Genomic DNA, 109606 nt, shown 5'->3' on the forward strand with positions numbered 1-109606 from the left:
CGCGCACATCAACGTCGACGAAGGCGGCGCCCCTGAGAAGATCGGCGGCTTCAAGCTGCTCACCGTCCCGACCGACGACGGCAAGCTGACCCCCGAGCTCGTCGACCGTGAGGCCTGGGGCTGGGGCGACGAGCACCGTGCGCAGCCGCTCGTGGTCTCGATCACCCAGTCGACGGAGCTCGGCACGCTGTACTCCGTCGACGAGATCCGTGCGCTCGCGGACCATGCGCACGAGCGCGGGATGACGCTGCACCTCGACGGTGCGCGCATCTCGAACGCGGCCGCCGCCCTCGACGTGCCGCTGCGCACCTTCACGCGCGACGCCGGCGTCGACGTGCTGAGCTTCGGAGGCACCAAGAACGGCGCCATGCTCGGCGAGGCGATCGTGGTGCTGAACCCCGAGGCGTCGACCGGCCTGCGCTACCTGCGCAAGTTCAACATGCAGCTCTCGTCGAAGATGCGCTTCGTCTCCGCGCAGCTCATCGCGCTGCTCGAGGGCGACCTGTGGCTGCGCAACGCGCAGCACGCGAACGCCATGGCACAGCGCCTGCGCTCGGCCATCGAGGCCGGCATCGCCGCCGGCGAGATCACCGGAGTGACCTTCACCCAGCCGACGCAGTCGAACGGCGTGTTCGCCGCGCTGCCGGACGGCATCGCCGATCAGCTCCGCGCCTCCTTCCGGTTCTACGACTGGGACGCCGCGCGCAACGAGGTGCGGTGGATGTGCGGTTTCGACACCGAGGAGTCGGATGTCGACGCGTTCGTCGCAGAGCTCGCGAGGCTCACCTCACGCTGAGCGTCCCCCGTGCGAACGAGGCCCCCGCCGCCGGTTCCGGTGGCGGGGGCCTCGTCGCGTGCAGACAGTCCGCAGGCGTCAGCGCTTGGACTTGCGATACCCGGCGTTGACCGCCGCCTTCTCGCTCGAGAAGCACGCCTCCGGCTTGGTGCGCGTATAGAACGCACCGGACTTCACGTGGTAGATCATCGAGCTCTTGTTGCCCTTGATGGGCGCCCATGCCGGGCAGTTCCAGGTCGACACCGGCTTCGCCTGCGCCGGATATGCGACCGCCGCGGTCGCGCCCGACACCTTCGCCGCCGAGATGTAGCCGCTCTTGGTGCCGGTCACCTTCACCGTGATCCGCGAGCGCACCATCGCTGCCGTGAGCACGAGCGACGAGCCGGTCGCACCCCTGATCGCCTTTCCGTTCATGTACCACTGGTAGGTGAGCCTCGTGCCGCTGGTCCAGGAGCCGGCGGAGGCGGTGAGGCGTGAACCGAACAGCGCCGATCCGGTGATGCGGGGCACCGGGGCGGAGAGCAGCCCCTTGACCGCCGCCGTCGCCTTCGACCGCTTCGATGCGGAGGCGTACCCCGCCTTCGCGCCGGTGACCACGACGGTGATCGTCTTGACCGCGGCAGCCGCAGGGATCTTGAACGACGCCGCGTTCGCCCGCGAGACTGCGGCACCGTTGATGTACCACTGGTACGTGAGCCTCGTCCCTGCGGTCCACGTGCCGGGCTTTGCGGTGAGCGTCTTCCCCACCGTGGCCGTGCCGGTGATGGTCGGCACGGGAGCAGCCAGCGGGCGCAGCACTGCGGCCGTCGAAGCGGACACCTGCCACGCGGAGGCGTACCCGCTCTTGGTCCCGGTCACCTTGACGGAGATCCGCTTGCCGGCGAGCGCGACCGGAAGAACCAGGGTGGATGCGGACGCCTTCGCGATCGCCGCCCCGTTGGCGTACCACTGGTAGGTGAAGGTCGCCCCTGTGGTCCACGCGCCTGGCGCGACGCGCAGGGTCTGTCCGACGGTCGTCGTGCCGGACACCGTGGGGACGGAGGTGTCGAGGATGCGGAGGGCCGCGAGCGTCGCGGAGACCTGACCGCGCGACTGCACGGTTTCCAAGACGACCGGAGTGGCCTTGGTGAAGGTGGGCGCGTCGTTCCACCATTCCGAGACGGCACCCGGCGCCGCCGAGAGGAACGCGACCCGGTAGTCGCCGGCCGGGATTCCACCGACGACGTACGACCCGTCGCCGGCGACGTAGTTCGCTGCGGCGACCACGCCGCCCGCACCGTCGGCGGGATACACCGCGACGGCGACGCGATCATCGGCGAGACCGACGCCGGCCGGCATGGTGACGATCCCCGAGAGCGCCGCGGAGGGCTCGAGGATCGCGTCCTGGGCCGACAGCCCGTCCGGCGTGAGCGAGAGCAGGGCAGGATCCTCCCCGAGTCCGGTGCGGACCTCCGTGTCGAACACCGCGCGCCCCTCGGAGAGCACCGAAAGCACGAGGTCGCCGACGGGCACGCGCAGCAGATAGGTGCCGTCGTCGGCGACAGGAGCGGCGGCCAGCGGTGTCGAGCGCTCGGTTCCCGGCGCGTAGGCGGCGACGTACGTGCGCCCTGCCGCGAGATCGACCCCATCGGGGAAGTCGACGGTGCCCGAGATCTCGCCCACGGCGTCGGGCTCTCCCACCGGCGGCTGCGTCGCCACGCTCGCGGCCTCCGCCAGTGCGAGCGGGAGCTGATCGGCGATGGCCGCGTGCTCGGGGGCGACGACGGCCGCCGTCTCAGCACTGACGGCCGGGACGGCCGCGGATGCGGGCGCGCCGACCGCGACCAGCATCGAAGCCAGGAGTGCGGTGGTCACCGTCGCGGCGGCGGAGCGCGCAGATCGGGTGAGTGCGGGGAACACCATGAGGCATCCTCTCGGGCAGGAGAGGCGGCCAGGCGACCGCCGTCAGATACGGCGCTCTGGACAGATCACCTGAGATATGGATACACCGGAATACAGTTCGGCGCCACAATCGGTGGAGAAAAAGGTGCCGAACGCGATCAGACTGTCAGCGCAGCAGGCCGAGATTCGCGAGCGCGAGTCGGATGAGCGTGCCGCGCCCACCCTCCATCTCGGCGGCGACCGCATCCGATCCGGCAGCCTCGGGCGAGAACCAGGTCACCTCGAGCGCATCCTGGCGGGGTTCGCAGGTTCCCGTCACCGGCACGACGAAGGCGAGCGACACCGCATGCTGCCGATCGTCGTGATAGGCGCTGACCCCGGGAATCGGGAAGTACTCGGCGACCGTGAACGGCAGCGGCTGCGGCGGCAGGAGCGGGAAGGCCATCGGGCCGAGATCGTTCTCGACATGGCGGAACAGCGCGTCACGGATCGTCTCGCCGAAGCGCACGCGCCCCGACACGATCGTGCGCGTCATCTCTCCCATGGGGGTGGACCGCAGCAGGATGCCGATCTCCGTGACCTGCCCCGACCCGTCGGTACGCACCGGGATCGCCTCGACGTAGAGCATCGGCAGGTGCCGACGGGCCTCAGCGAGCTCGAACTCGCTCAACCATCCCGGATTCGCATCGCGCGACGGCGGCTGAGCGTCGCCGAAGCCCTCGATCCCGTCGTCGGGCTCAGGGTCGGGATCAGGTGTGCGGACGGCCATGTGTCCTTTCTACCAGCCGTGCCCGCGAGCCGACACCGGCTTGACGCCGGCGACCGGCATACGATCGCGCCGCCCGCCGACGGTCTGTCGTCGGCCGCTGGCAGGATGGAGGCGTGAGCGAACAACTGGTGATCGACGGCCTCCTCACCCGCTGGTCGACGACGGAACGCGCAGGGATGCCGCTGCTCGTGCTCCTGCACGGCTACGGCTCGGACGAGCACGATGTCTTCGGCCTGCTCCCCTACCTGCCGGACGGCATCGCCGTGGCATCCGTCGCCGCCCCCCTCACTCCCCCGTGGCCGATGCCAGGGCGCTCCTGGTACGCCATCGAGGACCTCACCGAACCCGACCCCGCCACGGTCACCGCCGCAGCCGAGGCGCTCCTGCGCTGGCTCGACGACGCGGCCGCCGACGCACCGTCCGTGGCGCTCCTCGGCTTCTCGCAGGGAGCGGCCGTCGCGCTCCAGACGCTGCGCCTCGCGCCCGAGCGCGTCGCCGCAGTCGTCGCGCTGAGCGGATACGTCGCGTCCGGCGCTCTCGAGGGCGACGACGTGCTCGCCGAGACCCGGCCACCGGTGTTCTGGGGTCGAGGGACGAACGACGAGGTCATCCCTGCGGCGCGCATCGCCCATACCGCCGACTGGCTGCCGTCGCATTCGGAGCTGTCCGGCCGCGTGTACACGGGACTCACCCACAGCATCTCGGAGGCAGAGCTGGGCGACGTGCACACGTTCCTCGCGAAGTGGTCGGAGCGCTCGGCCGCATCTTGACGCCCCTGCGATCGGAGCGACACGCCCGGGGTTGCGGAACTCCGACACGCCCGGGTATCGTCGTGGAGTCCTGTCCGCCGTGTCTGGAAGTCCTTTGATCTGATCCGTCGCCTCCGCGCTCTTTCTCTCGCGCGCTGACCCGACGATCGCCGACTCCACGGCAGACCACGCCCGCTGTCCTTCTCGACGGCACCCCCGCTCAGACGGGATCCCGGGCGACCGGTGTCAGTGCACCCCGCACTCGACAGGAGACACCATGTCAGTCCCCACTCTTCACTCCTCGGTCACTCTCGACCGTCTCACGTTCACCTGGCCCGACGGCACGACGGCGCTCGATGCCGTCTCGGGCTCGTTCGGCTCCGGGCGCACCGGGCTCGTCGGCCGAAACGGCGCCGGCAAGTCGACTCTGCTGCGCCTCATGGCGGGCGAGCTGGCCCCGACCTCGGGGTTCCTCACGACGACCGGCGACGTCGCCTACCTGCCACAGCGGCTCACTCTCGACGTCGACCGCCGGGTGTCCGAGCTGCTCGGGGTGGCCGATGCCCTGGACGCCGTCCGGGCGATCAGCGTCGGCGACGTCGACCAAGCGCACTTCGACGCGGTCGGCGACGACTGGGACATCGAGGCGCGCGCCGAGATGTCGCTCGCGGAGGCCGGGCTCGCCCCCGGCTTCCTCGACCGGCGCATCGGCGAGTTGTCGGGCGGTGAGGCCGTGCTCGTCGCCATCGCCGGCATCCGCCTCCGCAAGGCCCCGATCACGCTGCTCGACGAGCCGACGAACAACCTCGACCGCGAGGCACGCGCCGCACTGGCCGCGATGGTCAGGTCGTGGAAGGGCACGCTGATCGTGGTCAGTCACGACCTGTCGCTCCTCGAGCTGATGGACGACACGGCCGAGCTCTACGCCCAGACGCTGAGCGTGTTCGGCGGCCCGTACTCCGAATGGAGGGCCTGGCTGGACGCCGAGCAGGAGGCGGCGCGACAGGCGGAGGTCACCGCGAAGCAGGAGTTCCGCAAGGAGAAGCGTCAGCGGATCGAGGCCGAGGTCAAGCTGGCACATCGTGCCCGCACGGCCAAGAAGGCCGAGATCGAGAAGCGCGTGCCGAAGATCGTCGCGCACGGTCGCAAGATGGCTGCCGAGGTGTCGGCGGGGCGGCTGCGCACCGAGGTCGGGGCCAAGGAGGATGCCGCCAGAGCCGCGCTCGACGACGCAGGTCGTCGGCTCCGGTCGGACGCCTCGATGAAGATCGAGCTGCCGGACCCGCAGGTGTCGCGCAGCCGTCGAATCGCGGCGATCGACGACGGGGAGCGGTCCTGGATCATCCAGGGCCCCGAGCGCGTCGCACTGATCGGTCGGAACGGCGTCGGCAAGACGACTCTGCTCGAGCGGCTGGTGGCGTCTGCTCGCCACAACTCCGGAGATGCGGCACCCGACGCCCGGGATCAAGCCGATGTGGCTGGGCGCGACGCGGATCTCCGGAGTTATGGAGACGTGCTGACCGCGACAGCTCTCACCGATCGGGTCGGCTACCTGCCGCAGCGCGTCGACGGCCTGGACGAGCACCGGTCCGTGTTCGAGAACATCGCGGATGCGGCGCCCCAGGTGCCGGAGAAGGAGCTGCGCAACCGGCTCGCCCGCTTCCTGATCCGCGGGGCCACCGCCGAACGCCCGGTCGCGGCGCTCTCCGGCGGGGAGCGGTTCCGGGTGGCGTTGGCGAAGCTGCTGCTCGCGGATCCGGCCCCGCACCTGGTGGTGCTCGACGAGCCGACCAACAACCTCGACATCGACACGGTCGACCAGCTCGTCGAGGCGCTGCGCGCCTATCGCGGCGCCGTGCTCGTCGTCAGCCACGACGACGCGTTCCTCGCGAGACTCGATCTCGGACTCCTGCTAGAGATCGAGCCGGACGGCTCCCTGATCGAGCGCTGAGCTCAGGCCCGCCGGCTCCGCATCGCCCTGGTATGGGCGATCGCGGGGTCGGCGGCGAGCAGCGCGTACTCCTCCGAGTCTCGGGGCACCAGGGCCACCCGCCCGTCGGCGTCATGGGCGATGCCCCAGCCGTAGCGCTTGCCGAGCGGCGACGAGCGCAGGCACGGCTGTCCCTTCGCGAAGAAGGCCTCGCGGGCGGCGACGTCGTCGGGGTCGATCCCGTTCCGCAGCGCGTGCGTGGCGAAGATCACGTCATCCGACGTGCGCGCATACGGCTCTTCGGCGATCAGGCGATGGTGCAGAGCCGCGATCGTCGGCTTCTCGCCGGTCGGCGGCTCTTCGGCGTGGTCGACGGGGCAGTCCTCTGCGACCTCGATGAAGGTGCTCACGTAGTTCGTGGTGTGCGTCGCCATGCATACAGGATGCCCGTGGCCACCGACAATGGCGACCCCGATGTCGGTGGCACCGACGATGATGGAGGGATGAGCGACGTGCTCGATCGGTTCACCCCTGCCACGCAAGACTGGTTCCGGGGTGCCTTTCCCGCACCCACCCCCGCTCAGGCCGGCGCCTGGAACGCGATCTCGGCGGGCAAGCACGCGCTGGTCGTGGCGCCGACCGGCTCCGGCAAGACGCTCTCCGCCTTCCTGTGGGCGATCGACAGCGTGTTCCGCGAGCGCACCGAGCAGCCCACCCCGGCTGCGAAGCGCACGAAGGACGCCGACGTTTCGCGCACGCGCATCCTCTATATCTCGCCACTGAAGGCGCTCGGCGTCGACGTCGAGCGCAACCTGCGCTCCCCTCTCATCGGGATCGGCCAGTCGGCCCGTCGGCTCGGCGTCGAGGCACCGGCGGTGACCGTCGGAGTGCGCTCGGGCGACACGACCTCGAGCGATCGACGCAAGCTGGTCGCCGACCCGCCCGACATCCTCATCACGACCCCCGAGTCGCTCTACCTCATGCTCACGAGCCGCGCCGGCGAGACGCTGCGCGACGTGCACACCGTCATCATCGACGAGGTGCACGCGGTCGCGGCCACCAAGCGCGGCGCCCATCTGGCGGTGAGCCTCGAGCGGCTCGACGCCCTGCGCCGCATCCACGGGCACGAGTCCCCCGCCCAGCGGATCGGCCTGTCGGCGACCGTCCGCCCGATCGACGAGGTCGCCCGCTTCCTCGGCGGTGCCGCGCCGGTCGAGATCGTCGCGCCGCCGGCATCCAAGACCTTCGAGCTCGGAGTCGTCGTCCCGATGGACGACATGACGAATCCGCCGCCGCCTCCCGGTGCACCGAGCGACGCGGGAGAAGGCCCGGATGCGGAGTACACCGAGGTCACGGGCTCGGTGTGGCCGCATGTCGAGGAGGCGATCGTCGACCGCATCCTGCAGAACAAGTCGACCATCGTGTTCTCCAATTCCCGTCGGCTCGCCGAGCGACTGACCGGACGTCTGAACGAGATCTACTCCGAGCGCATCGGGGTCGCGCTGCCCGACTCGACGGTCCCGGCGGCGATGATGGCGCAGGCCGGCGCCACGGCCGGAGCGGACCCGGTGCTCGCCAAGGCGCACCACGGCTCGGTGTCGAAGGAGCAGCGCGCGCAGGTCGAGGAGGAGCTGAAGTCCGGGGTGCTGCGCTGCGTGGTCGCGACGAGCAGTCTGGAGCTCGGCATCGACATGGGAGCGGTCGATCTGGTCATCCAGGTCGAGGCTCCGCCGTCGGCGGCGTCCGGTCTGCAGCGCGTCGGCCGCGCGGGCCACCAGGTCGGCGAGATCAGCCGTGCTGCGCTGTTCCCCAAGCACCGCGGCGACGTGCTGCACACCGCGATCGTGACCGAGCGGATGCTCGCGGGCAAGATCGAGGCGATCCAGGTGCCGCGCAATCCGCTCGACATCCTGGCGCAGCAGACCGTGGCCGCCAGCGCCCTGGGCGAGATCAGCGTCGAGGAGTGGTTCGAGACGGTGCGACGCTCCGCGCCTTTCCAGTCGCTCCCCCGCTCCGCATACGAGGCGACGCTCGACCTGCTCGCCGGGCGCTTCCCCTCGGACGAGTTCGCGGAGCTGCGGCCCCGACTGGTGTGGGATCGGGATGCCGGCACTCTCACCGGCAGGCCCGGGGCGCAGCGGATCGCGGTCACCAGCGGCGGGACGATCCCCGACCGCGGCCTCTTCGGCGTGTTTGTCGCCGGCGAGACGACCGGCGCCCGCGTCGGCGAGCTCGACGAGGAGATGGTCTACGAGTCGAGGGTCGGCGACGTCTTCACGCTCGGCACGACGAGCTGGCGCATCGCCGAGATCACGCACGATCGCGTGAATGTGATCCCCGCGTACGGCCAGCCGGGAAAGGTGCCGTTCTGGCACGGCGACGGCATCGGCCGGCCCTTCGAACTCGGCGAGGCTCTCGGCCGTTTCTCCCGCGAGGTGTCGTCCGCGACTCCCGAGAAGGCGGCGCAGCGGCTGATCGACGCCGGACTCGACGAGCAGGCGCGATCGAACCTCATGGCGCATCTCACCGAGCAGCGCGAGGCCACGGGCACTCTGCCGACCGACCGCACGCTGACCGTCGAGCGCGGTCACGACGAGGTGGGCGACTGGCGGGTGATCCTGCATTCCCCGTACGGCATGAAGGTGCACGCCCCGTGGGCGCTCGCGATCAACGCCCGCATCCGCGAGCGGCTCGGCGTCGAGGGGTCGGCGGTCGCGAGCGACGACGGAATCATCGTCCGCATCCCGGATGCCGAGACGGAGCCTCCTGGTGCCGAGCTGTTCGTGTTCGATCCCGACGAGCTCGAGCAGCTGGTCACCCAGGAGGTGGGCGGATCCGCACTGTTCGCCTCGCGCTTCCGCGAGTGCGCCGCCCGCGCCTTGCTCATGCCGCGGACGAATCCGAACCGCCGCACCCCGCTGTGGCAGCAGCGCCAGCGGTCGGCGCAGCTGCTCGAGGTCGCCCGGCGGCATCCGACCTTCCCGGTGATCCTCGAGACCCTGCGCGAAGTGCTGCAGGACGTGTACGACCTCCCGTCGCTGCGGCGGCTGGCGGTGTCGATCGCCGACCGACGCATCCGTCTCGTCGAGACCCAGCCCTCGCAGCCCTCGCCCTACGCGCGCGATCTGCTGTTCGGCTACGTCGGCGCGTTCATGTACGAGGGCGACTCGCCTCTCGCCGAGCGTCGCGCCGCCGCGCTGTCGGTCGATCCCGCACTGCTGGGCGAGCTCCTCGGCACGGTCGAGCTCCGCGAGCTCCTCGACCCCGAGGTCATCGCACAGTTCGAACGGGAGGCGCAGCGCCTGGATCCGGAGCGCCGCGCGCGCGGACTCGAGGGCGTGGCCGACCTGCTGCGGATGCTCGGTCCGATGGACGCCTCCGAGATCGACGCGCGCCTCGACCCCGAGACCGGTGCCGCGTCCGCGCACCTCGACGCCCTGATCACCGCGAGACGCGCCATACCTGTCACGGTGGCCGGCACGACCCGCGTCGCGGCCATCGAAGACGCGGGCCGCCTCCGCGATGCCCTCGGTGCAGCCCTGCCGACCGGCATCCCCGTCGCGTTCCTCGAACCTCTGGCGGATCCGCTCGGAGACCTCGTCGCCCGGTACGCCCGCACCCACGGTCCGTTCACGACGGATGCGATCGCCGCCCGCTTCGGCCTCGGTGCGGCCGTGGCCCGCCACACCCTGCAGCGCCTGGAGCACTCGGGGCGGCTCACGAGCGGATACTTCCTGCCCGAGGCGTCGGGCACCGGGAACGAGACGGAATGGTGCGACACCGAGGTGCTGCGCCGACTCCGGATGCGGTCGCTCGCCGCGATCCGCGGCAGCGTCGAACCGGTCTCTCCGGAGGCCTATGCGCGGTTCCTCCCCGACTGGCAGCACCTCGGCCGACCTCTCGAGGGCCTCGACGGCGTGCTCGCCGTCATCGAGCAGTTCGCCGGTGTCCCCATCCCCGCGAGTGCCTGGGAATCGCTCGTTCTTCCCTCACGGGTGCGCGACTACTCCCCTGCCCTGCTCGACGAGCTCACGGCGGCAGGCGAGGTGATCTGGTCCGGCCACGGCACCTTGCCCGGTCGGGACGGGTGGGTCTCGCTGCACCCGGCCGACCTCGCCCCTTTCACGCTGCCCGAGCCCGACGACGAGATCGCCGCCGACTCGCTGGAGGCGCGGGTGCTCGCAGCGCTCGAGGCGGGTGGTGCGTACTTCGCCGGGCAGCTGAAGGAGATGGCCGGTGCCGAGAACGAACAGTCGGTGCTCGAGGCGCTCTGGTCGCTGACCTGGGCGGGACGCGTGACGAACGACACCTTCGCGCCCATCCGCTCTCTGCTCGCCGGCGGTTCGCAGGCTCACCGCGTCACCCGGCGGTCGCCGCGCACACGCACCTATCGGGGGATGTCCCTGGCCCGCACCGCACCGCGGCCGACCTCGATCGGCGGACGCTGGTCACTGCTCCCCTCGGTCGAGACGGATGCCGCTCGTCGCGCCACCGTCACCGCCGGGCTGCTGCTGGATCGCTACGGGGTGGTGACGCGCGGCGCCGTGCAGGCCGAGGGCGTCCCCGGCGGATTCGCCCAGACGTACCGGGTGCTCGCCGGCTTCGAAGAGGCTGGCCACTGCCGCCGGGGCTATGTGATCGAGAGGCTCGGCGCCGCCCAGTTCGCCGCCTCCGCGACCGTCGACCGGCTGCGCACCTTCGCCGGCCTCGCCGATCCGCCGCCGCGGGCCGCCGTCACGCTCGCAGCGACCGACCCTGCCAACCCCTACGGCGCAGCCCTCGGATGGCCCAAGCGCGATGACGTGTCGCACCGTCCCGGTCGCAAGGCCGGGGGTCTGGTCGTGCTCGTCGACGGATCGCTCGTGCTGTACCTCGAACGCGGCGGCCGCACGGTGCTGTGCTTCACCGACGACGCGGACGTGCTGCGGGCCGCGGCAGCCGACCTCGCGACCACCGCCCGCGCGCGCCGACTCGACACCCTCACGGTCGAGAAGGTCAACGGAGACGGCGTCTACGGCACCGAGCTCGCGCTCGCACTGCAGGAGGCCGGGTTCGTCGCGACACCGCGCGGCTACACCCTGCGCAAGGCGATCTGACCGACCCGATGATCGCTGCTTCTAGGCTGGACGCATGATCGGGGAGTTCGTCGACGGCATCCGCACCCTCCTGCGTGGCTTCGGCACATGGCGGCGGCGACCGGGACTCATGGCCCTCGGCCTCGTGCCGGGGGTGATCGCCGCCCTGATCCTGCTCGCCGGTCTCGTGCCCCTGGCACTGTCGCTCGGCCCTCTCTCCGACGCGCTCACCCCGTTCGCCGACGGCTGGATCCCGGCGTGGCGCTCGGCCCTTCGCGCTGCCGTCGGGATCGTCGTCTTCGTCGCCGCGCTCGCGCTCGCGAGCGCCGTGTTCAGCGCGCTCGCGCTCGCGATCGGCGACCCCTTCTACCAGCGCATCTGGCGGGCGGTCGAGACCGATCTCGGCGACGCTCCTCCGTCTGACGGCGGCGGATTCTGGATGGCGGTGGGCGAGAGCCTTCGTCTCGTACTGCTCGGCATCCTCATCGCGATCCTCGTGCTGCTGCTCGGCCTGATCCCCCTCGTCGGTGGCTTCCTCGGCGCGGTCGGCGGCGTCATGCTGTCAGGACGGATGCTGGCCCGCGAGCTCACGGGCCGCGCCTTCGACGCCCGTGGACTCAGCCCGGCCGACCGCGCCGTGCTCTTCCGCGGCAGTCGCGCGCGCGTGCTCGGCTTCGGAGTCGCGACCCAGCTCTGCTTCCTCATCCCGGGTGGCGCGGTGGCTGTCATGCCGGCCGCTGTGGCCGGGGCCACGACGCTCGCGCGCAGCATGATGCAGCGGACGCCGCTGCCGCAGCTCGCGCCTCCCGCCGCACCCCCGGCACCCGCCGCACCCCCGGCACCGAGAGCACCCGCCGCACCCGCGCCCCCCACGGCACCCCCCGCACCCCCCGGGCCAGGACCTGTCTGATGCCCGAGGGCGACACCGTCTTCCGCACAGCCAGACGCCTCGACGAGGCGCTGGTCGGCGGTGAGGTCGCGCGCTTCGACCTGCGCGTGCCGCGCTTCGCGACCCTCGATCTCACCGGGCAGCCGATCCGCTCGTCGATCGCTCGGGGCAAGCACCTGCTCCTGCGCATCGGCGACAGCACTCTCCATTCCCATCTGCGCATGGACGGCGCCTGGCTCGTCTACCGTGCGGGCGAGAAGTGGCGGCATCCGGCCTTCAAGGTGCGCGCGATCGTCGGCACCGCCCAGCGCGAGGCCGTCGGCATCGATCTCGCCGAGATCGAGGTCGTGCCCACCCGCGACGAGGATGAGCTGGTCGGCTATCTCGGCCCCGACCCACTCGGACCTGACTGGGACCCCGTCGAGGCCGCCCGGCGGGTCGGCGCCGACTCCCGCAGCATCCACGTCGCTCTCCTCGACCAGCGCAACGTCGCGGGCTTCGGCAACGAGTACGCGGCAGAACTCCTGTTCCTCCGCGGAATCCTGCCGACCACCCCTGCGCAGGAGGTCGACGTGCCCGCCCTCCTCGAGCTCGGGGTGCGCACGATCCGCATGAACCGGGATCGCCGCAACCGCACCTTCACCGGCGTCGATCGCCCCGGCCAGGGGACGTGGGTCTACGGCCGAGCGGGGCGGCCGTGTCGGCGGTGCGGGACGCTCATCCGACGCGGCGAGCAGGGCGCGGATCCGACTCGCGAGCGCATCACCTTCTGGTGTCCGACCTGCCAGAGATGACCCGCATCCATGCTCGGGAATGAATCCGGGACACCCGTGGTTATTGATATATCCGGGGCACTCCGGAACACGGGAGGAATCGTGGGAAAGAACTACGTCGACATCGAGAACGACCAGGGCGCCACGCTGCGATACCGCAAGCACGCCAACGGTCGCGGTCTCGTCGCGCATGGCGCGAAGGTCCATCCGAAGGCGCACATCGAAGCGGGCGCCTACATCGAACCCGGCGCGCGTATCGGCGCCGGGGCGACCATCGCCCGCGGCGCATGGATCGAACCGGATGCCGTGATCGGCGAGGGTGCGCACGTCGAGGCGCACGCACACATCGGGCAGGGTGCTGCCGTCGGAGACGGAGCGACCATCGGCGTCCGCACGGAGGTCGGAGCAGGGGCGCGCATCGTGCGCGGTGCCCGCATCGGCGACGACGAGACCGTGGCCGCCGGGCTGACCGTCGCGACCGACCCCAAGGGTCTCTGGCTCGCGGCCTGACCGCGGGCGGTCCCGCCGAGTGTCGGCGGGTACCCTGGAGCACATGGCGACTCAGGGACGACGACCGGCGGGGCGCGCCGGCAAGGGTTCTCCGGTGCGCCGGAACAAGGCGGCCCCCGCGCAGCGGTTCCCGGCACCCAGGCCCCCCAAGAAGACGTCCGGCGTCGTGTTCGATGCGCCGACGGAAGCCGAGGAGCCGCGCACCTTCCGCCTCGGAGTCGTGCCGGGCGCGACCCCGGGCAAGTGGATCGACGCCTGGAAGCAGCGAATGCCGCACGTCCCCGTCGAGCTCGTCCCGATCGCGGTCGCCGAGCAGCGCGAGGCCGTCCACGAGCTCGACGCCGCCCTGGTGCGCCTGCCTCTGACCGACGACTCCCTGCACGTGATCACCCTCTACGACGAGGTGCCGGTGGTGGTGGCCTCGGTCGAGTCGCACCTGCTGGCCGCCGACGAGCTCACGATCGCGGACCTCGCCGGCGAACTGGTGATGGTCCCGAGCGACGACCCGCTCGGTCCGCTCGACATCCCCGGAGCCGTCGCGCCCCGGTTCGCTCCTCTTCCGGTCGCGGAGGCCATCGCGACCGCCGCTACGGGCACGGGGATCGTCATCGTCCCGATGTCCCTGGCGCGCCTGCACCACCGCAAGGATGTCGAGCACCGCCCTCTCGCGGACGGCCCGACGTCGACCGTCGCCCTCGCGTGGCGACGGGAGCGCACCACGCCCGACGTCGAGACGTTCATCGGCATCGTGCGGGGGCGCACCTCCAACTCGTCCCGCTGACGTCCCGCCGACGTCCCGCCGACGCCCCGCGTCATCGGGCTCGCCGCCTCGTCGTTAGACTCTCGTGGTGGTCTCGCTTCTCTACGTCTGTGTGCGCCCCGAACTCGGGGCGGCGGATGCCGAGCACGCCTCGTTCCGCCGGGCGCTCGGCGTCGACGTCGTCGACCGCCTCGACCTGCTCACCGAGCGCCTGGATCCGGCACGGCTCGCCCGCTACCAGGGCGTGGTGGTCGGCGGCTCGCCCTTCAACGTCAGCGACGTCGAGAAGTCGTCCGTGCAGCTGCGCGTCGAAGCCGACCTCGAGCACATCGCGCGCACGGCGATGGATGCCGAGATCGCGGCGTTCTTCACCTGCTTCAGCATCGGGGTCGTGACACGGATGCTGGGGGGCGAGGTCACCCTGTCGACCCCGGAGTCGGCCAGTGCCACCGTGATCGAGACGACCGCGGCGGGTGCATCCGATCCGGTGTTCGGTCCGAGCGCGCCCGCCCTCACCGTGTTCACGGCGCACAAGGAGAGTGCGGCCGCCCTGCCGGACGGGGCGGTGCTGCTCGCGACGAACGACGCCTGTCCGGTGCAGGCGTACCGGGTGGGAACGCACCTGTACACCGCGCAGTTCCACCCCGAGCCCACACCGCGTGACTTCGCCGACCGCATGACGTTCTACCGGACGACCGGCTACTTCGACCCCGAGGAGTTCGATCTCGTCCAGGGGCAGGTCCTCTCGGCCTCGGTCACCGAGGGTGCGGCGCTGCTGCGGCGCTTCGCCGAGACCTTCGCGGCCGTCTGAGGCCGACGGCCCGCCGCCCGCTCGCCAGCCCGCTAGCCCGCCGAGGCCCGCAGAAGCTCCACCCGCTCCCGCAGATATGCCACCAACGGCATCCACCCTCCGGCCTGACTCCACCGCACCGAGACGGCCCCGTCCCTCGTCGCGAGCGGCCCGGACTCTCCCCCGGCGTCCACCGCGTCCACGTCGATGACCGTCCAGCCGACGTGCACCACGTCGCCCTCGCCGAAACCGCCGCGCAGTGCGAGCGCCCGTCGCTCCGCACGCTCGCGCGCAGACTCCGCCGTGTACCCTCTCCGTCCGGGGTCGGCGGCGCGCAGCACCTCCGCGGTCGCCAACGCGTGCGTGTCCGTGAGGAGCAGGACACCCAGGTGCCAGGCGTCGCCGATCCGCACGATGCGTCGACCACGCCACCGCGAGTCCTTGTCCTCACCCAGGCCCTCCTTCGGGACACCGGCGAGCGCGGTCCGCGCCTCTGCGAGGAGCTGTGCGGCGGACTCACCTGACTGCTGCATCCCTCCAGGGTAGGCGCGATTCGCCCGCTGAACCCATCCACGGCAGAATCGATGCACACCCTCGAGGAGCCCCCATGTCTCAGCCTGACACCGCCCGCCTGCTGATCGCCTGCGACGACCAGCCCGGCATCGTCGCCGCCGTCGCCGGCGTGCTCTCCGCGCACGGCGCGAACATCATCTCGCTCGACCAGCACTCGACCGACTCCGAGGGCGGCCGATTCTTCCAGCGCACCGTGATCCACCTGCCCGGGCTCTCCGCCGCCCGCACGGCTCTCGAGGCCGACCTCGCGCCCGTCGCCGAGCGCTTCGGCATGGAATGGTCGCTGCACGACACCGCCCGCCGCAAGCGCGTCGCGATCTTCGTGTCGAAGTACGACCACTGCCTGATGGAGCTGCTGTGGCGCACGCAGCGGGGGCAGCTCGACATCGACGTCACGATGGTCGTCTCCAACCACCCCGACCTCGCCGAGTCGGTCCGCTCGTTCGGCGTGCCGTTCGTGCACATCCCCTCGGGTGACAAGGAGTCGATGGAGCAGCGTCAGCTCGAGCTGCTCCGCGGCAACGTCGACCTCGTCGTCCTCGCCCGGTACATGCAGATCCTCACGGACGACTTCATCGAGGGGCTCGGCGCCCCCGTCATCAACATCCACCACTCCTTCCTCCCCGCCTTCATCGGGGCGAACCCCTACGCCAGGGCCAAGGACCGGGGTGTGAAGCTGATCGGCGCGACGGCGCACTACGCCACGGCGGACCTCGACGAGGGGCCGATCATCGAGCAGGACGTCACCCGCGTCACGCACTCCGAGTCGGCGGCCGAGCTGCAGCGCCGAGGAGCCGACGTCGAGCGCCTGGTGCTCGCACGCGCGGTGCAGTGGCACGCGGAGGACCGCGTGATCGTGCACGGCCGCTCGACCGTCATCCTCTGACGCCCGGGATCAGCGCTCGTCCGGCACACCCGCGAGCAGCTCGCCGAACGCCTCCGCAGCGGTCGGGTAGCGGGCCAGCGGGGCGCTCTGCCCCATCCACAGCGACTGGAGTCCGCCGAGGTTCTGCTCACCTGCAGCGGCGCGGAACCGACCGGTGAGCCAGTTCTGCATCGGGAACGGCGCGATCGTGCCGCTCGCCTCGATCGCGCGCACGGCGCGGTTGCGGGCGCCTCGAGCGAGCCGTCCGCTCATCGCGCGGGTGAGCACCGTGGCATCTGCCGGAGTGGAGCGGATGGCGTCTCGGTGCGCCGCGGTCGCCGCGGACTCCGCGGTCGCGAGGAACGCCGTTCCCACCTGCACGGCGGAGGCGCCGAGAGCGAAGGCCGCAGCCACTCCTCGTCGGTCGGCGATCCCTCCGGCCGCGATCACCGGCACATCCACCGCATCCACCACCTGAGGGACGAGCGAGAACGTCCCGATCAGCGACTCCTCGGCGGGGCGCAGGAATGACACGCGGTGCCCACCGGCCTCGAGTCCGGTCGCGACGACCGCATCGACTCCCGCTTCGCCCAGCGCCACCGCCTCCGCAGCGGTCGTGGCGGTGCCCACGACGCGGATGTCCCGTCGGTGTGCCTCGTCGATGACGTCGGCGGACGGCACGCCGAACACGACGCTGAGCACCGGCGGCGCCGCCTCCCAGACGGCGTCGAGCTGCTCGTCCAGCGGAGGCAGGTAGCGCTCGGGCCGCGCGGGGACGTCGATGCCGACGGCGTCGTAGAAGGGCTGCAGCGTCTGGGCGAACACGGTGTGCTTCGCATCCGGCTCGACCTCGTCGCCGGTGGGAAGCCAGATGTTGACGGCGAACGGCCGGCTCGTCGCCTCCCGCAGCTCAGCGATCGTCGAGCGGATGCGGTCGCCGTCGTAGCCGTAGAGCCCGTATCCACCCAGTCCGCCCGCCTCGCTGACGGCGGCGGTCAGGGCGAGGGAGGAGAGACCGCCGAACGGGCCGAGGACGATCGGATGCTCGATGCCGAGCAGTGCACGCAGATCAGCCATGCATCGAGGCTATCCCCGTCGCGACCGGAGCGGGCGGGCATGACGGGTGGTACCGTCGAAGCAACGATCAGGAGATGCGCATGGGCGAGTGGTTCGGGCAGATGCTCGGCTTCGTCGCGTCCGCGCTCGGCCTCGTCGCGCTGCCGGATGCGGCAGCCGTCGGCCTCGCCATCGCCCTCGTCGCCCTGACCACGCTCGCCCTCGTCGTCGCGCTGAGCCTCGTGCCGCCGACGGCGGACAGCTCTCCGCATCCGCAGCGTGCGATCGACGTGTCGACGCTGCTCGCGCAGAGCGATCCTGATGCCGCCGGTCACCCGCGCCCTCGTGCGCCGGGAGTCGCCGTCGCCGCGTAGTCCGTCCTCGTGAGGGACCGCGCGGCTTTCGCCGACCCTTCCCGACCCACGAACGGACACCCATGGACATCTTCGCCTTCCCTCCCCTCGCCGCCCTTCTCGACGGCGCGTACGGCGCTCTCGCCGGACTCTCGACCCTCGTCGCACCCTTCGCGGGTGCATCCGCCGCGGCCCTCGCCGTGGTGCTCGTCACCCTCCTCGTGCGTGCGCTGCTGATCCCCGTCGGGATCTCCCAGGCGCGGGCCGAGCAGACCAGGGCGCGCCTCGCGCCGCGGCTGCGTGAGCTCCAGCGTCGCCACAAGAAGAACCCCGAGCGACTGCAGAAGGAGATGCTCGAGCTGTACCGCTCCGAGAACACGTCTCCGTTCGCCGGCATGCTGCCGGTGCTCGCTCAGGCGCCCGTCGTCGGCATCCTGTACACGCTCTTCATCCGCACCGAGATCGCCGGCCATCCCAACGACCTGCTCAGCCATGACCTGTTCGGCGCTCCGCTGGGCACCAGTCTCGTGTCAGCGGTGTTCGGGGGCGACGCGTCAGCGGCCACCCTCATCGTGTTCGGCGCCCTCATCGTCGTGATGATCGCCGTGGCGGAGATCAGCAGGCGGGTGTTCCGCCCGGCCCCGGCCGAGGACGACTCACCGCTGAACTCCCCGACGATGGTGCGGATCGCCGGAGCGCTGCACTATCTCACTGCGGTGTTCGCCGCCTTCGTGCCGCTCGCCGCCGCGCTGTATCTCACGGTCACGGTCGTCTGGACGCTGGTCCAGCGGATGCTGCTGCGCCGCCGCTATCCGCTGCCGACGTCAGCACCGAGCACGGCGACATCGGGCAAGAGGGCCGGAAAGGGGGCGGTCGCAGCCTGAGGTCTCGCTCACCTCGTCGGGGAGACGGATCGGAGCCGTGGACGGCCGCCGCCCAGCCTACGGCGCGATCAGAGGTGCTTGCCTCCGGTCACCGCGATCACCGATCCGGACGTGTACGACGACTCGGCGGAGGCGAGGTACACGTAGGCACCGGCGAGCTCGGCGGGCTGGCCGGCCCTTCCGAGCGGTGTGTCCTTGCCGAAGCTGTTCAGTCGCTCCTCGTCCCAGCCGGTGGCCGGGATCAGCGGCGTCCAGATCGGGCCGGGGGCGACCGCGTTCACACGGATGCCGCGCTCCCCCGCCTCCTCGGCGAGGGCCTTGACGAACGCGACCTGTGCGGCCTTCGTCATGGCGTAGTCGATCAGGCCGGGCGACGGCTGGAACGCCTGCACGGATGCGGTCACGATGATGCTCGCTCCGGATTCGAGGTGCGGGTAGGCCGCCCTCGCGGAGTACAGGAGTCCGAACAGGTTGGTCTCGAACACGCGCCGCATCTGCTCCGTCTCGAGGTTCTCGAAGCCGTCGATGTCGTGCTGATATGCGGCGTTGAGCACGACCACGTCGAGCCCGCCGAGCTCCTCGCGGGTGCGTGCGACCAGCTCGGTGGCGAAGCCCTCGTCCCGCACGTCGCCGGCGAGGCTCACGCCCGTCCGGCCCTCGGCACGGACCAGTTCGAGCGTCTCGTCGGCATCCTCCTGCTCCTCCGGCATGTGGACGATCGCGACGTCGGCGCCTTCCCTGGCGTAGGCGATCGCCACCGCGCGGCCGATTCCCGAATCGCCGCCCGTGATGAGAGCGCGGCGCCCCTGCAGACGCCCGTGCCCTTCGTACGACGTCTCGCCGTGATCGGGATCCGGGTGCGTCTCGTCCGTCAGTCCCGGCTGATCCTGCTGCTGTCCGGGGAAGCCCTCTTCGCGATGCTGGCTCCGGGGGTCGGGCGTGCTGTCAGCCATGATGTCTCCTCGTCCTCGCGGTCGGTGATGGGTGTCCATCGAGACTCGCGGCGGGCAGTAGCGGGCGGCAGGGGGTTGACAAGCACGCCGATCATCGACGAACGCGGGACGGGCGCAGCGAACGTCTCTGTCGGCTCAGGGCAGGAGTCGGCTCAGGACAGGAGTCGACTCAGGGCCCTGGGGCAGCGGGAACCTCGCCGGCACCCGGTGCGCCGGCGGTGTCCTGCGGTTCGGGCACCAGGTAGAGGCCGCTCGGTGCGTTGGCGGTGAACGCGAGGGCATCGACCCAGGCGCGGTTCACCGACGGCTGCCGGCTTCCGAAGTACTTGAAGACCAGGGAGCTCCCCGGCTGGATCCAGACCGTGGTGCGTCCGCCGCCGACGCTCGCATCCTCGCGCCAGCTGAACGGGAAGGGCTCGGCCCTGCGCAGCTTCGCGGTGATGACGAGCTGCAGGTGGGTGAGAGCGCGATCCTCGATCTCGGTCTTGACGCTGCCCTCGTAGATGAACTTGCCCACGTGAGGCCCTCCTCTGCACATTCTCTCTATCGAGCATATGGGAACTTTCCGAGCTCGCTCCAGCCGCACGGTCTCGACCGCCGGGGCGATCGCCGACCTCCCGAGACTGAGGATCGGGGACGCCGAAGTCAACCCCCTCCGACCAGTTCGCGCGCACCCGTAAGCTGACTCCGAATGCGAGGAGGCGTGACCATGAACGCACGACACATCGACGAACGCTCGGATGAGGGCTACACCCCCGAGACGACCCACGCGGAGTTCGGCGCGGGAAACCCCCGCCTGCGCATCACGCGCGACGGCGAGCGCGCCGAGTTCGCCCTGGAGGCGGATGTCGTGCGTATCGGCTCGGCTGCCGACAACGAACTCCGCCTCGACGGCGCCGATCCCGTGCATGCGACGATCACGCACGACGATCGCGACGAGTACGTGCTCGACATGCATGGCGCGGGCGAGATGAACGCCAATCCGGATGCGGACGCCACCCACCCGGGCGAGCGGATGCAGACCCTCCGCACCGGGGCGCGCTTCACCGTCGGCGAATGGACCCTCGTGTACGCCCGCGAGGAGTTCGCCGACCACGGTCGCCCGTATGGCGGACGCCTGGGCGGCGAGTACTCCGATCAGCCGCTGCAGCCCGAACGCCCCGACTACTCCGATGAGGCGGGCGTCGAGACCGACGCTCCGACCCACGCGGACTCCGCAGAAGAGAAGTGACCGACGATCAGTCGGCTCTGGAGCGCCTGAGCGAGGTCGCCGAAGAGCGTGGTCTGCGCATCTGCGTCGTGGAGTCCCTGACCTCGGGACGCCTGGCCAGCACGGTCGGTGCGGGCGAGGGTGCCGGGAACTGGTTCGCCGGTGGAGTCGTGGCCTACCTCACGGATGTCAAGGAGCGTCTCCTGGGTCTCACCCCGGGCACCGATCCGTGCTCTCCGGAGTGCGCAGAGCAGCTGGCCGAGAACGGGCGCCGGCTCTTCGACGCCGACGTCTGCGTCTCGACGACCGGCGTCGGGGGCCCCGGTCCTGAGGGCGGACATGAGCCGGGGACGGTCTACCTCGGCTGGGCCACGGCCGAGGGGGTGGGCCACCGGATGCTCGCGCTCACCGGCGAGCCCGTCGAAGTGCTCGACGATACGGTCGATGCCGCGACGCGGCTGCTCGAGTTCCACGCGGAGGCGATCCGTCCCGCCGGTCCACGCCGCGGCGGCGCAGCCGCAGGCTGACCGTCCTGCCGCTCAGCGTCCCGGAACCAGTCCGATCCTCAGCGGCGCGCCGGGCGCTGAGGCTGCCGTGATCGCCTCGTCGATCTCAGCGAGCGGACGCACGTCTCCCACCGCTTCCGCGAACGGATACGCGCGGCCGCGGCCGGCGAGGTATCCGACGGCCTCGGCGAGGTCCGCACCGGTGTAGTTGTGCACACCGGTGACCGTCACGAGGCGCCGGACGATCCCCTCGGCGTCGAGGGCGACGCTGTCAGCGGCGAACACGCTCCCCACCAGCACCACCGTGCCGCCGATGCCGACACCGGCGAGCGCTTCGGCGACCGCGTGCCCCGACGCCTCGATGACGACATCGGGCTCCTCCTCGAGCCGCACGGCTCCGAACCGCGCGGCGAGGGCCAGGCGCACCGGATCGGGATCCACCACCTCCACACGGGCGCCGCGCTCCACGGCGATGGCCGCTGCAGACAGGCCGACCAGACCCGCTCCGTGGATCCGCACGGACGCACCCTCGAGGTCTCGGTCACGCGCCGCGCGAGCGACAGCCGCCCATGCGGTCGCCGTGGCACACGACGCCGGGGCGAGGACGGAGGCGGGCAGCGACTCCGGCACTCTGACGATCGCCGTCCCCGCACGCACCTGCACGTGACTGCCGAATGCTCCGGTGAGGTCGCCGTGGACGCCGACCCGGTCATGCCCGTACTTGCCGAGCGTGCGGCACTTCTGCGTCATTCCCCGCACGCAACGGTCGCACGCACCGCACGAGACCGTGACCGACCAGACGACCCGGTCGCCGATGCGCAGCACTCCCCCGTCGACCGCCGATGCGCCCGCGTCGCCGAGCGCGATGATGCGCCCGACGCTCTCATGTCCGAGCACGAGTGGCACCGGAGCCGACCGCCGCCCCTGCACGGTGTGCACGTCCGACCCGCAGATCGTGGACATCTCGACCGCGACGAGGACGTCGTGCTCGGCGAGCGCGACGCCGGGGACGGCGATCATCTCGTGCGGATGCCCGAGGCCGGTCCAGACCATCGCGGTCGCGGCAGGTCGCAGCGCCACATCGCGGCGGCGGCCGGGAGGGCGGATCAACAGCGTTCCCATGGCCGATCCTCAGAAGGCGCGAACGGTGCGCGACGCGAGCGGGAGCATCCCCCGCTCGGCCAGCACGCGGGAGAGGCCGGTCACGTCGCCGAGGACCGCGTCCGCTCCGGCTGCCGTGAGCACGTCAGCGTCGTGCGCACCGGTGAGCACACCGGCCACGAACCCGGCGCCCGCGCGACGCCCGCTCTCGACATCGCTGACGGTGTCACCCACGACCGCGACGGACCGCACCGATGCGGCGCCGGTGCGCAGGAGCGCGGTCAGGACCAGGTCGGGGGCCGGACGACCGCGCCCGGCATCCACCGGCGACAGGGCCAGATCGACGAGACCGTGCCATCCGAGGCCGTCGATGAGCGCATCCCGGGTCGTGGGAGCGAAGCCGGTCGTCAGCACGACCGCGAGTCCGGCATCCTTCAGATCCTGGATCGCCGCCGCCGCACCCGGCACCTCGGTGACTCCGATCTCGGCGATGAGCTCGGCGTACGCACCCTCGAACGCGGTCGTCGCCCGCTCGGCAAGAGCGAGGTCGCCGCCCGCCAGGTGGGTGAACACGTCGAACTTCGACTGACCCATCGTGTCGCGCACGTAGGTGAGGGCCTGATCCCACGGCATCCGATCCGCCACCCCGGTGCGCTCGGCGGCGCGCTGGAACGCCTGCTCGACCACCCCGTCGTCGAGCACGGTGGTCCCTGCCATGTCGAGGACGACGAGTTCCAGTCCTCGGTCGACGTCGACGGCGGTCTGCGCGGGGAATGCAGCGGTCATGGTGTTCCTTCCATTGCGGGTGCCCACCCGAAGGCGGCGGTGAGATTCTCTTCAGCGAGCCCCAGACCCGTGGTCATGCCGATGCCGGTGGTCGCGGCGAGCACCAGCACCCCCTCCTCGACGCTGTCGATGAGGAACTCCTCCGATGCCTTCGCGTAGACGCCCTGCCACCGTTCCAGCACCCGCGGGGCGGGCATCTCGAACAGAGCCTCCGCTTCGGCGAGGAACGCGGCGAACGCGGCCTCGGGCTGGAAGGGCTCCGGCGCGGTCGATGTGGCGTGCGAGTCGCCGATGATGAGCGTGCCGTCGGGAAGCTGCGTGTACATCTGATTGAGATCGAGTGCGGCGAGGTGGGGACGCTCGGAATGCAGCCGTTCGCGCAGTGCCGCGGTGGCCGTCCCCTCGGCGAAGCGTCCGTAGCGGACGAGCGACCACCCGGTCAGCAGCGGGGCGGAGAGCGGATGCGTGAGGCTCACCGCCGCGCGCATCATGTCCAGTGCACAGCGCACGACGCCCGCCCGCTCGGCCACGTCGGGCAGCAGCTGGTCGATGTCGTGGTTCGCCGCGACGACGACGGCCCCGGCGGCGATCGTGCCTCTCGTCGTCTCGACGCGTCGTCCGGCGACGGAGGTCACCGCGGTGCGGAAGCGGAAGTCGACGCCCGAAGCCGCGAGGTGCCGCACGATCGCCGCGGCGGCGGTGCGCGGATCGGTCTGCAGGTCGGTCTCGATGTGCGCCCCGGCGAGGAGCCCTTCGCGACGCAGCGGCGCGAGGCGCAGCAGCTCGTCCGTCTCGAGCAACCGGATGCCGCCGTCGGTCGCCGCGTGCTCGAGGACGGCGATCTCGTCGGCGTGACGGGCGGCGACCAGCGTGCCGGACTCGCGGATCCAGAACCCCGCATCCTGGGCGAGGCGCAGCCACAGGTCGCGGGACAGGTCCGCGTATCGCCGTGCCTCCCCCGCCTGCGCGCCGATGCACAGATGGCCGAAGTTGCGGATCGTCGCCCCGACCGGAGCATCCGCTCTGTCGACGACGATGACGCTCAGACCCCGTCGCACCGCCGCGTAGGCGGCGCCGAGGCCGATGATGCCGGAGCCGACCACCACGAGGTCGGCGGAGCCTGCCGAGGCGGCGATGCCGTTCATCGGAACACCTTCCGCATCCACATCGCGAGACCCTCGACGACGAGCACGGTGACGAGGATCATCAGCACGATCGCCGTCACGGTCTCATAGCGCGAGCCCTGGCTGGCGTTGAGCAGGTAGTAGCCGACACCGCCTCCGCCGACGATGCCGAGGATGGTCGCCGCGCGGATGTTCGTGTCGAGCATGTAGAAGCTGTGCCCGATGAGCGCCTGCATGCCCTGCGGCACGGTCGCCGAGGCGTAGGTCTGCAGTCGGGTGGCGCCGACGGCCCGCAGGGCGCGCTCGGGTCCGCGATCGACCTCCTCGAGCGAGTCGGCGATCAGCTTGCCCAGCAGGCCGATGCCGCCGACGGCCAGCGCGATGACTCCCGCCTGGGCGCCGAGACCGGTGATGACGACGAGCACGATCGCGAGGATCAGCTCGGGGATGCCGCGGATGCCGACGAGCAGGAAGCGCGCGATGCCTCGCGCTCCCGCACCGGGTGCGACGTTGCTCGCGGCGAGGGAACCGAGGATCAGAGAAGGCAGCAGGGTGAGCACGGTCGCGGCGAGCGCGATCGCGACCGTGTCCCGCATGGCCGCGATCATCGCCGACGCCTCGTAGCTGCCGAAGGACGGCGGCCAGAACTTCGCCGCGACCTCGGGGAGCTTGGCCCAGAAGGTGAAGAAGTCCATCCAGTTGATCTGGCTGACGACGACGCTGCCGATCACGACGAGCACCGCGGTGACGATGCCGATCGTGTTGCGCACACGCTCCGCGGTCCACGGTCGACGCACGGCGGTCCGTGGGCTGGCCGCCCACGCCGGGCGCTCCGTCGTCGCCGCGCCCGTCGTCCCGCGCAGTCTCGGGTGGATGAGGCGGTCGATCCACGACCGCGTCTGCCGCTGCTGGCCGAGCATCGCCCCGCGCACCAGGCTCGAGACGATCTCCATCACGACGCACAGGATGAAGATCACCAGGGCGATGCCGAGGCCCTTGCCGTAGTTCAGCGACTTGAAGGCGTAGGACATCTCGAGTCCGAGCCCGGCGACGCCGACGTAGCCGAGCACGACGCTGCCGCGCAGGTTGATGTCGTTGCGGTGCAGCACCGTCGCGACCCAGCTCGGCAGCACCTGCGGCAGGATTCCCGAGGCGAACTCCTGCATCTTCGATCCACCGGCGGCCCGGATCGCGAGCCTGGGGCCCTCGTCGATCTGCTCGATCGCGTCGGCGAACATCTTCGAGATCATCCCGATCGAATGGATGCCGATGGCGAGGATGCCGGGCAGTGTGCCGAGCGAGAACATGAGCACGAACGCCATCGCGAGCACGACGTCCGGCAGCGCCCGCGTGAACACTCCGACGAATCGGGCGGCGGCCCGCCATCCGTTGCCCGGGGTGGTGTTCGAGGCTGCGAGGTAGGCGATCGGCACCGACAGCGCGGCAGCGAGCAGCGTGCCGACGAGCACGAGCCCCACGGTGAGCGCGATCAGCCACGCGAGGTCGGCCGGTTCGGGGAACGAGAGGCCGCCCACCCTGGCCATGAAGTTCTCGGCGTTGCCCCAGCTCTGCACCATCGCCGGGATCGAGATGCCGACCTCGTCCACCGCGAGGATGCCGAGCACCAGGAGCGCCAGCAGCGTCAGGCCGGCGGCGATGCGCTCGGCGGAGATCGGGCGTCGAGGCGCGCGGTCGGCGACCCCCGCCGCGGGCTTCGCGTGCGCCGGAAGCGCGTCCGAGACGACGGTCATGAGGCTCGCGCCTTGTCGAGCTGAGCGACGTCGACCGTGATCTCGGTGAGTTCGTCCTGCACCGCCCGGATCTCTGCAGTGGTCGTGGCGACGCGGCCGTAGATCTCCATGACCTCTGCCTTGGTGAGGTCGCCGGTCGGGGTGTCGAGCACGACCTCCCCGTGGCGCAGACCCACGATGCGGTCGGCCCACGAGATCGCGAGATCGACCTGGTGCAGGCTGCAGACGACCGTGAGCCCCTCGTCGGCGGCGATCTCACGGATCAGGGCCATCACCTGGTCGCTGGACTCGGGGTCGAGCGACGCCACGGGCTCGTCGGCGAGCAGGATGTCGGGCTTCTGCATCAGAGCGCGCGCGATCGCCACGCGCTGCTGCTGTCCGCCGGAGAGTGTGTCGCTGCGCTGATAGGCCCGGTCGAGCAGCCCGACGCGATCGAGGTGCTCGAGCGCTCGCAGCTTCGCCGCCTTCGAGTAGCCCAAGAGGCCGAGCCGCGGGCCGCGGACCTCCGACAGAGATCCGGTGAGCACGTTCTCGAGCACCGTCAACGACGGCACGAGCTCGAACTGCTGGAAGATGAATCCCACCCGACTGCGAAGCCTGCGCAGCGCCTTGCCCGTGAGCGTCGGGACCTTCGAGCCGAGCACCTCGACGTCGCCGGAGGTCGGGACCTCGAGACCGTCGAGGTGTCGCAGCAGCGTCGACTTCCCCGAGCCGGACAGCCCGAGCAGCACGACGATCTCGCCACGCGAGACCTGCAGCGATGCGTTCTTCAGCGCGGTGGTCGAGCCGAAGGTCTTCGTCACACCGTCCAGGCGGATCAGGGCGTCGGATGCCGTGTTCATGTCACTTCTCCAGGGTCATGGCGTCGAGCGTGGTTCGTGCGGGTGAGCGCCCTGCGCTCCGCTGCCCCGGGCGGGAGCACGACTGCGGAACGAAGGGCGCTCGGCTGACCGGCGCGGTCAGCGATCGGGCGTCAGCCCTGGCACTGCTCCGCTTCGGTCTCCTTGCAGATGTCGCGGATCAGGTCGTAGTACGCGTCGTCCACGGGCTTGGTGGCGAAGAACACGCTGCGGAATGCGTCGGTGTCCGCGCCCTCGATGCCGGCGGCGATGATGTCGTCGATCGTGATCTCCGACAGCCCGTCGATGAGCTCCTGCGCGACGTCGTCCGGGAGGGTCGACGAGTAGACGAGCGGGGCGCCCGGCACCATGGTCTCGTCGATGACCTTGACGGCATCCGACTTCTCGACCTCGGAGTCCTCGGCGAATCCGACCTCGCACTCGACGCCCTCGCCGACCTTCTGCACGCTCACGTCGTGCTTGCCCGCGAAGACCGGGGTGATGTCGGTCTTGGGGTCGATGCCCGCCTCGAGCAGGTTGTAGGACGGGAAGAGGTATCCCGACGTCGACGACGGGTCGACGAAGCAGACCTTCTTGCCGGCGAAGTCCTCGATGCTCGAGATGTCGCTGCCGGCGGGCACGATCGCCTGGGAGTAATACCCCGGCTCCTGGCCCTCTTCGGTCACGATCGACGAGATCGGGGTGAGCTTCGCACCGTTGTTGGTGGCCGTCACATAGGTGAAGCCCGAGAACGACGCGACGTCGACCTTGCCGGCGACAGCCGCCTCGATGAGCGCCGCGTAGTCGGTCGACTCGTGGTACTCGACCGTCTTACCGGTGATCTCGGCGATGTAGTCCATGAGCGGCTGGTAGTTCGTCTCGGTGTCGACGGAGTCGGGCACGACGCCGAAGACGAGCGTGTTCTCGTCGACGGCGAATCCGCCGGCGGCGGACGACTCGTCGGCACCGGTGCCGCTGGTGGCGCCGGCCGTGCCGGAGCAGGCGGCCAGGCCGAGAGCGAGAATCGCTGCACCGGCGAGTGCAGGGAGGACGCGGAGCTTCATGAGGACCTTTCGGAGGTGGGAGGGCTGATCCGACAGCAACTCTGACAGCACCGATCGTCAGATATATACCTAACTGGCAACTGTTCAGAGGTCGTTAACCCCGGATTTGCCCACCATTCCCCGCTCCTCCTGTGTCGACGTTCAGGTCCGTCGCCAAGTAGTATGCCTATGTGGCTGAAGCTGTATACACCCAGATCGCCGACGACCTGAGGTCGCAGATCGCCGAGGGCGCTCTCCGCCCCGGTGATGACGTACCGACGGAGTCCGACCTCGCCGATCGCTGGCACACATCTCGAGGTCCCATTCGCAACGCCCTCGCCGTGCTTCGGAGCGAGGGCCTGATCGAGACGGGACGGGGGCGCCCTGCTCGCGTCGTGGCGAGGAAGGCCAATCAGGCGGTCGACGTCTCCGTGCCCTTCACCCGCTGGGCCCGCGATCTCGGCGTCACGCCCGGCGCACGGACGCAGGAACTCAGTCTGCGGCGCGCGGGCGACCGCGCCGAGCTGATGGGCGTCTCCCCCGACGACATCATCGTGGCCGTCGTGCGGCTCCGACTGCTGGACGGTCGACCCACCATGCTCGAGCGGCTCTTCTACACCGAGGCGGTCGGACGACGCCTGTTCGACGTCGACACAGACGAGATCTCGATCACGGAGTACCTGAGCTCCCTCGGACACCCGATCGTCGGCCTGCAGCATCAGATCGACGCGGTCGCCGCGGACGAGCAGGATGCCACGCTGTTGCGGATCCCGCAGGGATCACCGATCCTCCGACTGAGTCGGATCTCGCGCGATGCCGATGGACGCATCTTCGAGGCTTCCGAGGACCGCTACCTCAGCGAGGTCGTGCGCTTCACGGTCGCGGCGTCGGGCATCTCCACGGACGGCCACTACATGCGGGCAGTCGGAGGCTAAGCTCAGGGCGATCGGCACGTTCTCCGCGAGGAGAGAAGCCGATCGCGAGCGCGATGGGGATCAGATTCCAAGACCGCGCTCGCGATCACAGCGCTGGGGATGCGCTATTTCTGGGGTATACCCAATGTAAGCGGCCGACTACACCATGGAACACGGTCTATAGTCGAGACCTTGCATAGACTTTCGTCTAGTATTTCGGCCCACTCCCGCGGAATCCTGCGGAAGTTCGGGGCAGCGAAACCAGTATTCCGGTATCTAGTTCACTTCTTCCGAGACTGCTCAGCACGCGCTTCGGGGGCCCTGACCAGCGGCAGCCGAGCGGACACGACCCAGCGGCCGTCCACTTCGCCGGCGTCGAACTCGCCACTCGCACCGAGGACGCGTTCCGCCATCCGCCCGATGCCGGTGCGGCTGGAGGACAGCTCGCGACGCGGGGTGACGGACAGCGGGCTGCTGATCGTCATCCCCACCACGTCGTCGTCCACGTCGAGCCTGATCTCGACCTCTCCGCGGCCCGCGTACTTGAGCACGTTGGTGGCGGACTCGCGCATGATGCGCGCGAGGATGATCTCCGCCGCGCGCGGGATGCGCTCGTCGGTGGGGTCACCGCTGAGCGCGACGGAGTGTCCTGCGGACTCGAACTCCTCCTTGGCCTCGTCGATGGACGCGGCCAGGTCGCCCGACGGCATCCCCTCGGAGCGGGGGCCGTCGTCGGCGAGGTCGATCACGAAGCGGAGGTCGGTCATCGCCTTGCGGGCGGCGATCCGAATCGCTTCCTGAGAGTCACTGCTCGTGCGATCGTCGTCGAGCATCTGCACGTGCAACGACACCACCGTGAGGTGGTGCGCGATGCTGTCGTGCAGTTCGCCGGCGATCCAGCGTCGCTCGGCGAGCACCGCCTGCCGTTCCTGCTCGGCTTTCTCGGCCAGTTGCTGCTCCAGCCGACTCCCTCGGGCGAAGGCCGCGCGGAGAGCGAAGCCGACAGCCCCGGAGACCGCTGCGGTGACGAGGTAGATCGCGATGTTGATGGGGTCGTCCGTGTCCACCATCGCGACCAGTGAGGTCGCGAGGAGGAACAGCCCGGCGTACGAGAGGATCAGGGAATTCCACCCCAGACGCATGATCAGCCCGGCCGCGAAAGCGGCGGCTGTCAAGACGTAAGCCTCAGTGCCGGTGAGGAACGAGAGTGCGAACACGAGCGCGAGCGCACATGTCGCATAGAGAGGCGACCAGAGATAGAGGGCGAGGACCGCCGTGGAGGCGATACCGATCGCAGTGTCGAGAAGACCGGCCTCCGAAGGGAGGAAAAGTCCGACGACATCGACCACCAGGATCGTTCCGATGATCGCGAGAACGAAGATCCGCTCGATCGCGACCAGTCGTTCACCCTTGCCGAGACGCATCACGCGGGACTCGCGTTCGCTTCTCAGACCTAAAGCCATGCTTCAGTATCTCCTATTCGCCAGGTAGATTAGCGAGTAAAGCCAAAGAACTTGCTGACACCCTGCCAAAAAGTCATATCCATTCACCTCCTGAGTTGGTCTTTTGTTTAGGTCTGACTACATCTTCTCGGTGATCTGCCCGCGTCACATCTGTCTCAAGTCCAGACCTCACTAGCCAAAGGTCTAGGGATGCTCACCGCACGTCGACCCCAGTTAGGCTTCTCCACATGCCGGAAATCCGCGTTCTCATCGTCGATGACGACCCCCTGGTGCGTTCTGCCCTCTCCCACTTCGTCTCTCGTGACCCGGAGATCAACGTCATCGGCGAGGCGGAGTCAGGGCTCGAGGGAATCGAAGCGGTGGAGCGCGAGCGTCCGGACGTCGTGATGATGGACGTGCAGATGCCGGAGATGAACGGCATCGAAGCGACGGCGGTCATCAGCGAACGGTGGCCCGAGGTGAAGATCCTCGCGGTGACGACGCTCGACGGCAGCGACACGGTGCTGCCGATGCTGAGTGCGGGCGCATCCGGGTACCTGCTGAAGGACTCCAGCGCCGCAAGCATCCTCGAGGGGGTCCGCGAGGTGTACAGCGGTGCGAGCTCCCTCTCACCACGGATCGCCTCGCTGCTGATCAAGCACGTGCGCGATACGGAGCCGGTCGGCGGGGACGACACGCTCGAGCCGCTTACGGAGCGTGAGCAGGAGGTTCTGCAGCGGCTGGCCCAGGGCATGTCGAATGCCGAGATCGCTCGTACCCTCATCGTCTCGGAGGGCACCGTGAAGGCCCACCTCGGGCGCATCATGTCGAAGTGGCATGTGCGGGACCGCGTGCAGATCCTCGTGACGGCCGCACACGCCGGCCTCGTCGAATTCCGCTGAGCGACCGCGCGTCTGCGCCACTGATCGTCTGATGCGCGCAGCGGTTCAGCCGGTGTGGGCAGGGTCGTTCAGCGACCCGCGGGTATTCCCGGGCTGGTGAGTCGTGGGCTGCTGAGTCGTGGGGTGCTGAGTCGTGGGCTGCTGAGTCGTGGGACACGCCATCGTTGCTCGGGATCCCACCATCTCGGTCCCCGTACCTGCGGGAGGCCGGCGTCCATCCGGATCTCCCATCCCGAGGTACCGAGGGACCGGTGATGCCACCAGCACAACGGCACACCGTTGTCCGTGTGCGTCGGCCCGCCCTTGGCATGCTCTGTCACGTGGTGGATCTCACACCACGATGCCGGAACGTGGCATCCGGGGATCAGACATTCCTTGTCCCGGGCGATGATCGCCCGCCGCTGGTGCACGGTGAACACCCGATCGGTGGTCGTGATCCCGATGATCCGGCCCTCGTCCAGGAGCACCCGCTGAATCGCTCCCGCGCAGGCGACCTGCGCGGCGACCGAGACGGGCACGTGGGCGCCGGATCCGGGAATCGTCGCCCATCCGCCATTGCCGTGCTCACCGAGCGTTCCGTGTGCCGCACGTCCGAACGCGGCACCTGTGGAGTGGGCGGAGAGGTCTTCCGCATCGACCGTGACGACGAGCACCGGCGACGATCCGCCGAGGGTGGGCATGTCTCGGTGTCGGGCGGCGATAGCGAAAGCCATCATCAGAGCGTCGTGACGCTTCTGCGCCGCGGTGCGGTCGTCGAGCACGCACCGAGGATCCGAGTTGAACGGATCCACCCGCTCCGCGCCCGAATCGACATCGACTTCCGCATCCGCATCCGCATCCGCATCGGCATCCGCTTCGGTGCCGTCGCTCGGAGTGAAGTGCACGCCGGGCTCAGGCGGGCCGTCGCCCTTGGGGTTCAGGATCGCGTCCATGATCAGCTGCAGCTGCGCCGCGGCCTCCGGGGTCAGGTACCCGCGGATCGCATGCACGCCGTCCTTCAGACGACCGATCGTGATCCCCCGACGCCGACGTGCATCCTCGTCCTTCGGCTCCTCACCGTCCGGATCGAACATCGACGCGAGGTCCTCCGCGAGAGACTTCAGGTCCTGAGCCGTCGGGGCGGGTCCAGGCTCCTCCGATCCTGGGTTCTCCTCATCGGGATCCGCATCGGCATCAGCATCGGCATCAGCATCGGCATCAGGACACGCGTCGTCTTCGACGTCGGCGTCGATGCCGTACCCGCGCGCGCAGCCCGCCAGTGCGACATCGGCAGCCAGCCGCTGATCGACGGTGAGCCGATCCCACACCTTCTCGATCGGCCCGGTCGCAGCGAGGAAGCCCGCGATACCGACCACCCCGTCCAGCAGGGCCAGTCGCATCTCGGACCACCGCGCCGGCATCCGCTCCCCCGCCAGGCTCACCGGTCGCCGCACCAGATCGACGACCTTGTCGACCCGCGTCGCACCCCGCACATCCACCTGAACCGTCCGCTGCAACAGCTCGTTCAGGCCCCGACATCCGGCGGAGTGCGGCAGGTCACCCATGTCACCCGTCGCGACGGTCTCGACGATCACCGCCTCCACCCGTCGGAACGCCGCCCCGGCGCCCTGCAGAACCGTGATCCGCTGCGCGTCGGTCAGTGCCGCGAGCGCGTCGGCGGACATCACCGTGTCGAGGTCTGCGATGACCCGATCCAGAAGCTCCGCGGTGCTGTGCATACCCCCACTCAACACGAGACCACCGACATTCGAAGGTCGAATCGGCTCCGAATTAGCCCAGATCAGAACCGTATTCCGATCTTTCGGAATGGTGCGGCGGAGGAGGTTCGGGCGGGGTCAGCGGAGAGGTGCGAGGGCGCTTTCTACAGCGCGAGCAGCACGATCCCGGCGGCCACGACGGCGGATGCGGCGATCCGCCATCCCGGCCTGCTCTCCTTCAGCGCGAAGACGCCGAACAGCGAGACCAGCACGACGCTGACCTCGCGCAACGGGGCGACGAGCGCGACGGGCGCGATCTGGATGGCGGTGAGCACCAGGATGTACGACAGCGGCGACAGGATGCTGAACGCCACGATGCGCTTCCACTGCGTACGGCCGAGCGCTCCGACGGCCGCCCACCGCCCGCGGACGCCGAGGGAGTAGAACGGGATCTCGAGCAGCATCGTGCCGACCATGAATGCGACGGGCGAGAGGCTCCAGGTGCGCACCGCATTCGCATCCCAGATCGTGTACACCGCGATCGCGACTCCGGTGAGGAGGCCGAACAGGAGCCCCTGGTCGATCGCTCGCCGCGGCCCGGTCGAGCGTCCGCGGTCGACGAGACCGATCGCGACCACTCCGAGGATGATCGCAGCGACGCCGACGAGCGCGAGGGCGGACGGGCGCTCACCCAGCAGCAGGACGGCGACGATGACCGACAGGAACGGCCCCGTCCCCCGCGCAGTGGCGTACACGGTCGAGAGGTTGCCCTCCCGGTAGCCGCGCTGCAGGACCGCCATGTAGATCACGTGCAACACGGCGGACACCGCGACACCCAGCAGGAATCCGCGCAGGTCATCGGTGCCGAGACCGCCGGTGAACGGGATGACTCCGATCCACACGACCGTACCGCCGACAGCGCCCCACCACAGGAACGGCATGCCCGCCTTGCTCACCCCGTGGGCGATGACGTTCCAGGCGGCGTGGGTGATCGCTGCGGCGAACACGAGGACGAAGGCGAGAGCGGACATGCGAGACCCTTCCATCCGTCGCGGGCGCGACGAACAGGGTCCTCCGGGCTTTTGTCCTGTCAGATGACGGTGCCCCTGCGGAGGGACGCCGTGGCGCCGCTCGGACCAGACGGGACGGACCCCGGAACCCTAGGCGCTATCGGGAGTCACGATACCCGGCGATGGTGACCGGCAGGTGAACGGCATCCGCGCTCCGTCCGTCGGCGGCGGGCATAGCCCAGGCGATTACGATCGAAGGACCGCCCCAGCAGGAAGGCCACTCATGCCCGTCACCCCGGACGCTCTCGCCCACGCCGAGGATCTCGCCGACTTCGTCGCCGCCTCTCCCTCGAGCTATCACGCCGCAGCCGAGGTCTCGCGGCGGCTCGAGAACACGGGCTTCACGCGTCTCGACGAGGAGGCCGCCTGGGAGGTCACGCCGGGAGGCCGCTACGTCGTCGTGCGCGACGGTGCCGCGATCGCGTGGACCGTGCCCACGGATGCGACGGCGCTGACCCCGACGCACATCTTCGGCGCCCACACCGATTCCCCCGGACTCAAGCTCAAGCCGCAGCCCACGACCGGATCGAAGGGATGGCTCCAGGCTGCCGTCGAGGTCTACGGCGGGCCGCTGCTGAGCTCGTGGCTCGACCGCGAGCTACGCCTCGCCGGACGGCTGGCCCTCGCCGACGGACGTGTGGTGCTCGCCGACACGGGAGCGCTGCTGCGCCTTCCTCAGCTCGCGATCCACCTCGACCGGGAGGCGAACACGGGCCTCGCGCTCGACAAGCAGTTCCAGACGCAGCCCGTGTGGGGTCTCGGCGATCCGACCCAGGAGGACATCCTGGCCGAGCTGGCCGGGTCGGCCGGAGTCTCGGCATCCGACATCCGCGGTTACGACGTCGTGATCGCCGACACGGCGCGCGGCGCGGTCTTCGGCAAGGACCGCGCGTTCTTCGCTTCCGGTCGCCTCGACGACCTCGCCTCGGTCCACGCCGGCATCGTCGCGCTCGAGAAGATCGACACCGCCGCCGGCGGACCGATCGCGATCCTCGCCGCCTTCGACCACGAGGAGCTCGGGTCGAACTCCCGCTCCGGTGCAGGCGGCCCGTTCCTCGAAGACATCCTGGGTCGCGTGTACGACGCCCTGGGTGCCGACGCGTCCGAGCGCCGACGCGCCCTCGCCGCGTCGTGGTGCCTGTCGAGCGACGTCGGGCACTCCGTGCACCCGAACTACGTGCACAAGCACGACCCCGTGGTGCAGCCGGTGCTCGGCTCGGGACCGATCCTCAAGCTCAACGCCAACCAGCGCTACGCGACGGATGCCGTCGGCTCCGCCGCCTGGCGCGGCTGGTGCGAAAGCGCCGACGTGGTGACCCAGGAGTTCGTGTCGAACAACAACGTGCCGTGCGGGTCGACGATCGGCCCGATCACGGCCACGCGTCTCGGCATCCGCACGGTCGACGTCGGCATCCCGATCCTGTCCATGCACTCCGCACGGGAGCTCGCCGGGGTCTCCGACCTGCACGACCTCACCCGCGTGGCCGGAGCCTTCTTCGCCGGCTGAGCCCTGGGATCGCCCTCACCGAGCCCGGGCAGTGCCAGGATGATGGCATGACGGACATCAAGCCTGCTCTCATCGAGCGCGCGGGCATCGAGATCATCCCCGAATCCGAGCGCACGGCGAAGCCGAGCGACCTCTTCTGGCCGTGGTTCGCGGCCAACGTGTCGGTGTTCGGCATGTCGTACGGGTCGTTCGTGCTCGGCTTCGGCATCTCGTTCTGGCAGGCGACGATCGTGTCGGTCATCGGCATCGTCGTGTCGTTCCTGCTCTGCGGACTCATCGCGATCGCCGGCAAGCGCGGATCCGCACCGACCATGGTGCTGTCTCGCGCCGCGTTCGGGGTGCAGGGGCAGAAGGTCCCAGGCATCGTCTCGTGGCTGACATCGATCGGCTGGGAGACGTTCCTCGCGATCATGGCCGTTCTCGCCACGGCCACCGTCATCACGCAGCTCGGCGGCGACGGCGACAGCATCGCGCTGAAGATCACCGCCACCGTGATCGTCGCCGCGCTCATCGTCGCGGCATCCGTGCTCGGCTACCACACGATCATGAAGCTGCAGTCGGTGCTCACCTGGGTCACCGGCATCGTGACCGTGCTCTACATCATCCTCGCCGCGCCCAGCATCGACCTGGCGGCCGTGATGGCCCGCCCGGACGGCGGGATCGGGCAGGTCACGGGCGCGCTCGTCATGGTCATGACCGGTTTCGGGCTCGGCTGGATCAACATCGCCGCCGACTGGTCGCGGTACCAGAAGCGCACCGCATCCGACGGTGCGATCGTCCTGTGGAACACGATCGGCGGCTCGGTCGCCCCGGTGATCCTCGTCGTCTTCGGTCTGCTGCTCGCCGGATCGAACGATGACCTCTTCGCCGCGGTGCAAGCCGATCCGATCGGGGCTCTCGCCGCCATCCTCCCGCTCTGGGTACTCATCCCCTTCCTCCTCACCGCCGTGCTCGCGCTCGTCTCCGGCGCGGTGCTGGGTATCTACTCCTCGGGCCTCACACTGCTAAGCCTCGGCATCCGCATCCCCCGCCCGTCCGCTGCGGCGATCGACGGCGTGATCCTCACGATCGGCACGATCTACGTGGTGTTCTTCGCGACCGACTTCCTCGGTCCGTTCCAGAGCTTCCTCATCACGCTCGGCGTGCCGCTGGCCTCGTGGGCCGGCATCCTGATCGCCGACATCCTGCGTCGCAAGAAGGACTACGACGACGAGGCGCTGTTCGACAGCCGCGGCCGCTACGGCGCGTGGGACTGGATCTCGATCGGCACCATGGTGGTCGCGAGCGTCATCGGCTGGGGCTTCGTGCTCAACGGGTTCGCGGATGCTGCGCCCTGGAACAACTGGCAGGGCTACCTGCTCGGGCTCGTCGGCGGCGTCGACGGAGACTGGGCCTACGCGAACCTCGGCGTCTTCTTCGCCCTGGTGCTGTCGTTCGTCGTGACGTGGTTCGCCAGAGCCCGCCGGATCCACGCGCAGGAAGCAGCGGCGTGAGCGAGAGCCCCTGGCTGGTCGTGATCGACCCGCAGACCATCTTCGCCTCCCCCGATTCCGCGTGGGGCTCGCCCTTCTTCGGCTCGGCGATTCATCGCATCCGCGAGCTCGCCGACGCGTTCGGCGACCGCGTGCTCGTCACGCGATGGATGCCGACCGCCGATCGCTCGACCTCGTGGGGCGCCTACTTCGCCGCGTGGCCCTTCGCGGACCAGCCGCCGACCGATCCGCTGTTCGACCTGGTGCCGGAGGCTGTCGGCCTGTCGCCGCACCCCACCCTCGACCTGCCGACGTTCGGCAAGTGGGGCCCGGAGATCGAGGCGATCGTGGGGCCTGGTGCGACGGTCGTGCTCGCCGGAGTCTCGACCGACTGCTGTGTGATCTCGACCGCCCTCGCGGCCGCGGACGCCGGGGCGCACGTGACGATCGCGGCCGACGCCTGCGCTGGATCGACAGCCGAGAATCACGCGGCGGCGATGCAGGTGATGGGTCTGTACCCGCCGCAGATCACGATCAGCGACACGTCCTCAGTGCTCGCGGCGGGCTGGCTCGCGGCGCGCTAGCCCGCTGCGGGATAGCTGGCGGCGCGCTGGCCCGCTGCCCGCACGGCCGCGGCGATGTCGGAGGGCGAACCCTGCCACGGAGCTCCGTGCCCGGGGAGCACCCAGGACGCGGACAGCGCCGCCAGGCGGTCGAGAGACGCGTCGGCCGCCTTCGGCTCATCCGTGAACGGCGCGGGCTGCGGACCTCGGCGGCCCGTCAGCACGTGCCGCGTGGTCAGGGCATCGCCGACGAAGACCGCATCCACCGCCGGGATGTGCACGGCGATGCTGCCGGGCGAGTGACCTGGCATCCCGATGACCACCGGCGATCCGGGGAGGTCGAGCACCTGGCCGTCGACGACGGTCACGACCTCGGACACGTGCCGCGTGCGCAGCGCGTTCTTGCGCAAGCCGTACGCGAAGAAACCGAGCGTCGGTCCGATGCGCGCCGGACCCATCGCCGTCTTCGGCTTCTCCCCCGTACGCACCCTGTGCGCATCGTCGCCGTGCACGAAGACCGGCACGCCCGCCTCGCTGCGAAGACGTTCGGCGAAGCCGATATGGTCACCGTCACCGTGGGTGAGCACGAGACCGCGGATGTCGGAGAGCGGGCGACCGAGTTCGGTCAGCGTCCGCAGCAGGTCGTTCCAGTGGCCGGGAAGGCCGGCGTCGACGAGCGTGATCCCGTCGGGGAGGTCGATCAGCTACGACGCGACGACGTCGTTGCCGAGTCGATGCAGGTGCGGTGCGAGTCTCATGGTCGTCCCTTTCGCGGGTGGTCTATGATGGCTACATTACGTAGCTATCATAGCTATTGTCAATAGCCATGAAGGAGTACCAGATGCCGACCCCTGAACGAACCTCGCTGGCGGCCATCGTCGACGCCGGCCGCGACATCCTCGAATCCACCGGGCCCGCAGGTCTCACCATGCAGGCCGTCGCCGAACGCGTCGGCGTGCGGGCACCCTCTCTGTACAAGCGGATCCGCGACCGCGACGCCCTGTTGTCCGCAGTCGCAGCGGCGTCCGCCGATGCGCTGACGAGTCGCCTCGACGCCACGGGCGACGACCTCTCCCTCCTCGCCGTCGCCTACCGGTCGTTCGCGCACGAGCGCCCCGAGGCGTTCCGGCTGCTGTTCTCCGCATCCGCGCCCGAGGATTCCCTCCGCCGCGCCTCCGCTACGGTCCTGCGCGCCTGCGCCGACCTCGTCGGGCCCGAGCACGCGCTCGACGCCGCCCGTTTCTTCACCGCCTGGGCGACCGGATTCCTGCAGATGGAGCTCGCCGGCGCCTTCCGGCTGGGCGGCGACGTCGATGCGGCGTTCGACTACGCGACGGGCCGCATCATCGCCGGGCTGACCGCAGACTGACCTCGCGCCCGGCCCGCTGCGTGCGTGCCGGATCGGCGCTCACTCCGCGAGCGACGAGGATGCCGACTCGGCGTTGACTCGGCGAGACGAACCGGAATCCCCGGCTCGAGCACCGCCTCGGATGCGGCCACGGATGCCGAACCCGGAGGCCGGCTCGGCGAGATCAACCGGAATACTGCCAAGATGTTGCGCGGAGAGGGGTTTCCATGACCACGAGCGCGCACGAAGACGAATCCGACCGTCCAAAGAGAGCTCGCCGACCGTGGCACCGCACGAAGGTGGCGGTCGGAACAGTCCTCCTCGTCGCCGGGGTCGTGGCGGTCATCGGAGCACTCACTCCGTGGCCCTCGGCGATGCTGATCCGAGCTGTGTTCACCAAGGGCGGTGATGAGACCGCGGCCGAGATGGAGAAGCACGTCCCCGACACGAAGCTCACCGAGCAGCTCGACGTCGCATACTCCGACGGGGGAGCCGACACGACCATGGACGTGTTCGCACCCGCATCCGCCACAGGCCCGCTTCCGACCGTCATCTGGATCCACGGTGGCGCGTGGATCTCGGGTGCGAAGGAGAACGTCGACCCGTACCTCCGCATCCTCGCAGCCGAGGGATATACGACCATCGGCTTGAACTACACGATCGGTCCGGAGGGCGTGTATCCACTGGCTGTGCATCAGCTCAACGACGCGCTCGCGTACATCGACGAGCACGCCGCGGAGCTGGGCGTGGATCCGGACCAGATCGTGCTGGCGGGCGATTCGGCCGGCGGGCAGCTCGCGAGTCAGATGGCCACCCTGATCACGAACCCCGAGTACGCCGAGATCATGGACGTCACGCCGGCGCTGAAGGCCGAGCAGGTCGCGGCGACCGTACTCAATTGCGGTGTGTACGATCTCGCCGCCCTCGCCGCCCTCGACGGGGTCGTCGGCTGGGGACTCAAGACCTCGATGTGGGCGTACGCAGGCACGAAGACCTGGGCCGAGGGCTCGACCGGCGCCACCATGTCGACGATCGACTGGGTGACGGAGGACTTCCCGACCACCTACATCTCGGGCGGCAACGGCGACGGCCTGACCTGGCTGCAGTCGATCCCGATGGCGAAGCGTCTGGAAGCTCTCGGGGTCGACGTCACGACCCTGTTCTGGCCGGCGTCACACGAACCCGAGCTTCCGCACGAGTACCAGTTCCATCTCGACATGCCGGACGCGCGGACGGCGCTGAAGCAGACGATCGACTTCCTGGACGCCCACACGACCCGGTGAGGAGTGGCCCGGCCGGGTTGTGCGACCGTCCCGGGTCTGCCCGTCCGGAGTCTGCCCGTCAGCCCGTCAGCCCGTCCCGATGTCTGCCCGTCAGCCCGTCAGCCCGTCCCGATCTGCACACTTTGTCCCGTTCGGCAACGGACGTCGCGCGAGAAGTGTGCGAAACGGGGCGACGTGTGCAGATCGGGCGCGGGACGACCCAACCGGTCTACTTCATGGTGTCGAGGATGCCGGTGAGGTCTTCGAAGGTCGTGAGCGGATTGAGGATCGCGAAGCGGGTGTTCGGCCGTCCGCCATGCGAGCTCGGCACCACGAACGCCCGCTGCGAGTCGAGGAGCTCGTCCGACCAGCGGTCGTAGTCGGCTCTCTCCCATCCCTCACGTTCGAACACGACGACCGACAGCTGCGGGTCGCGCACCAGACGCAGCTCGGGACGGGCGGCGATCTCGGCCGCGATCCGCTTCGTCAGTGCGATCGTCGAGCTCACGGCCTCGCGGTACGCGGTCACGCCGTAGGTCGCGAGGGAGAACCACAGCGGCAGCCCGCGCGGGCGCCGCGTCAGCTGGATCGAGTAGTCCGACGGGCTGAAGTCGTCGCCGTCGGTGAGGGTGTCGAGGTACTCCGCGTGCTGCGTGTGCGCACGTCGTCCGGCATCGGGATCGCGGTAGATCAGCGCGCAGCAGTCGAACGGCGCGAAGAGCCACTTGTGCGGATCGACGATCACCGAGTCCGCACGCTCGACACCTGCGAAGATCCCCCGCGCCTCCGGGGCGAGCATCGCGGTGAGGCCGTACGCGCCGTCGATGTGCAGCCAGAAGTCGAACTCGTCCTTGAGCGCGGCGATGCCCGCGATGTCGTCGACGATGCCGAAGTTGGTCGAGCCGCCGGTCGCGACGACCGCGCAGATCTCGTCGCCATGTTCGGCGAGGGCCTCACGCACGGCATCCGCTCGCAGCACTCCGTCGGTTCCGGCCGGCACCAGCAGCACGTCCGCATCCATGACCTTGGCGGCGGACTTGTTCGACGAGTGCGCCTCGACGCTGCAGACGATCTTCCAGCGACGCGGGAGCTCCTTGCCGGCGTCGAGCAGCTTCGCCTTGGCGGCCTCGCGAGCCGCGACCAGCGCGGAGAGGTTGCCGATCGTGCCGCCCTGCACGAACACCCCGCCGGCAGTGTCCGGCAGCCCGAACTCCGCGGCGAGGAACGACAGCACCTCGTTCTCGGCGTGCACGGCGCCGGCACCTTCGAGCCAGCTGCCTCCGTACAGTCCGGATGCCGAGACGACCAGGTCGAAGGCGATCGCAGCCATCGTCGGCGCGGTCGGGATGAACGACAGGTACAGCGGATGACTGGTGGTCAGGCATGCAGGCGCGAGGATGTGCTCGAACACGCTCAGAGCACGCTGTGATCCGAGACCCGCATCGGTGATCGTGGCGCCGACCAGCCGGTTGAGCTCGGCCGGAGTCTGCGGCTTGTCGAGCGGCACGTCGGCCGCGAGCATGCGACGTCGTGAGTAGTCGAGCACCGCGTCGACGATCGCCGTCGATTCGGCCGAGGCGGCGTGCATGCGTTCTGCTCCCATGAGCTGTCCTTACCTGTGAGATTCTGCGATCGATGTCGGTGTGCGGGCGGCCGGTGCGTCGAGCACGGCGGCGAGGGTGCGTCTGGCGAGATCGGCGCGGTCGCGCGGCGCCCAGTGCACGAGGGAGTGCGCGCTCATCCCGTCGACCATGGCCAGCAGCATCCAGGCCGACGACCCGGGGTCGACCCGAACCATCGGATCCTCCGCGATCGCGCGGGCGATCAGGTCTTCGAGTGCGCTGTGCCAGAGGTCCATCTCGACTCGGACCCGCTCGCCGAGAGCCTCGTTGCGCGCGCCGAGCGCCCAGGACTGCACCCACACCATGGCGACGTCGTCACGGGAGTCGTCGAGCAGCGTCTCGATCAGCCGCAGCAGGTTGGTGCGCAGGTCGACGTCGGGGTCGTACGAGGCGATGACCTCGTCGCGCTCGGCGGCGACGATCTCGGTGAAGACCTCGGCGACGAAGGACTCCATGACCGGCCGGTAGTGCGCGACGAGGGCCGGGGTGACACCGACCTTCGCGGCGACCGCACGCACGGTCAGCGCCTCGAGCCCGCTCTCGCCGGCGAGGTCGACGGCGCCCCGCAGGATCGAGCGCTCTCGCTCTTCGGGCGGCAGCCGGCGCGGTGCGGCTGCTCTTGACGTGGTCTCCATCACGGGTTACCGTATCACTCGTTGATCACCTGTTCAATAGCGAACACGGTTCCTCATCCTCGAGGTCGCGATCAGCAGCGAGGAGACAATCATGGCCTGGCAGATGCCCGCCGAGACCGCACCGCACGACCGCACCTGGATGGCGTTCCCCGCCGAGGGCCCGACGCTGGGCGCGTCGGCCGCCGAGCGCGAGGAGGGCTACGACACCTGGACGTCCGTCGCGCACGCGGTCGCCGAGTTCGAGCCGGTCACGATGATCGTCGATCCCGCAGAGATCTCCCGCGCGCGGCGCATGCTGAGTCGCAGCATCGACATCGTCGAGGCCCCCGTCGACGAGTTCTGGATGCGGGACTCAGGCCCCACGTTCGTGGTCGACGCCGAGCGACCGGGCGTCCTGGGCGCGGTCGACTGGATCTTCAACGGCTGGGGCGCGCCCGCCTGGGCGCAGTGGCAGAAGGCCGCGCAGCACGCGCGGATCATCGCCGCGGCCGTCGGCGCCGAACTGGTGAGCTCGACGCTCGTCAACGAGGGCGGCGGCATCCACGTCGACGGCGAGGGCACCGTGCTCCTCACCGAGACGGTGCAGCTCGATCCCCGCCGCAACCCCTACGCCGACAGGGCGCGGGTCGAGGCCGAGATGGCCAGGACGCTCGGGGCCACCACCGCCGTGTGGCTGCCCCGCGGACTCACGCGCGACTACGACGACTTCGGCACGAACGGACACGTCGACATCGTCGCCACGATCGCCGCGCCGGGACGCCTGCTGCTGCACGACCAGCAGAACCCCGATCACCCCGATCACGCCGTGTCGCAGGAGCTCCGGGAGCACCTCGGACAGCAGACGGATGCAGCGGGCCGCCGCTTCGAGATCCTCGACCTGCCTGCGCCGCCGACCCTGCGCGACGACGAGGGGTTCGTCGACTGGAGCTACGTCAACCACCTCGTGACGAACGACGGCGTCGTCGCCTGCGGGTTCGGCGACGAGCAGGCGGATGCCACGGCGCGGGCGATCCTCTCCGACGCCTATCCGGGGCGCCGGGTCGTCACCGTCGACGCGCGTCCCCTCTTCGATCGCGGCGGCGGAATCCACTGCATCACCCAGCAGCAGCCGAGCGTGGGAGCCTCCGCATGATCGATGTGGTCGAAGCCTCCATCGCCGATCTGCGACAGGCACTCGAGGACGGCACTACGACCGCCGTCGAGCTAATCGACGCCTACCTCGCCCGCATCGCCGCGTACGACGGGTCGGAGACCGAGACGGCTCTGAACGCCGTGGTCGTCCTCAACCCCGATGCGCGCGCAGAAGCCCACGCATCGGATGCCCGCCGCGCACGCGGCGAGACCAGCGGTCCGCTCGACGGCATCCCGTACACAGCGAAGGACAGCTACCTCGTGCGCGGCCTCACTGCGGCGGCCGGGAGCCCGGCATTCGCCGAACTGGTCGCGCAGCGTGATGCGTTCACGGTCGAGCGCCTGCGGGCGGGCGGAGCGATCTGCCTCGGCCTGACGAACATGCCCCCGATGGCCAACGGCGGCATGCAGCGCGGTGTCTACGGACGAGCCGAGAGCCCGTACAACGCGGACTTCCTCACCGCGCCGTTCGCCTCCGGCTCGTCGAACGGCTCGGGCACGGCGACGGCCGCGAGCTTCGGCGCCTTCGGCCTGGGAGAGGAGACCTGGTCGAGCGGACGCGGGCCCGCCACGAACAACGCCCTCTGCGCGTACACCCCCTCGCGCGGCGTGATCTCGACCCGCGGCAACTGGCCCCTCGTGCCCACCATGGATGTCGTGGTGCCGCACACGCGCACGATGGCGGACCTGCTCGAGGTGCTCGACGTGATCGTCACGGACGACGCCGAGGCGCGCGGCGACTTCTGGCGCGCGCAGCCGTGGGTCGCCCTTCCCGTGGCCTCCGCGGTGCGACCGGAGTCCTACCCGGCACTCTCGAGCGATGCGGCGAGCACCCTCCGCGGCGCCCGCATCGGCATCCCGCGCATGTACATCAACGCCGACCCGGATGCCGGCACGGCCGACGCACCGGGCATCGGCGGACCGACCGGTCAGCGCATCGAGACGCGGCCCTCCGTGATCGAGCGCTGGAGCGCCGCCCGTCGAGACCTCGAGGCCGCCGGCGCCACAGTGGTCGAGGTGGACTTCCCTGTGGTGTCGCGCTATGAGGGCGACCGACCCGGCGCACCGACGATCGCGACCCGCGGCCTGGTGTCGGCAGAGTATCTGCACCGGGAGATCATCGATCTGTCTGCCTGGGCGTGGGAGGACTTCCTGCAGGCGAACGGCGACCCGCGCCTCCACAGCCTCGCCGACGTCGATGGAGCCGCGATCTTCCCGCATCCGGAGGGCGCGCTCCCCGACCGCTACACCGGGTTCGACGACGACATCGCCGAATACCCGGACTGGGTGCGCGAGAATCCCGGCGCCCGCATCGAGGACATGCCCGAGCTCCCCGACGGCCTGCGCGGGCTCGAGGAGACACGTCGCATCGACCTCGAGGGCTGGATGGACGACCTCGAGCTCGACGCGGTCGTGTTCCCCGCGGTCGCCGACGTCGGTCCGGCGGATATGGATGTGAACGAGGCGTCCGCCGACCTCGGCTGGCGCAACGGCACCTGGATCGCGAACGGCAACCTGACCGTGCGCCATCTCGGCATCCCGACCGTGACCGTGCCGATGGGACTCATGTCCGACATCGGCATGCCGATCGGACTGACGTTCGCGGGTCGCGCCTACGACGACTCAGCATTGCTGCGTCTCGCTGCCGGCTTCGAGGCGATCGGAGCGCCCGGGGAGCGTCGGACAGCTCCCCCGCGTACGCCGAGGCTCTGACCTCGGCGGATCCGGGTCTACCCTGAGGGCATGGACAACGGGGCGTTCCTGCTCTTCCTTCTCCTGCCCTTCGGGCTGGGGTTGTTCCTCGCTGCGGTGGCCCTGCTCCATGGGGCCTCGGCGGGCATCGCCCTGCTGCTCGCCGCCGCAAGAGATCGTCTCCTCGCCAGTCGCCGTCGCCGCAGCGAGCGCGCCTACGTGAAGAAGCACCAGCACGCCGAGAACCAGCGTTCCGAGAACCAGCGGGATATGTCACTATTGTGACGGTCGCCACGATTGTTATATGTTTCTCCTGTCCGTCACGACAGGAAGCGACCCATGACCACCGAGAAGAACGAGCGCGAGCTCGAGGCCGGCATCGTCACCGATCTGTCCGGGCGCATGACGTACGGCTCGTACCTGTCGCTGGACCAGCTGCTCACGGCGCAGCATCCGGTCAGTGTGCCCGAGCATCACGATGAGCTGCTGTTCATCATCCAGCACCAGACCACCGAGCTCTGGCTGAAGCAGCTGCTGCACGAGCTGTCGTCCGCCCGCGAGCTGCTCGCGAGCGACGACCTGCGTGAAGCGCTCAAGCGAGTCGCGCGCGTCAAGCGCATCCAGGACGTCATGACCCAGCAGTGGGCGATCCTCGCGACCCTCACCCCGACCGAGTACGCACAGTTCCGCGGCGCGCTCGGCAACTCCTCCGGCTTCCAGTCGGTGCAGTACCGGGCGGTCGAGTTCGCGCTCGGCAACAAGAACGAGAAGATGCTCAGCGTCTTCGGCGACCACCCCGCCAACCTCGCCCTGCTCACCGCCGAATGGCACAAGCCGACGCTCTACGACGAGTTCCTGCGCTACGCCTCACGTCGTGGACTGCCGATCCCGACCGAGATCCTCGACCGCGACGTGCGCCTCCCGTATCGCGAGACGCCGGAACTCGTACCCGCGATCCGAGAGATCTACCAGAACCACCAGCAGCACTGGGACCTCTACGAAGCCTGCGAAGACCTCGTCGATCTCGAGGACAACTTCCAGTTCTGGCGCTTCCGTCATCTCAAGACCGTGGCGCGGACGATCGGCATGAAGGTCGGGACCGGCGGCTCGAGCGGCGTCGGGTTCCTGCAGCGGGCCCTCGACCTGACGTTCTTCCCGGAGCTCTACACGGTGCGCACCGAGATCGGCAGCTGATGCACGCGGCGACCTTCTTCGACGGCGAAGGATGGCGCGACGGCCTCCTCGTGCAGGAGGGTCAGCGGATGCTCCTCCTGAACGAACGTCCCGCGCCCGGAACGCCGCGCCTCGACGGTGTGATCGTCGGCGGGTTCACCGACCACCACGTGCACCTGCAGCTGGTCGACCACGCGCTCCTGCACAGTTCGACGCTCGGCCGCGTCATCGATCTGGGCGCGAATCCGACCGTCATCGCCGGGCTCGCGGCCGACGCTGAGTCGGCGCCGCTCCACAACTCCGGAGATCGGGGTGGCCAGCCACCGGAATCGACCGAATCCGGGGCCGACGACGGCGGATCTCCGGAGTTGTGGAGCCCCGGCAGCTCCGGCAGGGCCGGCAGGGCCGGCAGCCCCGGCAGGGCCGGCGACTCGCATGCGGTCGTGGTCGAGTTCGCCGGCGCGTTCCTCACCCCGGTCGGGGGCTACCCCTCCGATCGCGATTGGGCACCGGCGGGCTCCTTCCGGGAGATCGCGAACGCCGAGATGGCGCACGCCGCCGTCACCGAGATGGCGGATGCCGGAGCATCCTGCATCAAGGCCGCGAGCAACGCGACCGCCGGCCCGGTCTTCGACGACGCCCTGTTCCGCGCGATCGTCAGCGCTGCAGCCGCACGCAGTCTCGCGGTCGTGGCCCACGCCGAAGGCGCGGGCGAGGCACAGCGCGCCGCACGCCTCGGGGCCGCCCGGCTCGCTCACGCGCCCTTCACCGAGCGCCTCGACGACGACGCGATCGCGCAGCAGGCCGCATCCGTCGCCTGGGTCTCGACTCTCGCGATCCACGAAGCCGACAGCGAGGAGCGCACCGTCGCCGTCGGCAACGTCCGCCGCTTCCATCAGGCCGGTGGAACCGTGCTCTACGGCACGGACATGGGCAACGGCCCGACGCCGGTCGGCCTGAACCCCGCCGAGCTCGCCGTCCTCCGGGAAGCAGGAGTCACCGGCACGGACCTGCTCCGCGCTCTCGCCCCGCAGAACCCTCTCGACCCCGCCGCACTGCTGCTGAGACTCCCCGGCACCGACGCCGACCCGACACTCGCCCGACCGCTGACCAGCGCCGATCCGAAGGCTTGACATGACCGACTCCCCCGAGACCGCCACGTCCCCCGAGACCGCCACGTCCGCCGCCACGCCCGCCGCCACCGCCACCGCCACCGCCACCGCCACCGCCACCGCCACCGCCACCGATCGCAGGCTCGTCGATCTCGCCCAGGCGCTCGACGCGGCCGACCCGCTGCGCACTCACCTCGATGCCTTCGCCGACGCGCCGGGCGTCCGCGCCTACCTCGACGGCAACTCGCTCGGCCGGCCCCTGAAGGACACTCCCGAGAAGCTCGCCGCTTTCGTCCGTGACGACTGGGGCACCCGACTGATCCGGTCGTGGGACGAGCAGTGGATGGCGCTGCCGATGGAGCTCGGCGACCGCATCGGGCGCCTCACGCTCGGCGCCGCAGCCGGTCAGACCGTGGTCGCGGACTCCACCAGCGTCCTGATCTACAAGCTCATGCGCGCCGCGGCGACGGCCGACCCGTCTCGCACCGAGCTGGTGATCGAGGCGGGCAACTTCCCCACCGACCGCTTCCTGGCCGACGGCGTCGCCGCCGAGACCGGGATGACCGTGCGCTGGATCGAGCCCGACCCGGTGCTCGGCGTGCAGCTCGCCGATGTCGAGGCCGTGGTGTCGGAGAAGACGGCCCTCGTCTCGCTCAGCCACGTCGACTACCGCTCCGGCGCCCTCGCGGACATGCCCGCGATCACGGCCGCCGCGCACGACGCCGGCGCTCTGATGATGTGGGACCTCTGCCACTCGGCGGGGATCATCCCGATGCAGCTCGATGCCTGGGGCGTCGACATGGCGGTCGGATGCACCTACAAGTACCTCAACGGCGGTCCAGGCTCCCCCGCGTTCGCGTACCTTCGCCGCGAGCATCAGGGGCTGCTGCGACAGCCGATCCACGGGTGGTGGAGCGCCGCCGACATCTTCGCGATGGGTCCGGAGTACGTGCCTGCCGGAGACATCCGCCAGCTGCTCAGCGGCACGCCGCCCGTGACCTCGATGCTCGCCATGCAGGGGATGCTCGACCTGATCGAGCAGGCCACCGTCGAGCAGATCCATGAGAAGTCCCTCTCGCTCACCGACTTCGCGGTGCGGGCGTACGACGAGGTGCTCGCCCCTCTCGGGGTCCGGATGCTGAGCCCGCGCGACGCCGTGCAGCGCGGCGGTCACGTCACCATCGGCCACCCGGACTTCCGCGCGGTGACGCAGCGCCTCTGGGGCGAGGGGATCATCCCCGACTTCCGCTTCCCCGACGGCATCCGGCTCGGGCTCTCGCCCCTCAGCACATCGCACCTCGAGACCCTCACCGGGGTGCTCGCCGTGCGGGACGCCCTGCTCTCGCATGACGGGTGACAGCGCGGCGCCGGTCGGCACCAGCACAGCGCCGGAGCGCACGGAGGTGACCGAGTCCGGCACCGCGCTCGAGGCCGGCACCGCGCTCGAATCCGGCACCGCACTCGAGTCCGGCACCGTGCTCGACGACATCGACGCGCGCCCCGGCAGCACGGCCTCCCTGCTGCGCACGCTGGTCGGGCTCTACCTGCGCCCGCTCGGCGGATGGGTCTCCGCGGCGGACCTGGTGACGCTGGCCGGCGACCTCGGCATCCCCGCAGGTCCCGCGCGCACCGGGATCGCACGCCTCAAGCAGAAGGGCCTGCTGCTGGCCGAGCGCGGAACCGCCCCCGGCTACCGACTGAATCCGAAGGCCGTCGCCATGCTGGAGCGCGGCGATCGCCGCATCTTCCGGATGCGGGAGATGTCGGATGCCGACGGCTGGTGCCTCATCTCGTTCTCGATCCCCGAGAGCGCGCGCAGCGTCCGCCACCAGCTGCGCCGTCGTCTGCAGTGGATCGGCGCCGGGGTCGTCTCCCCCGCCCTGTGGATCTGCCCCTGGCACCTGCACGGCGAGGTCGAGGAGATCGTCGCCGACCTCGACGCACGACCCTGGGTGACGCTGTTCCCCGCGTCCACGCCGTCGACCCCCGTGCCCTTGCCCGAAGCCGCGGCCGCCTGGTGGGACCTGGAGGCGCTGCGTGCCGAGCATCTGAGGTTCCAGGCGTCCATCGCGACGCTCCCCTCCTCGCCGTTCGCCGCCTACGTGCAGCTGATCGACGGCTGGCGGGTGCTGCCGTACGTCGATCCCGGACTCCCGCCGTCGATGCTCCCGGTGGACTGGCCCGGCGGACGCAGCTTCGCGGAGTTCGCGCGGTTGTCGGAGGAGCTGTCGGATGCCGCCTGGCGGCACGTCCGCACGGTCACCGCGGCGGCGCGGCGGTCGTAGCCCGCACCACGAGCCTGGTCGGCAGGATGACGTTCATCTCGTCGATCTCGCCGCCGGCGAGCAGCGTGAAGACCATCTCCGCCGCGACCGCTCCGAGCCGGCGCATCGGCTGCTGGATCGTCGTCAGCGGCAGCGCCCGCCTGGTGGCCTCGGGGACGTCGTCGAACCCGATCACCGACAGGTCGTCCGGCACCCGCAGCCCCAGCTCGTGCGCGACGTCGATCACGGCGATCGCCGACAGATCGTTCGCCGCGAAGATCGCTGTCGGCCGGGACCCGGCGCTCAGCATCGCATGGGCTGAGGCGCGCGTCGCCTCCAGCTCGTATCGGCCGATCCCGACGAGCGCGGGGTCGAGCGGGATTCCCGCGTCGGAGAGCGCGCGTCGGTAACCTGCATCGCGCAGGCCCGCCGATCGCAGGTCGGGCCGCCCGGCGAGGAAACCGATCCGCCGGTGCCCCAGTTCGATCAGGTGCCTGGTCGCGACGAGCGCGCCTCCGAAGCTGTCGGACTCGACCGTGGGGAGGTCGGCCCGCCCGGTGTGCGGATCGATCGCGACGACCGGGATCTCGGTGCCGGCGCTGACGACCGTGGGGGTCACCATGATGGCCGCGTCGATCAGCGTGCCGGAGAGCCTGCTCAGCGACCGGCGCTCCCAACCGTCCCCCGCGCCGAGGTGCGAGCCGCTGTAGGCGAGGAGGTCGAAGGCCGTGTCGTGCACCGCCGTGCCGACCCCTTTCAGGATCTCGGCGCTGAAGGGCTCGAAGTCCGCCAGCAGCACCCCGATCACCCCGGTGCGCCTGGCGCGCATGCTGCTCGCCACGAGGCTCGATTCGTAGCCGAGCAGCTTGACGGCATCCAGCACGCGCTGGACGGTCGCGTCGGCGATCCCGTACCGGCCGTTGACCGCCTTGGAGACCGTCGACACCGACACTCCCGCCGCTCTCGCGACGTCGTGGATCGTGGTGCGTGCCCCCATGGGACGCCAGCGTAGCCGCGCGCAACCCCGCGTGGAAACTGTTTTCGAAAACGTTTGACGATCGCCGCGGCCGGAAGAAGACTGCATCCCACTGCGGTCTCACCCCCGAGTGTCCGCAGGCGCCCCGCAGTGACGCGGCGCGCAACTCGATGAGGAGAACGATCACATGAACAGCAGAAGGCTCCCCCTCGCTTCCGCGGTCACGGTGCTGGCCGTCGGAGCGCTCGCGCTCTCGGGCTGCACCGCGGACTCGTCAGGCGGCAGCGGCGACGGCGGCGACACCTCGATGACCCTCTGGCACAACTCCACGACCGGTCCCGGCGTCGAGTTCTGGGAGAAGACGGTCGCGGACTTCGAGGCCGACAACCCCGGCGTCACGATCGAGGTCCAGTCGATCCAGAACGAGGACCTCGACGGCAAGCTGCAGACCGCCCTGAACTCCGGCGACGCCCCCGACATCTTCCTGCAGCGCGGCGGCGGCAAGATGGCGGCGATGGTCAAGGCCGGTCAGCTCAAGGACCTCACCGAGGCGATCGACGGGCCGGCGGCCGACGAGATCCCGGATGCCGCGTACTCGGCGAGCAGCCTGGACGACAAGGTCTACGCGATGCCCGTCGCCGTGCTCCCCGGCGGACTCTTCTACAGCCAGGACCTCTTCGACCAGGCGGGCATCACCGAGAACCCGACCACCCTCGACGAGCTCGAGGAGGCGACCGAGGCCCTGAAGGCGGCCGGCATCGACCCGATCGCACTCGGCGCGAAGGATGCCTGGCCGGCCGCCCACTGGTACTACTGGTTCGCATTGCGCGAGTGCAGCTCGGACACGCTCGCCACGGCCGCCGACGAGATGGACTTCAGCGACGAGTGCTGGATCCGCGCGGGCGAGGACCTCGAGTCGTTCGCGGCCACGGAGCCGTTCAACGCCGGCTTCCTGACGACCACCGCCCAGCAGGGCGCCGGCAGCTCGGCGGGCCTGATCGCCAACCACAAGGCCGGGATGGAGCTCATGGGCGCATGGAACCCCGGCGTGATCGGCTCGCTCACGCCCGACCAGAAGCCGCTGCCCGACCTCAGCTGGTTCCCGTTCCCCGAGGTCGAGGGCGGTGACGGCGAACCCGGTTCGATGATGGGCGGCGTCGACGGGTACTCGTGCTCGGTGGATGCACCCGACGCCTGCGTCGACTTCCTCAACTACCTCGGCACCTCCGACGTGCAGACCGAGTACTACAAGGCGTTCAACGCGCCGCCGGTCAACACGGTCGCCCAGGAGGCGGTCACCGAGCCGTACCTGCAGGACATCCTCGAGGCCTACAACGCGGCGCCGTACGCGACCCAGTGGCTGGACACCGTCTACGGCCAGAACGTCGGCAATGCGCTGAACGTCGCCGTGGTGACCATGCTCTCGGGTCAGGGCACGCCGGAGGACATCGTCAAGGCCGTTCAGGATGCCGCGGCGAAGGCGTGAGGCGGTCGCCCGGCTGGAAGTGATCCTTCTGGCCGGGCCCGCCCTGGTCGTCTTCCTCGCGTTCGTGATCTTCCCCGTGCTGATGGCCGCGTACTACGGCTTCTTCAGCTGGCAGGGGTACGGTCCGCCGACCGAGTTCGTCGGCCTGAAGAACTACCTGACGATCCTCCAGGACCCGCTGTTCCATGACGCCCTCGCGCACAACGGCATCATCCTGGTGCTCTCGCTCGTGCTCCAGGGCCCGGCAGCGATCCTCCTCGCTCTGCTGCTGAACCGGCGGATGCGGGGGCAGTCGCTGATCCGCGTGCTGATCTTCATCCCGTATGTGATCTCCGAGGTCGTGGTGGGCACGGGGTGGAGCCTGATGCTCCAGACCAACGGCGCCTTCAACGCGCTGCTGGAGAAGATCGGGCTCGGTGCGCTCGCGACCGACTGGTTGTCCGACCCCGGCATCGCGATCTGGACCCTGATGGCGATCATCACGTGGAAGTACGTCGGCTTCGCCGTCATCCTCTTCCTCGCAGGCCTTCAGGGCATCCCCGAGGAGCTGCACGAGGCCGCGGCGATCGACGGGGCGTCGTACTGGCAGATCCAATGGCAGATCACCCTGCCCCTGCTCGCGCCGACGCTGCGCATCTGGGCGTTCCTGTCGATCATCGGCTCGCTGCAGCTGTTCGACCTCGTCTACATCATCTGGGGGCAGTACATCGCCTCGACCGCCGGCACCTCGACGATGGCCACCTACATGGTCTCGGAGGGCCGGAACGCCGGGAACTTCGGCTACGGCAACGCAGTCGCGGTCGTGCTGTTCGTCATCTCGCTCGTCGTCGCGCTGATCTACCAGCGCGCCGTGCTGCGCCGTGACACCGACGGCGCGCTGACAGGCTCGTCCGGACGTCGGCGCTCGCGCACGGCCCCCGACCCGCAGGTCGCCCCCGAACTCGAGAAGGAGTCCGTCCGATGACCGCCACCTCGGTGCTCGTCACCCAGCGCCCAGGGCGCGCCCCGAAGCCCCGACTGCCGTGGGCGAACCCTGCGGTGTACTTCGTCGCGCTGATCGCGGTCGGCTTGATGCTGGCGCCCATCGCGTACATCATCGTCGGCGGCTTCCGCACGAACGCCCAGATCACCACCGACCCCGCAGGTCTCCCCGACCCCTGGGCGATCGGGAACTACCTCGACGTCCTCACGGGCGGAGTGTTCTGGCGCCAGGTGCTCAACTCCACGATCGTCGCCCTCGCGACGACCGTCGGCGTCGTCGCCCTGGGTCTCATGGCGGCCTACGTGCTGGCGAGATACCGGTTCGCGGGACGAGGAGTGCTCTACGCGTTCTTCGCCGCGGGCCTCATGTTCCCGCTGACCGTCGCGATCACCCCGCTCTACATCGTGGTGCGCAGCCTCGGGCTGATGAACTCGCTCGGCGGAGTGATCCTGCCGCAGATCGCGTTCGCCCTGCCGACCACGATCATCATCCTCGTCCCGTTCCTCCGGGCCATCCCGGACGAGATCCAGGAGGCGGCGTTCATCGACGGATGCAGCCGGCTCGGCTTCTTCTGGCGGATGGTGCTGCCCCTCTCCCTCCCCGGGGTCATCACGACCGGCATCCTGGCGTTCATCGGCAGCTGGAACGGCTATCTGCTGCCGCTGTTCATCCTCAACGACGCGTCGGCGTTCACGCTGCCGCTCGGTGTGCAGTCGTTCGCGTCCCAGTACTCCGTCGACACGGCCAAGGTGCTCGCGTTCACCTCGCTGTCGATGATCCCCGCGCTGATCTTCTTCAGCCTGTTCGAGCGGCGCATCGTCGGAGGGCTCACCGGTGCTGTCAAGGGCTGACACCGGTGCGCTCGAGCAGACGACACCCGAGATCGAGAAAGAGAACATGATGTCGCAGTCCCCCGGCGCCGCCGGCCACTCCCCCCGCGTCGAGGCGCTCCTGGCGCGGATGACCCTCGACGAGAAGCAGGCACAGCTCGTCGGCTTCTGGGTCGACCAGGGCGACGAGGTCGTCGCCCCGATGGCCGGCGAGAAGAAGAGCTCCACCCGGTACGAAGACGCCGCGGCGCATGGGATCGGCCACCTCACCCGCGTCTACGGCACCCGGCCGGTGGATCCGATCGAGCGAGCCGACTGGCTGTGGGCCGAGCAGCGTCGGCTGCAGCAGGAGACCAGACTCGGCATCCCGGCGATCGTGCACGAGGAGTGCCTGACGGGTCTGGCCGCGTGGAAGGCCGCGACCTTCCCCACCCCGCTCGCCTGGGGAGCCTCGTTCGATCCGGACCTCGTGGAGGAGGTCGGGCGCGCGGTGGGCGCCTCGATGCGCGCGCTCGGCATCCATCAGGGACTGGCTCCGGTGCTCGACGTCATCCGGGACCCCCGCTGGGGGCGGGTCGACGAGTGCATCGCAGAGGATCCGCTGGTCGTGGGCACCGTCGGCACTGCGTACATCCGGGGCCTGCAGAGCGAGGGCGTGCACGCCACGCTGAAGCACTTCGTCGGGTACTCGGCGTCGAAGGCGGGGCGCAATCACGCTCCCGTGAGCGCCGGACAGCGGGAGATCGAGGACGTGCTGCTGCCGCCGTTCGAGATGGCGATCCGGGAAGGCGGCGCCCGCAGCGTCATGAACTCCTATGTCGACATCGACGGCGTCCCCGTCACCGCAGACCCCCGGTACCTCACGGGCGTCCTCCGGGAGCGCTGGGGATTCGACGGCGTCGTCGTCTCGGACTACTTCGCGGTCGACTTCCTGCGCAGCATGCACAAGGTCGCGGCCGATTCCGCCGACGCCGCGCGGCTCGCACTGACCGCCGGCATCGATGTCGAACTCCCCTCCCCCGACGCCTACGTCACCCTGGCGGAGCAGGTCCGCGACGGACGGCTGTCACCCGACATCCTCGACCGCGCGGTGGGCCGCGTGCTCTCCCAGAAGGAGGACCTCGGACTGCTGGATGCCGACTTCAGCACGCCTCCGACGGCGATCGACCTCGACCCTGCCGAGCACCGCGCCCTCGCACGGCGTCTCGCCGAGGAGTCCGTCGTGCTGCTCAGCAACGACGGCGCCCTCCCGCTCGACCCGTCGACGTCGTCGCGGATCGCGGTCATCGGTCCCAACGCCGACAGCACCGAGGCGCTGATGGGCTGCTACTCGTTCGTGAACCACGTCCTCGCGCATCATCCCGGCACTCCGGCGGGCATCGCCCTGCCGACCGTGGTCGAAGCACTTCGCGCGGAGTTCCCCCGGGCGGAGATCACCTCGGCCGTCGGCTGCGACGTCGAGGGCGATGATCGATCCGGGATTCCCGCGGCCGTCGAGGCCGCCGCCGCCGCGGACCTCGCGATCGTCGTCGTCGGCGACCGCGCCGGGCTGTTCGGGCGCGGCACGGTCGGCGAGGGCAACGACGTCGACGACCTGGAGCTCCCCGGCATCCAGCGCGAGCTCGTCGAGGCGATCCTCGGGACGGGCACCCCCGTCGTCCTGATCGCGATGACCGGGCGGCCGTACGTGCTCGACTGGGCGCTCCCCGCTCGCGCCGGCGCGGCCGGCACCCTCGTCGGTCTCGGGGCGGTCGAAGCCGAGGTCTCGACGACCGCCGCGATTGGCCCGCTGCCGTCCGCAGTGCTGCAGACGTTCTTCCCCGGCGAGGAGGGCGCGCCCGCGCTGGCCGGGCTCCTGAGCGGACGCGTCGGCCCGTCGGGTCGCCTGCCGGTCTCGCTGCCCCGATCGGGCGGGGCGCAGCCGTACTCGTACCTGCATCCGGTGCTCGGCGGGCGCACGGACGTGACCAGCGCCGACCCGACGCCGGTGCGACCCTTCGGCTTCGGCCTGAGCTACACGACGTTCGCCCACGACGACCTGACCGCCCCCGCGACCGTCAGCGCCGGGGAGATCATGCGGGCCACCGTGCGGGTGCGCAACACCGGCGACATCGAGGCGACCGACGTCGTGCAGCTCTACGCGCACGACGAGGTCGCGAGCGTGACCCGTCCGCTCGCCCAGCTGGTGGGCTACCGACGGGTCGCGCTCGCGCCCGGCGCCGAAGAGATCGTGTCCTTCGACGTGCCGATCGACCGCCTCGCCTTCACCGGAGTCGACGGCGTGCGGCGGGTCGAGCCCGGCGGCATCCGCCTGTGGGTGGGCGGCGCGTGCGACGACGAGGAGACGGTCGCGAGGATCGACGTCGTGTGAGGCGTCAGCCCCGCACCGCGGCGATGAACGCCGCGACGTGCTCCTGCAGCTTCAGGATGCGGAGCTCCCGAGCCAGCTCCCTGTCGTAGCCGTCGTACGCCAGGGGCGGCAGCACCCGCACGTTCTGCGAGCATCCGAACTCGGTGCAGACGAGGGTGCCGATGGTGTCGCCCTTGCGACCGGCCGGCCCTGCCTTGCGGGCGACGTACAGCTGCACGTCGTTGCGCAGCGTGACGTCCTCGCACCAGGAGCACTGCGCGCGGGCGACGACCCGCTGCTCGGCGCGCTGCAGGAAGACGCCCGTCGCGACGTCGTCGACCCAGGTGACGACATAGGCGCGGCGAGGCAGCTTGGGGTCCACCCAGCCGAGGTAGTCGAGCTTCTCGAAATCGAGATCGGCGAAGCCGGGCGGCAGGGTCAGATCGGACACCTCTTTGCGGGAGGCGTTGAGGAAGGAGGCGCGCAGGGTGCGCTCGTCGATGGGACGCATGGAATCGGTGCTTTCGTACGGGTCGCGGACACCGCGACAGAGGAAGAGGGAAGAGGCGGCATCGGAGGGATGCCGGGTACGACTCGGCTCCGGGGGCGGGTGTTCCGCCTCCGGCCGATCGTCAGCCTCTGTCCGCGGCGCTGAATGCGCCCACGGCTCCGTTCCGCGCTCGCTCCGTCACCCGGGGAGCACTCTTCGACAACAGCACCCGGCGAGTCTACGCCGATTTGTTTCACCCCGTGTCGGCCGGAATTCCCTCTCCCGCGACCCCGACCTACTCTTGCCGGAACGTCCGCTCACGAAGGAGACCACCGTGTCCACGCCGCTGAACCACCTTTCGCCCCTCTCGGTGCGTGAGCGTTCCGCGTGCATGTGCCGACACGGTTTCGCGTGCTCCTCGTTCGCGCCGGGACACGCCCTGCACCTGATCCAGGCGCGCATCGCCTCGGCCACTCCGGCCGGGTGGGTCGATGCGATCGTCGAGCAGGCGGATGCTTCGACGGGCGAACTCGTCGTGCGCGCACTCGACGGCTCGGCGCACGCCGCCTGGAACGGAGCCGGTGCAGCCCTCGAGGCGCCTGCGGGCACTCCGGTCGCGCTGCACGCCCGTTACGGCGTGCTCGCCGTCGGTCGCACGCAGTTCAACGTCGCACTGGTCTGATCCCGTCGCCCTGGTCAGATCGGGGCGACGCAGGTCTGATCGCTGCGACGCAGGTGCCGCCCTCAGGCGGACGCCATCATCATGTCCTTGACCGCCGTGCAGGCATCCATGCAGTCCTTGCAGGTCTGCGCGCACATCCGGCAGATCTCGCTGTGGTCGGCGTGGTTCATGCAGTCATCCATGCATTTCTGACACATCGCGATGCAGGCGTCGAGCATCGCCATCATCGACGCCGGAGTCATCCCCTGCATCCGCATCATCGACCGCATCATGGTGTTGCACATGTCGGCGCAGTTCATGCACGCCGGGGCGCAGTCCATGAGTTGCGTCGAGCACACCGTGCACGCCTGCTCGCAGGCCGCGCACGCATCCATGCACGCCTGGAGGACGCTCATGTCCATCGCCGCCATGTCCGGCATCGACGTCATGTTCGAGCGCATGGCGCCCATCATCATCGAGTCCATGTTCCACCGCTTCCTTCGTCGACCGCAGCCGAGGTGAGAGCGGGCAGGACCACCCGCCTGGGGCCAGGCTAGCCGCCGCCGGCGCCCACGTCGACGGTCGGTGCGGTGCTGTCACGCGCAGTCGCCGTTGTCAATCCCGTGTGCAGGATCGAGAGGGCGTGCGACGGTGGTGGTCCATTGATCGACTGATGAAAGGAATCGCGCCATGAGTGGAGCAGACGACATCAAGAACGCAGCCGAGAAGGCCGGCGGAAAGATCAAGGAGGGCGTCGGAAAGGCCACCGACAACGAGAGCCTCGAGGCCGAGGGTCGCGCGGATCAGACCAAGGCGTCGGCCAAGCAGGCCGGAGAGAACGTAAAGGATGCCGCCCACAACGTGGGCGAGAACATCAAGGACGGGTTCAAGGAGTAGATCCGCCTGAAGGAGTGAGGCCCGCCTGAGCGGGCCTCACTCCTCGGATCAGCGGGTGCGGCTGCCGGAGATCGCTCGGATCAACCAAGCGATGACCGCGATGGCGAGCAGCACCAGGCCGACCCACAGGAGGAACTGCAGGGACTGCACGAGCCCGCCGGTGATGGCCAGGATGATGGCGACCACGATGATGATGATCAGCAGGATGTTCATCGGTCTTCCCTTCTCTGGGGCGCGGAGCGCCCGTCTACGGTGACTCAACCTAGACCCGTTCGCTCGCCACACCAGAGGGCCTTGACTCGGAGCTTCCCGCCGTGCGAAAGGAGCAATCGACATGCCAGGACGCAGGAACAATTCGCTGAAGGATCCGGAGCTGTACGAAGAGCTTCGTGACGACGGCGCCTCGAAGGAGAAGGCCGCTCGCATCTCGAATGCGGCCGCACGAGACGGCCGCAGCACGGTCGGTCGCCGCGGCGGAAAGCATGGCGACTACGAGGACTGGACCGTCGCCGAGCTGCGCGAGCGGGCGAAGGAGATCGGCCTGACCGGCTACAGCCGCAAGCGCAAGGGCGAGCTCATCTCCGCGCTGCGCGATCACTAGGGCCGCCGTGGCCCGGTTCGGCGTCGAAGAGGAATTCGTCCTGCTCGATGAGCAGACTCTCGTTCCGGCCGCCATGAGCGCCGAGACGAGGCAGCGCATCCTCGACGAGCGCGGATCCGGCGTCACACCCGAGTACCTCACCTGCCAGCTCGAGTCGGCGACGCAGCCGTGCCGCACGCTGGCGGAGTCCGGCGAGCAGCTGGAGCGGACGAGACGGATGCTCGGCGCGATCGCCGCTGAACAGGGCGCACTCGTCGCCGCGACCGGCACCCCGTTCGTCTCCCCGAACCGGCTGAGGGTCTCCCCTTCGCCGCACTACGACGCCGTCTCCGCCCAGCTCGTGGAGATCACCCGCGAGCACGAGGTCAACGGCCTCCACATCCACGTCGAGGTCCCCGACGACGAGGAGCGGGTGCGCGTCGTCAACCGGGTGCGCGCCTGGCTCCCCACCCTGCTGGCGCTCACCGGCAACGGCCCGTTCGCGCACGGCAGGGACTCGGGTTTCGACAGCTGGCGCAGCATCCTGATCCGGCGCCTGCCCTCCTCGTGGACACCGCCGCGATTCCACGACCTCACCGACTACCGCGCGCGCGTCGACCAGCTCGTCTCGATGGGCGCGATCGCGGAGGCCAGTTCGCTGTCGTGGACCGTACGGCTGTCCGAGCGCTTCCCCACCGTGGAGGTGCGCGTGTTCGACGCCCAGCTCACGACCGAGGACACCCTGCTCGCGGTCGCGCTGACCCGCGCGCTGCTGTGCAGCGACGAGATCGACGACCTGGCCGGCACGGGCACGGACGGCATCGACGCCTCACTGTGGACCGCCGCCCGGTACGGCCCGGATGCTCGGCTCGTGGACCCGGTGGACGGCGGCATCCGCCCCGCCTGGACGATCGCGGAGGGCCTGCTGACCCGCTTGCAGCCGGCACTCGAGGAGCTCGGCGACGCGGAACGGGTGCGCGACGGGATCGCGAGGCTGCGCGTGGACGGCTCCGGGGCACGGCGCCAGCGCGAGGCCTACGCCGCGAACGGCACTGCGGGTCTGCGGGAGCTCTACCGCTCGGGCACGAGTACGCGCTGACGACCCGAGGCCCCTCGGACGGCAGTAGTGTCGGCGTGTGGCATCCTCTCGCTTCGCGCCGCTGCAGCGGCTCGTCATCTCCGTGGCCGTCCTCGCCTCGTTCGTGACCTTCCTCGACGGCACCGTCGTGACCGTCGCCCTGCCCGCGATCAGCGAGGAGCTCGGTGGAGGCATCACGACGCAGCAGTGGGTGGTGGATGCGTACCTCATCACTCTCAGCGCGCTGATCCTGCTCGCCGGATCACTGTCGGATGCCTACGGCCGGGTGCTCGTGATGCGCATCGGGCTCATCGCCTTCGGTGTCGCCTCGGTCGCCGTCGCCGCCGCACCCGACCCGCTCATCCTGATCATCGCGCGCGCCGCGCAGGGAGCTGCCGGCGCCCTGCTCGTGCCGAGCTCGCTCGCCCTGATCACGGCGACGATGCGCGCCGACGTGCAGTCCAGGGCGATCGGCGTCTGGACGGCGTTCACCACCGCCGCCCAGCTCGTCGGCCCGCTGCTGGGCGGGCTGTTCGTCGACTTCCTCTCGTGGCGCTTCGTGTTCCTCATCAACGTCGTCCCGATCGCGGTCACGCTCGTCCTGCTCTCCCGCCTGAAGCTCAGCGAGCGCCCGAGCGGCGTGCGCGTCGACTGGATGAGCGGAGCACTGTGTGCGCTCGGACTCGGCGCCGTCGTGTTCGCCTTGATCGAGCAGCCGAACCTGGGGTGGGGATCGCCGGCGATCTGGCTGCCCGGCATCGTGGGTGCGGGGATGTTCGCCTGGTTCCTGGTGCGGCAGCAGCGGTCGGCCTCGCCCCTCATGCCGCTCTCGCTCTTCCGCGTGCGCGACTTCGCCTGGGGCAACCTCGCGACCCTCTTCGTCTACGCCGCGCTGTCGCTGAGCGGCTTCGTCGTGGGCGTCTACCTCCAGCAGGGAGCGGGACTCACCGCCACCGCCGCCGGACTCGCGAGCCTGCCGATGACGATCCTGATGATCCTGCTCAGCTCCCGCGCCGGCTCCTGGGCCGGCCGGTTCGGCCCGCGCATCTTCATGACCGTCGGCCCGCTGATCATGGCGGTCGGCGCCCTGATGCTGCTGTTCGTCAGCGAGGCGTTCGACTACTGGTGGCAGGTTCTCCCGGCCATGATCGTGATGGGCCTCGGCCTCTCGCTCACGGTCGCGCCCCTCACCTCCGCGATCCTCGGGGCCATCGACGAGTCGCGCTCCGGCATCGCCTCCGCCGTGAACAACGCGGTCTCGCGCGTCGCGGGTCTGCTCGTCGTCGCGATGCTCTCGACCATCATCGGCGGCACCCTCGACCTCGGCGGATTCCACAACGCGGCCTGGGTCACGGCCGCCCTGCTCATCCTCGGCGGAGTGGTGTCGTGGATCGGCATCCGCCGCAATCCGGCTGAAGAGGTCGAGGCTCCGGCCGTCGACGGAGCGCCCTCGCCGATCGGGTGACGGGTGTCGGCGGGCGTTGACGATGTCGGCGGCCGGGCGCACACTGGGGGCATCGTCTCCCGAGCATCCGGAGGTCCATCGTGAGCACGACCCAGACGCCCCTTCCGCCCGTCGTCGACGTCGACACGTGGCGTCGAGAGCTCGAGGCGCTGCGCGTGCGCGAGAAGGCGGCGACGCGAGAGCTCGACGCGATCGCGGCGCAGCGCCGACGGCTGCCGATGGTCGAGCTGCCGGAGTACACGCTCGTCGGCACGGACGGCCCGGTGCGGCTCGCCGAGATCTTCGGTGACCGCTCGCAGCTCATCGTCTACAACCACATGTGGACGGACGGCAATGAATGGCAGTGCCCGGGATGCACCGGCTTCACAGCGCAGTTCACGCGCCTCGACTTCCTCGAGCGGTACTACGACGCGCGCTTCGTGATCGTGACGAACGGACCGATCGACGAGGCGCTCGCCTATCGCGATCGGGTGGGCAACCGGATGGCGTGGTACTCGAGTTCCGACAGCATGTTCGGCGCCGACATGGATGCCGGACCGAACGAGGGCTTCGGGGTCAACGTGTTCCTCCGCGACGGAGACCGCGTGTATCGCACCTGGCACACGAACGGACGCGGGACGGAGCGGATGAGCCAGCTGCAGGGGCTCGTCGACCTGCTTCCGTACGGGCGCCAGGAGGAGTGGGAGGACTCGCCGGCGGGCTGGCCGCAGCACGAGACCTATGCTCGAGGGATGGGTTCGAAAGAGATCGCCGCACTGTACGGGGCGGGCAGCTGAGGCGCGGGAGCGCCGCATCCGTCTCGGCACTGCTGCTGGCGTGTGCGCTGACCGGATGCGGCGCGACGGAGACCGGTGCCACGTCGACCTTCGTCCTGCCGCCGGCCGGGGCGACGCCCGATTACCAGCTCGGCGGCGGATACGACCCGGCCGACGGCGTCGGCATCGTGGGCCGGGACCGCTCGGACGACCCCGCCGAGGGTCTCTACTCGGTCTGCTACGTGAACGGGTTCCAGACGCAGCCGGGCGAGCTCGACACCTGGCCCGATGACCTTCTGCTGCACCGCGACGGCGGGCCGCTGTTCGACCCGGACTGGCCGGACGAGGCACTGCTCGACACGTCGACGCCGGAGCGTCGCGAGCGCATCGCCGAGATCGTGGGCCCGTGGATCGAGGGGTGCGCGAACTCAGGGTTCGACGCCGTCGAGTTCGACAACCTCGACTCGTACACGCGCTCGGATGGCGCGTTGGACGTCGAGGACAATCTCGCGCTCGCGGCGTCGTTCGTCGACATCGCCCACGACGCGGGCCTCGCCGCAGGCCAGAAGAACGCCGCCGAGGAGGCATCCGCCCTGCACGAGCGCGCCGGATTCGACTTCGCCGTCGTCGAGGAGTGCTCCGTCTATCGGGAGTGCGCGGCATTCACCGATGTGTACGGAGACGCCGTGATCGACATCGAGTACGCAGACGAGCTGCCGCGTCCGTTCGCCGAGATGTGCGCCGACGACGAGGCGCCGGCGTCGATGGTGCTGCGGGACCGCGACCTGGTCACCCCGGCCGACGACGGGTACGTCTTCGAGACCTGCTGAAGCCGGCGCGCTGCCCGTCGCGTCCCGTCTCGTCCCGTGCCGCGCCGTGCCACCCGCCCGGCATCCGCTTCTCTCCTACCGTGGTCAAAAACGCATCCGAAGCGGCCCTTTCGGGTGCGAAACTGACCACCCACCGCACCGGCGACGGAACGACGGATGCGGACCCCGCCCCACCCCCGCCCCGCTCCTGCCGTGGCCAAAAACGCACCCCAAGATGCCCTTTCGGATGCGAAACTGACCACCCACCGCGGCTCGGGTGCGAAACTGACCCCGCACCGCCGTTCGGCGATGGATGGATGGATGGACGGGCGGATGCCGCGTGGTGGGGCCCGCGAGTGCCTCGCTAGGCTGACCCCGTGAGCATGACGGGGGATCACGAGGGCGCGACGCACCAGGGCGCCGCGCGCGGCACCGTCGTGCGCGCGGCCGCCCTCCGCGCGAGACAGGCGCTCGCCGACATCCCCCGAGCCGTGTGGTTCGTCGCCGCCGGACTCATCGTCCTCGTCGTCGTGGTGGCAGCGATGGGCGGCCTCGCGCAGGCGCAGGCGAGTCCGACAGAACTCGGCCCCGGAGACGAGGCGCGCACCTCGGTCTACGCCGTCACCGTGCAGGCGGCCGAGTTCACCGACGCGGTCGAATCGGAGTACCTCGAAGCGGAGGCCGGCGAGAAGCTGCTCGTCATGACCCTCGAGATGCTGAACCTCTCCGATGCCCCCGTCGGCGTCGGTACGACCGCCGACCGCACCAAGGCCGGATTCGTCAACACCGAGAACCCGCTCCTGGACCTGGTCGGCACGACGGCCGTCGACAGTGCAGCCGTCTGGCGCGCCGACGGATCGGCGGGCCAGGTCATCCTGCAGCCGGGCGTGCCGAGCGAGGTCACGATCGCATGGACCGTGCCGGAGGATGCCTTCCCCGACGGCGTCGTGACGCTCGATGTGCACGAGGTCGAGGTGCGTCGCGGCGCGGTGATCCTCTCGTCCGGTGTCGTCACCTGGCGCGCCGCCGAGACCTCCGCCCGCATCCTGATCCCCACCGAGGAGACGCCGTGAGGCGCGCCCTGCCCTGGGTCCTCGGCGGCGCACTGGTGCTCGTCGCGGGTGCCGTCACAGCGATCACCCCGGACGACGATGCCGTCGTGAGCCCGATGCTGAAGTCCGCGGCCGTCGGCGCCTCCGTCGAATCCCGCACCCTGATCGCCTCCGTCGACGACGCGACCTTCGCCGACGAGGTCGTGGTCCCCGACGCCGAGTGGAGCGCGGAGGGCAACTGGCTCGTCGTGACGGTCGTCGCCTCCGCGCCGCACACGGAGGTGGACGCGTCGATCCGGCTCGCGACCCTGGTGGTCGGCGATCGCGTGTTCCAGGCGAGCGAGCGCCCCCAGGCCACCCTGGTGTCCGCCCCGCTGCGCCTCGGTCTCGACACGACAGGAACCCTCGCCTTCGAGCTCCCCCCGGAGGTGTCCGCGGGGTCGGCGGAGCTGCGTCTGACGACGTCGTACTTCACCGCCGAGCTCGACGACATCGTCGCCGTCCCGCTCGATCTGGGCTCGCTGCCCCGCACCTCGAGCGTCGAGCTCGCCGACCCCGAGTTGAGGACGCCATGACGTGGTGGCGGCGGCAGCGCGCGCCCCTGTTCGCCCTCGTCCTCGCGGGGATCGCGATGGTCGGCGCGACGCTGTGGCTCGACGTGCTGCCGAGCATCCGTCCGACCGACCGCGTCATCGAGGCCGAGTCGAGCGTCGACATCGCCGGGCAGACCCTCACCCTCGGACCCGTCGAATGGGACGAGTTCGACGCCCCGGACGACTCGCGCACGCTCAGCGTGCGGCTGAGCTCCACCGGAGGCTTCGATGCGAAGACCTGCGGACAGGCGAGCCTCACCGAGACGAGCACCGAGCGGACCTGGCTCAGCGCCCGCGCGCCACTCGACGTGCCCTACGACGAGGGCGAGAGCTCATGCATCGTCGAGTCGTCGTCGTACCGCATCCTGCTGGTCTTCCTGGTTCCCGACGACGCCGAGGGACCCTTCGTCCTCGACATCGAGGGGAGCGACCAGGACCTCGCTCGCTTCCGCATCGAGCCCTGAGGGTCGGGTGTCGAGCCCCGCGTGCGGCCGACCGATGACGCCGTCGTATGCGGTCGCCACGATCGCGACCCTGAGCGGTTCGGCGACGGCCGCCACCGCCACGGTGATGAGGGGGAAGAACCCCGCCCAGAAGGACGACTCGTGCGCCCCCACGAGCAGCAACGCTCCCCTGGTGCCGGTCTGCTCCGCGAGACCCCACGCCGCATACGCCAGGGCGTAGGCGCCGAACAGCAGCGGGCCGCCGCGCCAGATGACGGTGACGGCGGCGACGAGTCCCTCGAGGCGCATGACCAGTGTGCGGGCGACGCTCATCGCCGTGCCGCGGGTGACCCCTCCGGTCCAGCGGGCGAACGACGGGGTCGAGTCGAAGGTCGTGCCGAAGATCACACCGGCGACCGTGAGCCAGGCCGCCGGCACGATGAGAGCGGCGACGAGGATGCCGAACACCCACGTCGCTCCTTCCCAGATGACGGCGATCGGGGCGAGGTTCGCGGCGAACCAGTCGCCGATCCCCTGCAGCCACCCCACGGCCTGGCTCTCGGCGAACCAGTCCAGCACGCCGTTCCACCAGCGGGCGACGAGGGTGAAGAGCATGAAGGTCCAGAGAACCTCGGTGTACGCGGCGAGCACGACGCTCCACCGCGGCAGGCGAGCCGCGAAGCGGGTGAACAGCAGCCGTGCGATCAGCGCGATCACCAGCACCGTGACCGGCAGCGCCCCGACCGAGATCAGGCCGCCACGGTCGCCGACCTGGTCGAGCTCGAAGCCGGAATCCGCCAGCGCGATGGCTGACGCGATCTGGTAGAACTCGATCTGATCGGCGTCGAGCAGCCCCCATGCCGTGTAGAAGGCGAAGAAGGGCAGGATCGCCGCCAGAGTCGCGGATCCGAACTCGCGCACGCCTCCGGCATCCGTCCTGCGGCTGTGCGGCAGCGACGGCCGCACCGTCAGATACATCGCGACGTACGAGACGAGACGCGCGGCGACCGCGAGCGGCAGCAGCAGGAGCCCGCCCAGGGTGGTGAGTCCGCCGACGAATCCGGCGAGCTCGATGAGCACGCGATGCAGCGCCTCGCCGCCGATGTACCAGGCCATGAGCGCCGGCCAGTGCCGGGCGAGGATGCGCCCGAACGTCCGGAGGGCCTCAGTCATGTGCCCTACCGTAGCCGGTCGTCCGACAGGCGGTGCTCCGCTGCGTTCCCCCAGGACGAACCCGCCGCCTACTCCGGGTCACGTCGAGGGTCAACCAGCTTCCGATCCACGCCCGACCGCGCCACGATGGGAGTCGTGAACGCCTCGAAGATCCTGATCCGCCGCGTCGCTGCCGTCGCCGTTGCGGCGGTCACCCTGATCGGCCTGACCGGCTGCGGAGGGCTGACGATCCCCGCGGATCCCGACGGCACACTGCAGACCGTCTCCGGCGGTGAGCTGCGCGTCGGCGTCTCGCCCGACCCAGGACTCGTCACCGACCGCGGCCCTGACGGCGGCACTCCGACCGGCAGCCTCCCCGACCTCGTCGAAGGATTCGCCGACAGCATCGATGCCGAGATCGAATGGACCGAAGGATCGGAGGAGACCCTCGTCGGGATGCTCGAGCGCGGCGATCTCGACGTCGTCGCGGGCGGGTTCACCTCCGACACCCCCTGGATCGACAAGGCCGGAGTCACTCGCGGGTATCCGCAGATCGAGGGCGCCGACGGACGCGAGATCGTCCTGCTCGTGCCACTCGGTGAGAACGCGTTCCTCAGCGCGGTGGAGCGCTACCTCGACGAGGAGGTGGGTTCGCGATGACCTCCCTGAAGCGCATCGGTCGCACAGAGCTGCCGGACGAGCAGCGGAAGGCACTCCGCCGGGCGATCAAGTGGGAGTGGTTCACGATCGGGTACACCTCGGTCACCATCGCGGTGATCGCATTGGTGGTCGGCAACTCGCAGGCCATGCGCACCGCCTGGATCGAGGACATGCTCTCGCTGATCCCCCAGATCGCGTTCCTCGTCGCACTGATCTTCATCCGGCGAGCGCCCTCCGTGAAGCATCCGTACGGACTCCACCGCGTCATGGGCATCGGACACCTGGTCGCCGGTGTCGCGCTGCTCGCCGTCGGACTCAACCTGGCGGTGGAGGCCGTGACGGGACTCCTCGCGCGCGAGCATCCGACGATCGGCACCGTGCAGCTGTTCGGCCAGACGATCTGGCTGGGGTGGCTGATGGTCGCCGTGATGGCCGTCGTGATCGTCGGTCCGGTGTTCTTCTACGGTCCTGCGAAGGCCAAGCTCGCCCCGGTGCTGCACAACAAGCTGCTCTACGCGGATGCCGACATGGCCAAGGCGGACTGGCAGACCACCGTCGCCTCCATCGTCGGAGTGCTGGGAGTGGGCGCAGGCGTGTGGTGGCTCGACGGCGCAGCTGCCCTCGTGATCTCCCTCGGCATCGTCTGGGACGGCTGGCGCAACACCAAGACCGCCGTGATCGACCTGATGGACCAGCGCGCCAGGACCTACGACAGCGCGCACCCGCATCCGCTGGCCGGCGACGTCATCTCGACCATGCGCTCGCGTCCCTGGGTCAAGGAGGCGGGCGTCCGGATGCGGGATCAGGGGCAGGTGTTCCACATCGAGGCGTTCGTCGTGCCGCACCGGGGGAAGGTGTCGCTCACGGACACGACCGACCTCGCCGCACGCATCACCGACCTCGACTGGAAGGTGCAGGATGTCGTGATCATCCCGACCGAGGAGATCCTGGCCGGGGTCGACACCTCGGGCCGAGGCTGACACAGACCCGCTCGCCCCGGTGCCGTCGCCGGCCGCGCCGGGACGCCCGCCGCACCAGGAAGGGGGAGTCGTGCGACGGGCGCCGTGGCCGGCCGTCTCGGACGACCGACCGCTGGCGGGCCGGGTCAGACGTCCCGGTCCTGGTCCTGGTACTCCGTGCCAGCGTCGCCCGAGCCCGCGAGGTCGGGATCGTTGGGGACAGGGTCCTCCGACTGCTGCCGCGGGGCGAGCTCGTCGGGGATCATCGGGGTCTCGTCCGACTCTGCTCGACCGTCGTCCGGGGTGGATTCGCGATCTGACATGATGCTCCCTTCGTCGGTGCTTCAGTCCGGCCAGCATGCCTGGCCGCTCGATCCGCGTGCGCACCCCTTGACAGAACGCGCAGGAGCACTCGATCAGTGGAACGGGCAGCGACCGGATGCCGTGGCGGAGCGCACCGTGCCGCCCGAGCGGGGACGGGTGGGGAGTCTGCGCCGGTTCACATCGAGGCCGTCGCCGAGGATGCGCAGACCGGGGTCGCTGAGCACGGCGATGGCACCGGCGAGACCGGCGATGGCGAGCTTCTCCCCCGGGCACCGGTGGCCGGTCGCCACGTCGGCGCCGCCATGCGGGACGAACGCCGCGAGCGCCTCATAGTCGTCGACGTCCCGGAAGCGCTCCGGGTCGAACCGCTCGGGCCTCGGCCAGAACCGGTCATCCGTGTTGGTCCCCTGGAGGTCGAGCACCACCCGCCCGCCGGCATCCACGTGCTGGCCGTCGATGTCGATGTCGGCGGTCGCCCACCCCGGCAGCATGGGCACGAACGGCGAGGTGCGACGGATCTCCTGCGCGAACATCGTCGCGAGCGGGCCTCCGATCAGAGCGCCGCGGTCCGCCGTCTCGGCGGCGATCCGCTCGCGCCAGTCCGGCCGCTCGTGCAGCTCCTTCGCCGCGAAGGCGACGAACCGCGCGACCGCGATCATCGGGCGGATGCTGTTCTGCAGCTCCACCCCCGCGACCCGCGGCGGGAGCAGTTCGCCGTCGCGATCACGGTGGTGCGCCCACACCTCGAGTGCCGTACCCGGTTCGGCACGCAGCGTTCCCTCACGCACCGCCTCGATCAGGCGGGCGGAGTGACGGTCGGACCACCACCGATTCGCGAGCGCCGCGACGTAGACCGGGGAGTGCGGGGAGCCGAAGCCGTCGACGATCTGCGCGAGCCGAGCCGACCAGCGGGTCTTCGCCGCGGGTGTGCCCGGCACTCCCGCCCACCCCATGACGGCGCGTCCCAACGCGCCGACGGCCGCGTCGTACGCACTGCGGGTGCCGCCGTCGAGCCAGGCCTGACGCTCGTGCTCCCACTCGCGCTCCAGCCACGGCGTGAGTCTCGCGACCTGCTCGTCTTCGTAGGCGACGTCGAGGAAGGAGGCCTTGCGGTGCCGGTGCTCGTCGCCGTCGAGGCTGTGCACCGATCCGTGTCCGAACAGGCTCTCCTGCACGATGGGCGGCATCGCCCCCGAGCGGGCGATGCGGCTGCCGTCGTAGAACAGCTCCACGCCCTCGATGCCGCGCACGAACACGGCATCGCTGCCGAGCAGCCGCATCGGCGCCGATCGCGCCCCGGGGCGAGCCCTGCGCCAGATCCTCGAGCCGAAGTCGTAGCCCCGGGTCAGGAGCATCGGGGCGTCGTCGCGGGTGAGGGCGGCGAGTCGGTGCGCCGCCCTGACGGGAAGGTCGATGAGTGCCATGCTCCGACGTTCGCAGAGGCGGCGGCACAGTTCCAGGGGGAGGCGCGATCGCGGGTGCGTGTGCTAGTGGCCGGAGCGGATGGGCGGTGTCCGTCAACCCCCTGTACGCGGATCGCCGCCCACCGCCACGATCACCACAGACGAGAGAGGAGCGCCGACATGGCGAAGAACGTGCGGACCATGGACTGCCGGCCTGACGATGTGTTCCGGGTGCTGAGCAACGCCTGGCTGTACCCGGCCTGGGTCGTGGGGGCCTCGCGCATGCGCGATGTCGACGCGACCTGGCCGCAGCCGGGCGCCGAGCTGCATCATTCGGTCGGCGTGTGGCCGTTCCTGCTCGACGACACCACCGTCGTCGAGGAATGGTCACCGCCGGACCGCATGGTGATGCGCGCCCGCGGGTGGCCCATCGGCGAGGCGAGGGTCACGCTGCGAGTGCGCTCTTACGGCGGCGGCACGATGGTCCGCATCGACGAGGAGCCGGTCTCGGGACCCGCGACGCTGGTGCCGAGCCTCCTCACCACGCCCATGCTGCGCTGGCGCAATTCGGAGACCCTGCACCGTCTCGCCTACCTCGCCGAGGGCGGAGCCGTCTGACGCCCGACGACGGCATCAGCCATATATTGGTGGGAGCCGCGACCCTCGCGGAGCGAGGGGAAGACTGATGACCGATACAGCGCCGTCCGCATGGAGACGCTTCTGGGAGCGGGGCGGATGGTGGCGGGCCATCGTGCTCGTCGTCGCATACTTCGTCCTCTACAACGGGCTGTCGCTGTTGCTCGCTCCGCTTGCCGCGCAGGTGGAGGATCCGCAGAGCGCTTCAGGGATCCTGGTGTTCTACGTCATCCCGATCCTCGTCGGCTGCCTGCTGCTCGTGGGCTTCGCCGGCTCGGTCGGCTGGCTGCGCGCACTCTTCGGACCGCAGCCGATCCGCGGCCGGGGGTGGATGTGGATCGCGGTCGCCGTCGTGCTCGTCTTCAACGTGCTGCACCTGCTCTCCGTGGATTACGGCACGGCCGGCGCTCCTGTCGTGGGAACCTGGCTGCTCGCCGGTCTGTTCATCGGCTTCGCGGAGGAGGTCCTCACGCGCGGCCTCGTCGTAACCCTGCTCCGCAAGGCGGGACAGCGCGAAGTCGTCGTGGCGCTGATCTCGTCAGCTCTGTTCGCGCTCCTGCATGCCGGGAACCTGCTCACCGGGCAGTCTGTGATCGCCACTCTCGTCCAGCTGGCGTACACGTTCGCGTTCGGCATCTGCATGTACCTGGCGATGCGGGTGACGGGCACCATCGTCGCGCCGATCCTGCTGCATGCGAGCACCGATCCGAGCATCTTCCTGCACACTGCCTACCCGGCCGCGACCCCGTTCGGCTCGATCGCCGGACTCGGCAACATCGTCGTGATCGTGGTCGGCGTGATCTGCCTGTTCTTCATCCGCGGGCGGGTGGAGCGGACGGAGGTGGCTCCGACGGGCGGAGCCACCTGACCGTCACGCCGCCGAAGGACGCAGCACGACCTTGATGCAGCCGTCCTCCTTGCGCTGGAACGTGCGGTAGAGCTCGGGGGCGTCCTCGAGCGGCGCGTCGTGCGTCATGAGGTCCATCACGCCGAGCGGGTCGGAGAGGTCCTCGACCAGGGGCATCAGGTCGTCGATCCAGCGTTTCACGTTGCACTGGCCCATGCGGATGCCGACCTGCTTGTCGAACAGCGTCTTCATCGGCAGGATGTCGGCGTCTCCCGCGTACACGCCGCTCAGCGACACCATGCCGCCGCGGCGGACCACGTCGATCGAGGCGTACAGGGCGGCGAGCCGGTCGATCCCCGCCTTGTCCATGAGGGCGCGCGCTGCGGCATCCGGCAGCAGACCGACGGCCTTCTGGGCGAACGCCGCACCGCCGTTGCCGTGCGCCTCCATGCCCACGGCGTCGACGACGGCATCCGCTCCCCGCCCACCGGTGAGGTCGCGGAGCTCGGTCACGACGTCGTCCGTGAGGTCGAAGACCTCCGCTCCGTGGCGCGCCGCCATCTCACGACGCTCCGCGACCGGGTCGACAGCGAGCACGCGGTAGCCGCGATGCGCGCCGATGCGCGCGACGAACTGTCCGACCGGGCCGAGGCCCATCACGGCCAGTGTGCCGCCGTCCGGCACATTCGCGTACTCGACGCCCTGCCAGGCCGTCGGCAGGATGTCGCTCAGGTAGAGGTACCGCTCGTCCGGCAGGTCGGACGCGACCTTGATGTGGTTGTAGTCGGCGAGGGGCACCCGCAGGTACTCCGCCTGACCGCCCGGCACCTGTCCGTAGAGCTTGGTGTACCCGAAGAGGGACGCGCCGCTGCCGTACTCCTTCACCTGGGTGGTCTCGCACTGCGACTGCAGTCCGCGCAGACAGAAGAAGCAGTGACCGCACGAGATGTTGAAGGGCACGACGACCCGGTCGCCGACCGCGAGATCCTTGACGGCGCTGCCGACCTCGACCACGACGCCCATCGGCTCGTGACCGAGCACATCGCCCTTGTCGAGGAACGGGCCGAGCAGTTCGTACAGGTGCAGGTCGGAGCCGCAGATCGCCGACGACGTGATGCGGACGATCGCGTCGGTCGGGTGCTCGATCTGAGGATCCGGCACCTCCTCGACCGCCACGTCGCGGGTGCCCTGCCAGGTGAGTGCCTTCATCGTCATCCTCCTCGTGAACCGTGTGGAGTGGCCACCCTCCCCCGGCGCGGACCGACACGACAGAGGGTTGACAGGCGGATGCCGAGGATCGAGCATTCCGCTCTCACACCGGAATATAGGAAGATGGAGACACCACCCGTCGATCACCCGGATCACGCCGCTTGCACGGGTCCCGTGGCGAAACAGAGGAGACCCTTGTGGGCAAGCTGATCTATGAAGGAACGACCAAGGCCGAGATCGAGGATCGCGCGCTCACGCACCTCCAGCTCGTGATCACGGCGAAGCTGCGCCGCGGCGAGCCCTTCGGCTTCACCTGGCGTGAGGACATGAGCGTGGGCGGCGGTCGGACCACCGTCTGGGTGCACGCGGGCAGTTCGCTCGTCTTCAAGTACAGCGGCAGCCGCCAGCCCTCGATCAACCGCGAATGGATCGAGGCACTGGCGTTCACCGCGAGCGCGCCGAGCGGCCTGTACCTCGTGCCGGAACCCGCCGAGGGCGCCTCCTCCGGTCACGTCGACGCACCGCCCAGCGCATAGTCTCGGCGGCATGTCCCCGAACCCCCCGCGGCGGCTGCTCGCCTCGGTGCGCAGGATCCTGCACACCGACCCCTCCTCCGTCGCCCACACCGAGGCGATGCCCGTCATCGACGAGCGCACCGTGCCGCGGGTCCTCGACCTCGCGACGCGCATCGGCGAGTCGATGTTCGCGGTCGGCGCCTCCGCGCACGAGGTCACTCTGGCGATCACCCGGGTGTGCGCGGCCTACGGGATGCGGGACGTACAGGTCGATGTCACGTACAACTCGATCACCGTCTCGTTCCACCTGAGCGGCGAGGTCTGGCCGGAGACCCTGGTGCGGGTGGTGCGCGTCGCGGCGCCCGATCACGCCAAGCTGCAGCGGGTGCAGGCGCTGGTCGCCGACATCGACGACGGACTCGATCTCGAATCGGCCCGCACCGCGTTCCGGGTGCTGCGAAAGGTGCCCTTCCGGTACCAGCAGCCGGTCGTCATCGTCGCGCGCGCCCTCCTCGCGGTCGGCGTCAGCATCATGCTGGGTGCCTCGCCGATCATCGTCGCCCTCACCTTCGTCGCAGCGCTCTGCGCAGCGCTCACCCAGGCCGCCCTCGCGCGAGCCCGGGTGCCGCTGTTCTTCAGCCAGATCGCGGGAGGGTTCGTGACCACGGTGGTCGCCGTCGCGGTCACGGCACTCGGCGCGGCCGGTTTCGAGCCGTTCGACGGCATCCGCCCCTCGATCATCGTCGCCTCGGGCATCGTCCTCATGCTCGCAGGCCTCACCGTGGTCGGTGCGGCGCAGGACGCGATCGACGGCTTCGCACTGACGGCCGGTGGGCGCATCCTCGACCTGACGATGCAGACTCTGGGCGTCGTGATCGGCATCCTCGTGGGTCTCGAGCTCGGCAGCGTCCTCGGATTCACGATGGGCCTCCCCGACGACCCCGCACCGTTCGGGCCGCTGCTCAACCAGTTCGTCGGCGCGATCATCATCGCGATCGCCGTCGCGGTCTTCAACGGCGCGGGCATCCGGATCATCCTGGTGAGCGCGCTGCTGAGCGCAGTCACGATCGCCGGGTACTCAGCGATGGTGGGGCTGCAGCTGCATCCGGCCGCCGCGAGCGCGATCGGGGCGCTGCTGGCCAGCTTCATCGGGATGCTGATCGCCCACAACCTGCACGTGCCCTCGGTGGCGGTCACCACGGCCGCGATCGTGCCGCTCGTCCCCGGCGTCGCGGTCTTCCAGGGACTGCTCGAGATGATCCACGCCGCGGGCTCGGCCAGCGGTGTGGTCGGAGTCGGCGGCTCGCTCGTCGACGCCGTGGTGATCGGGATCGGCCTGGCCTCAGGGGCATCCCTCGGCCTGTACCTCGGTACGCCCGTGCGGGCCACCCTCAGCAGCGTCGCGAAGACCAGGGCGCGCGTGCGGCGCTGACGCGTCGCATCCGCCCTCGGTCACACGCGTGGGCCCAGGACTGCGGAGTCCTGCTCGCCGGCCGCGTCGCCCTTCAGTTCGATGAGGATGCTGTGCGTCGGCGTCGTGCCGGTGTTCTGACCCGAGTGCCGCTGAGCCGGGAGCCACACCGCCTGTCCGGACGTCAGCGCCGTGTCGAACACCCGATCGCCCGCGCTGAGCCGACGCGAGAAGTCGCTCAACGTGACCATGACGCTGTTGGGGTGATCGTGCGGCGTCGTCTGGTCGCCGGGTTCGTCGGTGTACTCCAGCACGCGGACGAAGTCGTTCTCCCACAGCGTCCGGTAGTGGTCGGGGTTCGTCAGGGTGGGATCGTCGGTGATCATGCGGTCACTGTACGCCCCGATATACCGCCCCGACAGGGGCACCTGAGGGCGCACCGGCCGGGGCGGTGGCCGGTTCGCAGCGGGCCGGTGGATCAGGCTCCCGCGCGCACCGACTCCAGCGACGGGTAGTCGGTGTACCCCTCGGGGGTGCGACCGTAGAACAGCGCGGGGCGCGGGTCGTTGAGTTCGGCGTCCTGACGCCAGCGCTCGACGAGGTCGGGGTTCGCGATGACCGGGCGCCCTGCGGCGACGGCATCCGCCCATCCCTCGGCCACGAGCGTCTCGGCCTCGTCACGGGTGGTCGGCGTGCCGAAGCCGGAGTTGATGATGAGCGGGGCGCCGAGTGCGCGGCGGATGCGCTGCACGAGCTCGCTCGTCGGCGCGGCGCTGAGGATGTCGACGAAGGCCAATCCGAGCGGGGCGAGCCCCTCGGCGACGGCGAGGTAGGTCGCGAGCGCATCGTCGTCATCCTCCTCGAGGACGCCCTGGATGTTGTGCTGGGGCGACAGACGGATGCCGGTGCGGTCGCCACCCACGGCCTCGGCCACGGCACGGGTCACCTCGATCGCGAAACGCGCGCGGTTCTCCGGCGATCCGCCGTAGCGGTCGTCGCGGATGTTCGACGCGGGCGACAGGAACTCCTGCACGAGGTAGCCGTTCGCGCCGTGCACCTCGACGCCGTCGAACCCCGCGGCGATCGCATTGCGGGCCGCCTGGGCGAACTGCTCGACGACGGTGGGGATCTCGTCGAGAGTCAGCGCGTGCGCGACCGGCATGTCGAGCTTGCCCACGGGCGTGTGGGTGGAACCGGGGGCGGCGAGAGCGCTCGGTCCCACGACGCGCGGCTCGCCGGAGATCTCCGGATGCGAGACGCGCCCGCCGTGCATGAGCTGCATGACGATCGTTCCACCCGCCTCGTGCACGGCGTCCGCGATGCGCCGCCAGCCCTCGATCTGGGCCGGGGTCACGATGCCCGGCTGACCGGAGTACGACTTGCCCTCGGCCGCAGGCCACGTCCCCTCCGAGATGATGAGCCCCTGGCCCGCGCGCTGGCGGTAGTACTCCGCCATCGTCGCCGTGGGGACTCCGGCATCATCCGCACGCGTGCGGGTGAGGGGTGCCATGACGACGCGGTTGGACAGGTGCAGGGCGCCGAAGACGGCCGGTTCGAAAAGACTCACCCTGAGGACAAGACCCACGGCACTCGAGCTATTCCCCGGCGCGGGAACACTCCGATCCGACCGCGGACTCCGCTCAGCCCTCGTACATCTCCCCGACCGGCACCGCCACGGGCAGCACGTTCCCCGGCTGGGCGAGAGGGCAGGCCCACGCCGGGTCGTATGCGCAGGACGGGTTGTAGGCGAAGTTGAAGTCGAGGACGATCGTGCCGCGTGCGGCATCCGACCCGAGATCGGCACCCTTGACGGTGTCGATCAGGTACCGGCCGCCACCGTAGGTGCCGCCAGGCCGCCCGGCCAGCGCATCGCGGACCGGGATGAAGAGACCGCCGCCGTAGGTCGTCAGCCGCCATACGTCGAGCGAGCCGGTGTCGGGGACCTCCACCCGGCCGATCCGCTCGAACGGCACGACCCCGTCGGTGCCGGTGGCGAAGTCGAAACCGCCGGGCTCGGCCTCCAGGATCGGGAGCTCGAAGCGCCACTGCGGGTCGTACGACGGGATCGACAGCCCCTCGAACAGCGGCCGGTCCTCGGACAGCAGCGGGGTCGCCGGGTGATGCAGCATCAGGTCGTCGCGCTCGATGCGCCAGAGTTCGTGCGCCTCCTGCGGGGACTCCCCAGTGCGCACGGCGTCGTACAGGGCGAACACACGACGACGCCAATCGACGACCTCGGCGGCGGTGCGGGCTTTCGTGAGCGTCATGCCGTTCAGGCTACGCTCACCCGTCGGTGTCGCGCGGCAGCACGGTGAGCACGCGTTCGATGTGATCACGGAACTCGACCAGGTAGTCGCGGAGGAACGTCGCGGTGCCCTCGTTCGTCACCGTGCCGTCGGCGGCGAACGTGTCGGGCGAGAATTGGATGTACGCCTCCGGCGCGGTCATCTGCCGCGCGTTGCAGAAGCTCAGCACCCCGCGGAGGCTCTGCTGGGCCACGGCCGTGCCGATCGCTCCGACCGAGGCGCCGATGACGGCGGCGGGGATGTGGTCGAAGGAGTTCTGCCCCCAGGGTCGTGATGCCCAGTCGATCGCGTTCTTGAGCCCGCCGGGAATGGAGCGGTTGTACTCCGGGGTGACGAAGAGCACTGCATCCGCCGAGGCGATGGCCTCTTTGAGTGCCGTGGCGACCGGTGGGTAGTCGTCGTCGTGGTCCTGGCTGTAGAGCGGCAGATCCCTGATCGGGATCTCGAAGAACTCCAGATCATCCGGAGCGAGCCCGATCAGCGCGGTCGCGAGGACGCGGTTGATCGAGGTGGACGAGAGACTGCCGACGAAGTATCCGACCCGGTATGCCATGACTGCTCCTCATTCCTGTAGGCGTGAGGAAAGTCTCGTCCTGCTTCGTGCTCGCGTCCACCCTCCGAGGCGGGATCGCCGACCGGATGCCCTCAGTCGCCGAACGCGGCGAGCAGTTCCGCGAAGTGGTCGAGGTCCTCGGCCGACCAGCGGCGCAGCCGCTCCCCCAAACGCTCCTCGTACCGCGAGCGGGCCAGCGCGACACGCTCCTGGGCCAGTTCCGTGGCGACGAGCACCCGGGCACGGCGATCGTCGGGGTCGCGGACGCTCTCCACGAGGCCCAGCTGTTCGAGCTGACGCACATGGCGACTGACCGCCGACTTGTCGGTCTGCAGGCGCTCGATGATCGCTCCGGCCGAGGTGGCCTTGCCCGTCGCGATCGAGGTGAGCACCTGATAGCCGAGCGGCTGGAGGTCGGGGTGCACGGTCGTCGCGGCTTCGCGCCAGCTCACCCGGATGCGGGCGAAGAGGCGTCCGAGCTCGTGCTCGACCCGCGAGATCGCCTGGTCGAGATCGGGAGACTCCGGGTTCGCAGGCTCGGCGGCGGGTTCGTCGGGCGAGGCACTCATGCCCGCCAGCTTACGGCGAAGCCCCGCCGGCGGTCGGCCGGCGGGGCTTCGGGCCTCGCCCTCGGCGAGGTCGAGATGACGGATGCATGCCGGATGCCCGGCTGCATGCCCGGATCTGCGGATCTGGGCATGCATCCGTGATCTGGGCATGCATCCGTGCGCGGGTTCCCGAAGGTCAGACCTCGGCGAGGAGCCGGAAGACCTTGGATGCCGCGTGGATCTCGTCCGGCGTGAGCTCGGCGACGACCGTGCGGAGCCGCGAGGCGTGGTCGCTGCGCAGCTCCGCGAGGGCGGCGCAGGCAGCCGGCGTCGCCGTCAGCACCCGCAGCCGCCCATCGCGTTCATCGGCCCTGGATTCGATCAGGCCCAGCTCCTCGAGCATCCGCACCTGGCGGCTGATGACCGACTTGTCCATCTCGAACCGCTCGGCGAGTTCATGCGCGCTCGCCGTCCCCGCCCTGTCGATGAAGGTCAGCAGCTTGTAGCCGCCCACCTGCAGCTCGGGAGCGATCCGCGCCGCCGATTCCCTCCAGAGCGTCCTGGTCCTCGCGAAGATGAGGTTCAGGTGCGTCTGGAGGTCGCCGAGGGCGGTGTCGATCTCGGCGGGCGTCGCGGTGACGTCGGGGGTGATCATGTCAGCGCCTCGGCTCCCGGCCGTCCTCGCCGCGGTTCTCGCCGCGGTTCTCGCGCTCGAGCACCGTGACGGATCCCGTGGTGGGCGATGCTGCCTCGGCCCCGGCGATGCGGATCGCTCCGGTCGACATGGTGGCGCCGACCTCGGCCTCCGACACCTCGAGCACCGACTCCTCGGCCTGCTCACGCAGCTGCTCCGCGGCGTTCTTGGTCGACAGCGGCTTGTTCCTGATGAACGCGATCGCGACGATGGCGATCACCGCGAGCGGGATGGCGATGATGAACGAGTCGGCGATGCCGTGTCCATATGCTCCCTCGACGATCGTGCGGATCGTGTCGGGCAGCTGGCCGACCTTCGGCACATCACCCGAGGCGAGGTGCTTTAGCGCGTCGACCTCCTCCGGAGTGGTGGGCGTGAAGCCCTCCAGGGCATCCGTGATGTAGTTCCCGACGCTCGTCGAGAGCATCGCGCCCATGACCGTGACGCCGATGGTTCCGGCGATCGTGCGGAAGAAGTTGACGTTCGACGAGGCGGCACCCAGCTGCTGCGGGGCCGTGTCGTTCTGCACGATGAGGGTGAGGTTCTGCATGACCATGCCGAGGCCGGCGCCGAGGACGAACATGTACACCGCGACGAGCGGGAACGGGGTGTCGTAGCGCAGCGTCGCCATGAGGCTCACGCCGACCGTGGTGAGGACCGAGCCCGTGAGCATCCAGCCCTTCCACTTGCCGAAGCGGCTCACGAGCTGGCCGATGATGATCGACGCGCCCATCTGGCCGATGATCATCGGGATCGTCATGAGGCCGGACTCCGTCGGCGTGGCGCCTCGGGCCAGCTGGAAGTACTGCGCGAGGAACACGGAGGTCGCGAACATCGAGACGCCGATGGCGATCGAGGCGATGACCGAGAGCGTGAAGGTGCGGTTGCGGAACAGCGACATCGGCACGATCGGCTCCTTGACGAAGAACTCGACCGTGATGAAGGCGGCGATCGCGACACCGGCGATCACGGCGAGCATGATGCTCGTCGAGGAGTCCCAGTCGAACTGGCTGCCGCCCATCGACACCCAGATGAGGAGCGTCGAGACGCCGACCGCGAGCAGGACGATGCCGAAGTAGTCGATCGACACCTTCGTGTCGCGCTGGGGCTTCGGCAGGTGCAGCGTGAACTGCAGCAGCACGAGGGCGAGGATCGCGAAGGGCACGCCGACGAAGAAGTTGGAGCGCCAGCCCCAGACGTCGGTGAGGAGGCCGCCGAGCAGCGGGCCGCCGATGGTGCCGAGGGCCATGATGCCGCCGACGACGCCCATGTACTTGCCGCGCTCGCGCGGGGAGATGATGAGGGCGACCGCGATCATGACGAGCGACATCAGGCCGCCGACGCCGATGCCCTGGATCACGCGGACCGCGATGAGCATGTTGGTGTCGGTCGAGAATCCGGCGATCACCGTGCCGGCGGTGAAGAGGATGAGCGAGAGCTGCACGAGGATCTTGCGATCGACGAGGTCGGCGAGCTTGCCCCAGATCGGGGTCGAGACGGCCGTGGCCAGCAGGCTGGCGGTGATCACCCACGTGTACTGCGACTGGGTGCCGCCGAGGTCGGCGATGATGACGGGCATCGAGGTCGACACGACGGTGCCGGAGAGCACGGCGACGAACATGCCGACGACGAGCCCGGAGATCGCGGTGAAGACCTCGCGCGGCGAGCGGACGGGCTCGGGTGCGGAGGAAGGGGAGACGTGAGTCACAGTGGAAAGCTCCTGTGTAGAAAGTTGATAAGAATCAACTATACGCCTACTGGTTGCGTAAATGCAACTATCGACTCGGGGCAACCATCGAGCCGTCTCGTCACTCCAGCGCCACCCCGGTCTGCGCGGCGAGGAGTGCGATCAGGTCGCGTTGGAACGTCGGGTCCGTCGCGGCCGGATGCGGCTCCTGGATGCGGCGGTGGAACCAGTACCCGCCGGTACGGGGGCTGATCTCCTCGGCGGGCGCCGTCGCCAGCCACTGCTGCGTGCGACTCCCCTCCCGCAGATCGTCCGGCGCGTGCGATCCCCCCATCCGGGTCGGCACCCACCCCGGGTCGACGGCATGTGCGAGCCCGTCGGATCGCGTACGGGCCAGATGCAGAGCGAGCGCCGTCACGAACAGCTTCGAATCGTCGTACGGGCGGGCCCTGCGATCCGGATGCGCGAGGTCGAGCCCCGACAGGTCGGCAGATCCGGATCTGTGCATCGAGCTGCTGATCACGATGGTGCGCTCCGGCGGCGTCATCGCGGCCGCGAGCAGGTACGGTGCCGCGACGTTCACCGCGAAGACGTCGGGGCCGTCGATCACACCGGCGTTGTGAATGACGGCATCGAACCGCCCGAAACGCTGCGCGCCCGCGGCCACGTCGGCGACGGCATCCGCGTCCGCCAGGTCGCCGAGCAGCTCTCCGGCCCGCGCGAGGTCGGCCGGCAGCCGGTCGGCGGTACGCGCATGCACCACGACGTCATGCCCGGCGGCGGCCAGCCCCCGCGCGGCGAGCAGACCGATCCCCGAGGAGGCGCCGGTGACGAGCACGAGTGCCATCAGCCGGCCGTCCCCTCGTCACTCGGCTCTGCGCCTGCACCTGCACCTGCACCTGCACCCACGTGCTCCAGCGACCATGAGGCGAGCAGGGCCAGCCGCTCGGCCGACGGCGACCCCGGCTCCGCCGTGTAGATCATCAGGACGTTGCCCGGCTCGGCCGTGATCGCCAGCTCCTCGTAGGCGAGGACGATCTCCCCCACCAGCGGATGCCGGAACCGCTTGGTCCCGGCTCCGTGGGTCCGCACGTCGTGCGCGGCCCAGAGCGCTCGGAAGGTCTCGCTGCGCGTGGACAGCTCGCCCACGAGGTCCTGCAGTCCCTTGTCGTGCGGGTCGCGCCCCGCCTCGGCCCGCATGATGGCGACGCACATCGCCGCGAACACGTCCCAATCGGGGTAGAAGTCCCGCGAGGCCGGGTCGAGGAACTGGAAGCGGGCGAGGTTCGGGGTGCGCCCGCCATCGCCGATCAGCGGCGAGTAGAAGGCGCGGCCGAGGTCGTTCACCGCGAGCAGGTTCTGCCGCGGATCGCGGACGAAGGCGACGGCATCCGTGACGGACGCCAGCGCCCACTGCAGGCTCGGCCTCGACGCTGTCGGCTTCGACGCCCGGCGTCGCGGACGGCCGCTGGAGGGGATGCCGTCGGCGGCGCGCGCGAGATCGAGCAGGTGCGCCCGCTCGGCCTCGTCGAGCAGCAGAGCGCCGGCCAGCGAGTCGAGCACGGCCGCCGACGCCCCGGCGATGGCCCCGCGCTCGAGCTTGGCGTAGTACTCCACGCTCACGCCCGCGAGTGACGCGACCTCACTGCGACGCAGCCCCTGCACCCTGCGGTTCCCTCCGGCGACGAGTCCGACCGCCTCGGGGGTGACGCGGGCACGTCTGGTCATGAGGAACTCGCGGACCTCGGATCTGTTGTCCATGCTGAGGACGCTACCCTCCGATCGGCGCCCCGAGGGAGTCTCTCGCGGTACACCCCTCACCAGGAACTCCCCCGTACGCGCACGACCGAAGAGGCTGGTGAGCATGACCACGACAGCCGACCGCACCTCCCCGAGCCGCATTCTCCCCGCACTGCTGCTCCTGCTCACCGTGTTCGGGCCGATCTCGATGGACCTCTACCTGCCGGCGCTCCCCGCTCTGACCGCGGAGCTGGATGCCGCGACCTCCGTCGCGCAGCTCACGATCACCGCCTGCCTGATCGGTCTCGCCGCCGGTCAGCTGGTCGCCGGACCCGTCTCGGACCGGTACGGCCGGCGCGGCATCCTGCTCGCCGGCATCGCCGCCTACATCGTGACGTCCGTGCTGTGCGCGATCAGCCCCACGGTCGAGCTGCTCATCGCGGCACGGTTCGTGCAGGGCCTCGCCGGCGGTGTCGGGATCGTGATCGCGCAGGCGGCCGGCCGAGACGTCTTCTCGGGACGCGAGCTGATCCGCTTCTACGCGCGCCTGACCGTGGTCGGCGGATTCGCGGCGGTCATCGGCCCCCTGCTGGGCGGGCTCCTCAACACCGTCGTCGACTGGCGCGGACTGTTCCTCTTCCTCGCGCTCATCGGCGTGGGCATCCTGGCGCTCTCCCTGATGCGCTTCGGTGAGACGCTCCCGCGCGCTGACCGCACCGACGGTGGCCTCGTCCGCACGCTGCGCGACTATCGGGTGCTTCTCGGCGATCGGGTCTTCGTCGGAGCGATCCTCAACCAGGGCTTCCTGTACGCAGCGCTGTTCGCCTATCTGTCCGGCGCGACCTTCGTGCTGCAGGACATCTACGGGCTCTCGCCCTTCGAGTACGCCCTGGCGTTCGGCGCGAACTCGGCGGGGTTCATGGTGTTCGGGCACCTCGCCGGTCGGTCCGCCGAGCGCGGGAGGGTGCGGAGCACGCTGGCCGTCGGCATCGCCATCGCAGGCCTGGGAGCCGCCGGACTCCTCGCAGCCGGCCTCACGTCGATGCCGCTCTGGGTCGTGCTCGCCGCGCTGTTCGCACTCGCCGCCGGCGTATCAATCTCGTCTCCGCCGGCGACGACGCTCGCGCTGGTCGACTACCCGCAGATCGCCGGGACCGCGTCATCCCTGCTCGGCATGATCCGGTTCGGATTCGGCGGCATCGCCGCTCCGCTGGTCGGTGTCGCCGGCGCTCTGAGCATCCTGCCGCTGGGCGTCGTCACGATCACCGCGACCGTGCTCGCCGCGGCATCCGCCCTGCTGATCGCGTCCGTCCGACGACGGGTCGCGGAGCCGGTTCGCGGCTAGTGCCGCTTCGACGCCGAGCCGTCGAGGTCGAGGTCGACATCGAGGTGCCAGTCGCCGGGACCGTCCTCGCCGTCGGAGTCGACGGGATCCGGGTACAGGCGGTGCGCCCGCAGCCGGGCGGCGTGTGCCGCGAAGTCGGGCTCCGGGTCATCCGAGTGGTGCGGGCCGACGAGCAGGTCGTTGCCGACGCCCACCACGAGATCCGCGCAGTCCTCGGCGCCGTTCACGAGGATCGGGATCTCGACGGCGTCGGACTCCCCCTCGCTCGCGATCGCCGCGGCGAGGGTGACGAGCGAATCCGCGACGTCGTCGGTGGTGACCAGCTGCTGGCCTGCATAGGAGACGATCTTCATGCGTCCATCCTGGCCCGATCCTCGGATCGCCCCTGGAGGGTTGCGCTCGACGCCCGCGGTTCGATAGGCACTCGCCCCGGAGACTGAACTCACATCCGCGCGTAGCGGGCGCGAGCGAAGCAGAACAGGCCGTACAGACCGAGCCCCAGGCCGACCACCCACAGGATCACGGCGCCGAAGGGCAGTCCGGCGAGCGTCCGCAGTGCGGCATCGAGGCCGCCCGCCGTCTCGGGATCGTGAGTGAGAGCCGCGATGACGAACAGCACGCCCGCCACACCGACCGCGATGCCCTTGGCGATGTATCCCACGGTGCCGAAGGCGACGATGCCCGACCGCGCCGTTCCGCCGGGCACGGAGAGGTGCTTCATGAAGGCGCGCGTGATGCCGCGGACGATGAAGGCGACCCCGACCGCGGCGACACCCAGGCCGACGAGCACGAGCAGCACGACCCCGGCCGGCACGGCCAGGAGGCGGGCGCTGAACGACTGCGACGATTCGGATGACTGCGACTGCCCGCCCAGGGCATAGACCAGAGCGGTGGCTCCGATCGCGAGATAGGCGGCTGCCGTGCCCAAGAACTTCGCCCGGTGCGCCCACTTCTTCTTCGCGTCCTGGTCGCGTTCGACGACCGCTTCGGCGATCTGCCAGACCGCGAGCGCGAGCAGCCCCAGCACGATCAGCCAGAGCAGGAAGACCCCCGCCGGCGACTCCTGGATCTGCTGCAGGGCCCCGCCCTGATCGGCCTTCTCTCCCCCGCCACCGGTGGCGATCGAGATCGCGATGCCGCCGATCAGGAGGTGCAGGATGCCGAGCACCACGTACCCCACTCGGGCGAGGAGACGGAACGCCGTCGAGTCCTGTGCGGCTCTCGCGGTGGAGGCGGCCGAGTCACGGGTGTTCATGGATTCACGCTGCTTTCGATCGGTTCATCAGGGAAGGAGGCGGCGCGGCGCGACCGGGCCAGGCGACGCGCCCGCACCGATTCGGCGCACGCCCAGACGAGGGTGGCCACGGCCACGCCCTCGAGCAGGCCCGCGACGACGTCGCTGAGCCAGTGGGCCTGGAGGTAGGTGCGACTCCACATCATGAGGAGCACCCACGCCGCACCCGCGACCCACACGGCACGCCGCCGCAGCAGGAGGCCCAGCATGACCACGACCGTGGTGGCGACGGCGGTGTGCCCGGAGGGGAACGAGGTCGCGACGCTCTCGGCGAGCGAGTCGGCCGGACGGGTGCGACCGATCACCGCGGCCATGGTGGCCCCGATCGCGACCACCGCGACCATCGCGACAGCCAGGGTCGCCGCATCCCCTCTCCGACGTCGCCAGACGAGCACGACGATCAGGATCACGCCGATCACGATCATCCCGACCGTGCCGCCGACGACCGCAGGCACCCACGCCACCACGATCCAGACGTCGCTCGTGAGGGCGAGCATGAGGTCGTGCCACCAGACGTCGACGGCCAGCGGCTCATGCCCGCCCCACGCCACGACGGCGCGGAGGATGACGAAGGCGAGGGTCGCCGAGGCTCCCACGACGATCGCCGTGGAGCCTCGCGACGCCTCGGTCACTCCGCCATCGGGCGACGGGTCATCACGCGATGGGGTCGTTGTTGCGGATGCTGCGGCGCGTCACGCGCTCGCCGGTGGCAGGGTCCACCGCGGTGCGGTCGACGGATTCGGTCCGGCGGCTGCGCATGACCAGCACGAGGCTGATCAGGAAGACGAGGACGCCTGCGCCCATGAGGATGTAGCCGATGAGGTCGAGATCGACGTAGCCGCCGGTGTCGATGTTGAGTGCGAAGACGAGGATCGCTCCGATGACGAAGAGCGCGATTCCGCTGCCGATACCCATATGTCCATTCCTCTCCGAGACCGCGTCCGCAGTCTCGCGACGACCAGAATAGGGTCAATCCCGACTGAGTCAATGGTCGTGGACACAGTCAGCGCGGCGTGGTATGGATGGAGGCGATGACTGATCTCGCACGCCGCGCCGCGATCTTCGCCGCACTCGCCGATCAGACACGCCTGCGCATCGTCGATCTGCTCACGCTCGGCGATCTGGCATCGTCGGAGATCGGGAGCGCTCTGGACCTGCGCTCGAACCTGATCGCACACCATCTGGGCGTCCTCGAGTCCGCACGGATCATCACCCGCACCCGATCGGAGTTCGATCGCCGTCGCAGTTACATCGGGCTGCGCCCCGAGGTGTTCGAGACCCTCGCTCCGCCGAGCGTCCCCGCACCCGCGAGAGTGCTCTTCGTGTGCACGGCGAACTCGGCGCGCTCGCAGCTCGCCGAGGCGATCTGGCGGGACGCGAGCCCGATCGACGTCGCCTCCGCCGGCACCCGGCCCGCACCGGTCGTCAACGCCGAGGCCACGGCCGCCGCCGCGCGGCACGGACTCGTGATCGATCCCGACCGCCGACCGCGACACCTCGACGAGGTGCGGGCCGACGGCGACCTGGTGATCACGGTCTGCGACGACGCGCACGAACGGCTGCTCGCCGACGACGACCTGCACTGGTCGGTGCGCGACCCCGCACGGCTCGGCACGCCCGCCGCCTTCGACGCCGCCTTCGACACCCTGTCGCAGCGGATCCGCGCGCTGTCGTCCCGTCTGCTCGCCGCCTGATCGAGTGTCCCCGGTCCGTGCGACGATTCGCACGTCGACGGGAGAACGGGATGCGGGGCGAAGCGACCGTGCTGCACGCCGACCTCGACGCGTTCTACGCCTCGGTCGAGCAGCGTGATGCGCCGGCGCTCCGTGGCAGGCCGGTGATCGTCGGCGGCGGAGTGGTGCTCGCGGCGAGCTACGAGGCCAAGGCACGCGGCGTGCGCACCGCGATGGGCGGGCGTCAGGCGCTGCAGCTCTGCCCGGATGCCGTGGTCGTGCCCCCGCGGATGGAGGCGTACTCGGCGGCGAGCAGAGACGTGTTCGCGATCTTCCGCGACACGACCCCGCTCGTGGAGGGCCTGTCGATCGATGAGGCCTTCCTCGAGGTCGGTGGCCTCCGGCGCATCGTCGGCACCCCCGAAGAGGTCGCTGTGCGCCTGCGCGAGCGGGTCAGGGTCGAGGTGGGTCTCGCGATCTCCGTCGGCGTCGCGCGCACGAAGTTCCTCGCCAAGGTCGCGAGCGCCGTGAGCAAGCCCGACGGGCTCCTCGTCGTCGAGCCCGGCCGCGAAGAGGAGTTCCTGCTGCCGCTGCCCGTCGAACGACTCTGGGGCGTCGGCGCGATCACTGCGGAGAAGCTGCACCGCTACGGCATCCGCACCGTCGGACAGCTGGCCGAGTTGGAGGCGGCGACAGCCGAGCGGATGCTGGGCAGGGCGGTCGGAGCCCATCTGCATGCCCTCGCGCGCCTCCGCGATCCGCGTCCCGTCGACACGACGCGCCGCCGCGGATCGATCGGCTCGCAGCGCGCGCTCGGCACCCGGGAGCGCTCCGCCGAGGAGCTGGAGCTCATCCTCACCCAGATCGTCGACCGGCTCGCCCGCCGCCTGCGTGACGGCGGACGCGTCTGCCGGACGGTCGTGCTGCGACTGCGCTTCGGCGACTTCGCGAAGGCCACCCGCTCGCGCTCGCTCGGCTCCCCCACCGACCGCACGGCGATCCTGCTGACCGTCGCGCAGGCGCTGCTCGCCGCGGCGCAGACCGAGATCGCCGAGCGGGGGATCACCCTGATCGGCGTCTCCCTGTCGCACCTCGACCACGCCGATCGCGTGCAGCCGGAGCTGCCGATCGACTGGGGCGACGAACCGCGCCTGGACTCGGTGCTCGACACCCTGCGCGATCGGTTCGGCGCGGCATCCGTCTCCCGCGCGGCCCTGCTGGGTCGAGATCCGGGGTGGTCGAGCCCGATCCTGCCCGAGCACGAATGAGCACACCGAGCAGTTGCACAGAAGTGCACTTCTGACAAGCCCCGTGAGGGTGCGGAGAAGTGGTTCTAGCTTCTCCTCATGAAACTCGGATCCCGTCGGCCGCCGGTGCGCGACCGATACGACAGGCGTGAGGTGATCGCGGGCTACCTCTTCATCTCGCCCTGGATCCTCGGCTTCCTGATCTTCACCGCCGGAGCGATGGCATACAGCCTGTACATCTCGTTCAGCAACTACAACCTGGCGACGAACTCCGCCCGTCCGGTGGGCATCGACAACTACGCCGAGCTGTTCGAGGATCCCCGGGTCGGCCTGTCGCTGGCCAACACGCTGTTCTACGTCGTGATGGCCGTGCCGCTGGAGATCATCTTCGCCCTGATCCTCGCCCTGCTGCTGAATCGCGTCGGCCGCGGCGCGGGGATCTTCCGGGTGCTCTACTACCTGCCGAAGATGACCCCGGCCGTCGCCACCGCCGCCGTCTTCTTCCTGCTGCTCAACGGCAACTCCGGCGCGATCAACCAGTTCCTCCGCCTGTTCGGCCTCTCGGGGCCGCAGTGGCTCGTCGACCCTGCCTGGGTGAAGCCGAGCATCGTGATCATGACCCTGTGGACGGTGGCGGGGACGATGGTGATCTTCCTCGCCGCACTCAAGAACGTCCCGGTCGAGCTCTACGAGGTCGCCTCCCTCGACGGCGCCGGCCCCGTGCGGCGGTTCTTCTCGATCACCCTGCCGATGATCTCCGGCGCGATGTTCTTCAATGTCATCGTCCTGTCGATCGCCGCCTTCCAGATCTTCGACCAGGCGTACCTCCTGTTCTGGCGTGATCAGAGCAACTCCTCCCCTGAGGCGTCGCTGTTCTATGCCATCTATCTGTTCCAACAGGCGTTCCGCCAGTTCGACTTCGGCTTCGCGGCGGCCATGGCCTGGCTGCTGTTCGTGATCATCATGCTGATCACGCTCGTGCAGGTGAAGGTCGGCAACCGGCTCGTCTACTACGAGGGAGACCGCTGATGTCGACGACTCTGAACCCCATCGGCCTCACCCCTCCGCCGGAGCCGGAGCACGAGGGGTCCGTCGAGTCGGCTCCCGCCCCGACGCCGCAGAAGTCGCGGTGGCGCCGGCGGCTGTCGCAGCCGAAGACGCTGCTCGGGCGCATCGTGCTCACGATCATCCTGGTCGGGTTCGCGCTGCTCTTCCTCTACCCGTTCGTCTGGCTGATCGCGGCGAGCCTCAAGCCGCGGGGCGAGGTGTTCGACAACAGCCTGATCCCGCGGACGTTCACGCCGGAGAACTACGTCGAGGTGTGGAACCAGCTCCCGCTGCTGAGCTGGGTGTGGAACAGCGTCGCCATCGCCCTGCTCGCGGCGGGGACCGTCGCGATCTCGAGCTCGATCGTCGCGTTCGGCTTCGCCTACTTCCGCTTCCCCGGCCGACGACTGCTGTTCGGCCTCGTGCTCGCGACGATGATGCTGCCCGGCGCGGTCACGATGATCCCGATCTACCTCATCTGGAAGGAGACCGGGATGCTCGGCACGTGGGTGCCGCTGTGGGGGATGAACCTCTTCGGCTCCGCGTTCTACATCTTCCTGCAGCGGCAGTTCTTCCTCGGGCTGCCCAGGGAGCTGTTCGAGGCCGCCCGCCTGGACGGGGCCGGATACTGGGGCCTGTTCTGGCGGATCGCGATGCCGCTGTCGATCCCGTCGTTCGTGATCGTCTTCCTGTTCGAGTTCCAGGCCAGCTGGAACAACCTGCAGGCCTCGCTGATCTATCTCAACGCGGGCTCGGTCGACGACTTCACCGCACCCCTCGGCATCGCCTACGCGATGACCAAGTACAGCCCCACCGCCGGCGGCCACGGCGACTATCAGTACGTCATGGTCGCCTCCCTCATCGTCACCCTGCCGATGCTCCTCCTCTTCGCCTTCGGTCAGCGCTACTTCATCGAGGGCGTCGCGACCCAGGGCCGCAAGGGCTGAGCCCCGCATACATGGCGGGCCACGCCCGCCCCACACGAATGGAGAACGAGATGAAGACACGCATCCTGGGAGCCGTCGCAGCCGTGACGGCATCCGCCCTCCTGCTCAGCGGCTGCGGGGGTGGGAGCGGCGACGACGCCGGCGACTCGGTCGACTTCGGTGCCGAGGCGAAGGGGACCCTGAAGGCCTGGGGCTTCGAGAACGCGGATGACGTCGGCACCTCGCGCATGGACTACGCGGCCGAGCAGCTCTCCGACGTCGAGGTGGATCTCGACGCGACGGCGTTCGACGCGCAGAAGTTCACCACCCGCATCGCGAGCGGCGACGTGCCGGACGTCGTGCAGATGGATCGTCGGTACGTCACCACCTACGCCGCGCAGGATCTCATCATGCCGCTCGACGCCTGCTTCGAGGCGCACGACGTCTCGCCGCGCGATCAGTGGTACCCCTTCGTCGTCGACGACGTGACCTACGACGAGGCGACGTGGGCGGTGCCGCAGTTCTACCAGCCGCCGGCGATCCTGCTGAACAAGGCGGTGCTCGACGAGGCCGGTGTCTCGGCCGAGGAGTTCGACACCTCGAAGCCCGACGCCCTGCTCGGCGCCATCGAGAAGATCTACCAGGAGTCCGGCGGTGTGCCCACCCGACTCGGCTTCGACCCCGTCGCGACCGGTCAGGGCGGACTCTGGGTGCTCGGGATGGGCGGGCAGCTCAATGACGAGAAGGGTGCTCCGACGCTCGATGACCCGAGCAACGTGGCCGGTATCGAGATGCTCAAGCAGATCACCGATGCCCAGGGCGGATTCGCCTCGGTGAAGAGCTTCACCGACTCGTTCGACACCTTCGGCGACAACAACCAGTACGTCGCGAAGCAGGTCGGCGGGCAGGTCAACGCGCAGTGGTACCCCAACGTGCTCTCCCCCTACGTCGACCAGCTCGACCTCGAGGCGGTGCCCTTCCGCTCGTCCGACGGCGAGCCGTTCTCGGTGGCCTCCGGCACCGCATTCGTGATCCCGGTGGGGGCGAAGAACCCCGCCGCGGCCTGCGCCTGGATGGTGGAGCTCACCTCGGATGACGCCTGGAGCGCCGCCGGTGAGGCCCGCGCCCAGGTGCGCGAGGAGGACGGCGGCATCAACACCGGTCTCTTCACGGGATCGCCGGCATCCGATCAGTCGATCCGCGACGAGTGGGTCACCGAGAGCGGCAATGCCGGATTCGACCAGGTGATCTCCACCTACTACGACGTCGTCGAGTACGGGGAGTCCTTCGGGTCGTCGCCTGCGGGGCAGGAGATCCAGAACGAGCTGAACAACGCGATCACCGCGGCGCTGCTCGGCGACAAGTCGATCGAGGATGCCCTCGCCGACGCCCAGGACGCCGCGATGCGCGCCTACGAGAACGCGGTGGGCTGACGCCGGAAGGCGTAGAAGGAGGAGACATGGAGACTGACCACGCACCGCGCAGGGCGATCGTGACCGCGGGTGACTCCGGTATTGGTCGAGCCACCGCCGTGGCGCTCGCCACCGCCGGGATGGATGTCGCGCTCACCTGGCATTCCGACCGCGAAGGAGCCGAGCAGACCGCCGAGGAGGTCCGGACGCACGGCGCCCGCGCGATCGTCGCGCAGCTCGACGTCGCCGACATCCCGGCCTGCGGCGACGTCGTGGATGCCCTGGTGGCCGAGCTCGGAGGACTCGACGTCTTCGTCAACAACGCCGGGGCCGGCACCTCGACGCCGTTCCTCGACCTCCCGCTCGACGACTGGCGCCGTGTGCTCGACACCGACCTCACGGGAGCGTTCGTGTGCCTGCAGCGCGCGGCCCGCGCGATGGTGTCCGCCGGCAACGGCGGGCGCCTGATCTCGGTGACGAGCGTGCACGCGCATCAGCCGATGGTCGGCTCCAGCGCCTACGACGCGGCCAAGCACGGCCTGGACGGGCTGATGAAGAACCTGGCGCTGGAGCTCGGCGCCTTCGGCATCGGCGCCGTCAGCGTCGCCCCGGGCGAGATCGCCACCCCGATGACGGGGCAGACCGACAGCGATCCGCACGGGGAGGACCGCCCCGGCATCCCTCTCGGGCGTCCGGGAGACGCCCGAGAGGTCGCTGCGCTCATCGCGTTCCTCGCGTCGCCGCCGGCCGCCTACATCTCGGGAGCGTCGGTGGTCATCGACGGCGGGATGCTGCAGATGGGCCCGCAGGCCGGGGCGAGCATCGAGTCGCACGACTGGCGCACCGTCTGACCCTCCCCCTGCGTCGAGTCCGGGTGGCCACGGCTACTCGGACTCGACGCTGCTGACGTGGTGCGGGACCCCGACCGGCTTCGACTCGCTCGACCCGCGCTGGCGCAGGTAGATGGAGAAGGCGACCATCGCGCCCACCGCCAGGAACTCGGACTGCCAGTTCTGCAGCGTACGGTTCCAGAACTCCGCCGAGGTGACGTAGTCCAGCCAGGTCTCCGGCGGCAGCCCGTGCTGCGCGTTCTCGTCGTTGGCGACCACGTGGCCGGCCAGGGACTGCGCGAACCACGACAGCAGGAAGATGCTGCCCATCGCCAGCAGCAGCGAGTTGGAGTAGATCCACCCGCGCACACCGCGCACCTTCGCCCATCGGGGCGAGTCGTCCCTGGCGTGCTCGGCGACGAGCTGGTCCTGATCCGACCCCACTCCCTCGTCGCCGGGCTTCTTGGACTCCGGAGAGCCGCGCTGGATGAACCAGATCGTCGCGAGGATGAAGAGGAAGAACTGCAGGAACTCGGACTGCCAGTTCTCGGCCACGTCGACGAGGAAGTCCGACGACGTGACGAACTCGAGGTATGTCACGGGCGGCCGGCCGTGCTGGACCAGTTCCTCATTGTCGTAGGCCAGCCCTGCGAGCGACTGGCCGACCAGGCTGAGCGCGAAGATGGCGAGGAAGACCAGGCTGAGTCCCCCGTCTCTCAGGAAGCGACGCATGGCACTCACCTCCCCGCCAGTGGCAGGGCGATCATCACGGCGAGGCCGACGACGATGATGAGCGTCCAGGACCAGAAGGCCATCCGCATCGAGGCGCGGCCGACGGTGCGATCCGACATGATTCCTCCTCTCGGGGCGATGACGACGGTACGTGCATCGCCGGGGTACGACGTCAGTTGCTGCCGAACGCCTCGGCCGCAGGCCGCGGGGCTCGTCCGCGCGGCTGCGTCGGTCGCGGGCCCGGCGGTTCGAGCGGAGGCGTGTCGAGTGTGACCGGGTGGCCCGGTTCGAGCACGACCTCCTCGTCGAAGTGGGTGATCGTCACCGGCTCACCCGAGGCGAGTCGGTAGGTGGTCGATGTCGGCGCGATCTCGATGCGGAGGATGCAGCCGTGGATGCGCACTCCGAACTCCAGCCCCTGCACCTGCGCGGGCAGCCTCGGGCGGAAGCGGAGCCCCGCCTCGCCGTCGCGCATGCCGCCGAACCCGGCGGTGATCACGTTCCACACGCCGGCGAGCGCCGCGACGTGCAGTCCCTCCCCCGTGTTCCCGTGCAGGTCATCGAGGTCGAGCGTGGCCACCTCGGCGAGGTAGTCCAGCGCCAGGTCGAGATGGCCGACCTCGGCCGCGATGACCGCCTGCGCGGCGGCGGAGAGCGACGAGTCGCGCACCGTGAGCGCCTCGTAGTACGAGAACGCCCGCGACTTCTGCTCGGGGGTGAACGCCTCGTGCGCGAACCAGAGGGCGAGCACGATGTCGGCCTGCTTCACGACCTGCTTCCGATACAGGTCGAAGTAGGGGAAGTGGTTCTGCAGCAGGTACTGATCGGGCGAGGTGGCCTCGAAGTCCCAGATCTCGAGATCGGTGTATCCGGCGGACTGCGGGTGGACGCCCCGCTCGGCGTCGAAGGGCACGGTCATGGCCTCGGCGGCGTCATCCCAGCCCGCGATCTCGTCCGCGGTCACCGACAGCGCTGCGGCCACCTCGGAATGCCGCCGCGCTGCCGCGGCGGCGCCGCGCAGATTCAGTTGCGCCGAGAGGTTCGTGAAGGCGTTGTCGTTCGCGATCGCGGAGTACTCATCGGGGCCTGTGACTCCGTCGAGGTGGAATCCGCCCCGAGCGTCCCAGCGCCCGAGCGACATCCAGAGCCGAGCCGACTCGGTGAGGAGCTCCACGCCCGCCTCGCGCTCGAAGTCATCGTCACCGGTGGCCCTGACGTAGTGCAGCACCGCACCTGCGACGTCGGCGTTGATGTGGAAGGCCGCGGTGCTGGCCGGCCAGTAGCCCGAGGCCTCTCGGCCGTCGATCGTCCGCCACGGCAGAGCCGCGCCCCGCAGATGCAGCTGTGTCGCACGGTCGCGGGCATGATCGAGCACGGAGTGCCGCCACCGCAGCGCCTGCTCTGCCGCGTGCGGCAGTGTGGAGGTGAGCACGGGCAGCACGAACGCCTCGAAGTCCCAGAAGGTGTGCCCCTCATAGCCCGAGCCGGTGAGCCCCTTGCCCGGCACGGAGCGGAGCTCCATCCGGACCGAGGCCTGGAACACCTGGAAGAGCGCGAAGCGCACGGCCTGCTGCAATCGTCGCGGGCCGTCGATGCGCACGTCGGCGCACTCCCAGAACTCGTCGAGGCGCAATCGCTGCTCATCCGCGATCGCCTCCCACCCCCCGCGGAAGGTGTCGGAGACGGCGGTCTCTGCCCGATCGCGGAGGGTCGCCGTCGAGAGGGTGGACGACCATTCGTGTCCGACCAGCTTCACGACCTCGATCCTCTCCCCGGCCTCGAGCGCGACGTGCACCGTGGTGCGAGCGCGATCACCGGCCGGATCGACGTCGGTCTCGACCTCCGGCGTCGCCGGACCCGAATGCGTCACGTGGTGGTCCATGGACACGGCGACGGTCAGGCCGCTCTTCCTGGTGCGATGCACGAGGGTCGCCGCGGTCCCCTGTGCGGCCGAGTGCACCGTCTCCCACGGCTCCGTCAGCAGCTCCTGCACCCGCGGATCCTCGTGCGTGATCGGCAGCGGCTCATTCGCGAGCAGCTCCGAGACGATCGTGACCTCGGTCGCATCGATCGCCTCCACGACGTAGCGGACGGCGGCGACCGAGCGGTGCGCGAACGACACGATCCGCGTGGAGCGCACTCGCACGCGCGTCCCCACCGGGCTCGTCCATCCGACGTCGCGCTGCAGGGTCCCGGAGCGGAGATCCAGGCGCCGCGAGTGGGAGTCGAGGGTGCCGCGGCGCACGTCGAAGGCCTCGTCGCCGACCAGGAGGCGGATCAGCTGCCCGTTGGCGACGTTGATCACGCTCTGCCCGTGCTCGGGGTAGCCGTAGCCCTCCTCGGCGTACGGCATGGGGTGCTCCTCGAACACGCCGTTCAGGTAGCTGCCCGCGACACCCCGCGGGTCGCCCTCATCGAGGTTGCCGCGCCAGCCGACGTGCCCGTTGGAGAGTCCGAACACCGACTCCTCGTGCGCGAGGTGCTCGATGTCGAGGCCCTCGGAGCCGACACTCCACTCCTCGACGTCGAACCCGTGCTGCCCGATCTCGACCATGGACTCTCCTCCCGTCCGCGATGGGGTCGAGAGAGACGCTAGCCCGGAACGGCGGAGTGCGAGGAGCGGCTTGATTCCGCTCCGTCATCCGGCTATGCGGGTCCGAGCAGGGCGAGTCCGTGCCGGCGGACCCGCCTGACTCAGAGCTCGACCGGCGGGGCGGGCTCGGAGTCCGCCGCCTCGGGATGCCGGGCGAGGTTCACGACGGCGGCGATGAGGCCGCCCCAGATCGTGACCATCGCGATGATCATCATGACGATCGCTGTCGTGGTCATGCGCCCGTTCCCTTCTCGGCCGCGCCAGGCCCATAGGTGGAGACGATCGGGATCGCCGAGGTCTCGCTGTCCGGTTCATAGGCCTCGTCGACGAGGAACTCGTCGTACTCGGGGTCGTCCTTCGCATGCGAGCGACCGCTCCACGGCAGCGCCGACAGCAGCAGCGCGAACACCACCAGTGCGATGACCATGCCCCAGCCGAACACCCCGAGGAACCAGCTCGGATATCCGCCGTACGGCTCGGAGATCTTCGAGATCAGCTCGGTGACGAACAGATAGCCGAGCACGAGCGGCGCGAGAGCGCCGACCAGCAGCATCCAGAACCGACCCACCCGGAAGCTGGAGCGCCGGTTCAGGTGCTCGACGAGCGTAGGGAGCTTGTGCAGGAGCCAGGCGACCACGACGACGGCGACGAGCGCGACCGCCATGATGCCGAACGCGTTGACGAAGGCGTCGGCCGTATCGAGCACCGAGAGCGCGGTGGTCGTCGAGAACAGCGCCATCGAGATGATCGCGAGCGGGATCGCCACCGTGAGCGTCGTGCGGATGCGCGCCCAGCCGAGCTTGTCCTGGAGGGCGGCGACGATGACCTCGAGGATCGAGATCAGCGATGTCACCCCCGCGAAGACCAGGGCGCCGAAGAAGAGCACGCCGATGATGGATCCGCCGGCGGCCTGGGACACGATCGTCGGGAAGGCGATGAACGCGAGCCCGATGCCGGAGGAGGCCACGCCCGCGACCTCCGTGCCCTGGGCCTGAGCCATGAAGCCGAGGGCGGCGAAGACGCCGATGCCGGCGAGGATCTCGAAGCCCGAGTTCGCGAACGCCACGACCAGTCCGGAGCCGGTCAGGTCGGTCTTGCGCTTCAGGTACGAGGAGTAGGTGACCATGATGCCGAAGGCGACCGAGAGCGAGAAGAAGATGTGCCCGTACGCCGAGGCCCAGACCGCGGGGTCGGCGAGCGCCTCCCAGTTCGGCGTGAAGAAGGCGTTGAGGCCGTCCATCGCGCCGGGGAGGAAGAGCGACTGCACGACGAGGATCGCGAACATCACCGTCAGCAGCGGCATCAGGATCATGTTCGCGCGGCCGATGCCGCGCTTCACACCCAGCGCCATGATCACGATCACGATCAGCCAGACGGCCACGAGCGGGAGGCCGACCTGCGGCACGAACTCCGTCGAGACGCCGACCTGCGCGACATCCGCCGAGCGCAGGAAGTCGATGAAGAAGAAGTCGTTCTCGTTGCCCGGACCCCACGTCAGCTGCGCGGAGAACCAGGTGTACATCGCAGCCCACGCGATGATGACGGCGTAGTAGACGGCGATGACGACGCAGATGAGCACCTGCCACCAGCCGAGCGGCTCGGCCCGGCGGTGCAGACGCCGGAAGGCGAGCGGCGCCGAGCCGCGGAAGCGGTGGCCGATCGAGTAGTCGAAGAAGAGGAGCGGGATGCCGGCGGTCAGCAGCGCGCAGAGGTACGGGATGAGGAACGCTCCGCCACCGCCCTCGTACGCGACATAGGGGAATCGCCAGATGTTGCCGAGCCCGACGGCCGAGCCGATCGCCGAGAGGATGAAGACGTTGCGGGATCCGAACGCTTCGCGCTTCGGGGACTGCGTCGTTGCGGTGGCCATGCGCACGAGGTTACCGGAATCACGGTCGTCCGACCTCGTGGTTCTGCCGCCCGTCGCATCACTTCCGAGCGACGCCGGTGGCGTGCTCCCGCTCGAGACGCCGTCTGATGGTGCGGATGCCGTGCGCCGCGACCGGCATCCGCTGTCCGCCGTACGGGACTCCCCCTCGCAGTCGAGTGCCGATCGCCAGCCACGCACAGACCGCCCTCTCCGCGACCCACAGCGGCGCCCACAGCGCACTCGTCGCCGGGAACACGGCGCTGCCACCGGCACGGCGTCGGCCGCCCTCCGCGGCGGCGACCAGCGCGAGCACCACCACCGTGAGGGCAGCGGGTCGCCGCCGGAGCAGACACAGCAGAGGGAGAGCGGATGCTTCGAGCACCAGCCGCGCCGGCTGCGCGAAGCTGTCGTACGCCTGCCGCACCCGCTGCGACAGGAAGTGTCGGGTCGTCGGCGGGCGGCGCGCGACGTAGAGGTCCGGCCGCGCCTGCACGATACCGCCGACGGCGCGGATCGTCCGCTCCATCTCCAGATTCTCGAACAGGGTGTCGGCGTCGTAGCCGCCGACGGTGCGCAGCACCGAGCGACGCACGGCGTACGTCCCCGGCCAGTCCCGACCGACCGCCCGGTTGAGCAGGGTCCTTCCGGTGTCCCATCGCGCATGCCACGGCAGCGGATCGAAGTGGTTCTGCGGGACGACGAGCGAGGCGGAGTCGAGCGCCGAGACGACGGCATCCAGCGCCTGCCGGCCGTAGCGCACGTCGTCGTCCGCGAGCACGATCCGTTCGTGCCGCGCGATGGCGACTCCGGTGAGGACGCCGCGTACCTTGCCGTTCGCGCCGGGGCGCTCGTCGACCGGGACGTGCCTGACCAGTCCGGACCACGCCGCCGCATGAGCGGCGAAGCGCTCGGGGGCGGACCCGTCGACGACGGTCACGTCCGCCCACGCCCGCAACGCCGTCAGGTAGTCGGTGAGCTCGTCCAGGTGCGCGTCGTCGTCCCACCGCAGGGGAAGGATGTACTCGACCTCGGACGAAGAAGACGCCTGCTGCATGCCGGCACGGTACGAGAGGGGCGAGGGCCGACTCTCGGGTCTTGACAAACGCTAGAGATCAGCCGGCACTCCGAGCTTCACGCCCGACGACGACTCCGGTGGCTCCGCCACGAGGTAGAGACCGGTCGGCGCGTTCGCCGTGAAGGCGAGTGCTTCGATCCAGCGGCGGTTGATCGAGGGCTGCCGACTGCCGAGGAAGCGGTACACGAGAGAAGATCCCGGATGCAGCCACACGGTCGTGCGTCCTCCCCCGATGCTCTGATCCTCGCGCCAGCTGAAGTTGAACGCCTCGCCGCGGCGCAGCTTGGCGGTGATGACGAGTTGGAGGTGGCTGAGCGCCCGGTCCTCGACCTCGATGCGCGTGGTGCCCTCGTAGATGAACCTGCCCATCAGGACTCTCCCTCCGCGTCGGCAGGGCCCCGGCCGGCTTCGAAGTTCTCCTCGTACCGCGCCCGCGCTTCTTCGAGCAGCTCCTCGGTGAGCACGGCGACGGGCTCCACGTCACGCAGCAGCGGTTCGCAATCCGGGCCGCGGCCCGAGACCGTGCCGCGCAGGATCCAGGCCATCCGATCCGGGTCCTTCTCGGCCAAGTGCCGGTACTGCGACAGCTGGCGAGCCAGCCAGTCCTCGAGCGGACGCGTCCACCATTCCTCGGCGTCGAGGGGATTCACCGACAGGCCGGGCAGTTCGAGACCGCTCTCGGTGTCGATGCTGTGGCGGCGGGCGTCGTCGTCGGGTCCGCCGGAGTAGCGCACGTGCAGACCGGGGCAAGCACGCACGACGGCGGCCAACTGGGCGAGACGGGACACGCGTCGCAGCGGCTGCGACGCGTCGGACTGGTGCGGCCCCGTGGGGATCGGGGGCGCATCGGTGAGGTCGGACATGGCGCCAGCGTAGAAAATCCGTTCGGGTGATCGCAGGGTATTGACAACTCGGCGAATCCCCGGCAGCGCGCCTCAGTCGAGGGCGATCTCCTTCAGCACCTCGGAGATGCCGTGATAGTCGCGAGTGGGGAGCTCGTGGATGGCGTCGATGGTGGGAACCTCGAGATGGTCGAGCACGGCGATACGCAGCAGATCATCCTTCGTCGCGGGATAGTCGATACTGCGCAGGGTGCCCAGGAGTCGTTCGTGCGCGGCGGATTCGAGGGTGCTGGTGTGGGGAGAATGGTGCCTCATGCCCTCATTCTCCGGACGGCCCGAAGAACTTCGCCTCTCTTGACAGGTCGGCGCGAGCACGGTATCCGGCACGCGTCACATCTCGTCGATGATCAGCTCACCGTGCGCGTTGAGGTTCTGCATCATGCGCGCGATCCGTTCGGGATCGACCGGCACCGGCTCTGTCGAGTCGAACGCGAGGACCAACGGGATACTCGGGTGGATCCAGGCCGTGAGCCGGCCGTCACCCGATTCATCCGCCGGCACCCACGACATCATGAAGCTCTCCTGCCGGCGCAGCTTCGTGCCGACGATGATCTTCATGTGCGCGAGCGTCACGTCGTCGATCGTGATCGGCTCGAGCGTGCTGTCGTATCTCAGGCGTCCCATCACGCGATGCTAGGCCAGCATGCGAACTGAGCCAGGGGCGTTGACATCCGGCGATTGTTCGGGTGCTGTCATACCCGCGGCATCGCGCAGGCAGGAGTGCCCCCGGGCAGTCGATGCCGGAATCGGGCGATCAGCGAGTACCCGAGCGCCGCCGCCCACGAGAACGGCGGTGTCACGAGCATCCGTCCGGCGAAGCGCCAGCCCCACTCGCGCTGCATACGCAGCAGTGCGGCGAAGGCGGCGTGTCCGCTGAACCGTCGCCCACCGACGAGCAGCCAGACGAACCGGGTCACGTCCTCTGTGGTGAGGCCGAGGTCGGCGAGATCCGCCCACTGCCAGGGCTGGGCCTCGGGGAACCGGCCGAGGTGCGTCTCGAGCCGCCGCACCCAGGTGGTGCAGAAGGCGCAGTCTCCGTCGTAGACGAGGAGGGGTCCGGTGCGCATGTTCTCGACCCTACGCCCCGACGTCAAGCCCCTGGTGAGCGGGCCTCAGCGGGCGGACCCTGACCGCATGAGCCACCCCGACGACATCAGACAGCCCCTCGATCACCTGCCTCCCCTCGACGAGCGCGACAAGGCGATCGAGATCGAGGAGCCGAGCTACCCGACATCCGAGCCGCCCTCCGGCCCGGCGCACGCCGCTCCTGAGACGGCCGCCGAGCCCGACAAGCCGAACCGGCACGGCGTCGGCAAGCTCCCTCCCACCGCGCGCTGACGCGCGGCGCTCCCGAATCACTCGACTGATTCGGGATGGGCGGAGTCGGGATCGGCTCCTTCACGGATGCGGCGACCCTCCGCGACATCCTTCCGCTCCTTCTCGGCGGCCTTGTCGCTCTTGCGAGTGTCGCGCGCCGGGAGACGGATCTCCTCCTCTGCCGCGATCCCGGCCTGCAACTGACGTCCCCGCTCGAGTTCGGCGTCGAACTCCGCGCCGACCAGCAGCGCGAGATTCGCGATCCAGAGCCAGAGCAGGAAGATGACGATGCCGGCCAGCGGCCCGTAGGTGCGGTCGTAGTTGGAGAAGTTGGCCACGTAGAAGGCGAAGCCGGCAGTCGCGAGCACCAGCACGATGATGGCGAGGAGCGCACCGAGGCTGATCCAGCGGAACTTCGGCTGCCGCGCGTTCGGGGTGGCGTAGTAGAGGATCGCGACGACGAGCACGACGATGAACGCCAGCAGCGGCCACTTGGCGATCGACCAGATGGTCTGCGGCACGGAACCGAGTCCGAGGGCATCGCCGACCGCCTTCGTGACGGGGCCCGAGACGACGAGGATGACCGCCGCGAGGACGAACAGCACGATTGCGATGACCGTGACCAGCAGCTGCGTCGGCTTGAGCTTCCAGAAGGGGCGCCCCTCCTCGATCTCGTAGATGCGGTTCATCGCCCGGCTGAAGGCCCCGACATACCCCGACGCCGACCACACCGCGAGGAAGATACCGCTGATGAGCGCGAACCCGGCTGCGGGAGAACCCGCGAACTGCTCGATCGGACCGCGCACGGTCTCGGCCGCGTCGCCGGGGGCGACCTGCTCGACGATCCCGATCACGGCGTCACCGGCGGCCTGACCCTGGCCGAGCACGCCCAGCAGCGAGAAGACGGCGATCAGCCCGGGGAAGATCGACAGCACCGCGTAATAGGTCAGCGCGGCGGCGATGTCCGTGCACTGATCGGACGAGAACTCGCGCATCGTCTTCTGCGCGACGTACTTCCACGACCGCCGATGCAGATCATCCGGCGAATCGGGCTTGGTCGACGCCTCGGGGTCGACGGACGCGTCGTGCGTCCGCTCCCGGGTGGTGGAGTCATCCCGGCTCATGAGTGGTCCTTCCCGAACAAGGGGCGGACCCATCGCACGCCCGCCGTGCATGGGTCCGCCCGGTCGATGCGGCTCAGCTGCCTGCGACGTTCTCGCGGGCCTGCTGGGCCTGGTCGGTGACTTCGCCGACCGCCGACTGCGCCTCGTCCTTGACCGCCGCGACGGACTCCTGGGCGGACTCCTTGACGGATTCGACGGACGCCTGCGCCGGCTCCTTGAGGTGCTCGCCGACCTCCTTGGCCACATCCGTGACCTGGTCGACGAGCGGCTGGGCCTGGTCCTTCACGGTCGCCGCGAGGTCCTTCTCCTTCGACGAAGCCGGCACCAGCGAGGCGAGCAGGAGCCCGGCACCGAAGGCGATCAGGCCCACCGCGAGCGGGTTGCCCTCCGCCTTGGCGACGGCGCGGTCCTTGACATCTCCGACCCGTCCGCCGGCGTCGGAGAGCGACGAACCGGCGTCGTCCGCGGCGCCCATGACGCGCTCGCGGACGGATCCCAGAGCGCCCCGCATCCTGCCCATCTGCCGGTCCATGATCTTCGACGGGGTCACCTTGTCGGCCAGCGCGTCGACGTCGGAACCCAGTTCTCGTCGAGTCCGCTCGATGTCGGCGCGGATCTCATCGGGTGAATCGCTCATCGGTTCTCCTCATTTCTCTTCAGTGCTTCCGGAATCTCCTTGACCGTGTCGACGGTCTGCGGCAGGCCCTCGACCTGCTTCAGCTGCTGGCGTCCCACCAAGAACAGGACGAGTGCGATGACCGCCCAGATCACGGCGACGACGACGCCGGACCAGCCTCTGCCCATCAGGTACCCGAGCGCCCACCACAGGGCGATCGACAGGAAGAACACGGCCATCAGCGCCGCATACCCCGCGGCTCCCATGAGCCCCGCTCCCTTGGCGGACTTCGTGGCGGTCTCGCGCAGCTCGGCCTTCGCCAGCGCGAGCTCCTGACGCATCAGCGTCGACAGATCTCGCGACACCTCGCCCAGCAGATCGCCGAGCGAGTTCGTGGCCGCCTTCTCCTCAGACGGAGTGGGGTCGCTCATCGCTTCCCTCCCCGAGTGCACCGGATCCGGTCCAGGTGGTCTGCGCGCCGCCCTGGTAGGTGGGCGGGACCGCGCCGGTCTGCGCAGCCCCGGTCGCCCCGCCGACGGCGGTGGACGAGCCCACCGGCACCGGCACGGCCGGGTCGGGGTGCACCTCGACCGGCGGCGAGACGGGCGGCGCGACGGCCGGCGAGCCGGACCCGGCGGATGTCGAGCCCTCATCCGAGGAGTGGTTCGACGCCAGCGCGCGGGTGAGCCGCCCGACCACGACGCCCGTGATCGCGGCGCCGAGGATGAAGACGCCGGGCTTGCGCCGTGCGAAGCGCTTGACCTCGGTCACGACGGATGCGGGATCGCGGTCGCCGAGCCAGCTGGCAGCGCCCGACAGCCGTCCGGCGACCTGCTGCACGAGATCGCTCGCCACACCCGACCCCTCGGAGTTCGAGGCCATCGACCCGAGCTCGTCACTCACCGAGCGGAGGCCGCCCGCGAGACGCTGCTGCTGGGTGTTCGCCTGCGCCTTCAGCTCCCGCGTGGTCTGGGCGTAGAGGTCCTTGACCTGCGTCTTGGCCTCGCCGACCACCGACGCCGCCTCGTCCTTGGCGGTGCCGAGGACGTCTTTCGCCTGGGCCGTGGCGGTGCCTGCGAGGTCGGCGGCTTCGTGCTTGGCAGCATCCGCCTTTCCCGAGTCATGCGGGGATTGCACGTCCGAGCCGCTCGGGCTCGTCGTCTCGAAACTGTTCGACATCAGTGCTCCTTTTCGCGGACCGATCGACTTCGTGGACCGATCGTGGGGATTGGTGACACTGGTTCTAGTCGGAGCGAAAAGCCGTGCGGAGCACCCTTGCCGAATTCGAGGTGGCGGGTGTAATAGCGCGCGCGAGTCAGACGCCGGCCGGCGCCGACTCCTCGTGCGGCGCGGGCGCATCGTCCGAGCCGCCCCGCCGTGCGGTCAGGCTCCGGACGATGTCGCCCACGAGCCCGCGACGAGCGACCTGCTCGCGCTGCCAGTCGGCACCCGTCCCCCGCCGGAGGATCGCCTGGACGCCGTCGGTCACCCGCTCGAGATCACCGGAGACCTCCAGCCCCGGTCGGACGTGGTCGAGCAGAGCCGCCACCGCGGAGTCCGCAGCGCAAGGGCCGCCGGTGAGCGGATGCACGTGCTCGCCGCGCACTCCGCTCAGGGCCGCCCGCCACGTCGCCAGCCTCAGCACCCGCTGGTCGGTGCCGATCGGGCTGACGCCGCGACGCCAGTCCATGATCGCGGTCTCGACCAGGCCGCGGCACAGTGCGGCGATCGTCACCGCATCCTCCTCGCGCAGGCACAGGTCGGCGATGCGCACCTCCAGCGTCGGGTGGTGGCGGGAGAGCCGGGCGTCGAAGTACAGCATCCCGGCATCCAGCAGCACGCCCGAGTCCACCAGGGCACGCTCGTGCTCTCGGTACGCCGCCTCCGATCCGAACACGGGATTCGCACCGGCTGAGGGCCAGCGGCTCCAGACGTCGTTGCGGTAGCTCGCGTAGCCCGTGTCGGCTCCGTCCCAGAACGGCGAGTTGCTGCTCAGAGCGAGGATGGTCGGGAGCCAGTCGCGGATGCGGTCGAGCGCGGCGACGCCCTCCTCCGCGGAGTCCACGCCGACGTGCACATGGAAGCCGCACGTGAGGGTACGCCGGGCGGTGACGCCGTATCGCCGCATCATCTCTTCGTAGCGCGGCGACGGGGACGGATGCGGGTGCACGGCGACCGGAGGCGTGGCGAGCGCCACCGCCCTCGCACCGACGTCGGCGGCCTCGGCGTCCGCCCGCCGACGGCCGTCGGCGATCCCCTGAGCGAGCTGCGACACGGTCGTGCAGACGGGGCCGACGACCTCGATCATCTCCTGCTGGATCTCCGCCTCGAGCGCCGGAGCGCCCTCGTCTGCCTGCCATTCCAGGATGCGCGGCGCGGCGGCTGTCGGCAGGCCGGTGCGTTCATCGACCAGCAGCAGTTCTTCTTCGACCCCGAAAGTTCTCATGGTCGTATTCAGCCGTGAATCGCGGCCCACGCACAGACGCTTGACTTTCACCGCGTGACCGGAGCGCCGCGAACCTCATCACAGGATGCCGAAATGCGCAAGGGTGACGCGCAGGCGATGGGAGCGAACTACAAACGCTCTCAGAGGTCGCGGGAGTCGGTGCCTCAGCAGCACCTCACCGCAGGACGAGAGGAGACGGGATGACGACGGGCTCACGCCCCACAGGTCGGCGCGGACGGAGGATGCGGCTCCGCCCGCTGTCGCAGCAGGTCGTCGTCATCACCGGCGGCTCCCGTGGCATCGGCCGCGCGACCGCCGAGAGACTCGCCGCCGCCGGTGCCCGCGTCGTGCTGCTGGGTCGGCACGAGGAACGGCTGCAGGAGACGGTCGACCGCATCACCGCCGCGGGCGGGACGGCACGGCACGTGGTCTGCGACGTCACCGACGCCGCAGCGGTGCAGGATGCCGCGGACGCGGCGGAGAGCTGGTTCGGGCGCATCGACACCTGGGTGAACAATGCCGGGGTGCTGCTGTACGGCCGCTTCGAGGAGACGACGCCGGAGGAGTTCCGCCGTCTGATCGAGGTCGACTACCTCGGTCAGATCCACGGCGCGCAGGCGGCCCTCCCCGCCCTCCGCCGCGCCGGTGGCGGTGCGCTGATCTGCGTCTCCTCGGTCGAGGCAGGCACGACGCTGCCGCTGCACAGCGCGTACGCCGCGGCGAAACGCGCCGTCGAAGGGGCGATGCAGGGGCTCCGGCGCGAGCTGCGGGACCGACGAGAGCCGATCTCGCTGACCCTCGTGCGCCCGGCGGTCATCGACACCCCGCTCTTCGCGAGTTCGGGCTCGCATCTGCAGCATCGTCCGTCGGCTCCGCCGCCGTACTACGCCCCCGGAGTCGTGGCCGAGTGCATCGCGTATGCCGCGGCGCATCCCGTCGACGAGCTGTACGCGGGTGGTGGCGGCCGGCTGCTCGCTCTGGCCCAGTCCTTCGCCCCGCGTGCGATCGACCGGGTGTTCGGTCGCTTCGGCGTGCGGATGATGCACACGAGCGAGGCGTCGGCCCCTCGTCCGGGCAACCTGTTCGCGGCCGATGAGCGCGAGGACGGAGGGAGCCTTCCCCGACGCGGACGCCGGCTGAGCGTCTACACGTGGCTGCAGCTGCATCCGCGGGCTCGCCGCCTGCTGCTCGGCGCGGCTGCGCTGTGCGCGGTCTCGGGGCTCGTCCGCCCGGGGCGACAGACGGATGCGGCATCGAGGCCCTGACACCGCGGTCGGCCCATGCATGATCACGCGCACCCGTCGCTGTCGTTCGGCCAGGGGATCCTCCTGCTGCCGTTCGCCGCGGCCGCACTCATCTACCTCGCCGCCGCCATCGCGGAGTCGGTCGGAGGGCGCCCGTGGCCCTGGTGGCGGACCGGATGCTGGATCGCAGGCCTCGGGCTGTCCGCTCTCGCCCTCTCGCCGCTGACTCTCGCCGCCGCGGACCGACCGTTCACCGGACATGCCGTCGGGCACCTCCTGATCGGCATGGTGGCACCCGTGCTCCTGGTGCTCGCCGCGCCCGTCACGCTCGCCCTGCGCAGCTTCGCCCTGCAGCCGGCCCGGCGACTCAGCCGCGCACTGCGCAGCGTGCCTGTGCGCGTCGTGACGCATCCGGTGGTCGCCGCCCTGCTCTCGGTCGGCAGCCTCTGGATGCTGTACGCCTCACCGATCTACGCGGCGACCGCCGATCCGCTCGTCCACCTGCTCGTCATGCTGCACTTCCTCGTGGCCGGGTGCCTCTTCACCGCCTCGGTGGCCCCCGTCGACCCCGCGCCGCATCGCGCGTCCCTCCGCGTGCGAGTGGTGGTACTCATCCTCGCGCTCGCCGCGCACGGGATCCTCGCGAAGACGCTCTACGCCTCGGGGTTCTCCCCGGACTCTGCTGGCGCTGGCGGGCTGAGCGCTCTCGTCCAGGTGCCGGGGGTCGCGGTCGCCGACCTGCAGACGGGCGCGCAGGTCATGTACTACGGCGGAGACGCGGTCGACCTCATGCTTCTCGCGCTGGTCCTGCTCAGTTGGTATCGCAGTCGCGGGCGACGGTCCGCGTGGCCCCCGGCCGGACGCACCTCGGGTCGCGCCGAGAAGGCGACCGTCGCGGCCGCACCCCGAAAGGAGACTCCATGACTGCACACACTGCGACGACTCCCCGACGCCTCAGAGGCGGGCGATCGTTCTGGGCGGCAGTGCTGCTCGGTGTCGGCACCATGGCGGCGATCGACGAGATCGTGTTCCATCAGCTGCTGCAGTGGCACCACTTCGTCGATCGGGAGAGCGGTGACATCGGGCTGATCTCCGACGGTCTGCTGCACGCGGGAGAGCTGTTCGCGCTCGCCGCCGGCTTCTTCCTGATGCTCGAGGCACGGAGGCAGGACGCACTGGTCGCCCGCGCCGCGTGGGCCGGATTCCTCGTCGGACTGGGCGCCTTCCAGCTGTGGGACGGGCTCATCAACCACAAGGTGCTGCGTCTGCATGAGATCCGCTACGGCGTCGACCTCCTGCCCTACGACCTGATCTGGAACGCGGCAGCGATCGTGCTGGTGCTCGCCGGTCTGAGCCTGCTGCTGTCCGCCCGCCGGACGTCGGAAGCCCGCGCCGACGATCCCGGATCGGAGTCGTGACTATCGGTCGCGATGGAAGGTACAAGGCCCTTGCGACCGGGGGACCAGCCCGGTAGGCCTGGGGTCGAGGGGGAGAATGATTCCGCGATCGAGACCGGTGAAGGGACGAGGATCATGGGAAAGTTCGTATACGAGGGCAGTCAGAAGGTCGAGATCGAGGACCGTGCGCTCCACCACCTGCAGGTCGTGATCTCGACGAAGCTGCGCCGCGGTGAGCCGTTCCTCTTCACCTGGCGCGAAGACGCCAGCATCGGCGGCGGTCGCAGCTCGGTCTGGATGCACGCGGCCTGCAACCTCGTCTTCAAGTACGCAGGTGGCCAGCTGCCGGAGATCAACCGCGCGTGGATCGAAGCGCTCGCCTTCACGGCGAACTCCCCGACGGGTCTCTACCTGGTGCACGAGCCGAGCCACGCGCCGAGCACGGGACAGACCACGACGGTCCCCGCCGTCTGAGGAGGAGCGGCATGAGTGGCACCGGCACTACCGACTCCGATGCGGAGAACGACCTGACCGCCGTCTTCACCCGTCTCGCCGACGCGCTCGACCCCGCGTACGACGTGATCGACACGATGGATCTGCTCGTCGATGCCGCGACCCGTTTCACCCCGGCAGTCGATGCCGGCCTCCTGCTCGCCGACAGCGACGGCCGCCTGCACGTCGTGGGGTCCACGAGCGAGCGCGCGAGTGACATCGAGGAGACCGAACTGGGGGTCGAGCAGGGGCCGTGTCTCGACAGCTTCCGGTCCGGCAGCGTGGTCGAGACGGCCGACCTTGCATCCAGCGGCGAGCGCTGGCCCGATTTCGTGCCGGTGGCGCTGCGCCGCGGACTCCGCTCTGGATATGCGGTGCCCCTCACCCTGCGCGGACAGCACCTCGGCGCCCTGAACCTCTTCTTCGATCGGGTCGGAGCCCTGACCGATCAGGATGCGGCCGTGGCGCAGGCTCTGAGCGACTTCGCGACCATCGGCCTGGTGCAGCACCGGGCACTCCGCGATCGGGCCGACCGAGCGGCGCAGCTGCAGCACGCCCTCGACAGCAGGGTCGTGATCGAGCAGGCGAAAGGGGCGGTCGCGTTCCAGCGCGGGGTCTCGATCGACGAGGCTTTCAAGATCCTCCGACAGCACGCCAGGAGCATCAACGCACGACTGCACGACGTGGCTCAGCAGATCGTCGAGCGACGACTCTCGCTCTGAGTCTCGGCATCCGGGGCACCGCTCAGGGGCGACTGTCTGTCAGGGCGAGCTCGGGCTGGAGTCACCTTCGGTCGGATCGATGATCTCATCGATCAGGCACACTCCCCCGGTGCTGCTGAGCGTCTGCGAGAGCGCCTCGATCCACCGTGGATTCAGCGGCGGCGCCTCGGTCTCATCGAACACGAAGCGCAGCGGGATCGAGGGGTGCAGCCAGATGGTCGAGCGACCGGGCGCCTCGCCATCCTTGTGCACCCAGGACAGCGTGAAGCTCTCCTGACGGCGCAGTTTCGTCGCGATCACGATCTTGAGATGAGCCAGCGCCCTGTCGTCGATGAGGATCGGCGGATGCGACGACCCATAGAAGAGTCTTCCCATATATGAACGATACGCGCGATCGTTCGCGGGCGGCAGGGGCAGAACGCTGCGGTCAGCGTACGGCTCCGGCGCGCTGCAGCAGGCGTCGGATGCCGATGACGCCGGCGGCCACCGCCAGCTCGCCGACGATGCGGCAGGCGAGGGTCGCCACGAGGATGCCCGGCACCAGGTGGTCTGGGGAGAACACCGGCAGCGAGACGACGAACAGGACGACGCCGGCCACCGCGGCGGCGAGAAGGATGCGCGGTGCTTTCGGCGCGACTCCGCGGCGCAGCGGGAGCACGAGGTCGAACGTGAGCGCAGCGCACAGCATCGGGACCACCGCCAGCGGCCCGATCGGCGACACCGCCACGGTGAGGATGCCGGTGACGAAGGCGGTGAAGGTCGCCATCCCCGGCGTGCGGGTGACGACGCGCGCCAGCAGCGGCATCGCGCTGTGGATGGCGGCGACCAGCGCGTACGCGGGCGGTGACGAGACGGCGAGCACGGTCGTCACCGGCACGATCATCGCGAAGAGGAGCGCCTGGACGGTGCCGAACGCGGCGCTGACGAGCAGTGCGCTCGTGGGGATCCGCTTCGCAGGGTCGACGCGTGCTTCATCCATCCGTCCAGCCTAGAACCGCGCGCGCGGTTCGCTGATCCCTGCTTCCGGGCCCGGGACATTCCCCGCCCCACATCCGATGTTTCGGCATATCGTAGAGACGCACACGATCCGGGGGAGGAACGATGCAGCCATCCGCCGCGCTCGCGCGCTCTGACGCGCCCCGTGTGCCGAGTGATGTCATCACGCGTCCCCGGCTCGTCGCGGCGCTGGAGAGCGCCGATGCGCTGACGGTCCTGCGCGGCGCCTCCGGCATGGGCAAAACCGTCGTTCTGGCCGAGTGGACCAGGGCTTCGGCCTCGACGGTGGTGTGGGTCGCTCCGGGACCTGACGGATCGAGCGCGTCCCTTGCCCAGGCCGTGCTGCGTGCCCTCGGACGCCGCGGACTCGCGCCGGCCGCGAGCGCAGAGCTCCCGGCGGACCCGGCTGCCGGCCGGGCCGTCGATGCCTGGCGGGTCGTCGC

The 109606-nt window shown here is 69.8% G+C and carries 118 protein-coding genes (2 of these 118 only partly in view); 61 read left to right on the top strand and 57 right to left on the bottom strand.

Features of this window, described 5'->3' with window-relative positions; translation table 11 throughout:
* Positions 1 to 796, top strand: partial view of a low specificity L-threonine aldolase gene (locus ACESK8_RS04705; RefSeq protein WP_372967505.1) — the 3' portion only. 272 nt of this gene lie to the left of the window's left edge; 796 of the gene's 1068 nt are visible here — the last part of the coding sequence; its start codon lies beyond the left edge, outside the window; the stop codon is at positions 794 to 796.
* A 78-nt stretch (positions 797 to 874) separates the two neighbouring features.
* Here ACESK8_RS04705 and ACESK8_RS04710 read toward each other — a convergent pair whose 3' ends face one another.
* Positions 875 to 2698 (bottom strand): hypothetical protein, encoded by a 1824-nt coding sequence (locus tag ACESK8_RS04710; protein WP_372967506.1) that lies wholly within the window; start codon positions 2696 to 2698, stop codon positions 875 to 877.
* 145 nt (positions 2699 to 2843) lie between these two features.
* The gene (locus tag ACESK8_RS04715) at positions 2844 to 3446 is read right to left on the bottom strand and encodes a DUF4916 domain-containing protein (RefSeq protein WP_060927669.1); all 603 of its coding nucleotides are present in this window, start codon (positions 3444 to 3446) and stop codon (positions 2844 to 2846) included.
* Positions 3447 to 3559: 113 nt separating this feature from the next.
* Here ACESK8_RS04715 and ACESK8_RS04720 point away from each other — a divergent pair, with 113 nt between their 5' ends.
* Together ACESK8_RS04720 and ACESK8_RS04725 are read left to right on the top strand one after the other, a co-directional pair.
* On the top strand, positions 3560 to 4216 hold the full coding sequence (locus tag ACESK8_RS04720) for an alpha/beta hydrolase (RefSeq protein WP_372967507.1): 657 nt from the start codon (positions 3560 to 3562) through the stop codon (positions 4214 to 4216).
* Positions 4217 to 4472: 256 nt separating this feature from the next.
* Positions 4473 to 6146, top strand: coding sequence for an ABC-F family ATP-binding cassette domain-containing protein (locus tag ACESK8_RS04725; RefSeq protein ID WP_372967508.1), 1674 nt, complete (start codon positions 4473 to 4475; stop codon positions 6144 to 6146).
* Between the two features lie 2 nt (positions 6147 to 6148).
* Here the strand turns inward: ACESK8_RS04725 and ACESK8_RS04730 are convergent, their stop codons facing one another.
* On the bottom strand, positions 6149 to 6559 hold the full coding sequence (locus tag ACESK8_RS04730; RefSeq protein WP_372967509.1) for a DUF6157 family protein: 411 nt from the start codon (positions 6557 to 6559) through the stop codon (positions 6149 to 6151).
* A 69-nt stretch (positions 6560 to 6628) separates the two neighbouring features.
* Here ACESK8_RS04730 and ACESK8_RS04735 point away from each other — a divergent pair, with 69 nt between their 5' ends.
* From ACESK8_RS04735 to ACESK8_RS04760, 6 genes are all read left to right on the top strand, one after another.
* Complete coding sequence (locus ACESK8_RS04735; protein ID WP_372967628.1) at positions 6629 to 11221, top strand: ATP-dependent helicase; 4593 nt, start codon at positions 6629 to 6631, stop codon at positions 11219 to 11221.
* A gap of 34 nt (positions 11222 to 11255) precedes the next feature.
* Complete coding sequence (locus ACESK8_RS04740) at positions 11256 to 12110, top strand: EI24 domain-containing protein (RefSeq protein WP_372967510.1); 855 nt, start codon at positions 11256 to 11258, stop codon at positions 12108 to 12110.
* Positions 12110 to 12883, top strand: a complete 774-nt coding sequence (locus tag ACESK8_RS04745) for a DNA-formamidopyrimidine glycosylase family protein (protein ID WP_372967511.1) — start codon at positions 12110 to 12112, stop codon at positions 12881 to 12883. The genes ACESK8_RS04740 and ACESK8_RS04745 overlap by 1 nt, the downstream gene beginning before the upstream one ends.
* An 81-nt stretch (positions 12884 to 12964) precedes the next feature.
* A complete protein-coding gene (locus ACESK8_RS04750) occupies positions 12965 to 13372 on the top strand; it encodes a DapH/DapD/GlmU-related protein (protein WP_372967512.1) in 408 nt (135 codons plus the stop codon).
* Positions 13373 to 13415: 43 nt separating this feature from the next.
* Positions 13416 to 14153, top strand: coding sequence for a LysR family substrate-binding domain-containing protein (locus ACESK8_RS04755; RefSeq protein ID WP_372967513.1), 738 nt, complete (start codon positions 13416 to 13418; stop codon positions 14151 to 14153).
* Positions 14154 to 14220: 67 nt separating this feature from the next.
* Complete coding sequence (locus ACESK8_RS04760) at positions 14221 to 14943, top strand: GMP synthase (protein ID WP_372967514.1); 723 nt, start codon at positions 14221 to 14223, stop codon at positions 14941 to 14943.
* Between the two features lie 32 nt (positions 14944 to 14975).
* Here the strand turns inward: ACESK8_RS04760 and ACESK8_RS04765 are convergent, their stop codons facing one another.
* Positions 14976 to 15455: a glutaminase gene (locus ACESK8_RS04765; protein WP_372967515.1), complete on the bottom strand. Its 480-nt coding sequence runs from the start codon at positions 15453 to 15455 to the stop codon at positions 14976 to 14978.
* 74 nt (positions 15456 to 15529) lie between these two features.
* Between ACESK8_RS04765 and purU the strand changes: the two genes are divergently transcribed.
* Positions 15530 to 16381: a formyltetrahydrofolate deformylase gene (purU, locus tag ACESK8_RS04770; RefSeq protein ID WP_372967516.1), complete on the top strand. Its 852-nt coding sequence runs from the start codon at positions 15530 to 15532 to the stop codon at positions 16379 to 16381.
* 9 nt (positions 16382 to 16390) lie between these two features.
* Here purU and ACESK8_RS04775 read toward each other — a convergent pair whose 3' ends face one another.
* A complete protein-coding gene (locus tag ACESK8_RS04775; protein WP_372967517.1) occupies positions 16391 to 17437 on the bottom strand; it encodes an NAD(P)H-dependent flavin oxidoreductase in 1047 nt (348 codons plus the stop codon).
* 80 nt (positions 17438 to 17517) lie between these two features.
* Here ACESK8_RS04775 and ACESK8_RS04780 point away from each other — a divergent pair, with 80 nt between their 5' ends.
* Entirely contained in the window at positions 17518 to 17790 is a 273-nt protein-coding gene (locus ACESK8_RS04780) for a DUF6412 domain-containing protein (RefSeq protein WP_372967518.1), read from the top strand.
* Positions 17791 to 17852: 62 nt separating this feature from the next.
* Entirely contained in the window at positions 17853 to 18653 is an 801-nt protein-coding gene (locus ACESK8_RS04785; protein WP_372967519.1) for a YidC/Oxa1 family membrane protein insertase, read from the top strand.
* A 68-nt stretch (positions 18654 to 18721) separates the two neighbouring features.
* Here the strand turns inward: ACESK8_RS04785 and ACESK8_RS04790 are convergent, their stop codons facing one another.
* Together ACESK8_RS04790 and ACESK8_RS04795 are read right to left on the bottom strand one after the other, a co-directional pair.
* Positions 18722 to 19606, bottom strand: a complete 885-nt coding sequence (locus ACESK8_RS04790; RefSeq protein ID WP_372967520.1) for an SDR family oxidoreductase — start codon at positions 19604 to 19606, stop codon at positions 18722 to 18724.
* A gap of 169 nt (positions 19607 to 19775) precedes the next feature.
* On the bottom strand, positions 19776 to 20123 hold the full coding sequence (locus tag ACESK8_RS04795) for an ATP-dependent DNA ligase (protein WP_372967521.1): 348 nt from the start codon (positions 20121 to 20123) through the stop codon (positions 19776 to 19778).
* Positions 20124 to 20315: 192 nt separating this feature from the next.
* Between ACESK8_RS04795 and ACESK8_RS04800 the strand changes: the two genes are divergently transcribed.
* Positions 20316 to 20837 carry an FHA domain-containing protein gene (locus tag ACESK8_RS04800; protein WP_372967522.1) on the top strand — a complete coding sequence of 174 codons (522 nt, stop codon included), beginning with the start codon at positions 20316 to 20318 and terminating at the stop codon, positions 20835 to 20837.
* Positions 20834 to 21343: a CinA family protein gene (locus ACESK8_RS04805; RefSeq protein ID WP_372967523.1), complete on the top strand. Its 510-nt coding sequence runs from the start codon at positions 20834 to 20836 to the stop codon at positions 21341 to 21343. Before ACESK8_RS04800 ends, ACESK8_RS04805 begins: the two co-directional genes overlap by 4 nt.
* 12 nt (positions 21344 to 21355) lie before the next feature.
* Here ACESK8_RS04805 and ACESK8_RS04810 read toward each other — a convergent pair whose 3' ends face one another.
* The 6 genes from ACESK8_RS04810 to ACESK8_RS04835 form a co-directional block, all read right to left on the bottom strand.
* A complete protein-coding gene (locus tag ACESK8_RS04810; protein WP_372967524.1) occupies positions 21356 to 22444 on the bottom strand; it encodes an alcohol dehydrogenase catalytic domain-containing protein in 1089 nt (362 codons plus the stop codon).
* A 9-nt stretch (positions 22445 to 22453) separates the two neighbouring features.
* On the bottom strand, positions 22454 to 23209 hold the full coding sequence (locus tag ACESK8_RS04815) for an HAD family hydrolase (RefSeq protein WP_372967525.1): 756 nt from the start codon (positions 23207 to 23209) through the stop codon (positions 22454 to 22456).
* Positions 23206 to 24354: a TIGR03364 family FAD-dependent oxidoreductase gene (locus ACESK8_RS04820; protein WP_372967526.1), complete on the bottom strand. Its 1149-nt coding sequence runs from the start codon at positions 24352 to 24354 to the stop codon at positions 23206 to 23208. Before ACESK8_RS04820 ends, ACESK8_RS04815 begins: the two co-directional genes overlap by 4 nt.
* Positions 24351 to 26084: a phosphonate ABC transporter, permease protein PhnE gene (gene phnE, locus ACESK8_RS04825; protein ID WP_372967527.1), complete on the bottom strand. Its 1734-nt coding sequence runs from the start codon at positions 26082 to 26084 to the stop codon at positions 24351 to 24353. Before phnE ends, ACESK8_RS04820 begins: the two co-directional genes overlap by 4 nt.
* Complete coding sequence (phnC, locus tag ACESK8_RS04830) at positions 26081 to 26926, bottom strand: phosphonate ABC transporter ATP-binding protein (protein WP_372967528.1); 846 nt, start codon at positions 26924 to 26926, stop codon at positions 26081 to 26083. The genes phnE and phnC overlap by 4 nt, the downstream gene beginning before the upstream one ends.
* Before the next feature lie 131 nt (positions 26927 to 27057).
* Complete coding sequence (locus ACESK8_RS04835) at positions 27058 to 27987, bottom strand: phosphate/phosphite/phosphonate ABC transporter substrate-binding protein (RefSeq protein WP_372967529.1); 930 nt, start codon at positions 27985 to 27987, stop codon at positions 27058 to 27060.
* Positions 27988 to 28157: 170 nt separating this feature from the next.
* Between ACESK8_RS04835 and ACESK8_RS04840 the strand changes: the two genes are divergently transcribed.
* Positions 28158 to 28901, top strand: a complete 744-nt coding sequence (locus tag ACESK8_RS04840) for a GntR family transcriptional regulator (protein ID WP_372967530.1) — start codon at positions 28158 to 28160, stop codon at positions 28899 to 28901.
* Between the two features lie 260 nt (positions 28902 to 29161).
* On the opposite strand, the gene ACESK8_RS04845 is transcribed toward ACESK8_RS04840, so the two are convergent.
* Positions 29162 to 30304: a histidine kinase gene (locus tag ACESK8_RS04845; RefSeq protein ID WP_245647444.1), complete on the bottom strand. Its 1143-nt coding sequence runs from the start codon at positions 30302 to 30304 to the stop codon at positions 29162 to 29164.
* Positions 30305 to 30570: 266 nt separating this feature from the next.
* Between ACESK8_RS04845 and ACESK8_RS04850 the strand changes: the two genes are divergently transcribed.
* Positions 30571 to 31224 carry a response regulator transcription factor gene (locus tag ACESK8_RS04850; RefSeq protein WP_060927650.1) on the top strand — a complete coding sequence of 218 codons (654 nt, stop codon included), beginning with the start codon at positions 30571 to 30573 and terminating at the stop codon, positions 31222 to 31224.
* Positions 31225 to 31292: 68 nt separating this feature from the next.
* Here the strand turns inward: ACESK8_RS04850 and ACESK8_RS04855 are convergent, their stop codons facing one another.
* Both ACESK8_RS04855 and ACESK8_RS04860 read right to left on the bottom strand, forming a co-directional pair.
* Entirely contained in the window at positions 31293 to 32942 is a 1650-nt protein-coding gene (locus ACESK8_RS04855; protein ID WP_372967531.1) for a DUF222 domain-containing protein, read from the bottom strand.
* Between the two features lie 143 nt (positions 32943 to 33085).
* Entirely contained in the window at positions 33086 to 33952 is an 867-nt protein-coding gene (locus ACESK8_RS04860; protein WP_372967532.1) for an EamA family transporter, read from the bottom strand.
* Positions 33953 to 34214: 262 nt separating this feature from the next.
* On the opposite strand from ACESK8_RS04860, the gene ACESK8_RS04865 reads away from it, so the two are divergent.
* Genes ACESK8_RS04865 through ACESK8_RS04875 form a run of 3 tightly spaced genes read left to right on the top strand, consistent with a single transcriptional unit; the run spans position 34215 to position 37554 of the window.
* The gene (locus tag ACESK8_RS04865) at positions 34215 to 35498 is read left to right on the top strand and encodes a M18 family aminopeptidase (protein WP_372967533.1); all 1284 of its coding nucleotides are present in this window, start codon (positions 34215 to 34217) and stop codon (positions 35496 to 35498) included.
* Between the two features lie 47 nt (positions 35499 to 35545).
* Positions 35546 to 36991: a cytosine permease gene (locus ACESK8_RS04870; RefSeq protein WP_372967534.1), complete on the top strand. Its 1446-nt coding sequence runs from the start codon at positions 35546 to 35548 to the stop codon at positions 36989 to 36991.
* Entirely contained in the window at positions 36988 to 37554 is a 567-nt protein-coding gene (locus ACESK8_RS04875; RefSeq protein ID WP_372967535.1) for a cysteine hydrolase family protein, read from the top strand. The genes ACESK8_RS04870 and ACESK8_RS04875 overlap by 4 nt, the downstream gene beginning before the upstream one ends.
* On the opposite strand, the gene ACESK8_RS04880 is transcribed toward ACESK8_RS04875, so the two are convergent.
* Positions 37551 to 38237, bottom strand: coding sequence for an MBL fold metallo-hydrolase (locus ACESK8_RS04880; protein ID WP_372967629.1), 687 nt, complete (start codon positions 38235 to 38237; stop codon positions 37551 to 37553). The two genes, ACESK8_RS04875 and ACESK8_RS04880, sit on opposite strands and share 4 nt — an antisense overlap.
* A gap of 137 nt (positions 38238 to 38374) precedes the next feature.
* Here ACESK8_RS04880 and ACESK8_RS04885 point away from each other — a divergent pair, with 137 nt between their 5' ends.
* A complete protein-coding gene (locus tag ACESK8_RS04885) occupies positions 38375 to 38902 on the top strand; it encodes a TetR/AcrR family transcriptional regulator (protein ID WP_372967536.1) in 528 nt (175 codons plus the stop codon).
* Positions 38903 to 39108: 206 nt separating this feature from the next.
* Positions 39109 to 40164 (top strand): alpha/beta hydrolase, encoded by a 1056-nt coding sequence (locus tag ACESK8_RS04890; protein WP_372967537.1) that lies wholly within the window; start codon positions 39109 to 39111, stop codon positions 40162 to 40164.
* Positions 40165 to 40372: 208 nt separating this feature from the next.
* Here ACESK8_RS04890 and ACESK8_RS04895 read toward each other — a convergent pair whose 3' ends face one another.
* Both ACESK8_RS04895 and ACESK8_RS04900 read right to left on the bottom strand, forming a co-directional pair.
* Entirely contained in the window at positions 40373 to 41746 is a 1374-nt protein-coding gene (locus ACESK8_RS04895; RefSeq protein WP_372967538.1) for an aspartate aminotransferase family protein, read from the bottom strand.
* A 9-nt stretch (positions 41747 to 41755) separates the two neighbouring features.
* Positions 41756 to 42400: a TetR/AcrR family transcriptional regulator gene (locus ACESK8_RS04900; RefSeq protein WP_372967539.1), complete on the bottom strand. Its 645-nt coding sequence runs from the start codon at positions 42398 to 42400 to the stop codon at positions 41756 to 41758.
* A gap of 91 nt (positions 42401 to 42491) precedes the next feature.
* Between ACESK8_RS04900 and ACESK8_RS04905 the strand changes: the two genes are divergently transcribed.
* Genes ACESK8_RS04905 through ACESK8_RS04935 form a run of 7 tightly spaced genes read left to right on the top strand, consistent with a single transcriptional unit; the run spans position 42492 to position 49793 of the window.
* Complete coding sequence (locus tag ACESK8_RS04905; protein WP_372967540.1) at positions 42492 to 43532, top strand: agmatine/peptidylarginine deiminase; 1041 nt, start codon at positions 42492 to 42494, stop codon at positions 43530 to 43532.
* Positions 43529 to 45244 carry an amidase gene (locus ACESK8_RS04910; RefSeq protein ID WP_372967541.1) on the top strand — a complete coding sequence of 572 codons (1716 nt, stop codon included), beginning with the start codon at positions 43529 to 43531 and terminating at the stop codon, positions 45242 to 45244. The genes ACESK8_RS04905 and ACESK8_RS04910 overlap by 4 nt, the downstream gene beginning before the upstream one ends.
* A gap of 30 nt (positions 45245 to 45274) precedes the next feature.
* Positions 45275 to 45508 (top strand): hypothetical protein, encoded by a 234-nt coding sequence (locus tag ACESK8_RS04915; protein WP_372967542.1) that lies wholly within the window; start codon positions 45275 to 45277, stop codon positions 45506 to 45508.
* Between the two features lie 54 nt (positions 45509 to 45562).
* The gene (locus ACESK8_RS04920; RefSeq protein ID WP_060926911.1) at positions 45563 to 46417 is read left to right on the top strand and encodes a tryptophan 2,3-dioxygenase; all 855 of its coding nucleotides are present in this window, start codon (positions 45563 to 45565) and stop codon (positions 46415 to 46417) included.
* Positions 46417 to 47529 (top strand): amidohydrolase, encoded by a 1113-nt coding sequence (locus ACESK8_RS04925; RefSeq protein ID WP_372967543.1) that lies wholly within the window; start codon positions 46417 to 46419, stop codon positions 47527 to 47529. The genes ACESK8_RS04920 and ACESK8_RS04925 overlap by 1 nt, the downstream gene beginning before the upstream one ends.
* 1 nt (position 47530) lies before the next feature.
* On the top strand, positions 47531 to 48865 hold the full coding sequence (locus tag ACESK8_RS04930) for a kynureninase (protein ID WP_372967544.1): 1335 nt from the start codon (positions 47531 to 47533) through the stop codon (positions 48863 to 48865).
* Positions 48855 to 49793, top strand: coding sequence for a PaaX family transcriptional regulator C-terminal domain-containing protein (locus ACESK8_RS04935; protein ID WP_372967545.1), 939 nt, complete (start codon positions 48855 to 48857; stop codon positions 49791 to 49793). The genes ACESK8_RS04930 and ACESK8_RS04935 overlap by 11 nt, the downstream gene beginning before the upstream one ends.
* Here the strand turns inward: ACESK8_RS04935 and ACESK8_RS04940 are convergent.
* Positions 49768 to 50769, bottom strand: a complete 1002-nt coding sequence (locus tag ACESK8_RS04940; protein ID WP_372967546.1) for a LacI family DNA-binding transcriptional regulator — start codon at positions 50767 to 50769, stop codon at positions 49768 to 49770. The genes ACESK8_RS04935 and ACESK8_RS04940 overlap by 26 nt on opposite strands.
* A gap of 166 nt (positions 50770 to 50935) precedes the next feature.
* On the opposite strand from ACESK8_RS04940, the gene ACESK8_RS04945 reads away from it, so the two are divergent.
* Genes ACESK8_RS04945 through ACESK8_RS04960 form a run of 4 tightly spaced genes read left to right on the top strand, consistent with a single transcriptional unit; the run spans position 50936 to position 56417 of the window.
* Positions 50936 to 52234, top strand: coding sequence for an ABC transporter substrate-binding protein (locus tag ACESK8_RS04945; protein WP_372967547.1), 1299 nt, complete (start codon positions 50936 to 50938; stop codon positions 52232 to 52234).
* A complete protein-coding gene (locus tag ACESK8_RS04950; RefSeq protein ID WP_372967548.1) occupies positions 52215 to 53198 on the top strand; it encodes a carbohydrate ABC transporter permease in 984 nt (327 codons plus the stop codon). Before ACESK8_RS04945 ends, ACESK8_RS04950 begins: the two co-directional genes overlap by 20 nt.
* Positions 53195 to 54067 carry a carbohydrate ABC transporter permease gene (locus ACESK8_RS04955; protein ID WP_060926917.1) on the top strand — a complete coding sequence of 291 codons (873 nt, stop codon included), beginning with the start codon at positions 53195 to 53197 and terminating at the stop codon, positions 54065 to 54067. The genes ACESK8_RS04950 and ACESK8_RS04955 overlap by 4 nt, the downstream gene beginning before the upstream one ends.
* A gap of 46 nt (positions 54068 to 54113) precedes the next feature.
* Positions 54114 to 56417, top strand: a complete 2304-nt coding sequence (locus ACESK8_RS04960) for a beta-glucosidase (RefSeq protein ID WP_372967549.1) — start codon at positions 54114 to 54116, stop codon at positions 56415 to 56417.
* Positions 56418 to 56421: 4 nt separating this feature from the next.
* Here ACESK8_RS04960 and ACESK8_RS04965 read toward each other — a convergent pair whose 3' ends face one another.
* A complete protein-coding gene (locus tag ACESK8_RS04965) occupies positions 56422 to 56907 on the bottom strand; it encodes an FBP domain-containing protein (RefSeq protein WP_372967550.1) in 486 nt (161 codons plus the stop codon).
* 313 nt (positions 56908 to 57220) lie between these two features.
* Between ACESK8_RS04965 and ACESK8_RS04970 the strand changes: the two genes are divergently transcribed.
* Positions 57221 to 57568: a hypothetical protein gene (locus ACESK8_RS04970; protein ID WP_060926961.1), complete on the top strand. Its 348-nt coding sequence runs from the start codon at positions 57221 to 57223 to the stop codon at positions 57566 to 57568.
* Positions 57569 to 57630: 62 nt separating this feature from the next.
* Here ACESK8_RS04970 and ACESK8_RS04975 read toward each other — a convergent pair whose 3' ends face one another.
* Positions 57631 to 58023 (bottom strand): hypothetical protein, encoded by a 393-nt coding sequence (locus ACESK8_RS04975; RefSeq protein WP_372967551.1) that lies wholly within the window; start codon positions 58021 to 58023, stop codon positions 57631 to 57633.
* A 214-nt stretch (positions 58024 to 58237) separates the two neighbouring features.
* Here ACESK8_RS04975 and ACESK8_RS04980 point away from each other — a divergent pair, with 214 nt between their 5' ends.
* Complete coding sequence (locus ACESK8_RS04980) at positions 58238 to 58444, top strand: CsbD family protein (RefSeq protein ID WP_372967552.1); 207 nt, start codon at positions 58238 to 58240, stop codon at positions 58442 to 58444.
* Positions 58445 to 58492: 48 nt separating this feature from the next.
* Here ACESK8_RS04980 and ACESK8_RS04985 read toward each other — a convergent pair whose 3' ends face one another.
* Positions 58493 to 58657: a hypothetical protein gene (locus ACESK8_RS04985; RefSeq protein ID WP_167347464.1), complete on the bottom strand. Its 165-nt coding sequence runs from the start codon at positions 58655 to 58657 to the stop codon at positions 58493 to 58495.
* A 121-nt stretch (positions 58658 to 58778) separates the two neighbouring features.
* Between ACESK8_RS04985 and ACESK8_RS04990 the strand changes: the two genes are divergently transcribed.
* The 7 genes from ACESK8_RS04990 (at position 58779) to ACESK8_RS05020 (ending at position 64758) form a co-directional block, all read left to right on the top strand.
* Positions 58779 to 59045: a Rho termination factor N-terminal domain-containing protein gene (locus tag ACESK8_RS04990; RefSeq protein ID WP_372967553.1), complete on the top strand. Its 267-nt coding sequence runs from the start codon at positions 58779 to 58781 to the stop codon at positions 59043 to 59045.
* A gap of 7 nt (positions 59046 to 59052) precedes the next feature.
* Positions 59053 to 60123, top strand: a complete 1071-nt coding sequence (locus ACESK8_RS04995; protein WP_372967554.1) for a YbdK family carboxylate-amine ligase — start codon at positions 59053 to 59055, stop codon at positions 60121 to 60123.
* 37 nt (positions 60124 to 60160) lie between these two features.
* Complete coding sequence (locus tag ACESK8_RS05000; protein ID WP_372967555.1) at positions 60161 to 61567, top strand: MFS transporter; 1407 nt, start codon at positions 60161 to 60163, stop codon at positions 61565 to 61567.
* 77 nt (positions 61568 to 61644) lie between these two features.
* A complete protein-coding gene (locus ACESK8_RS05005; protein ID WP_372967630.1) occupies positions 61645 to 62343 on the top strand; it encodes a DUF899 domain-containing protein in 699 nt (232 codons plus the stop codon).
* A complete protein-coding gene (locus ACESK8_RS05010; protein WP_372967631.1) occupies positions 62340 to 63152 on the top strand; it encodes an endo alpha-1,4 polygalactosaminidase in 813 nt (270 codons plus the stop codon). Before ACESK8_RS05005 ends, ACESK8_RS05010 begins: the two co-directional genes overlap by 4 nt.
* 356 nt (positions 63153 to 63508) lie before the next feature.
* Positions 63509 to 64204 carry a hypothetical protein gene (locus ACESK8_RS05015; protein ID WP_372967556.1) on the top strand — a complete coding sequence of 232 codons (696 nt, stop codon included), beginning with the start codon at positions 63509 to 63511 and terminating at the stop codon, positions 64202 to 64204.
* A complete protein-coding gene (locus tag ACESK8_RS05020; protein ID WP_372967557.1) occupies positions 64201 to 64758 on the top strand; it encodes a hypothetical protein in 558 nt (185 codons plus the stop codon). Before ACESK8_RS05015 ends, ACESK8_RS05020 begins: the two co-directional genes overlap by 4 nt.
* Positions 64759 to 65108: 350 nt before the next feature.
* Here the strand turns inward: ACESK8_RS05020 and ACESK8_RS05025 are convergent, their stop codons facing one another.
* Entirely contained in the window at positions 65109 to 66392 is a 1284-nt protein-coding gene (locus ACESK8_RS05025) for a hypothetical protein (RefSeq protein WP_372967558.1), read from the bottom strand.
* Positions 66393 to 66527: 135 nt separating this feature from the next.
* Between ACESK8_RS05025 and ACESK8_RS05030 the strand changes: the two genes are divergently transcribed.
* Together ACESK8_RS05030 and ACESK8_RS05035 are read left to right on the top strand one after the other, a co-directional pair.
* Entirely contained in the window at positions 66528 to 67031 is a 504-nt protein-coding gene (locus ACESK8_RS05030; protein WP_372967559.1) for a hypothetical protein, read from the top strand.
* Positions 67028 to 68011: a cation transporter gene (locus tag ACESK8_RS05035; RefSeq protein ID WP_372967560.1), complete on the top strand. Its 984-nt coding sequence runs from the start codon at positions 67028 to 67030 to the stop codon at positions 68009 to 68011. The genes ACESK8_RS05030 and ACESK8_RS05035 overlap by 4 nt, the downstream gene beginning before the upstream one ends.
* A gap of 125 nt (positions 68012 to 68136) precedes the next feature.
* On the opposite strand, the gene ACESK8_RS05040 is transcribed toward ACESK8_RS05035, so the two are convergent.
* The gene (locus ACESK8_RS05040) at positions 68137 to 68313 is read right to left on the bottom strand and encodes a hypothetical protein (RefSeq protein WP_372967561.1); all 177 of its coding nucleotides are present in this window, start codon (positions 68311 to 68313) and stop codon (positions 68137 to 68139) included.
* A gap of 93 nt (positions 68314 to 68406) precedes the next feature.
* Positions 68407 to 69738: a cytochrome P450 gene (locus tag ACESK8_RS05045; protein ID WP_372967562.1), complete on the bottom strand. Its 1332-nt coding sequence runs from the start codon at positions 69736 to 69738 to the stop codon at positions 68407 to 68409.
* 159 nt (positions 69739 to 69897) lie between these two features.
* On the opposite strand from ACESK8_RS05045, the gene ACESK8_RS05050 reads away from it, so the two are divergent.
* Entirely contained in the window at positions 69898 to 70335 is a 438-nt protein-coding gene (locus tag ACESK8_RS05050; RefSeq protein ID WP_372967563.1) for an SRPBCC family protein, read from the top strand.
* Between the two features lie 67 nt (positions 70336 to 70402).
* A complete protein-coding gene (locus ACESK8_RS05055; RefSeq protein WP_372967564.1) occupies positions 70403 to 71221 on the top strand; it encodes a lysostaphin resistance A-like protein in 819 nt (272 codons plus the stop codon).
* A 3-nt stretch (positions 71222 to 71224) separates the two neighbouring features.
* Here the strand turns inward: ACESK8_RS05055 and ACESK8_RS05060 are convergent, their stop codons facing one another.
* Complete coding sequence (locus tag ACESK8_RS05060; protein WP_372967565.1) at positions 71225 to 72409, bottom strand: zinc-dependent alcohol dehydrogenase; 1185 nt, start codon at positions 72407 to 72409, stop codon at positions 71225 to 71227.
* 197 nt (positions 72410 to 72606) lie between these two features.
* Here ACESK8_RS05060 and ACESK8_RS05065 point away from each other — a divergent pair, with 197 nt between their 5' ends.
* Positions 72607 to 72945: a hypothetical protein gene (locus ACESK8_RS05065; protein ID WP_060926932.1), complete on the top strand. Its 339-nt coding sequence runs from the start codon at positions 72607 to 72609 to the stop codon at positions 72943 to 72945.
* Positions 72946 to 72955: 10 nt separating this feature from the next.
* Positions 72956 to 74356, top strand: coding sequence for a threonine/serine exporter ThrE family protein (locus tag ACESK8_RS05070; RefSeq protein ID WP_372967566.1), 1401 nt, complete (start codon positions 72956 to 72958; stop codon positions 74354 to 74356).
* Between the two features lie 20 nt (positions 74357 to 74376).
* Here the strand turns inward: ACESK8_RS05070 and ACESK8_RS05075 are convergent, their stop codons facing one another.
* The 9 genes from ACESK8_RS05075 to ACESK8_RS05115 all read right to left on the bottom strand — a co-directional run bounded on the left by ACESK8_RS05075 (position 74377) and on the right by ACESK8_RS05115 (position 81884).
* On the bottom strand, positions 74377 to 74721 hold the full coding sequence (locus ACESK8_RS05075; protein WP_372967567.1) for a cupin domain-containing protein: 345 nt from the start codon (positions 74719 to 74721) through the stop codon (positions 74377 to 74379).
* A 92-nt stretch (positions 74722 to 74813) separates the two neighbouring features.
* Positions 74814 to 75902: an alkene reductase gene (locus ACESK8_RS05080; RefSeq protein ID WP_372967568.1), complete on the bottom strand. Its 1089-nt coding sequence runs from the start codon at positions 75900 to 75902 to the stop codon at positions 74814 to 74816.
* A 73-nt stretch (positions 75903 to 75975) separates the two neighbouring features.
* Positions 75976 to 76602 (bottom strand): DUF1684 domain-containing protein, encoded by a 627-nt coding sequence (locus ACESK8_RS05085; protein WP_372967569.1) that lies wholly within the window; start codon positions 76600 to 76602, stop codon positions 75976 to 75978.
* A 16-nt stretch (positions 76603 to 76618) separates the two neighbouring features.
* Entirely contained in the window at positions 76619 to 77194 is a 576-nt protein-coding gene (locus tag ACESK8_RS05090; protein WP_372967570.1) for an NADPH-dependent FMN reductase, read from the bottom strand.
* Between the two features lie 92 nt (positions 77195 to 77286).
* The gene (locus ACESK8_RS05095) at positions 77287 to 77763 is read right to left on the bottom strand and encodes a MarR family winged helix-turn-helix transcriptional regulator (RefSeq protein WP_372967571.1); all 477 of its coding nucleotides are present in this window, start codon (positions 77761 to 77763) and stop codon (positions 77287 to 77289) included.
* Positions 77764 to 77938: 175 nt separating this feature from the next.
* Positions 77939 to 78397: a MarR family winged helix-turn-helix transcriptional regulator gene (locus tag ACESK8_RS05100; protein ID WP_372967572.1), complete on the bottom strand. Its 459-nt coding sequence runs from the start codon at positions 78395 to 78397 to the stop codon at positions 77939 to 77941.
* A 1-nt stretch (position 78398) separates the two neighbouring features.
* Entirely contained in the window at positions 78399 to 80144 is a 1746-nt protein-coding gene (locus ACESK8_RS05105) for an MDR family MFS transporter (RefSeq protein ID WP_372967573.1), read from the bottom strand.
* Positions 80145 to 80244: 100 nt separating this feature from the next.
* Positions 80245 to 80970, bottom strand: coding sequence for an SDR family NAD(P)-dependent oxidoreductase (locus tag ACESK8_RS05110; protein WP_372967574.1), 726 nt, complete (start codon positions 80968 to 80970; stop codon positions 80245 to 80247).
* Entirely contained in the window at positions 80970 to 81884 is a 915-nt protein-coding gene (locus tag ACESK8_RS05115; protein ID WP_372967575.1) for a helix-turn-helix domain-containing protein, read from the bottom strand. Before ACESK8_RS05115 ends, ACESK8_RS05110 begins: the two co-directional genes overlap by 1 nt.
* Positions 81885 to 81987: 103 nt before the next feature.
* Here ACESK8_RS05115 and ACESK8_RS05120 point away from each other — a divergent pair, with 103 nt between their 5' ends.
* Positions 81988 to 83208: a multidrug effflux MFS transporter gene (locus ACESK8_RS05120; protein ID WP_372967576.1), complete on the top strand. Its 1221-nt coding sequence runs from the start codon at positions 81988 to 81990 to the stop codon at positions 83206 to 83208.
* On the opposite strand, the gene ACESK8_RS05125 is transcribed toward ACESK8_RS05120, so the two are convergent.
* From ACESK8_RS05125 to ACESK8_RS05140, 4 genes are all read right to left on the bottom strand, one after another.
* Entirely contained in the window at positions 83205 to 83561 is a 357-nt protein-coding gene (locus ACESK8_RS05125; protein ID WP_372967577.1) for a hypothetical protein, read from the bottom strand. The genes ACESK8_RS05120 and ACESK8_RS05125 overlap by 4 nt on opposite strands.
* Positions 83562 to 83650: 89 nt before the next feature.
* Entirely contained in the window at positions 83651 to 84463 is an 813-nt protein-coding gene (locus ACESK8_RS05130) for a DUF1206 domain-containing protein (RefSeq protein WP_372967578.1), read from the bottom strand.
* A complete protein-coding gene (locus ACESK8_RS05135) occupies positions 84460 to 85134 on the bottom strand; it encodes a phosphatase PAP2 family protein (RefSeq protein WP_372967579.1) in 675 nt (224 codons plus the stop codon). The genes ACESK8_RS05130 and ACESK8_RS05135 overlap by 4 nt, the downstream gene beginning before the upstream one ends.
* A 22-nt stretch (positions 85135 to 85156) precedes the next feature.
* Positions 85157 to 85417 (bottom strand): DUF6458 family protein, encoded by a 261-nt coding sequence (locus tag ACESK8_RS05140; RefSeq protein ID WP_060926944.1) that lies wholly within the window; start codon positions 85415 to 85417, stop codon positions 85157 to 85159.
* Between the two features lie 116 nt (positions 85418 to 85533).
* Between ACESK8_RS05140 and ACESK8_RS05145 the strand changes: the two genes are divergently transcribed.
* The 6 genes from ACESK8_RS05145 (at position 85534) to ACESK8_RS05170 (ending at position 91658) form a co-directional block, all read left to right on the top strand.
* Entirely contained in the window at positions 85534 to 86196 is a 663-nt protein-coding gene (locus ACESK8_RS05145) for an ArsR family transcriptional regulator (RefSeq protein ID WP_372967580.1), read from the top strand.
* 50 nt (positions 86197 to 86246) lie between these two features.
* Positions 86247 to 87443, top strand: coding sequence for a DNA polymerase IV (dinB, locus tag ACESK8_RS05150; RefSeq protein WP_372967581.1), 1197 nt, complete (start codon positions 86247 to 86249; stop codon positions 87441 to 87443).
* Positions 87444 to 87521: 78 nt separating this feature from the next.
* Positions 87522 to 88451, top strand: a complete 930-nt coding sequence (locus tag ACESK8_RS05155; protein ID WP_372967582.1) for a carbohydrate ABC transporter permease — start codon at positions 87522 to 87524, stop codon at positions 88449 to 88451.
* On the top strand, positions 88451 to 89416 hold the full coding sequence (locus ACESK8_RS05160) for a carbohydrate ABC transporter permease (protein ID WP_372967583.1): 966 nt from the start codon (positions 88451 to 88453) through the stop codon (positions 89414 to 89416). The genes ACESK8_RS05155 and ACESK8_RS05160 overlap by 1 nt, the downstream gene beginning before the upstream one ends.
* Before the next feature lie 50 nt (positions 89417 to 89466).
* A complete protein-coding gene (locus tag ACESK8_RS05165) occupies positions 89467 to 90828 on the top strand; it encodes an ABC transporter substrate-binding protein (RefSeq protein WP_372967584.1) in 1362 nt (453 codons plus the stop codon).
* A gap of 26 nt (positions 90829 to 90854) precedes the next feature.
* Positions 90855 to 91658 (top strand): SDR family oxidoreductase, encoded by an 804-nt coding sequence (locus ACESK8_RS05170; RefSeq protein WP_372967585.1) that lies wholly within the window; start codon positions 90855 to 90857, stop codon positions 91656 to 91658.
* A 33-nt stretch (positions 91659 to 91691) separates the two neighbouring features.
* On the opposite strand, the gene ACESK8_RS05175 is transcribed toward ACESK8_RS05170, so the two are convergent.
* The 10 genes from ACESK8_RS05175 to ACESK8_RS05220 form a co-directional block, all read right to left on the bottom strand.
* Complete coding sequence (locus tag ACESK8_RS05175; protein WP_372967586.1) at positions 91692 to 92369, bottom strand: DUF6766 family protein; 678 nt, start codon at positions 92367 to 92369, stop codon at positions 91692 to 91694.
* A 172-nt stretch (positions 92370 to 92541) separates the two neighbouring features.
* A complete protein-coding gene (locus tag ACESK8_RS05180) occupies positions 92542 to 94923 on the bottom strand; it encodes a glycoside hydrolase family 65 protein (RefSeq protein WP_372967587.1) in 2382 nt (793 codons plus the stop codon).
* 140 nt (positions 94924 to 95063) lie between these two features.
* Complete coding sequence (locus tag ACESK8_RS05185) at positions 95064 to 95198, bottom strand: methionine/alanine import family NSS transporter small subunit (RefSeq protein ID WP_082297825.1); 135 nt, start codon at positions 95196 to 95198, stop codon at positions 95064 to 95066.
* Positions 95195 to 96832, bottom strand: a complete 1638-nt coding sequence (locus tag ACESK8_RS05190) for a sodium-dependent transporter (protein WP_372967588.1) — start codon at positions 96830 to 96832, stop codon at positions 95195 to 95197. The genes ACESK8_RS05185 and ACESK8_RS05190 overlap by 4 nt, the downstream gene beginning before the upstream one ends.
* Before the next feature lie 58 nt (positions 96833 to 96890).
* Complete coding sequence (locus tag ACESK8_RS05195) at positions 96891 to 97886, bottom strand: glycosyltransferase family 2 protein (protein WP_372967589.1); 996 nt, start codon at positions 97884 to 97886, stop codon at positions 96891 to 96893.
* Between the two features lie 51 nt (positions 97887 to 97937).
* A complete protein-coding gene (locus ACESK8_RS05200; protein WP_060926950.1) occupies positions 97938 to 98276 on the bottom strand; it encodes a hypothetical protein in 339 nt (112 codons plus the stop codon).
* Entirely contained in the window at positions 98276 to 98770 is a 495-nt protein-coding gene (locus ACESK8_RS05205) for a DUF6098 family protein (protein ID WP_372967590.1), read from the bottom strand. Before ACESK8_RS05205 ends, ACESK8_RS05200 begins: the two co-directional genes overlap by 1 nt.
* A gap of 72 nt (positions 98771 to 98842) precedes the next feature.
* Positions 98843 to 99064: a DUF2795 domain-containing protein gene (locus tag ACESK8_RS05210; RefSeq protein WP_372967591.1), complete on the bottom strand. Its 222-nt coding sequence runs from the start codon at positions 99062 to 99064 to the stop codon at positions 98843 to 98845.
* A 75-nt stretch (positions 99065 to 99139) separates the two neighbouring features.
* Entirely contained in the window at positions 99140 to 99433 is a 294-nt protein-coding gene (locus tag ACESK8_RS05215) for a hypothetical protein (RefSeq protein WP_372967592.1), read from the bottom strand.
* Between the two features lie 68 nt (positions 99434 to 99501).
* Complete coding sequence (locus tag ACESK8_RS05220) at positions 99502 to 99876, bottom strand: thiol-disulfide oxidoreductase DCC family protein (RefSeq protein WP_372967593.1); 375 nt, start codon at positions 99874 to 99876, stop codon at positions 99502 to 99504.
* A gap of 67 nt (positions 99877 to 99943) precedes the next feature.
* Between ACESK8_RS05220 and ACESK8_RS05225 the strand changes: the two genes are divergently transcribed.
* Positions 99944 to 100147, top strand: a complete 204-nt coding sequence (locus tag ACESK8_RS05225) for a hypothetical protein (protein ID WP_372967594.1) — start codon at positions 99944 to 99946, stop codon at positions 100145 to 100147.
* Positions 100148 to 100164: 17 nt separating this feature from the next.
* Here the strand turns inward: ACESK8_RS05225 and ACESK8_RS05230 are convergent, their stop codons facing one another.
* The 5 genes from ACESK8_RS05230 to ACESK8_RS05250 all read right to left on the bottom strand — a co-directional run bounded on the left by ACESK8_RS05230 (position 100165) and on the right by ACESK8_RS05250 (position 104312).
* Positions 100165 to 101250: a YihY/virulence factor BrkB family protein gene (locus ACESK8_RS05230; protein ID WP_372967595.1), complete on the bottom strand. Its 1086-nt coding sequence runs from the start codon at positions 101248 to 101250 to the stop codon at positions 100165 to 100167.
* A gap of 73 nt (positions 101251 to 101323) precedes the next feature.
* Positions 101324 to 101887, bottom strand: a complete 564-nt coding sequence (locus ACESK8_RS05235) for a DUF3618 domain-containing protein (RefSeq protein WP_372967596.1) — start codon at positions 101885 to 101887, stop codon at positions 101324 to 101326.
* Positions 101884 to 102297, bottom strand: a complete 414-nt coding sequence (locus ACESK8_RS05240; RefSeq protein WP_372967597.1) for a phage holin family protein — start codon at positions 102295 to 102297, stop codon at positions 101884 to 101886. Before ACESK8_RS05240 ends, ACESK8_RS05235 begins: the two co-directional genes overlap by 4 nt.
* The gene (locus ACESK8_RS05245; protein ID WP_372967598.1) at positions 102275 to 103045 is read right to left on the bottom strand and encodes a hypothetical protein; all 771 of its coding nucleotides are present in this window, start codon (positions 103043 to 103045) and stop codon (positions 102275 to 102277) included. Before ACESK8_RS05245 ends, ACESK8_RS05240 begins: the two co-directional genes overlap by 23 nt.
* 136 nt (positions 103046 to 103181) lie before the next feature.
* A complete protein-coding gene (locus tag ACESK8_RS05250) occupies positions 103182 to 104312 on the bottom strand; it encodes a glutamate--cysteine ligase (RefSeq protein ID WP_372967599.1) in 1131 nt (376 codons plus the stop codon).
* A gap of 200 nt (positions 104313 to 104512) precedes the next feature.
* Here ACESK8_RS05250 and ACESK8_RS05255 point away from each other — a divergent pair, with 200 nt between their 5' ends.
* From ACESK8_RS05255 to ACESK8_RS05275, 5 genes are all read left to right on the top strand, one after another.
* Positions 104513 to 105577, top strand: a complete 1065-nt coding sequence (locus ACESK8_RS05255; protein WP_372967600.1) for an SDR family oxidoreductase — start codon at positions 104513 to 104515, stop codon at positions 105575 to 105577.
* 15 nt (positions 105578 to 105592) lie between these two features.
* Positions 105593 to 106480 (top strand): cytochrome c oxidase assembly protein, encoded by an 888-nt coding sequence (locus ACESK8_RS05260; protein WP_372967601.1) that lies wholly within the window; start codon positions 105593 to 105595, stop codon positions 106478 to 106480.
* Positions 106477 to 106974, top strand: coding sequence for a DUF2243 domain-containing protein (locus ACESK8_RS05265; RefSeq protein ID WP_372967602.1), 498 nt, complete (start codon positions 106477 to 106479; stop codon positions 106972 to 106974). The genes ACESK8_RS05260 and ACESK8_RS05265 overlap by 4 nt, the downstream gene beginning before the upstream one ends.
* A 114-nt stretch (positions 106975 to 107088) precedes the next feature.
* On the top strand, positions 107089 to 107427 hold the full coding sequence (locus ACESK8_RS05270) for an ATP-dependent DNA ligase (protein ID WP_372967603.1): 339 nt from the start codon (positions 107089 to 107091) through the stop codon (positions 107425 to 107427).
* Between the two features lie 11 nt (positions 107428 to 107438).
* Entirely contained in the window at positions 107439 to 108167 is a 729-nt protein-coding gene (locus ACESK8_RS05275; RefSeq protein WP_372967604.1) for an ANTAR domain-containing protein, read from the top strand.
* Positions 108168 to 108206: 39 nt separating this feature from the next.
* On the opposite strand, the gene ACESK8_RS05280 is transcribed toward ACESK8_RS05275, so the two are convergent.
* Positions 108207 to 108542, bottom strand: a complete 336-nt coding sequence (locus ACESK8_RS05280; RefSeq protein WP_372967605.1) for a hypothetical protein — start codon at positions 108540 to 108542, stop codon at positions 108207 to 108209.
* Between the two features lie 52 nt (positions 108543 to 108594).
* On the bottom strand, positions 108595 to 109146 hold the full coding sequence (locus tag ACESK8_RS05285; RefSeq protein ID WP_372967606.1) for a hypothetical protein: 552 nt from the start codon (positions 109144 to 109146) through the stop codon (positions 108595 to 108597).
* 122 nt (positions 109147 to 109268) lie between these two features.
* Between ACESK8_RS05285 and ACESK8_RS05290 the strand changes: the two genes are divergently transcribed.
* A protein-coding gene (locus tag ACESK8_RS05290; protein ID WP_372967607.1) for a LuxR C-terminal-related transcriptional regulator crosses the window boundary here: on the top strand, positions 109269 to 109606 show its 5' end (the start). It continues 2215 nt past the right edge of the window; 338 of the gene's 2553 nt are visible here — the first part of the coding sequence; its start codon is at positions 109269 to 109271; the stop codon falls past the right edge of the window.

This window comes from Microbacterium sp. (assembly GCF_041641055.1).
Taxonomy (GTDB): Bacteria; Actinomycetota; Actinomycetes; order Actinomycetales; family Microbacteriaceae; genus Microbacterium.

Excerpts from the sequence above, each read along its gene's own strand:
- ACESK8_RS04990 (WP_372967553.1), top strand. The coding sequence starts at position 58,779 with ATGCCAGGACGCAGGAACAATTCGCTGAAGGATCCGGAGCTGTACGAA.
- ACESK8_RS04930 (WP_372967544.1), top strand. The coding sequence starts at position 47,531 with ATGACCGACTCCCCCGAGACCGCCACGTCCCCCGAGACCGCCACGTCC.
- ACESK8_RS05250 (WP_372967599.1), bottom strand. The coding sequence starts at position 104,312 with ATGAGAACTTTCGGGGTCGAAGAAGAACTGCTGCTGGTCGATGAACGC.
- ACESK8_RS04885 (WP_372967536.1), top strand. The coding sequence starts at position 38,375 with ATGCCGACCCCTGAACGAACCTCGCTGGCGGCCATCGTCGACGCCGGC.
- ACESK8_RS05155 (WP_372967582.1), top strand. The coding sequence starts at position 87,522 with ATGAAACTCGGATCCCGTCGGCCGCCGGTGCGCGACCGATACGACAGG.
- ACESK8_RS05100 (WP_372967572.1), bottom strand. The coding sequence starts at position 78,397 with ATGATCACCCCCGACGTCACCGCGACGCCCGCCGAGATCGACACCGCC.
- ACESK8_RS04820 (WP_372967526.1), bottom strand. The coding sequence starts at position 24,354 with ATGAACGGCATCGCCGCCTCGGCAGGCTCCGCCGACCTCGTGGTGGTC.
- ACESK8_RS05280 (WP_372967605.1), bottom strand. The coding sequence starts at position 108,542 with ATGGGAAGACTCTTCTATGGGTCGTCGCATCCGCCGATCCTCATCGAC.
- ACESK8_RS04900 (WP_372967539.1), bottom strand. The coding sequence starts at position 42,400 with ATGGAGACCACGTCAAGAGCAGCCGCACCGCGCCGGCTGCCGCCCGAA.
- ACESK8_RS04945 (WP_372967547.1), top strand. The coding sequence starts at position 50,936 with ATGAACAGCAGAAGGCTCCCCCTCGCTTCCGCGGTCACGGTGCTGGCC.
- ACESK8_RS04845 (WP_245647444.1), bottom strand. The coding sequence starts at position 30,304 with ATGCGTCTCGGCAAGGGTGAACGACTGGTCGCGATCGAGCGGATCTTC.
- ACESK8_RS04765 (WP_372967515.1), bottom strand. The coding sequence starts at position 15,455 with ATGCAGCAGTCAGGTGAGTCCGCCGCACAGCTCCTCGCAGAGGCGCGG.
- ACESK8_RS05225 (WP_372967594.1), top strand. The coding sequence starts at position 99,944 with ATGAGCCACCCCGACGACATCAGACAGCCCCTCGATCACCTGCCTCCC.
- ACESK8_RS04755 (WP_372967513.1), top strand. The coding sequence starts at position 13,416 with ATGGCGACTCAGGGACGACGACCGGCGGGGCGCGCCGGCAAGGGTTCT.
- ACESK8_RS05265 (WP_372967602.1), top strand. The coding sequence starts at position 106,477 with ATGACTGCACACACTGCGACGACTCCCCGACGCCTCAGAGGCGGGCGA.
- ACESK8_RS04895 (WP_372967538.1), bottom strand. The coding sequence starts at position 41,746 with ATGGGAGCAGAACGCATGCACGCCGCCTCGGCCGAATCGACGGCGATC.
- ACESK8_RS04715 (WP_060927669.1), bottom strand. The coding sequence starts at position 3,446 with ATGGCCGTCCGCACACCTGATCCCGACCCTGAGCCCGACGACGGGATC.
- ACESK8_RS04780 (WP_372967518.1), top strand. The coding sequence starts at position 17,518 with ATGGGCGAGTGGTTCGGGCAGATGCTCGGCTTCGTCGCGTCCGCGCTC.
- ACESK8_RS04740 (WP_372967510.1), top strand. The coding sequence starts at position 11,256 with ATGATCGGGGAGTTCGTCGACGGCATCCGCACCCTCCTGCGTGGCTTC.
- ACESK8_RS05195 (WP_372967589.1), bottom strand. The coding sequence starts at position 97,886 with ATGCAGCAGGCGTCTTCTTCGTCCGAGGTCGAGTACATCCTTCCCCTG.
- ACESK8_RS05050 (WP_372967563.1), top strand. The coding sequence starts at position 69,898 with ATGGCGAAGAACGTGCGGACCATGGACTGCCGGCCTGACGATGTGTTC.
- ACESK8_RS05240 (WP_372967597.1), bottom strand. The coding sequence starts at position 102,297 with ATGAGCGACCCCACTCCGTCTGAGGAGAAGGCGGCCACGAACTCGCTC.
- ACESK8_RS04835 (WP_372967529.1), bottom strand. The coding sequence starts at position 27,987 with ATGAAGCTCCGCGTCCTCCCTGCACTCGCCGGTGCAGCGATTCTCGCT.
- ACESK8_RS04950 (WP_372967548.1), top strand. The coding sequence starts at position 52,215 with ATGCCGCGGCGAAGGCGTGAGGCGGTCGCCCGGCTGGAAGTGATCCTT.
- ACESK8_RS04725 (WP_372967508.1), top strand. The coding sequence starts at position 4,473 with ATGTCAGTCCCCACTCTTCACTCCTCGGTCACTCTCGACCGTCTCACG.
- ACESK8_RS05200 (WP_060926950.1), bottom strand. The coding sequence starts at position 98,276 with ATGGGCAGGTTCATCTACGAGGGCACCACGCGCATCGAGGTCGAGGAC.
- ACESK8_RS04980 (WP_372967552.1), top strand. The coding sequence starts at position 58,238 with ATGAGTGGAGCAGACGACATCAAGAACGCAGCCGAGAAGGCCGGCGGA.
- ACESK8_RS04905 (WP_372967540.1), top strand. The coding sequence starts at position 42,492 with ATGGCCTGGCAGATGCCCGCCGAGACCGCACCGCACGACCGCACCTGG.
- ACESK8_RS05055 (WP_372967564.1), top strand. The coding sequence starts at position 70,403 with ATGACCGATACAGCGCCGTCCGCATGGAGACGCTTCTGGGAGCGGGGC.
- ACESK8_RS05165 (WP_372967584.1), top strand. The coding sequence starts at position 89,467 with ATGAAGACACGCATCCTGGGAGCCGTCGCAGCCGTGACGGCATCCGCC.
- ACESK8_RS04815 (WP_372967525.1), bottom strand. The coding sequence starts at position 23,209 with ATGACCGCTGCATTCCCCGCGCAGACCGCCGTCGACGTCGACCGAGGA.
- ACESK8_RS05045 (WP_372967562.1), bottom strand. The coding sequence starts at position 69,738 with ATGGCACTCATCGACCTTCCCGTCAGGGCGGCGCACCGACTCGCCGCC.
- ACESK8_RS05285 (WP_372967606.1), bottom strand. The coding sequence starts at position 109,146 with ATGGATGAAGCACGCGTCGACCCTGCGAAGCGGATCCCCACGAGCGCA.
- ACESK8_RS04985 (WP_167347464.1), bottom strand. The coding sequence starts at position 58,657 with ATGAACATCCTGCTGATCATCATCATCGTGGTCGCCATCATCCTGGCC.
- ACESK8_RS04955 (WP_060926917.1), top strand. The coding sequence starts at position 53,195 with ATGACCGCCACCTCGGTGCTCGTCACCCAGCGCCCAGGGCGCGCCCCG.
- ACESK8_RS05205 (WP_372967590.1), bottom strand. The coding sequence starts at position 98,770 with ATGTCCGACCTCACCGATGCGCCCCCGATCCCCACGGGGCCGCACCAG.
- ACESK8_RS05260 (WP_372967601.1), top strand. The coding sequence starts at position 105,593 with ATGCATGATCACGCGCACCCGTCGCTGTCGTTCGGCCAGGGGATCCTC.
- ACESK8_RS04710 (WP_372967506.1), bottom strand. The coding sequence starts at position 2,698 with ATGGTGTTCCCCGCACTCACCCGATCTGCGCGCTCCGCCGCCGCGACG.
- ACESK8_RS04870 (WP_372967534.1), top strand. The coding sequence starts at position 35,546 with ATGACGGACATCAAGCCTGCTCTCATCGAGCGCGCGGGCATCGAGATC.
- ACESK8_RS04785 (WP_372967519.1), top strand. The coding sequence starts at position 17,853 with ATGGACATCTTCGCCTTCCCTCCCCTCGCCGCCCTTCTCGACGGCGCG.
- ACESK8_RS05115 (WP_372967575.1), bottom strand. The coding sequence starts at position 81,884 with ATGGACAACAGATCCGAGGTCCGCGAGTTCCTCATGACCAGACGTGCC.
- ACESK8_RS05075 (WP_372967567.1), bottom strand. The coding sequence starts at position 74,721 with ATGATCACCGACGATCCCACCCTGACGAACCCCGACCACTACCGGACG.
- ACESK8_RS05275 (WP_372967604.1), top strand. The coding sequence starts at position 107,439 with ATGAGTGGCACCGGCACTACCGACTCCGATGCGGAGAACGACCTGACC.
- ACESK8_RS04915 (WP_372967542.1), top strand. The coding sequence starts at position 45,275 with ATGGACAACGGGGCGTTCCTGCTCTTCCTTCTCCTGCCCTTCGGGCTG.
- ACESK8_RS05245 (WP_372967598.1), bottom strand. The coding sequence starts at position 103,045 with ATGTCGAACAGTTTCGAGACGACGAGCCCGAGCGGCTCGGACGTGCAA.
- ACESK8_RS05025 (WP_372967558.1), bottom strand. The coding sequence starts at position 66,392 with ATGACTGAGGCCCTCCGGACGTTCGGGCGCATCCTCGCCCGGCACTGG.
- ACESK8_RS04730 (WP_372967509.1), bottom strand. The coding sequence starts at position 6,559 with ATGGCGACGCACACCACGAACTACGTGAGCACCTTCATCGAGGTCGCA.
- ACESK8_RS04890 (WP_372967537.1), top strand. The coding sequence starts at position 39,109 with ATGACCACGAGCGCGCACGAAGACGAATCCGACCGTCCAAAGAGAGCT.
- ACESK8_RS05070 (WP_372967566.1), top strand. The coding sequence starts at position 72,956 with ATGTCCCCGAACCCCCCGCGGCGGCTGCTCGCCTCGGTGCGCAGGATC.
- ACESK8_RS05140 (WP_060926944.1), bottom strand. The coding sequence starts at position 85,417 with ATGGGTATCGGCAGCGGAATCGCGCTCTTCGTCATCGGAGCGATCCTC.
- ACESK8_RS05270 (WP_372967603.1), top strand. The coding sequence starts at position 107,089 with ATGGGAAAGTTCGTATACGAGGGCAGTCAGAAGGTCGAGATCGAGGAC.
- purU (WP_372967516.1), top strand. The coding sequence starts at position 15,530 with ATGTCTCAGCCTGACACCGCCCGCCTGCTGATCGCCTGCGACGACCAG.
- ACESK8_RS04860 (WP_372967532.1), bottom strand. The coding sequence starts at position 33,952 with ATGTCCGCTCTCGCCTTCGTCCTCGTGTTCGCCGCAGCGATCACCCAC.
- ACESK8_RS05090 (WP_372967570.1), bottom strand. The coding sequence starts at position 77,194 with ATGGCATACCGGGTCGGATACTTCGTCGGCAGTCTCTCGTCCACCTCG.
- ACESK8_RS05185 (WP_082297825.1), bottom strand. The coding sequence starts at position 95,198 with ATGACCACGACAGCGATCGTCATGATGATCATCGCGATGGTCACGATC.
- ACESK8_RS05175 (WP_372967586.1), bottom strand. The coding sequence starts at position 92,369 with ATGCGTCGCTTCCTGAGAGACGGGGGACTCAGCCTGGTCTTCCTCGCC.
- ACESK8_RS05095 (WP_372967571.1), bottom strand. The coding sequence starts at position 77,763 with ATGAGTGCCTCGCCCGACGAACCCGCCGCCGAGCCTGCGAACCCGGAG.
- ACESK8_RS05180 (WP_372967587.1), bottom strand. The coding sequence starts at position 94,923 with ATGGTCGAGATCGGGCAGCACGGGTTCGACGTCGAGGAGTGGAGTGTC.
- ACESK8_RS04910 (WP_372967541.1), top strand. The coding sequence starts at position 43,529 with ATGATCGATGTGGTCGAAGCCTCCATCGCCGATCTGCGACAGGCACTC.
- ACESK8_RS04925 (WP_372967543.1), top strand. The coding sequence starts at position 46,417 with ATGCACGCGGCGACCTTCTTCGACGGCGAAGGATGGCGCGACGGCCTC.
- ACESK8_RS04735 (WP_372967628.1), top strand. The coding sequence starts at position 6,629 with ATGAGCGACGTGCTCGATCGGTTCACCCCTGCCACGCAAGACTGGTTC.
- ACESK8_RS04940 (WP_372967546.1), bottom strand. The coding sequence starts at position 50,769 with ATGGGGGCACGCACCACGATCCACGACGTCGCGAGAGCGGCGGGAGTG.
- ACESK8_RS05235 (WP_372967596.1), bottom strand. The coding sequence starts at position 101,887 with ATGAGCGATTCACCCGATGAGATCCGCGCCGACATCGAGCGGACTCGA.
- ACESK8_RS05040 (WP_372967561.1), bottom strand. The coding sequence starts at position 68,313 with ATGTCAGATCGCGAATCCACCCCGGACGACGGTCGAGCAGAGTCGGAC.
- ACESK8_RS04975 (WP_372967551.1), bottom strand. The coding sequence starts at position 58,023 with ATGATGATGGGCGCCATGCGCTCGAACATGACGTCGATGCCGGACATG.
- ACESK8_RS05210 (WP_372967591.1), bottom strand. The coding sequence starts at position 99,064 with ATGAGGCACCATTCTCCCCACACCAGCACCCTCGAATCCGCCGCGCAC.
- ACESK8_RS05170 (WP_372967585.1), top strand. The coding sequence starts at position 90,855 with ATGGAGACTGACCACGCACCGCGCAGGGCGATCGTGACCGCGGGTGAC.
- ACESK8_RS05160 (WP_372967583.1), top strand. The coding sequence starts at position 88,451 with ATGTCGACGACTCTGAACCCCATCGGCCTCACCCCTCCGCCGGAGCCG.
- ACESK8_RS04865 (WP_372967533.1), top strand. The coding sequence starts at position 34,215 with ATGCCCGTCACCCCGGACGCTCTCGCCCACGCCGAGGATCTCGCCGAC.
- ACESK8_RS04935 (WP_372967545.1), top strand. The coding sequence starts at position 48,855 with ATGACGGGTGACAGCGCGGCGCCGGTCGGCACCAGCACAGCGCCGGAG.
- ACESK8_RS05120 (WP_372967576.1), top strand. The coding sequence starts at position 81,988 with ATGACCACGACAGCCGACCGCACCTCCCCGAGCCGCATTCTCCCCGCA.
- ACESK8_RS04745 (WP_372967511.1), top strand. The coding sequence starts at position 12,110 with ATGCCCGAGGGCGACACCGTCTTCCGCACAGCCAGACGCCTCGACGAG.
- phnC (WP_372967528.1), bottom strand. The coding sequence starts at position 26,926 with ATGAACACGGCATCCGACGCCCTGATCCGCCTGGACGGTGTGACGAAG.
- phnE (WP_372967527.1), bottom strand. The coding sequence starts at position 26,084 with ATGACCGTCGTCTCGGACGCGCTTCCGGCGCACGCGAAGCCCGCGGCG.
- ACESK8_RS05230 (WP_372967595.1), bottom strand. The coding sequence starts at position 101,250 with ATGAGCCGGGATGACTCCACCACCCGGGAGCGGACGCACGACGCGTCC.
- ACESK8_RS05215 (WP_372967592.1), bottom strand. The coding sequence starts at position 99,433 with ATGGGACGCCTGAGATACGACAGCACGCTCGAGCCGATCACGATCGAC.
- ACESK8_RS05130 (WP_372967578.1), bottom strand. The coding sequence starts at position 84,463 with ATGAACACCCGTGACTCGGCCGCCTCCACCGCGAGAGCCGCACAGGAC.
- ACESK8_RS04800 (WP_372967522.1), top strand. The coding sequence starts at position 20,316 with ATGAACGCACGACACATCGACGAACGCTCGGATGAGGGCTACACCCCC.
- dinB (WP_372967581.1), top strand. The coding sequence starts at position 86,247 with ATGCGGGGCGAAGCGACCGTGCTGCACGCCGACCTCGACGCGTTCTAC.
- ACESK8_RS05220 (WP_372967593.1), bottom strand. The coding sequence starts at position 99,876 with ATGCGCACCGGACCCCTCCTCGTCTACGACGGAGACTGCGCCTTCTGC.
- ACESK8_RS04775 (WP_372967517.1), bottom strand. The coding sequence starts at position 17,437 with ATGGCTGATCTGCGTGCACTGCTCGGCATCGAGCATCCGATCGTCCTC.
- ACESK8_RS05085 (WP_372967569.1), bottom strand. The coding sequence starts at position 76,602 with ATGACGCTCACGAAAGCCCGCACCGCCGCCGAGGTCGTCGATTGGCGT.
- ACESK8_RS05060 (WP_372967565.1), bottom strand. The coding sequence starts at position 72,409 with ATGAAGGCACTCACCTGGCAGGGCACCCGCGACGTGGCGGTCGAGGAG.
- ACESK8_RS04790 (WP_372967520.1), bottom strand. The coding sequence starts at position 19,606 with ATGGCTGACAGCACGCCCGACCCCCGGAGCCAGCATCGCGAAGAGGGC.
- ACESK8_RS05110 (WP_372967574.1), bottom strand. The coding sequence starts at position 80,970 with ATGGCACTCGTGCTCGTCACCGGCGCCTCCTCGGGGATCGGTCTGCTC.
- ACESK8_RS04920 (WP_060926911.1), top strand. The coding sequence starts at position 45,563 with ATGACCACCGAGAAGAACGAGCGCGAGCTCGAGGCCGGCATCGTCACC.
- ACESK8_RS04960 (WP_372967549.1), top strand. The coding sequence starts at position 54,114 with ATGATGTCGCAGTCCCCCGGCGCCGCCGGCCACTCCCCCCGCGTCGAG.
- ACESK8_RS05125 (WP_372967577.1), bottom strand. The coding sequence starts at position 83,561 with ATGAAGATCGTCTCCTATGCAGGCCAGCAGCTGGTCACCACCGACGAC.
- ACESK8_RS05190 (WP_372967588.1), bottom strand. The coding sequence starts at position 96,832 with ATGGCCACCGCAACGACGCAGTCCCCGAAGCGCGAAGCGTTCGGATCC.
- ACESK8_RS04855 (WP_372967531.1), bottom strand. The coding sequence starts at position 32,942 with ATGCACAGCACCGCGGAGCTTCTGGATCGGGTCATCGCAGACCTCGAC.
- ACESK8_RS04965 (WP_372967550.1), bottom strand. The coding sequence starts at position 56,907 with ATGCGTCCCATCGACGAGCGCACCCTGCGCGCCTCCTTCCTCAACGCC.
- ACESK8_RS05035 (WP_372967560.1), top strand. The coding sequence starts at position 67,028 with ATGACCTCCCTGAAGCGCATCGGTCGCACAGAGCTGCCGGACGAGCAG.
- ACESK8_RS04810 (WP_372967524.1), bottom strand. The coding sequence starts at position 22,444 with ATGGGAACGCTGTTGATCCGCCCTCCCGGCCGCCGCCGCGATGTGGCG.
- ACESK8_RS05255 (WP_372967600.1), top strand. The coding sequence starts at position 104,513 with ATGACGACGGGCTCACGCCCCACAGGTCGGCGCGGACGGAGGATGCGG.
- ACESK8_RS04850 (WP_060927650.1), top strand. The coding sequence starts at position 30,571 with ATGCCGGAAATCCGCGTTCTCATCGTCGATGACGACCCCCTGGTGCGT.
- ACESK8_RS05145 (WP_372967580.1), top strand. The coding sequence starts at position 85,534 with ATGACTGATCTCGCACGCCGCGCCGCGATCTTCGCCGCACTCGCCGAT.